67 protein-coding genes, 1 tRNA gene and 1 pseudogene are annotated in these 89,572 nt (G+C 35.0%); 49 read left to right on the top strand and 20 right to left on the bottom strand.

Annotated elements, in window-relative coordinates; genetic code table 11:
* Positions 1-290 precede the first annotated feature (290 nt).
* Positions 291-482 carry a cold-shock protein gene (locus tag IP023_RS11995; RefSeq protein ID WP_241790607.1) on the top strand — a complete coding sequence of 64 codons (192 nt, stop codon included), beginning with the start codon at positions 291-293 and terminating at the stop codon, positions 480-482.
* A 572-nt stretch (positions 483-1,054) separates the two neighbouring features.
* Here IP023_RS11995 and IP023_RS15950 read toward each other — a convergent pair.
* From IP023_RS15950 to IP023_RS11985, 3 genes are all read right to left on the bottom strand, one after another.
* Complete coding sequence (locus IP023_RS15950; RefSeq protein ID WP_394801854.1) at positions 1,055-1,255, bottom strand: Arm DNA-binding domain-containing protein; 201 nt, start codon at positions 1,253-1,255, stop codon at positions 1,055-1,057.
* A gap of 1,222 nt (positions 1,256-2,477) precedes the next feature.
* Positions 2,478-2,562, bottom strand: a tRNA-Ser gene (locus IP023_RS11990).
* Between the two features lie 103 nt (positions 2,563-2,665).
* Positions 2,666-3,550, bottom strand: coding sequence for a bestrophin family protein (locus IP023_RS11985; protein ID WP_241790606.1), 885 nt, complete (start codon positions 3,548-3,550; stop codon positions 2,666-2,668).
* A gap of 46 nt (positions 3,551-3,596) precedes the next feature.
* On the opposite strand from IP023_RS11985, the gene IP023_RS11980 reads away from it, so the two are divergent.
* On the top strand, positions 3,597-4,454 hold the full coding sequence (locus tag IP023_RS11980; RefSeq protein ID WP_241790605.1) for a glycoside hydrolase family 25 protein: 858 nt from the start codon (positions 3,597-3,599) through the stop codon (positions 4,452-4,454).
* A gap of 41 nt (positions 4,455-4,495) precedes the next feature.
* Complete coding sequence (gene trxA / locus IP023_RS11975) at positions 4,496-4,795, top strand: thioredoxin (protein ID WP_241790604.1); 300 nt, start codon at positions 4,496-4,498, stop codon at positions 4,793-4,795.
* A 66-nt stretch (positions 4,796-4,861) separates the two neighbouring features.
* On the opposite strand, the gene IP023_RS11970 is transcribed toward trxA, so the two are convergent.
* Positions 4,862-7,414, bottom strand: coding sequence for a TonB-dependent receptor (locus IP023_RS11970; RefSeq protein WP_241790603.1), 2,553 nt, complete (start codon positions 7,412-7,414; stop codon positions 4,862-4,864).
* Positions 7,415-7,880: 466 nt separating this feature from the next.
* Here IP023_RS11970 and IP023_RS11965 point away from each other — a divergent pair, with 466 nt between their 5' ends.
* Positions 7,881-11,189 (top strand): TonB-dependent receptor, encoded by a 3,309-nt coding sequence (locus IP023_RS11965; RefSeq protein WP_241790602.1) that lies wholly within the window; start codon positions 7,881-7,883, stop codon positions 11,187-11,189.
* Positions 11,190-11,259: 70 nt separating this feature from the next.
* Here IP023_RS11965 and IP023_RS11960 read toward each other — a convergent pair whose 3' ends face one another.
* Together IP023_RS11960 and IP023_RS11955 are read right to left on the bottom strand one after the other, a co-directional pair.
* Positions 11,260-11,964: an LOG family protein gene (locus tag IP023_RS11960; RefSeq protein WP_241790601.1), complete on the bottom strand. Its 705-nt coding sequence runs from the start codon at positions 11,962-11,964 to the stop codon at positions 11,260-11,262.
* Between the two features lie 38 nt (positions 11,965-12,002).
* Positions 12,003-12,287: a SelT/SelW/SelH family protein gene (locus IP023_RS11955; RefSeq protein WP_241790600.1), complete on the bottom strand. Its 285-nt coding sequence runs from the start codon at positions 12,285-12,287 to the stop codon at positions 12,003-12,005.
* Positions 12,288-12,396: 109 nt separating this feature from the next.
* Between IP023_RS11955 and recR the strand changes: the two genes are divergently transcribed.
* Positions 12,397-13,011: a recombination mediator RecR gene (gene recR / locus IP023_RS11950; RefSeq protein ID WP_241790599.1), complete on the top strand. Its 615-nt coding sequence runs from the start codon at positions 12,397-12,399 to the stop codon at positions 13,009-13,011.
* Between the two features lie 167 nt (positions 13,012-13,178).
* Here recR and IP023_RS11945 read toward each other — a convergent pair whose 3' ends face one another.
* Genes IP023_RS11945 through IP023_RS11935 form a run of 3 tightly spaced genes read right to left on the bottom strand, consistent with a single transcriptional unit; the run spans position 13,179 to position 16,105 of the window.
* A complete protein-coding gene (locus IP023_RS11945; RefSeq protein WP_241790598.1) occupies positions 13,179-14,399 on the bottom strand; it encodes an MFS transporter in 1,221 nt (406 codons plus the stop codon).
* Between the two features lie 31 nt (positions 14,400-14,430).
* Positions 14,431-15,369: a bifunctional metallophosphatase/5'-nucleotidase gene (locus IP023_RS11940; protein WP_241790597.1), complete on the bottom strand. Its 939-nt coding sequence runs from the start codon at positions 15,367-15,369 to the stop codon at positions 14,431-14,433.
* The gene (locus tag IP023_RS11935) at positions 15,344-16,105 is read right to left on the bottom strand and encodes a 5'-nucleotidase C-terminal domain-containing protein (RefSeq protein WP_241790596.1); all 762 of its coding nucleotides are present in this window, start codon (positions 16,103-16,105) and stop codon (positions 15,344-15,346) included. Before IP023_RS11935 ends, IP023_RS11940 begins: the two co-directional genes overlap by 26 nt.
* A gap of 283 nt (positions 16,106-16,388) precedes the next feature.
* Between IP023_RS11935 and IP023_RS11930 the strand changes: the two genes are divergently transcribed.
* The 5 genes from IP023_RS11930 to IP023_RS11910 all read left to right on the top strand — a co-directional run bounded on the left by IP023_RS11930 (position 16,389) and on the right by IP023_RS11910 (position 26,769).
* On the top strand, positions 16,389-17,012 hold the full coding sequence (locus IP023_RS11930; RefSeq protein ID WP_241790595.1) for a hypothetical protein: 624 nt from the start codon (positions 16,389-16,391) through the stop codon (positions 17,010-17,012).
* Positions 17,013-17,027: 15 nt separating this feature from the next.
* The gene (locus IP023_RS11925) at positions 17,028-19,010 is read left to right on the top strand and encodes a hypothetical protein (RefSeq protein WP_241790594.1); all 1,983 of its coding nucleotides are present in this window, start codon (positions 17,028-17,030) and stop codon (positions 19,008-19,010) included.
* A 3-nt stretch (positions 19,011-19,013) separates the two neighbouring features.
* Positions 19,014-20,321: a hypothetical protein gene (locus IP023_RS11920; RefSeq protein ID WP_241790593.1), complete on the top strand. Its 1,308-nt coding sequence runs from the start codon at positions 19,014-19,016 to the stop codon at positions 20,319-20,321.
* A 1,926-nt stretch (positions 20,322-22,247) separates the two neighbouring features.
* On the top strand, positions 22,248-23,132 hold the full coding sequence (locus IP023_RS11915) for an ABC transporter ATP-binding protein (RefSeq protein ID WP_241790592.1): 885 nt from the start codon (positions 22,248-22,250) through the stop codon (positions 23,130-23,132).
* The gene (locus IP023_RS11910) at positions 23,125-26,769 is read left to right on the top strand and encodes an ABC transporter permease/M1 family aminopeptidase (RefSeq protein ID WP_241790591.1); all 3,645 of its coding nucleotides are present in this window, start codon (positions 23,125-23,127) and stop codon (positions 26,767-26,769) included. The genes IP023_RS11915 and IP023_RS11910 overlap by 8 nt, the downstream gene beginning before the upstream one ends.
* Before the next feature lie 152 nt (positions 26,770-26,921).
* On the opposite strand, the gene IP023_RS11905 is transcribed toward IP023_RS11910, so the two are convergent.
* On the bottom strand, positions 26,922-27,329 hold the full coding sequence (locus IP023_RS11905) for a DUF5606 family protein (RefSeq protein WP_241790590.1): 408 nt from the start codon (positions 27,327-27,329) through the stop codon (positions 26,922-26,924).
* 16 nt (positions 27,330-27,345) lie between these two features.
* The gene (locus IP023_RS11900) at positions 27,346-27,804 is read right to left on the bottom strand and encodes a peptidylprolyl isomerase (RefSeq protein WP_241790589.1); all 459 of its coding nucleotides are present in this window, start codon (positions 27,802-27,804) and stop codon (positions 27,346-27,348) included.
* Positions 27,805-27,950: 146 nt separating this feature from the next.
* On the opposite strand from IP023_RS11900, the gene radC reads away from it, so the two are divergent.
* Complete coding sequence (radC, locus tag IP023_RS11895; RefSeq protein WP_241790588.1) at positions 27,951-28,637, top strand: RadC family protein; 687 nt, start codon at positions 27,951-27,953, stop codon at positions 28,635-28,637.
* Positions 28,638-28,694: 57 nt separating this feature from the next.
* On the opposite strand, the gene gap is transcribed toward radC, so the two are convergent.
* From gap to pfkA, 3 genes are read right to left on the bottom strand one after another with little or no spacing between them, the layout of a single operon-like run.
* Positions 28,695-29,693 carry a type I glyceraldehyde-3-phosphate dehydrogenase gene (gap, locus tag IP023_RS11890; protein WP_241790587.1) on the bottom strand — a complete coding sequence of 333 codons (999 nt, stop codon included), beginning with the start codon at positions 29,691-29,693 and terminating at the stop codon, positions 28,695-28,697.
* Between the two features lie 3 nt (positions 29,694-29,696).
* Positions 29,697-30,545, bottom strand: coding sequence for a hypothetical protein (locus IP023_RS11885; RefSeq protein ID WP_241790586.1), 849 nt, complete (start codon positions 30,543-30,545; stop codon positions 29,697-29,699).
* Between the two features lie 6 nt (positions 30,546-30,551).
* A complete protein-coding gene (gene pfkA / locus IP023_RS11880; RefSeq protein ID WP_241790585.1) occupies positions 30,552-31,535 on the bottom strand; it encodes a 6-phosphofructokinase in 984 nt (327 codons plus the stop codon).
* Between the two features lie 134 nt (positions 31,536-31,669).
* Between pfkA and IP023_RS11875 the strand changes: the two genes are divergently transcribed.
* The 5 genes from IP023_RS11875 to IP023_RS11855 all read left to right on the top strand — a co-directional run bounded on the left by IP023_RS11875 (position 31,670) and on the right by IP023_RS11855 (position 38,696).
* Positions 31,670-32,326 (top strand): NUDIX hydrolase, encoded by a 657-nt coding sequence (locus tag IP023_RS11875; RefSeq protein ID WP_317224550.1) that lies wholly within the window; start codon positions 31,670-31,672, stop codon positions 32,324-32,326.
* A gap of 141 nt (positions 32,327-32,467) precedes the next feature.
* Positions 32,468-33,070 carry a TetR/AcrR family transcriptional regulator gene (locus tag IP023_RS11870; protein WP_241790583.1) on the top strand — a complete coding sequence of 201 codons (603 nt, stop codon included), beginning with the start codon at positions 32,468-32,470 and terminating at the stop codon, positions 33,068-33,070.
* 4 nt (positions 33,071-33,074) lie between these two features.
* Entirely contained in the window at positions 33,075-34,397 is a 1,323-nt protein-coding gene (locus tag IP023_RS11865; RefSeq protein ID WP_241790582.1) for a TolC family protein, read from the top strand.
* An 11-nt stretch (positions 34,398-34,408) separates the two neighbouring features.
* A complete protein-coding gene (locus tag IP023_RS11860; protein ID WP_241790581.1) occupies positions 34,409-35,467 on the top strand; it encodes an efflux RND transporter periplasmic adaptor subunit in 1,059 nt (352 codons plus the stop codon).
* A 22-nt stretch (positions 35,468-35,489) separates the two neighbouring features.
* Positions 35,490-38,696: an efflux RND transporter permease subunit gene (locus IP023_RS11855; protein WP_241790580.1), complete on the top strand. Its 3,207-nt coding sequence runs from the start codon at positions 35,490-35,492 to the stop codon at positions 38,694-38,696.
* An 80-nt stretch (positions 38,697-38,776) separates the two neighbouring features.
* Here the strand turns inward: IP023_RS11855 and IP023_RS11850 are convergent, their stop codons facing one another.
* Complete coding sequence (locus IP023_RS11850) at positions 38,777-39,643, bottom strand: AraC family transcriptional regulator (RefSeq protein WP_241790579.1); 867 nt, start codon at positions 39,641-39,643, stop codon at positions 38,777-38,779.
* A gap of 149 nt (positions 39,644-39,792) precedes the next feature.
* Between IP023_RS11850 and IP023_RS11845 the strand changes: the two genes are divergently transcribed.
* The 14 genes from IP023_RS11845 to IP023_RS11780 all read left to right on the top strand — a co-directional run bounded on the left by IP023_RS11845 (position 39,793) and on the right by IP023_RS11780 (position 61,775).
* A complete protein-coding gene (locus IP023_RS11845) occupies positions 39,793-41,400 on the top strand; it encodes a fucose isomerase (RefSeq protein ID WP_241790578.1) in 1,608 nt (535 codons plus the stop codon).
* A gap of 16 nt (positions 41,401-41,416) precedes the next feature.
* Positions 41,417-43,054, top strand: coding sequence for a ribulokinase (locus IP023_RS11840; protein ID WP_241790577.1), 1,638 nt, complete (start codon positions 41,417-41,419; stop codon positions 43,052-43,054).
* A gap of 12 nt (positions 43,055-43,066) precedes the next feature.
* Entirely contained in the window at positions 43,067-44,602 is a 1,536-nt protein-coding gene (locus tag IP023_RS11835) for a sodium:solute symporter (protein ID WP_241790576.1), read from the top strand.
* A gap of 59 nt (positions 44,603-44,661) precedes the next feature.
* The gene (locus tag IP023_RS11830) at positions 44,662-45,606 is read left to right on the top strand and encodes a dihydrodipicolinate synthase family protein (RefSeq protein WP_241790575.1); all 945 of its coding nucleotides are present in this window, start codon (positions 44,662-44,664) and stop codon (positions 45,604-45,606) included.
* 90 nt (positions 45,607-45,696) lie between these two features.
* On the top strand, positions 45,697-46,896 hold the full coding sequence (locus IP023_RS11825) for an acyltransferase family protein (protein ID WP_241790574.1): 1,200 nt from the start codon (positions 45,697-45,699) through the stop codon (positions 46,894-46,896).
* A 44-nt stretch (positions 46,897-46,940) separates the two neighbouring features.
* Entirely contained in the window at positions 46,941-48,194 is a 1,254-nt protein-coding gene (locus IP023_RS11820) for a purple acid phosphatase family protein (RefSeq protein WP_241790573.1), read from the top strand.
* 6 nt (positions 48,195-48,200) lie between these two features.
* Complete coding sequence (locus IP023_RS11815) at positions 48,201-49,949, top strand: purple acid phosphatase family protein (RefSeq protein WP_241790572.1); 1,749 nt, start codon at positions 48,201-48,203, stop codon at positions 49,947-49,949.
* Between the two features lie 4 nt (positions 49,950-49,953).
* Complete coding sequence (locus tag IP023_RS11810; RefSeq protein ID WP_241790571.1) at positions 49,954-51,129, top strand: sialidase family protein; 1,176 nt, start codon at positions 49,954-49,956, stop codon at positions 51,127-51,129.
* Between the two features lie 6 nt (positions 51,130-51,135).
* On the top strand, positions 51,136-53,313 hold the full coding sequence (locus IP023_RS11805; protein WP_241790570.1) for a hypothetical protein: 2,178 nt from the start codon (positions 51,136-51,138) through the stop codon (positions 53,311-53,313).
* A gap of 133 nt (positions 53,314-53,446) precedes the next feature.
* Positions 53,447-54,493 carry a sialidase family protein gene (locus IP023_RS11800; RefSeq protein ID WP_241790569.1) on the top strand — a complete coding sequence of 349 codons (1,047 nt, stop codon included), beginning with the start codon at positions 53,447-53,449 and terminating at the stop codon, positions 54,491-54,493.
* Between the two features lie 42 nt (positions 54,494-54,535).
* Positions 54,536-57,880, top strand: coding sequence for a SusC/RagA family TonB-linked outer membrane protein (locus IP023_RS11795; protein ID WP_241790568.1), 3,345 nt, complete (start codon positions 54,536-54,538; stop codon positions 57,878-57,880).
* A 22-nt stretch (positions 57,881-57,902) separates the two neighbouring features.
* Complete coding sequence (locus tag IP023_RS11790) at positions 57,903-59,576, top strand: SusD/RagB family nutrient-binding outer membrane lipoprotein (protein WP_241790567.1); 1,674 nt, start codon at positions 57,903-57,905, stop codon at positions 59,574-59,576.
* 11 nt (positions 59,577-59,587) lie between these two features.
* Complete coding sequence (locus tag IP023_RS11785; RefSeq protein ID WP_241790566.1) at positions 59,588-60,439, top strand: glycerophosphodiester phosphodiesterase family protein; 852 nt, start codon at positions 59,588-59,590, stop codon at positions 60,437-60,439.
* Between the two features lie 94 nt (positions 60,440-60,533).
* Positions 60,534-61,775: a DUF3748 domain-containing protein gene (locus IP023_RS11780; RefSeq protein ID WP_241790565.1), complete on the top strand. Its 1,242-nt coding sequence runs from the start codon at positions 60,534-60,536 to the stop codon at positions 61,773-61,775.
* Positions 61,776-61,784: 9 nt separating this feature from the next.
* Here IP023_RS11780 and IP023_RS11775 read toward each other — a convergent pair whose 3' ends face one another.
* The gene (locus IP023_RS11775) at positions 61,785-62,039 is read right to left on the bottom strand and encodes a VF530 family protein (protein ID WP_241790564.1); all 255 of its coding nucleotides are present in this window, start codon (positions 62,037-62,039) and stop codon (positions 61,785-61,787) included.
* Positions 62,040-62,563: 524 nt separating this feature from the next.
* Between IP023_RS11775 and IP023_RS11770 the strand changes: the two genes are divergently transcribed.
* From IP023_RS11770 to IP023_RS11755, 4 genes are all read left to right on the top strand, one after another.
* Positions 62,564-63,829: a TolC family protein gene (locus tag IP023_RS11770; RefSeq protein ID WP_241790563.1), complete on the top strand. Its 1,266-nt coding sequence runs from the start codon at positions 62,564-62,566 to the stop codon at positions 63,827-63,829.
* The gene (locus tag IP023_RS11765; protein ID WP_241790562.1) at positions 63,830-64,885 is read left to right on the top strand and encodes an HlyD family secretion protein; all 1,056 of its coding nucleotides are present in this window, start codon (positions 63,830-63,832) and stop codon (positions 64,883-64,885) included.
* 5 nt (positions 64,886-64,890) lie between these two features.
* Positions 64,891-66,468, top strand: a complete 1,578-nt coding sequence (locus IP023_RS11760; RefSeq protein WP_241790561.1) for an MFS transporter — start codon at positions 64,891-64,893, stop codon at positions 66,466-66,468.
* Between the two features lie 643 nt (positions 66,469-67,111).
* A complete protein-coding gene (locus tag IP023_RS11755; RefSeq protein WP_241790560.1) occupies positions 67,112-67,384 on the top strand; it encodes a hypothetical protein in 273 nt (90 codons plus the stop codon).
* Positions 67,385-67,578: 194 nt separating this feature from the next.
* Here the strand turns inward: IP023_RS11755 and IP023_RS11750 are convergent, their stop codons facing one another.
* Positions 67,579-67,857 carry a hypothetical protein gene (locus IP023_RS11750; RefSeq protein WP_241790559.1) on the bottom strand — a complete coding sequence of 93 codons (279 nt, stop codon included), beginning with the start codon at positions 67,855-67,857 and terminating at the stop codon, positions 67,579-67,581.
* Positions 67,858-68,418: 561 nt separating this feature from the next.
* On the bottom strand, positions 68,419-69,219 hold the full coding sequence (locus tag IP023_RS11745) for a GIY-YIG nuclease family protein (RefSeq protein WP_241790558.1): 801 nt from the start codon (positions 69,217-69,219) through the stop codon (positions 68,419-68,421).
* A 296-nt stretch (positions 69,220-69,515) separates the two neighbouring features.
* Here IP023_RS11745 and IP023_RS11740 point away from each other — a divergent pair.
* Positions 69,516-69,704: pseudogene (locus tag IP023_RS11740) on the top strand (HipA domain-containing protein); the annotation flags it as partial.
* A gap of 283 nt (positions 69,705-69,987) precedes the next feature.
* A complete protein-coding gene (locus tag IP023_RS11735; protein ID WP_241790556.1) occupies positions 69,988-70,587 on the top strand; it encodes a transposase in 600 nt (199 codons plus the stop codon).
* 172 nt (positions 70,588-70,759) lie between these two features.
* On the opposite strand, the gene IP023_RS11730 is transcribed toward IP023_RS11735, so the two are convergent.
* Both IP023_RS11730 and IP023_RS11725 read right to left on the bottom strand, forming a co-directional pair.
* Entirely contained in the window at positions 70,760-71,293 is a 534-nt protein-coding gene (locus IP023_RS11730) for a hypothetical protein (protein WP_241790555.1), read from the bottom strand.
* On the bottom strand, positions 71,293-71,619 hold the full coding sequence (locus tag IP023_RS11725; RefSeq protein WP_241790554.1) for a hypothetical protein: 327 nt from the start codon (positions 71,617-71,619) through the stop codon (positions 71,293-71,295). Before IP023_RS11725 ends, IP023_RS11730 begins: the two co-directional genes overlap by 1 nt.
* Before the next feature lie 799 nt (positions 71,620-72,418).
* Between IP023_RS11725 and IP023_RS11720 the strand changes: the two genes are divergently transcribed.
* From IP023_RS11720 to IP023_RS11660, 13 genes are all read left to right on the top strand, one after another.
* Positions 72,419-72,961 (top strand): sigma-70 family RNA polymerase sigma factor, encoded by a 543-nt coding sequence (locus IP023_RS11720; RefSeq protein WP_241790553.1) that lies wholly within the window; start codon positions 72,419-72,421, stop codon positions 72,959-72,961.
* A gap of 68 nt (positions 72,962-73,029) precedes the next feature.
* On the top strand, positions 73,030-74,091 hold the full coding sequence (locus IP023_RS11715; RefSeq protein ID WP_241790552.1) for a FecR family protein: 1,062 nt from the start codon (positions 73,030-73,032) through the stop codon (positions 74,089-74,091).
* A 127-nt stretch (positions 74,092-74,218) separates the two neighbouring features.
* Complete coding sequence (locus IP023_RS11710) at positions 74,219-77,713, top strand: SusC/RagA family TonB-linked outer membrane protein (RefSeq protein WP_241790551.1); 3,495 nt, start codon at positions 74,219-74,221, stop codon at positions 77,711-77,713.
* A gap of 10 nt (positions 77,714-77,723) precedes the next feature.
* Positions 77,724-79,544 carry a RagB/SusD family nutrient uptake outer membrane protein gene (locus tag IP023_RS11705; protein ID WP_241790550.1) on the top strand — a complete coding sequence of 607 codons (1,821 nt, stop codon included), beginning with the start codon at positions 77,724-77,726 and terminating at the stop codon, positions 79,542-79,544.
* Positions 79,545-79,555: 11 nt separating this feature from the next.
* Positions 79,556-79,933: a BACON domain-containing protein gene (locus IP023_RS11700; RefSeq protein ID WP_241790549.1), complete on the top strand. Its 378-nt coding sequence runs from the start codon at positions 79,556-79,558 to the stop codon at positions 79,931-79,933.
* A gap of 2 nt (positions 79,934-79,935) precedes the next feature.
* Positions 79,936-81,462: a sulfatase family protein gene (locus IP023_RS11695; protein ID WP_241790548.1), complete on the top strand. Its 1,527-nt coding sequence runs from the start codon at positions 79,936-79,938 to the stop codon at positions 81,460-81,462.
* 1,498 nt (positions 81,463-82,960) lie between these two features.
* Positions 82,961-83,164 (top strand): helix-turn-helix transcriptional regulator, encoded by a 204-nt coding sequence (locus IP023_RS11690; RefSeq protein ID WP_241790547.1) that lies wholly within the window; start codon positions 82,961-82,963, stop codon positions 83,162-83,164.
* On the top strand, positions 83,164-83,499 hold the full coding sequence (locus IP023_RS11685; RefSeq protein ID WP_241790546.1) for a HipA N-terminal domain-containing protein: 336 nt from the start codon (positions 83,164-83,166) through the stop codon (positions 83,497-83,499). Before IP023_RS11690 ends, IP023_RS11685 begins: the two co-directional genes overlap by 1 nt.
* Complete coding sequence (locus tag IP023_RS11680) at positions 83,492-84,421, top strand: HipA domain-containing protein (protein ID WP_241790545.1); 930 nt, start codon at positions 83,492-83,494, stop codon at positions 84,419-84,421. Before IP023_RS11685 ends, IP023_RS11680 begins: the two co-directional genes overlap by 8 nt.
* A gap of 92 nt (positions 84,422-84,513) precedes the next feature.
* Positions 84,514-84,840 carry a nucleotide pyrophosphohydrolase gene (locus IP023_RS11675; RefSeq protein ID WP_241790544.1) on the top strand — a complete coding sequence of 109 codons (327 nt, stop codon included), beginning with the start codon at positions 84,514-84,516 and terminating at the stop codon, positions 84,838-84,840.
* A gap of 29 nt (positions 84,841-84,869) precedes the next feature.
* Positions 84,870-87,050 (top strand): DNA/RNA helicase domain-containing protein, encoded by a 2,181-nt coding sequence (locus IP023_RS11670; RefSeq protein ID WP_241790543.1) that lies wholly within the window; start codon positions 84,870-84,872, stop codon positions 87,048-87,050.
* A gap of 100 nt (positions 87,051-87,150) precedes the next feature.
* On the top strand, positions 87,151-87,984 hold the full coding sequence (locus IP023_RS11665) for a hypothetical protein (protein WP_241790542.1): 834 nt from the start codon (positions 87,151-87,153) through the stop codon (positions 87,982-87,984).
* Positions 87,981-89,572: DEAD/DEAH box helicase family protein (locus IP023_RS11660; protein ID WP_241790541.1), on the top strand; the 1,592-nt coding region annotated here is incomplete at its 3' end. The genes IP023_RS11665 and IP023_RS11660, both read left to right, overlap by 4 nt.

Genomic DNA, 89,572 nt, shown 5'->3' with positions numbered 1-89,572 from the left:
ATAAATTTTATTTAAAATAAATTTTTATATATCAATTAAATGAACTACATTTGTTCTGTAGTCAGTAATACTTGTTAGAATAGATATTATTATTATTTCAAACAAAGATATTAGCTGTTACTTTTTGTTATCATTATATCGGTATAGTACCATTTTAAGCCTAGAAGCCCTAAAAAATACGAACATCTTTTCTTGCAAACAAATAAGAGTAAATATTAGGCTGTAATAACAAGCTTAGTAATCGGCATATGCCATAAAAATAAATATTTTATAAATTAATACAATACACAATGCAAGAAGGAACAGTAAAATTCTTTAACTCAACTAAAGGTTTCGGTTTTATTACACCAACAGATGGTGGTCAAGATGTTTTCGTACACAATTCAGGTTTAATCCATGATATACGTGAAAATGATAACGTTACATTCGATTTAGAAAATGGTAAAAAAGGTATTAACGCAGTTAATGTACGCGTAGCATAACTTTGATAATTCTTTTATAAAGAAATATACATTATGTAGTGGATAACTGTACAGTTATCCACTATTTTTTTGCTCACTAATTTAGTATTACAAATTGTATGTACACTGCATAATAGCTAAATAATAATTTTATTATGTCAATTTAATTGGTAGTACTATATAAGCAGTTTTTAAGATCTTGTATGCTGTATCCAATAGTTGCCGTCAATAGCACAAACCGTTTATAATTTCCACTAAGTTCTTAATGTATTTGATTGTCGAATTATTAGCACAAATGCAAACTGAGCTTAAGCAGAAGTCCAAGTTGTTTAATAAAGCAATATCTATTTTGGTATATCTATATCTTCAATATTGTAAATTAACGAAGTAATTTCCATAGGTGGGATAGCTTGGTGATATAGCGGTTGAATGTTCCCAGCATGTATTCTCGCCCTTTAAGTACTTTTATCTTTTTTTTGTAACCTTGAATGTTAGGTACAATTTCCCGTGGTATTACTGTTGCCCTTTTGAATAAATCATCGCTTGTAGTTTTAGATTTGGTAATTGACAAAGTGATCATTATTTCGTGGCTTTCATCGTGATGATAGCCAAGAGGCTATTTTTTGTTCACGTATCCTCACTGATTTTTTAACTTTTAATAGTTGATCATCCCATTTTTTTATGGAGGTGTATACATTTGAAAATAATTCTTTCCTTTTCCCTGATGTCGTAAAATTCAAATAAATAGAAAAATCCCCTTGTTTATTGGGTCTTAAATAAATTCGTGTGGTCAAAAAATTCTACGTAGCTGTGGTGATTTGATATTATATAAGTTATCAATTGTTAATAGAGTAATCAAGATGTCTAATTTTTAGATTTTCACATTGATTAATTTTTAGCTATGTATTTCTTGATTTGGAGGGGCCAAAATTTGGTCCCGTTATCGTGGCCCCTTGATGGCTCCTCAGAGAATATAGAAGTATGTTTTTAAAGTATTAGGTCTAAACGCAAAAAACCCGATAAATAGTGCTATTTATCGGGTTTTAAAATTTAATGATTCAATTGATGCCGAGAGCGAGGGATTGGTTTAGCCACACATACCCCAAACACATCCCTAAACCTTCCTAAACCTTCCTGAATCGAACCCGGCTCACCTTTCTGGCTCGAATCTTATTGTGATTTCTATGAAAAAGTACAGTGCTAGATATGCAGAAAAAGGTATTAAAGCAAAAAAGCTTAATCTTTCGATTAAGCTTTTTTAGCCGAGAGCGAGGGATTGGTTTAGCCACACACACCCCAAACACATCCCTAAACCTTCCTAAACCTTCCTGAATCGAACCCTGCTCACCTTTCTGGCTCGAATCTTATTGTGATTTCTATGAAAAAGTATAGTGTTAGATATGCAGAAAAAGGTATTAAAGCAAAAAAGCTTAATCTTTCGATTAAGCTTTTTTAGCGGAGAGCGAGGGATTGGTTTAGCCACACATACCCCAAACACATCACTAAACCTTCCTAAACCTTCCTGAATCGAACCCTGCTCACCTTTCTGGCTCGAATCTTTTTGTGATTTCTATGAAAAAGTATAGTGCTAGATATGCAGGAAAAGGTATTAAAACAAAAAAGCTTAATCTTTCGATTAAGCTTTTTTAGTGGAGAGCGAGGGATTGGTTTAGCCACACATACCCCAAACACATCCGTAAACCTTCCTGAATTGAACCCGGCTCACCTTTCTGGCTCGAATCTTATTGTGATTTCTATGAAAATAACAGTGATAGATAGGCAGGAAATGCATATAAAACAAAAAAGCTTAATCTTTCGATTAAGCTTTTTTAGCGGAGAGCGAGGGATTGGTTTAGCCACACATACCCCAAACACATCCGTAAACCTTCCTGAATCGAACCCGCCCAACCCTTCTGGCTCGAATCTTATCGTGATTTCTAGGAAAATAACAGTGATAGATAGGCAGGAAATGCATATAAAACAAAAAAGCTTAATCTTTCGATTAAGCTTTTTTAGCGGAGAGCGAGGGATTCGAACCCCCGAACCTGTGACAGTTAACAGTTTTCAAGACTGCCGCATTCGACCACTCTGCCAGCTCTCCGTCACAAAAGTAGAAATTTTGGCAAGCTCTTCAAAATATATTTACTTACTATTTGGTTAGTGCTTGATAATGAATACAATTGTTTTATTTGCCTATGTGTTTATTAAGCGTTAAGTACTTCAAAACAATGTTTTTTAATGTTAGAAGCAATTTTATCAATAGGAAGATCGTCTGTATCTTTACCAAAAGGCTCTTCAATAGATTCACCAATTAATTCTATTGTGATCAATACGTAAAAGATAAAAGGTACAGCTAACACAACTAAATATCCCATAGAAAAGACATAACCTATAGGTAGAGTTGCTGAATATAGAATAATGAATATTTTGATAAATGAACTGTAGGCGATAGGGATGGGGGTATTTTTGATGCGTTCACATGCTCCACAGACATTAGTCATCGCTGTAATTTCATCGTTTAATATACGTAGCTCATCACCAGAAATTATCCCTTCATTATACAGGTTAATAGTCTTTTTATAGATTAGTGCAGTTACTTGGTTAGGGCCATGTTTTTTATCGTCCAATGACGAAAGTTCAGGATGCCTTTCTTCATCGAGCATAAATTTAGTATAATCCGATCGTAGATGGTTGTACAATGTTTCGGCAAATAGTGGAATAGCTTTACGATAAAAGCTTCGATTGATCTTATCCTCTGTATCTAACATTGCATTTACTTTGTAGCTCAATGTTCTACTGACATTTGTCAAGGTGCCCCATTGTTTTCGTCCTTCCCACCATCTGTCGTAAGCTGTATTCGTTCTAAAAACTAATATTAGTGATAGTACAAAGCCTAATAAGCTATGCACAACAGTAAAATTACTTAGCGATGATTTGTTTGAAAGCTGTAGATATTCTAATTCTATAAAGGCAATGATCCAAGTAAAGAAGGCTACCAGTATCACCAATGGCACGACGCGCTTCAATTGATCTGAGCGATAAAGGTACTTTAGGCTATTAACCCAATCCTTAGGATTGTAAACTTTCATAAATAATGTTGTTTCCCTAGTATAAAAATTTTATTTTCGATGCAATATGCCAAAAACTACGAAAACGAGCAAACAAAAAATAGACGTAGCAGCTCAGGAACGCAAGCGTTATCTATTATGGAGTATACTGACACCATTAATATGTGTATTAATTTACTCTTTTTGGCATTATCGAACAGCTATTTTCTATTATAATAAGGCATTGTTTAGTACTGATATATCAACAGATAAAGAAAAGGGACGTACTAAGCATGATGCGCGCAATGTCTTCTTGATGACTGAACATGATGATAAAGTTTTTGGAATTGATGTCAGCCAATACCAAGATAAAATTATTTGGCAGAACGTTCACACGATCAACGAACGCTTTGTAATAGATTTTGTGTTTGTACGCGCTACAATGGGAGAGCAGAATGTAGATAAAAGATTTAAGGAAAATTGGGAAGGAGTAAAGGAGATCAATAAATTGAGAGGAGCCTACCATTATTTCAGACCAAATGAAAATTCTACTAAACAAGCAAATAATTTTATTCGTGTGGTAAAGCTTAATCCAGGTGATTTACCTCCCGTATTAGATATCGAAGAGCATCCCCGCAACCAATCTATGGAAAACCTTAAAATTGGGCTTAAGCGCTGGCTCACGTTAATAGAAAGGCATTATAAGGTGAAGCCTATCCTTTATTCTGGAGATAAATATTATACAGATTTTTTGGAAAAAGAATTTAGTGATTACCCATTGTGGATAGCGAATTATAATTTTTGGACGGAAGATCCAAAAGAGCATTGGGACTTTTGGCAGTTTTCTGAAAAAGGATCTGTAAAAGGCATAAAAGGGTATGTAGATCTCAATCTTTATCAGCATAGTATTGCGGATTTAGAGGCGCTTTGTGTTCCGTATAATTAATAGGAATAGTTAAAAAATATTATTACATAAAAAAGAGAATTATGGCTAGTTTTAAGGAGTTATTACAGAAAAATAGTGTAGTATTGGTAGATTTCTCTGCTGAATGGTGTGGGCCATGTCAAACATTAGCACCTATCCTTCACGAAGTGAAAGAGCATTATGGCGATAAACTATCTATTATAAAAATCGATGTCGATAAGAATCAAGCATTAGCACGTAATTTTTCGGTGCAAGGAGTTCCAACGATGATTCTCTATAAAGATGGCTTACAAGTATGGCGACAAAGCGGTGTATTGTTGAAAAGTGAAATTGTAAAAATAATTGACAAATTTCAGGTATAAAATAAAAATGGCTGTCTTTGTGAGACAGCCATTTTATTTCAATTGAATACTCTATATAGTAAGTTCTTAGAAAGTAAATTTCACAGAACCATTCCAAGTACGTCCCCAACCAATTAAAACATAATTATCGGTGTTTATGCCATTCCAATTTGTGCTATTAGCTGTAGCTTCTCTATAAGAAGTAGCTTCAGAAATATAGAACTCATTGAATAAGTTGTTTACGTTGAAACGGAAACTGATAGCATTTTTATTACTTACTTGTACTTTGTATGAAATACCAGCATCTACTAAATCATATGATGGTAATCTTAATGTTTGAACTCCATTAGATGGTAAAGCGCCATATAATCTATCATAATATCTGTAATCAGCATCTACTGATAGATTTTTTATTATAGAATATCTAGCACCAGCACCAAATGATGTTTGTGCAGCATCACCAACTTTTACACCTGTCAAGTCTCTAGTCGTAGGATCGCCTAGTGTTTGACGGTTTTCGTTACGTGCGATTGAAATAGCATTACCTTTATAGATCCAATCCCCTATAGAAGCAAAACCTTTGATTGTTAAATTTGTAATTGGACGAACAGCTACATCTAATTCTACACCTTGGTGATCTTGTTTTACACCATAGTTTGTTTGGTAAACTAATTCTCCAGCGTTTAATAAATCTGGGTATTTAGCAATCTGCTCTGCTGTTGCAGGAGCTGAACTACCTGTTACACGGTTTGCCCATGTAGTACGGTACGCATTAACATTAACGTTTACATATTGGTTAGCATATTTATACCCCAATTCTAAACCTAAGATCTCTTCGTTGTCTGCATATGGGTTGACATCATTAGCGTAGTTCATAAAGATATTATTCTGGTATGGTTGACGAGAATAATAACCAGCATTACCAAATAAAGTATGTCCACCTAAACTATAACTAAGACCACCCTTTACGTTATAACCAAAGTTATTTACGTTCTTAGATCTTTCATTTGCTGCATCATATTGGTAATAATCAATACGTACATTTTGTTGCTGTGATACAGACCCTTGGAAGAAAGCTGTGAAACCATTTTTAGCATATTCTATTTGACCAAATAAACCGCCGTAGCGTACAACTTGTTCATAATCCCAAGCTAAACGGTCTTCCTTAGATTTTGGTTGATCCCCAAAAGTTTTCCAAGGATTTGTAGAGTATGTATTTGATGTTGTATAGTAAGTTCTAGATTGAGGGATTAACATTTTTTGTTCATGTGTAATGCTTTTTGCCCCCAAAAGATCAGTTACTTCTCTATAATGCTCACCTTTGTAATCACGTAAATCAAAACCTACGTTGAATGATAAGTTATCATTTAATTTACGGTTATAGTTAGATACGATACCATACCATTGGTGATTGTTCATATCTGCTGCTAAGTAAGGAACTTTTTCCTTTGACGCATCAGTACGTTTTGATTGACCACCACCACTAGCGATAGAAGCATATACAACGGTCCCTAAATTCGATTTTTCATCAATTTTCCAGTCCCAGTTGAAGTTAGCTACTGGCTTATGGTAAAAGTTTTTACGGTAGTTGGTACTAACTCCATTGACTGTCTCAATGTTATCATTATATCTTCTACCATTATCTAAATAAGTCTGCAATTTACCTGTATATCCTTGTTGATGCCATTGAGGCGCACCTGTAACCATTAAGTTTAGATTGTGCTTCTCATTAACTTTGTAACCTACTGATAAGAAATAATTTTGCCCAGCACCAGCTGTTTTGTCCATGTATCCGTCGCCACTCCAGTCAGTTAGCATAGCAGAAACTGCAAATCCATTTTTCATTAAACCTGTATTATAGGCAATAGTTGATTTGCGCAACATATCATTACCTACAGAAAGTTTAACAAAACCACCTTCCTTCATGTCAGCTGATTTAGTAACAAAATTTGTTGTACCACCTACAGAAGAAATTGCTAGTTTGGATGAACCCAAACCACGTTGAATTTGTATTAAAGATGCAATGTCAGTCAATCCACTCCAGTTAGACCAATATACACGACCATTATCCATACCATTGATCGGTTGACCATTTAATAAGAAAGCAGTGTTTGACTGGTCAAAACCACGTGTACTCATCGACGACTCCCCGAAACCTTTGGCTTGACTTGTTACATACACAGAAGGTGTATTTACCAAAGTAGAGGTAATATCTTGACCACCTACTTTTTCTTCAATCTCTTGTTGTGTAATCGTAGAAACAGCAATTGGTGTTTTACGACCTTCAGCGATATCAATAATAGACTTACCTACAATAATGATTTCGTCAATTGATTGTCCTTCTGTTGGTGTTAAGATGATAGTTCCAATTGGTGATTCGTTGTTGAACTTAACAACTTGAGTCGCATGGCCTACAAATTTGATTTGGATCTGGCCATTGTTTTGAGGAGCTGTAATGCTAAAGTTACCATTAGCATCTGTAGAAGTACCTACTTTGGTTCCTGGGATTAGTACAGTAGCACCCGCAATAGGTTGATTCCCATCCGTTACTTTTCCAGTAATCACCTGTTGAGCGAGAGCGGTGTTACTAGCGATCATGAATGCCAAGGTGGCATACACAAGGGTAGATTTTTTCTGCATTTTGAGTTTAAATTTTCAATTGGTTGCAAAGATAACTTTTTAATTTTATTCTAATAATTATTTGAAAATGTATTAATTACAATATCTCACAACCTTATCATTATCTGTCAGTTATTTATTTAAGTTTGCATGATTACTTATTTTTTAGTGGAATAATTCTTTCTAACGCTCGAGTTTTTAAAACTGTAATAAAATTTTATGACATTAATATTACAAACAAATATCACGTACTTAACTTCTTAGTAATTAATGTGTATTCTCTTTATAGTGAATAAATTTGTTTTTTAACATTCGAATTATTAATAATAGTGTATGATTAGTTATTAAATAATTAATTCAGGCCATTATATCTATACATATATGAATATAACCATTATAGGATGTGGATATTAAGTTTGTGTTAAATGTGAAAAAATGTTAAATCTCTTTTTATTTTTGCACTATAATTAAAACTATCTAATTAAATATGAAAAAATCTCTACTTTTTTTCGCATTGATTTTGTCTAGCTACGGCACAATACATGCACAGGTAACGACGAGTAGTATGTCTGGGGTGGTGAGCGAGAGCTCTGGTAATAAAACCTCAGGTGCCACTATTAAAGCGACCCACTTGCCCTCAGGAACTTCTTACTCCGGTTCAGCGAATGCAGCGGGTCGTTTTAATTTAGCGAACATGCGTGTTGGGGGGCCATATCGTGTTGAGGTAACCTATGTCGGTCAAAATCCTTTAGTTTATGATGACGTTTACCTACAATTAGGGCAGCCATTCGTGTTAAATCCTATATTTGGCGAAAGTGCTACTGCTATTGATGAAGTAGCGGTGACAGGTAATAGAAAAAGTAATGCTAATAGGAGTGGTGTTTCTACAAATGTAGATTTGAAGCAGATTCAGGAACTTCCACAAATAAACCGTAGTATTACAGATTTCACGAAGCTTACTCCACAGGCTAACGGAAACTCTTTTGCCGGTAGGGATGCACGTTATAATAACCTTCAAATTGATGGAGCAAATTTTAATAACGGATTTGGATTGAACACTAACCCATTACCAGGGGGGAATTCACAACCTATATCCCTTGATGCTATTGAGGAAATTTCTGTTAATATTGCACCATTTGATGTTACGCAGTCTGGTTTTACGGGAGCAGGCATAAATGCTGTAACTAAATCAGGTACAAATAGCTTTCATGGATCTGCTTATAGCTATTTTAATAATGAAAATTTAAATGGATGGAAAATTAATAAAGAAAATATTGCCTTTACAGATGGTACTAAAAAAAGTTATGGTTTAACTCTTGGAGGACCAATCATTAAAGATAAGTTATTTTTCTTTGTTAGTGCGGAGAAAGAAAAATCTACAGGTGCAAATGCTTCAGGAGCAAATTTATGGACAGCTTCTCAAAATGGTGTTGCTGAGGTTGCAGATAATATAACCCGAGTGAAAGAGTCTGATTTAGTAGCTGTTCAAAATCACTTAATTAACCAATGGGGTTATGATCCAGGTAGATATCAAGGATATGCAAATGAAGCGAATCAATTTGGAAATAAATTCTTAGCACGTATAGATTGGAATATCAGTGATAAGCATAAAGCAGCCTTCCGATATAATGTGCTAAGTGGCGAATCTATGCAGGTTGCAAATGGTACATCTGGACCAAATCCACGTTCTTCTTGGAATAGGGTGAGTGAGAATTCTATGGCTTTTGAGAGTGCAAATTACTCTATCAAAAATGTAGTTAGTTCATTAACTGCAGAGTTAAATTCATCTTTTAATTCTCAACTTTCTAATAAATTTTTATTTACTTATTCCAAAATTCAAGATACTAGAAAAACTCCTAATGATCAGTTATTTCCATTTGTAGATATTTGGGATGGTGGCGGTAATTACATTAGTTTTGGTACAGAGCTTTTTTCTTACTTAAATGAGGTAGTTAACAACAACTTTTCTTTTACTAATAACTTAACTTATATTGGCGGAAAGCATACCATTACTGCAGGGGCTGCTTTTGAAGTTCAAAAATTTGGTAACTCATATACACGTATGGGTACAGGATATTACAGATATGCTTCTGTTGAAGACTTCTTAAAAACAGGTACTGCAAATGAAGTTGCGCCAACTATGTTTGGATTAACTTATCCTTACGAGGGACAAGACACTTATGCGCGAGTAAATTTTGGTTTAGCATCTTTATATGCGCAAGATCGATTTACAGTGACTGATCGTTTTAATCTAACATTTGGTCTTAGAGCAGAGTTGCCTATTTATATGAATAAGCTAACTGCAAACACTTCAATTGATAATTTAGAATTTCTAAATGTTAATGGTGATCCGACTCATTATTCGTCAGGTTCATGGCCCAAATCACGTATTATGCTATCTCCTAGAGTAGGATTTAACTATGATGTTTATGGAGATAGATCTTTGACATTACGTGGAGGTACTGGTGTATTTACAGGACGTGTTCCTTTTGTTTGGTTGACCAATATGCCTACTAATGCTGGAGTATTACAAAACACTATAGAACCAGGTAGTTATGATGATGTGGCTCCATGGATTGGTCAAATCACTTTCCAGCCAAATGATATTTACCATTATGTAAATAATCCAGTATATTATACTAACACTCAAGGGCAACAAGTCACTCCATTCATAACTTCACCATCTGCCGGTGCTCCTTCATCATTTGCTTTAGTTGATGATGATTTCAAAATGCCTTCGGTATGGAGATCTAGTTTTGGTGTTGATTATAAAATTCCTAACACACCAGTGACACTTACCTCAGATATTTTATATACAAAAGATATTAATGGTGTATTCCAATATGGTGCTAATAGAAAACCTAGTACGTCCAAAATGACTTATGCTGGTGTAGATCGTGATTATTATCCTAACCCAGCATCGTATCAATACAATCCTAATATTGGGGCTAATAATGCGACTGTATTATCAAATGCTATTGCTAAAGGTCATGCGTTTTCAGCTACTTTTGGAGCTAACGTTTCGAATTGGAAAGGTCTTTCAGGATCAATATTCTACACCTATTCTGAAGCTAAGGAAGTGTCGGCAAATGCAGGTTCTAGTGCTTCATCTGCTTGGGGAGGTTCTCCAGTAATTAATACACCAAATCAAGATTTCTTAAGCATTTCTGACTTTGCAGTTCCTCACCGTTTAGTTGCAAATGTTACTTATAATATTGGTAATACCTCTATAGGTATCTATTATAATGGCTCTAGTCAAGGAAGATTTTCTTATTACCACACAATTGATTTAAATAATGATGGTATTACTAATGATCTAGTATTCATACCTGAAAATTCCGCAGATTTGAAATGGGCACCAATTACTAGTGGTACCAATACACTTTTTACAGTTGATGATCAAATCAAAGCTTTTGACAAATTTATCAATGAAAATGGATTGGAAAAATATAGAGGACAAATTTTGCCGCGCAATGAATTTTTGTTGCCATGGTTGAATCGTTTCGACATTCGTTGGACTCAGAATTTATTCAAGAATATAGCAATGGATGGGGATAAATTACAGTTTACCTTAGATTTAGTGAATGTTGGTAATATATTTAATTCTGAATGGGGTATTCGTGATGTATTATTTAATAATGGACGTGCTATCTTAGGACGCTCTGGTTCTGCAAGTCCTGATCCGACATTTCAAATGTTGCGTGATGGAAATGATTTAGTTACTAAGCCTTATCGTCCAATGAGTACTTCATCTACTACTTGGTCTGCTATGATTGGTTTGCGTTACGCTTTCTAATGACTTTCAGCTATTAAACGACAAATCCCTTCGGAAATTCCGAAGGGATTTTTTATGCGTTTGTATTTTTTTAGAAGTTGGGTTTCAACAAATATTTGTCATAGAACCTAAAGATATGCTCTACTGCTTCTTCGGCAGTATCTACAAGACGGAAGAGTTTCAAATCTTCTGATGCTATGTAGGCATTGGTAAGCATTGTTTTCTCAACCCATTCCAACAAGCCTCCCCAATAATCGGAGCCTACCAATACAATAGGGAACCTTGCTATTTTACCTGTTTGGATTAGCGTAATAGCTTCAAACAACTCATCCATCGTACCGAATCCGCCAGGCATCACAATATAACCTTGCGAATATTTCATAAACATAACTTTGCGCACAAAGAAATAGTTGAATTCTAATATTTTATCTCTGTCGATGTATTTGTTGTGAAATTGCTCAAAAGGCAATTCTATATTTAATCCTACGGACTTACCACCCGCATTATAGGCACCTTTGTTGGCTGCTTCCATGATTCCAGGGCCACCACCCGAAATAACACCATATCCCTTTTCTGCCAGCAAACGCGCTATCTCTACGGTCATCTGGTAGTATTTGTGTGCATCGGGAGTACGAGCAGATCCAAATATGGAAACACAAGGGCCAATCTTAGCCAATTTTTCGAAGCCATCTACAAACTCAGACATGATTTTAAAAATCTGCCACGAGTCTTTTACTTTTATTTCTTGCCAAGTTTTATTGGCAAATGAATTTCTGATTCTGTTTTCACCTGTCATATTTTTTACTATAACTTAAAAATCACAATATATAAAAATTAAATCTTTTTCTTGTCAGAATGGCCTAATGATTTTTCTGGAGCCACTTCATCACGTATTAATTGTTTGAGTTCTGTTATTTCGGGAAATCTCCCAACGAGCTTTCTGTCAAATATCACTTTTCTATCTACAGCAATTTGATAACGTCCACTTACCTCGCTAGGTACTAAAGTAACGCCATATACATCATCCGTAAATGTCATAAGCAATTCTTGCGCCATATATGCTGCTCGTAACAGCCAGCCACATTTGGGGCAATATTCTATAGTTATCGTCCTTTTCATTGGTGCAATCTACTGAAAATGTACCTAAAGTAATATTTGAATGTATTTTCTTACATTATTTTGATATCCCTTAATACGTTAACATAGTGCAATTATGTACATTTGTGCTATGAATTTTTCATCCAAATTATTAGAAAATGCTGTAGATGAGTTTGGTCGTTTGCCAGGAATTGGTAATAAGACGGCCTTGCGTTTGGTTTTGCACCTGTTGAAGCAGCCCGATTCCGAAGTTGCACGATTTACACAAGCCATAAATACATTAAAAGAAAAAATTCAATATTGTAAAGAATGTTATAATATCTCTGATGACGCTGTTTGTGAAATATGTCTTTCGACAAAACGTGACAAATCAACGATCTGTGTCGTGGAGGATACACGGGATATAATGGCTATCGAAAATACCAATCAGTATCAAGGCGTATATCATGTGCTTGGTGGTTTGATATCACCAATGGATGGGGTAGGGCCATCTGATCTGAAAATTGAAGGCTTATTGGAGCGCATCCGTAAAGGCGAAGTAAAAGAAATTATTCTTGCTTTATCAGCTACGATGGAAGGAGATACTACCATATTCTATCTTTATCGCAAGCTCAAGGATTTTCAAGTACAAATAAGTACTATCGCTAGAGGTATTGCTTTTGGTGGAGAATTAGAGTATGTCGATGAAATCACCTTGGGAAGATCTATTCAAACACGTGTTCCTTATGAGCGAAATGTAGGGTAAGTTTGGTCGAATATTGCTTTAGTATTGCCATCAAAGTTTTATACCAACAATAATATTTGTTAGTATATCTTTTTCTGGGGTTGAAAATCAAGTATAGTTTATACTTCTTATTTTATATTATTCTACTAGTTCTAGTAGAATAATAGTTATGTTAATTGTTGATACAATTAACTACCCATCTTCTTTATTATCCACGAAAAACCAATACTCGTCAGCACAAGTGTTGTTCCTGTTGTCAGCCACAATGCATTATAACCATAATGTTCGGCTATATATGTTCCTAGGTAAGGAGAAAATATATTTGCAGCAGCAAAGGAGAGAGAATTGAACCCCATATAGGCGCCTTGATTTGTTAATCCTGCTCTATTAATTGCTATTGTCGCGGTGAATGGTAATGTTAACATTTCGCCCGTCGAAAGAATAAACATAGCCATATAAAGCCATATTATTCCCAAATCTATATTGAGCATATAAAAAGAAAGTGCGGTAACCATTGTCCCCCAAAACATAATCTGTCTGACCGTATAACGATGCTCTATCAAATGAACCAATATCATTTCAAAGACAACAATTACAAAGCCACTAAATCCGAGAATTAAACCTATATCGTCAGATTGAAACTGATATACCTCTTTATAAAATAGGGGCATGGTACTCAATAGTTGAAAGAAAGCCATCGAGAATAGGCAGCACAACAGATTGAACACGATAAATAAGCCATCAGAATAGGCATTTTTACTTTTTACAACGATCGGACTATCTTCAGCCCCTGTACTGAAACTTGTATGCTGACGTGCTGTTGTTTTTTTATTTCTAAAGAAATAAAAAAATACTATAGCTGCCATACCTGCGGCAATAGCATTGCCGTAAAAAATCCAATCGTATGAAAACTTCGCCAAGAAACCACCTAAAGCAGGACCGATAGAAAAGCCTAAATTCACAGCCATTCTATTTAAAGAATACGCTCGAGTTATATTTTCAGGCTTTGCATAGCGTGCCACAGAAACGGAGTTGGCCGGTCTAAAGGTGTCCGCTACCAATGACAATATAAATATCATCCCCGCTAATCCTTCAAAAGAACGAAATAACGGTAATACTAAAAATAAGGGTATTACAGCAATCAAGCTACAGGTCTGCACCTTGAAATTTCCAAATTTATCGGTCAGCCATCCGCCAAGCCATGATCCACATACGGAACCCACGCCAAAGCATCCTAAAACTAATCCTATTTGTGTTTTGGAGAAGTGGAGTTCTGACGACATATAGATCCCCAAGAAAGGAATCACCATAGAGCCCATCCGGTTTATTAACATTACTAACGCTAATAACCAAGCTGCAGGTGATAAGCCTTTATAGGAGTCAATGTATAATTTGAAAAATCTTTGCACTTCAGATAGTTGAATACCACTAACTAGGGGACTAGTTAGCGATATCGATGTTTTTGGACGTGTATTTTTTATCTTTTGTAATCGGGTTGAATATATAATCTATACGACCCAATCTAACACCGCCATTACCTACTTGATTTACTAATGTCACTTTTCCGTCCGCATTAAGGACTTCTGTCGGTTTATCCAATAACGTGTGTGTATGTCCACCAATTATCAAATCAATATCTCTAGTTTTTGGAACTAATGTCAAGTCTGATATTTTATCCTCTTTGTAGGAATACCCTAGATGTGACAAACAAATCACAAGATCACATTTCTCTTGGTTTTTTAATATAGGCACGATACGGTTTGAAACTTCTACAGGATCCAAATAAATCACATCTTTGTGGTTCTTTGGATCTACTAATCCTTCGACATCTACACCCAATCCAAAAATACCAATCCGTACACCATCTTTTTCAATAACTATATATTCTTTTGTTTTACCTGCCAATTCTGTTTTACTGAAGTCATAATTGGAAGTAACGAAAGGAAATTTGGCTTTATCAAAATGCTTCAATATTCCGGCAACACCATTGTCAAATTCATGATTACCAAAAGTACCAGCATCATAGCCTAGTTTTGACATTATCTCAAGTTCTACCTCACCATCAAAAAGATTGAAATATGGTGTTCCTTGAAATATATCTCCTGCATCCAATAGCAATACATTTTTCTCCTCATTACGGATTTTTGATAATAAAGAGCTTCTTCGTGCGGTACCACCTAAACCTTGTAGACGTGAGCCATCCATAGGAAATGGTTCTACACGGCTATGTACATCATTAGTATGTAATATGGTTAATTTAACTTCTTTACTTGCATCTTGCGCAAATGCTGTAGGTAATCCAAATGAGGCTATAATTACACCTAAGGCTGCAAGACTTTTGATAAATTTCTTTCTATTTAAGTATTGTAATTCTTCCATCTAATTGCGTATTTACGTGTTTGCCTTTGCTTGTTAATTCCTCTACATATCTGATAAGCTCCTCGCGTACCGTATTTGGCGTATTTATACGGCTTATAGGATTTGTAATCCCTTTGATATAATCGCCACCGTTAGCTAGATAATCATAGGTAACGAGTTTGTATGTTTTATTTGTATCTAATGGCTGCCCATTGATGTTAATATTTACTGGTTTATCATGTTCAATCTGCATCGTAAATCCGGCAATTGGTTGACCACCAGCTTTAGCGATAAATTCGCATAATTCTAAAACATCTGTTCCTTTTAACTCCAATACCGTAATAGTATTTTCGAAAGGCATCAATTCAAACATAGAACCTACGGTAATAGGACCCTGTTTTACTTCAGTACGAATTCCATCTTTGGTAGCTAAGGATAGTTGTGTTTCAGGATCTATTTGTTTTCCTATAGTTAATAAGGCATCTGCAAAAAAATTACCTACTAAAAATTCGGGCTGAGATCTAACTTTACTCAAATAATAGTCAGAATAGCCTATCTGTCTATTCATTTCTTTCTCCAGCTTTACCTTGTAAGGGGCATAATAGGCTATAATAGTACTATCTGGAGTGATACTGTTATCAATTACAATATTAGTATTATAACTTACCTGTGGTAAGTACTGTATTTTTTGGGTTTTACATCCTATGAGGAGACTTGTAGCCGCATAGAGTAATATTAATGTTCGATTGAAACGCATACTTTTGAATTATTATGCGAAGCTAAGAAGAAAGAATGGACTAACAAATTAACAAAATGTAAATTTTTCAATTTCTTAAAGACTTATAAATTATATCATTACGAGTGTTTTTGTTGGTGTATTATTAATCTGTTGAAAAATTAATGTCTTGTTTGATTAAAGTTGGTGCTTTTTTTGTAGCATTGCCACTAAGAATAACAACAATTATAGTGTTGTTATTAATAATATTTAAATGCTTAAAAAAATTCTGTTTTATTTTTTTTTAACCTGTAGTACAGGTTTGATGACAAGTTGTTTTGATATCGTAGAAGAGATAGATTTAAAATCTAATGGCTCTGGTGCAATTAAAGTAACGGTAAACCTTAGTAAAAGTAGGACCAAAGTATCTTCCTTAATGAAGTTGGATAAAGTTGATGGTTTGAAAATCCCTTCAGAGCGAGATATTCGAAGTGAAATCAGTAAGATAACCACTACGCTCAAAAAAACTAATGGTATTTCTAATGTTCATTCTTCCTTGGATTTTACAAATTATATAGCTGTTGTTTCTTGTGATTTCAGAAATATAAATGCGTTAAATACTTTTGTAAAAACTCTTTCAGCTCAATTTAAAACTTCGCTCTCAGACTACTCAATTTATTCGTATGATGCTAAATCAAAAACCTTAAGTCGAACTTATAAATACAATAGTGCAGGACAAAAGGAACTTAATAAATTGAAGCCTGAAAACCAAAAATCTCTGCAGAACGCGTATTTTACGTATATATACCGTTTTGAGCATACTGTTGCTACACAAAAAAATTCTTTGGCCAAAGTGTCTTCAAATAAAAAGGCGGTAATGTTGAAAGCGAATGTACTTGATATTGTCAATGGTAAAGCTAATTTATCAAATACTATTACTTTAAATTAAATCTATACTCTATACATGAAAATCAAATTCCTACTTCTTTCTTTAGGTCTGACCTTAGGTGTTAGTACATCCAATGCGCAAGATCTTATCCGTAAAGTACCTGCCAATGCCAAGTTCGTTGTAACCTTTAATAATAAAGCTTTCTTAACGCATTTAAATGCTAATGAGCTAAATTCTACCTTGTCAAAAATTGGATTTTTTGATAAAATATTAGATAATAATAGTGATCATTCAATCGATGATCTAGGTATTGATTTGAATAATAAAGCCTATGTCTATGGCAATGGGACCGACAGCATTCAATATGTAGGTGGATTATTTCCAATGGCCAATAGAAAACAGTTTGAGGCTATAGTTACAAAAGATTCAAAGATAGAAATTGTCGATAATCTACCAACAATCTACTCTGAAGACAGAACGCTTCGTATGAGTTGGGATGATAATACCATATATTTCTTAACGGGACTATCGATGGGCAGTTATTTTGACAAAGAAGAGGTCAAAGAACGTTATGGTTTATTGTCTAATTATGATTATAGTGATTGGGCAGAAGCTGAAGCAGATACTGTTTCTGTGGAATTTGATGAGTGGGGAGAATTTGTGGTAGACTCTACATCAGTTGCTGATATATCAGAAGTTGTAATTTCTGAGGATGAACTTAACGAAGTTGAAATGGCTGATGAAATTGATCAAGATGAATACGATATTGTTGATTCTGTATTGGCTCAAGATGAATATGCTGATGATTATTATTTACAATATGATAGTATAAATAGACATAATGATTCGTTAAAGAATGTTATAATTGGCGGATGGCTCAATACTGAATTTAGTCACCTTATATCTGGAAATCTAGGTAGCTATTCTACCAAAAAAATAAAACCAATCTCCAGTAATACCTTGATTAATCTGCATATTGATAGCTTAGGTGTTTTATTTGGTGCTTTATATACCGATAATCCTATTTGGGGAAATCTTGGTTATTATCAGTCTATGATGGGTGATGTCAATCAAGAATATACGAATGCCCCTTATTATGGAATGGAAAGCTTGGATGCACAAATAGATGTAATAGGGAATAGTATGAAATTAAGCTCTACATTGGGCTTCGATAAAAAATTGGTTAAGCAATATAAAGAAATATACCGTAAAGGTGTCAATCCGAAGTTTTACAATTTCTTAGATAAAGATGTTGTTGCTTTCTTTTCGGTAAATGCGAATACGGAAGCATATTTAAAGGCTCTTCCGTCCATGATTTCACGTAATTATAGTACGATCTTCCCTTATTACAATGATTTTGTGGATCTAGGAGCTTCTATTTTTGAGGTTCTATTGGACGAAAAAGCAATCGGTAAAGTATATAAAGGAGACAATCTTCTTGTATTAAATGGTCTAACAAAAAGTGAGGTTGAATATACTGATTATGAATACGATGAGGATTATAATTACACAGAGGTAGTGAAAACTAAAATGGAAACTATTCCTCAATTTATGTGGATGTTTTCTTCAGACGACACGCGTATATTTGATCGTATGATTCAAGTAGGATTAAACCGTGAGTACCTAGAAGAAGTATATTCAGGCTTATATAGGGTTGTTGAAGTGAATAGCTCGGGTATACAGATTTATTTACAGATCAAAGACGGGATTGTATTTGTAAGTGATGACTTAATGAAAATGCAAGATATAGCCAGCAATAAGGTAAATACTAAAGGCGTGCCGAAATATGTTGCTCTTGCTAAGAATAATGTAGCTGCATTGGTCGTTAATACCAAGCGTATTCCTGTTTTATTAAAGGAATTGGATATTCCTCTTAGTGATTCTTTAAAGGGATTTGTAGGAGAGTTAAATCAGTATGGTGATTTTTCTATTATTAGCCCAGGTATTGTCGGTAATGCATTTAAGTCTGAGGCAAAAATAGATTTTCCAAAGTCTAAAGCTAATGCATTGCAATACTTGTTTGATGTTATTAGCCGAAAACAAAACATAGCAGATTAAAGTATGCTTAAGCATAGGAAAGCATTGTATGCAGGGATAGCGGTAGTAATCGGTATTGCATTGTTTTTTGTTGTATTTCAAATTATTAGAAAAAATACAGCAAAAAAACAATGGGTAAGTGGCCAAAGTACATCTGTTTTGAAGATCTCTGTTGATGATTTAATGGTTGATATTGTTAGCAATGTTATTGGTAATTCAACCTATTATAGCAATAGAGAATCTTCAAGTCGTATGTTTGAATCCGATTGGTCTGCCGCATTATATGTCCCGTCTTCGATGTATTTGTTTTCTATTGATGAAAGGTGTGAAACATTGTATTCTTACCAGAAAGTAAAAGATGACAAAATATTAATGGAGGCGATTTCTAATAGTTTGGGCCTAGATTCTAGTGCTTATGAACGGAATGGCAATCAATGGTCGGGGAGCTCTAAAGATGGCAAGATACATTTTATAGGTGATGGCAATCATATCTTAATACAGCTCAATTATTCCTCTTCGGAGAATGTCGTGCAGCTGAAAGAAATGTGGAAAGATAGAGCTGAAATCATGAAACCAGTGGCAACTTTAGATGCTATTAATTCTTTGGATTTGAAAGGTGATATTGTATATGCTAATGTAGCAACGAAAGATACCTACGTATTAGATTTTGAAAATGGTATGATTCATGCCAAAGCAAAAATATACAGCGAGTTGGTACAAGCTAATGACCACAATAAGGTGCTCAAAATGAATCCTGACGCAGTATTGAACGCATTTATCAATGCGGATATATCATCTATTAGGAACAAGTACAGTTCTTTTGTGGATAGTTATCCTGTGATAAAGAATATTCTCAACCATTGTTCGGCAGGCTATGCAGATATTCTTTGGAAGAAGGAGGATGTTATCCAACGCGATACTATTATCAGCTACGATTATGATGATAATTTTGATATGGTAGAGAAAGAAATAGAGCAGGAAGTAGAGGTGCCGAATTGGGAGATTGCTATCAAAGGTGGAACAGATTTATACGTGAGTCTGCCCGATAAAATGTTTTATAGCTTCGAGAAGAAAATAGATAATGGATATGTTATATTAAGCACTTCTGATGTCAATTCTAATCGTACTATGCTTGATTCGTCGGTAAATTTCTTTGAATTGTATTACAATTATGATGTCGCCGTAAATAGATATTTAATGTATTGGCCAACTCTCAAAAAGGTGAAGTCTATTACAGTAAAAGGTAGAAATGTCGAACATGAATACGCACTCATAGAAGGAGAAGTTCGTTTAACAAATGAACATATACATCCGCTATCTCAATTATTTTAGTTTTTTACAACTTATCGATAAGGGTCAATAAATAACAATTATTGACCCTTATTTTTTTGTCATTAGTTTGTTAGGATGAGTGCAAGGAAACATCTCTGCTAAGGTGTTAGATCCTTCCTTTCGTCAGGATGACAGTAGCGTAGGTATGTTATGTTGAAGTGCAAGGAAACATCTCTGCTAGGGTGTTAGATCCTTCCTTTTGTCCGGATGACAGTAGCATATGTTTGTCATGTTGAGTGCAAGGAAATATCTCTCTGCTAAGGTGTTAGAACCTTCTTTTCATCAAATGGGTTTGTCATGTTGAGTGCAAGGAAACATCTCCAGTATTGTGTTAGATCCTTCCTTTTGTCCGAATGACAATGGCGTAGGTATGTTATGTTGAAGTGCAAGGAAACATCTCTAGTATTGTGTTAGATCCTTCTTTTCATCAGTATGACAATGTTATATGTTTGTCATTAGGTATGTTATGTTGAAGTGCAAGGAAACATCTCTAGTATTGTGTTTAGATCCTTCCTTCGATCAGGATGACAAGTATGGTTTTTGGAGTTTAGGCTGTCATGTTGAATACCGTGAAACATCTCCAGTATTGTGTTAGATCCTTCTTTTCATCAGGATGACAATGGCGTAGGTATGTTATGTTGAAGTGCAAGTAAACATCTCTCTGCTAAGGTGTTAGATCCTTCTTTTCATCAGGATGACAGTAGCATATGTTTGTGATGTTGAGTGCAAGGAAACATCTCCAGTATTGTGTTAGATCCTTCTTTTCATCAGGATGACAAGTATGGTTTTTGGAGTTTAGGCTGTCATGTTGAACATAGTGAAACATCTAAAAAGTATGAAACCTGTGTTTAGATCCTTCCTTCGATCAGGATGACAAGTATGGTTTTTGGAGTTTAGGCTGTCATGTTGAACATAGTGAAACATCTCCAGTATTGTGTTAGATCCTTCTTTTCATCAGGATGACAATGTTATATGTTTGTCATTAGGTATGTCATGTTGAGTGCAAGGAAACATCTCTGCCAAGGTGTTAGATCCTTCTTTTCATCAGGATGAAACTAGCATATGTTTGGCATTAGGTTTGTTATGTTGAAGTGCAAGGAAACATCTCTGCCAAGGTGTTAGATCCTTCCTTTCGTCAGGATGACAGTAGCGTATGTTTGTCATGTTGAGTGCAAGGAAACATCTTTGCTAGGGTGTTAGATCCTTCCTTCGATCAGGATGACAAGTATGGTTTTTGGAGTTTAGGCTGTCATGTTGAACATAGTGAAACATCTAAAAAGTATGAAACCTGTGTTTAGATCCTTCCTTCGATCAGGATGACAAGTATGGTTTTTGGAGTTTAGGCTGTCATGTTGAACATACTGAAACATCTAAAAAGTATGAAACCTGTGTTTAGATCCTTCCTTCGATCAGGATGACAAGTATGGTTTTTGGAGTTTAGGCTGTCATGTTGAACATAGTGAAACATCTCTGCCAAGGTGTTGGATCCTTCCTGTCGTTAGGATGAAACTAGCATATGTTTGTTATGTTGAAGTGCAAGGAAACATCTCTGCCAAGGTGTTAGATCCTTCCTTTCGTCAGGATGACAATGTTATATGTTTGTCATTAGTTTTGTCATGTTGAAGTGTAAGGAAATGCCTCTCTGCCAAGGTGTTAGATCCTTCCCGCGATCAGGATGACAATGGTAAATGTTTGTCATGTTGAGTGCAAGGAAACATCTCTGCTAAGGTGTTAGATCCTTCCTTTCGTTACGATGACAATGGCATATGTTTGTCCATTATTTTAGTTTTTAACTTCTTATTATTAAGGGGCAATAAATAACAAATTATTGCCTCTTATTTTTTTGTTATTTTTTTCTGTAACATATGTTATTATTTTTCTACTAATAGTTTAACGAAATTAAATTAATCTTAATAGCATATAAACATGAGTTTGAAAATTCAAGAGTTAACAAAAACTTATCATAATGGCGTACGTGCATTGGATTGCATAAACTTAGAAATTGGCGTAGGCATGTTTGGTTTATTAGGCCCAAATGGTGCTGGTAAATCTTCTCTTATGCGTACTATCGCTACTTTACAGTCTGCCGATGCGGGTACTATCGAGTTTGATGGGGTAAATGTATTTGAAAATCAACTAGAGTTTAGAAAAATATTAGGTTATTTGCCACAAGATTTTGGGGTATACCCCAATATGTCGGCAGAGGAGTTATTATCATATTTTGCGCAGCTGAAGGGGATTGATTCTTCAAGTGCACGTAAAAAAATAGTGGAAGAGGTACTTCGTATAACAAATTTGTATGAAGTACGTCGTAAAAATGTAAGTGGTTATTCTGGTGGTATGAAACAGCGTTTTGGTATTGCACAGCTATTACTTAATAAGCCTAAATTGATTATTGTCGATGAACCGACAGCAGGATTAGATCCAGCAGAAAGACACCGTTTTCTTAATGTATTGCGTGAAATAGGTACTTCTAATACGGTTATTTTCTCTACACATATAGTCGATGATGTACGGGAGCTGTGTCATGAATTGGCTATCGTCAATGGGGGCAAAGTATTGTACCGAGGGACAGCAGAGTCTGGAGAACAGAAGTTGGAAGGGAAGATTTGGAAAACGGTGATCGATAGGGACAGCTATGAAGCTATGAATGCCACGCATAATGTTATTTTCTCTAATTATAATCCCGACAATTCGCTCAATGTACGTGTATATAGCGATGATAACCCTGGTGAAGGTTTTGAACCGGCTAAACCACAATTAGAGGATTTATACTTTGTATCATTGAAAAAGGATGTTGCCAATGTTTAGTACTATTTTTAAGTTCGAAATTAAACGCTGGTTGAATACGCCTGCCTTTTATATCTATTGTTTCATTTTTTTTGCGCTATCAGTCTTTGTCACGGCTTCGGTATTAGGTGTTTTTTCGCAAGCGACAGCTACGATATCAAGCCCATTGAAGGTAAACTCTGCACTGAGTATTTATAACTTGATAAATAGTTTTACCAGTTTTGTGTATTTCTTGATCCCGACGATCATAGGCGCATCTGTATATAGGGATTATAATACCAATATGCATAATGTATTGTTCTCTTATCCACTGACAAAAGGTAATTATATCCTTGCGAAATTTTTAAGCTCCGTCAGCATTACATTATTAGTTGTATGTACGACGATATTAGGTTTTATTATAGCTCAATTTTTGCCCGGTGTTCGTGAAGATCTATTGGGACCCAATAGAGCATGGGCTTATCTTCAGGTATTGGTTATTTCAGTGATTCCCAATATTTTACTTTTTGGGTCTATTGTTTTTGGTTTGGTAACATTTACACGAAATATCTATGTGGGCTTTGTGTTTGTCTTGCTTTTATTTGTATTTCAAAGCGTCATACAGGTCTTTTCTACTAATGCAGAAAATCTATATACTATAGCATTATGGGACCCTTTTGGGGACTCCAGTATTTCATATTTAACCAAGTATTGGACGATAGCGGAGAAGAACAATAATGACTTGCCTTTTGAAGGTGTTTTTATTTACAATAGGATTATTTGGCTCGCAGTGGCTGTTCTTATATTTGCTGCAGTAAGCTATTCTTTTTCGTTTACACAAGCTGCCTTTACCTTCAAGAAGGCTTCAAAAGGTACTCGTGTTATCAAGGATAATTTTGGTAGCATCATCCGTATAAATCTTCCTGAAGTACATTTTAACTATACTTTCTTGTCTAGGTTGAAATTAGTATGGAACTTATCTAATTTTGACTTTAGATTTATTATCCGCAATTGGACATTTATTATCATCATGGCACTTACTGTCTTGATGGCATTAGCCGTATCGGCAGTCACTGGAGAGATTTATGGTACGGAGACTTATCCTGTGACCTGGAAGATGCTGGATGTAATCGACAATGTATATTCATTTTTTATTCTTGTACTTATCTTTCTATTTTCTGGAATATTGTTAAATCGAGCACAAACGGATCGTATGAACTTACTTGTAGACGCTACCGCAACGCCAAACTGGGTATTATATTTTTCTAAATATATAGCCTTAGTAAAGATGGTTATTACGATATCGCTAGTAGGAGTATTGTCAGGTGTTATCTATCAAAGCTATAATGGGTACTACAATTTTGAGTTAGGATTATATCTGAAGCAGCTATTAGGCCTCCAATTGCTTAGCTATTTGGTATTGATACCATTCGCTATGTGTATACAATCTTTCCTTAAGAACTATATGGCTGGATTTATGGTATGTTTACTGTCAACGATATTGTTCCCTTTGCTACCAAAGATTGGAATAGAGCAGTCGATATTTATATTTAATAGGGATGTGGGGTTTAGCTATTCAGATATGAATGGTTTTGGCAACTTAAACGAATACTTTACTTATAGATTGTATTGGTTGTTTTTTGCTTTTATTTTAACGATTATAACTATCATTTTTTATAAAAGAGGAATTGTTTCTTCTGTAAAAGAACGTTTTCTAGTAGCAAAAAAACGGTTTAAGCCATCGCTTTACATTCCTCTAATTTTAGCTATAATGGCTTTCGTAAGTTTAGGTTATACTATATATTACCAAAATAATGTCCTTGAAAAATACATTTCTGCCAAGGATAGAGAGCAGCAAAATGTAGATTATGAAAAAAAATATAAACGCTATAGCATAATTAAGCAGCCTCGTATAATAGATACTAAAGTGGACATGGATATCTTTCCAGATAGTCGTGATTATAAAGCCAAGGTAACTTATATATTGAAAAATAAAGGTACTACTCCGATAGATACGATTTTTGTAAATCATAGTGATAATCTACAAAAAATAGAAATAGGAAATGATGCCAAAGAGATAGTAACAGATTCGTTGTTGGAAGTGAGGATATATAGCCTAGGCAAAAGGCTTATGCCTGGAGACTCTTTGCTGATGGTAAGCTATTTGCAAAATAAAGAAAATACATTTTTTAAAGACAATTCTCCTGTATTACACAATGGTACGTTTATCAATAATACAATTTTCCCTGCCATTGGTTACCTAGAGTCTGCTGAGCTTGTAGATAATACCGTCCGTAAGAAATATAACCTCCCTAATAGGGATAGGATGTCCGACCCAAGGGATGTCAAAGCATTACAAAATACGTATATCTCTAGTGATGCGGACTGGATCCAATTTGAAACTGTCGTTAGTACTGATGAGAGCCAAACGGCTATAGCTCCAGGTTACTTAATCAAGGAATGGCAGGAAAATGGTCGTCGTTATTTTCACTACAGAATGGATCAAAAGATGCTCAATTTCTATGCTTTCATTTCGGGTAGGTATGCGGTTAAAAAAGAAAAACACAATGATATCAATCTGGAAATATATTACCATAAAGATCATATCTTCAATTTAGATCGTATGACCAAAGGATTGAAGGATGCGCTCGGGTATTACGAAAGAGAATTTAGCCCATATCAATTCAATCAAATACGTATAATTGAATTTCCGTTGACACATGGTACTTTTGCGCAGGCATTCGCCAATACTATTCCTTTTTCTGAGGGCTTTGGTTTTATAGCAAAAGTAGATGAAGAAAATCCCAATGCGGTAGATTATCCGTACAGTGTGACCGCACATGAACTAGCACATCAATGGTGGGCACATCAGGTAATCGGTGCTAACGTAAAAGGAGCAACAATGCTTTCGGAGTCCTTGGCTGAATATAGTTCCCTCAAGGTATTGGAACATACATATGGAAAAGGGCAAATGCGCAAATTCTTGAAAATAGCTTTAGATGAATATTTGGAAGGGCGTGGCCGAGAAAGAATTAAGGAAAATCCATTGATGTATAATGAAAATCAACAGTATATTCATTACCAAAAAGGATCTTTAGTGATGTATGCTATGAGTGAGTATATGGGAGAAAAGAATTTTAATAATTTCTTAAAAGAATATATAAAACGTGTAGCTTTTCAAGAGGCACCTTATACAACAGCAATAGAATTTGTCGATCTATTAAAAACACATGTCCCAGATAGTTTACAGTATTTGGTCAAAGATATGTTTGAAACGATCACGCTATATGATAATAGCGTACAATCTGTTACTTCAAAAAAATTGCCTAATGGCAAATATCAAGTAGACATAACCTTTAATATTTCCAAATATCGTGCTGCAGATAATGGAGTGCGACTATTTGAAGATATTAAAGGTACGGCATTAAGTTATGGTGAGGGGGACAAAAAGATCCAATCGCTGCCATTGGCTGATTATATCGAAATAGCCGTTTTTGGAGATCCAAAAGGTGAAGACTTGTATGCGATGGATAATGAAGTGTTTCTAAAGAAGTATAAAATTGATAAAATAAATAATAAAATATCAATTGTAGTGGATCAAAAACCATATGAAGTAGGCGTAGACCCCTACAACAAATTGATCGATACGAATTCGAATGACAATCGAAAAAAAATATAAATAGTATATAAGTAGTTGGTTATACTAATATGTTATATTTAATGTGCTGTGTAGTTAATCATACTTGCAACACATTTTCGTAAAGTATAGTATTAAATAGTAAAGGCTTAGAAATTATTCTAAGCCTTTACTATTTAATAATTTGAAGCTGATTATTGTGTCAATGGTGCAGGAGCTTCCTCATCAAATAATGGGAACTCTTTAATAATATTGTACCAAGTAATAATCTTTTTGATATCAGAAGAATATACTCTAGATTCATCATGTCCAGGAGCTACTTCACGGAAGAAATTTCTTAATTCTTCCCCACTTGCTTTTGATTCAGGTGGAGTAATATTTTCTGCTTTAATCTTGTCCAAGATATCAATTAAGCGAATTTCTTCTTCTTCACCATAGATAGTAATATCTTCTAGTGTAGCCATTTTTGTATTGTTAATATTAACAACTGATTTTATTTTAGCAGCATCTAACGTCTCTAAAATAAATCCACCTTTATTTTGACCAATTAGTTTAAATAATCCTGGTTTACCAGTTACCGATACTAAAGCTCTTAAATTCATTTTTTTAATTTAGGGATTAATCTTCTATTACTTCAATTGTTAAAATACGATCTCCTTGACGAATATCATCTACTAAATCTACATTTTCAATCACTTTACCAAAGCAAGTATGATTACGGTCTAAGTGGGCAGTATTGTTACGACTGTGGCAAACAAAAAACTGAGAACCACCGGTGTTACGACCTGCATGAGCCATTGATAATACGCCACGATCATGGTATTGATTTTCACCTGTTAACTCACAATCAATCTTGTAACCAGGACCACCTGTACCAGGCATTCCAGAAGCGCCTTCTCTTGTGTTAGGGCATCCACCTTGGATCACGAAATCAGGAAGTACACGATGGAAAGTAAGACCGTCATAATAACCTTCTTTAGCTAATTTAATGAAATTTGCTACTGTATTTGGAGCGTCTGCTGTATAAAATTGTACAGTCATGTCGCCTTTTTCTGTCTTAATAATTGCTTTACTCATTGCCAAATATTTTTTTTTACAAGAAACAAAGATAATCTTTTTTAAGCAATAAAGTAATGAAATACATATACCCAATCATAGTTAAAGTTTGTTAATACAAATGCTTTTCTTAATTTAAAGGAAATAACTTTAATAAGCTATTAATAATGAGTAAATTAGTGATACGTGAATGGGCAGAGTCTGATCGGCCTCGGGAAAAGTTATTAGATCTTGGAAGGAGGGCATTGACCAATGCGGAGCTTTTAGCGATCATAATAGGTTCAGGTTCTATGGATGAGACTGCTGTGTCGCTTTGTCGACGAATACTCAATGATGTAGGTAATAATTTGGGTAATTTGGCAAAAAAGGAAGTGGCAGAGTTATGTAATTTTAAGGGTATAGGTGAGGCCAAGGCTATTTCTATTATAGCCGCTTTGGAGTTAGGACGAAGGCGTAAAGAGGAGAAACAAGCCGATGTAGCCATACTTAATAGTAGTAAAAAAGTGTTTGAATATTTTGGTACACATCTTCAAGATTTACCTCATGAAGAATTTTGGGTTTTATACCTTAATACAGCGTGCAAATTATTAGATGAACAGCTAATAGGGAGAGGAGGTAATGATTTTACGCCAGTAGATATTAGGATTATTTTTCGGTATGCACTGCATTGTAAAGCATCTTCTATGATCCTAGTTCACAATCATCCTTCGGGAACATTGTCAGCAAGCCATGCAGATAATATATTAACCAGTAAAATAATTGAAGCAGGTAAAATAATGGATATAAGGATCAATGACCATATCATATTTACAGACAATGGTTATTATAGCTTTAGAGATGAAGGAATACTTTAAAACAAGAAAGACTAACTCTTCAGTTAGTCTTTCTGTTTACTATAATAATAGGTAATATTAAATGAATTTACCTACTTCTTGCGCTAAGTCAATGATTTTGTTTGAGTAACCCCACTCATTGTCATACCAAGATACAACTTTCACGAAGTTATCATTCAAAGAGATACCAGCTTTAGCATCAAAGATGGAAGTACGAGAATCACCTAAGAAGTCAGTTGACACAACTTCATCTTCAGTATACCCTAAAATACCTTTTAATTCGCCTTCAGAAGCATCTTTCATTGCTTTCTTAACATCCTCGTAAGAAGCACCTTTGTTCAAACGTACTGTTAAATCAACAACAGAAACGTCAGCTGTAGGTACACGGAAAGACATACCTGTCAATTTACCTTTCAATTCAGGTAAAACTAAACCTACTGCTTTAGCTGCACCTGTAGATGAAGGGATGATATTTTGGTATGCACCACGGCCACCTCTCCAGTCTTTCGCTGAAGGGCTATCTACTGTTTTTTGTGTTGCTGTAACAGCGTGAACTGTCGTCATTAAGCCTTCTACGATACCAAAGTTATCGTTTAATACTTTTGCAATAGGAGCTAAACAGTTTGTAGTACATGAAGCATTAGAAACGATGTTTTGATCTGCTTTTAATTCTTTATGGTTTACACCCATTACGAATGTAGGTGTATCATCTTTTGCAGGAGCTGACATAATTACTTTCTTAGCACCAGCATCGATGTGTTTTTGAGCAGTTTCTTGTGTCAAGAAAAAGCCTGTAGATTCGATAATTACTTCAGCATTAACTTCGTTCCATTTTAAGTCCGCTGGATCTTTTTCTGCAGTAACACGGATAGATTTACCATTAACTACTAAATTGCCATCAACCACTTCTACAGTACCATCAAATCTACCGTGTGTTGAATCATACTTTAACATGTAAGCCATGTAATCTACATCTACTAAATCGTTGATACCAACGATTTCGATATCTTTTCTATTTACAGCAGCTCTAAAAGCTAAACGGCCAATACGGCCAAATCCGTTAATTCCAATTTTCATTTTTTAATTTTTATTGATGTAATATTTAATTAAGTTTTGAATAGGCTCCTTGATAATAACTTGAATATTCAAATGATATTCTTTAGCTAAATCTAATAACCATTCTTTATAGTTAAAAGCCACTGATCCTGTCATTCCTATTGGAGCATCAGGATACATGTCAATTAAAGGTAATAGGTATTCTTTGACATACGTTTCTAGTCCTTTTTTTATGAGGGTACTGATATATGCGTCAGTACGATTTTCATATATAAAGTCAGAAAATGAAGTCAAAAAGATATTAGGGTTGGGACTATTGTAGATTTTATCTAAAATACTTTTACGGTCTAAACCGTGTTTATCTACCAATTTTTCTCTAATCCCGTGAGGCAAAGTATCGGTTAAAAAATCCCTTAGTAGATGCTGTCCCATCCAATTTGTTGAGCCTTCATCCGCTAATATATAGCCCAAACCAAAGTTGTTGTCTAATGTTTTTTTGCCATTGAAATATGCCGCATTTGAACCTGATCCAATGATGCCAACAATTCCTTTTTCGTCCCCTAATGTAGATATAGCAGAGGCTTGCAAGTCATGATAAACTTTCGTTTTCGCATTCTTAAAAAAGGATGAAAATACACGTACTATTTTATCTTGTCTTTCTTTAGAAGATGCGCCAGCGCCAAAAAAGAATATTTTCCTTACTTTTTCTGCGTTATATAATAGATTCGTATTTTTATTTAATAGCTGATTTATAAAATTTTCATCTTGAATATAAGAATTGATACCAGGCGTGCGAAATCCATGCAACACTTTTCCTTTATCGGCTATGCGCCAATCTGCGTATCTCGACCCGGTGAAAATTACTAAAATCATATATCTTTATTTGTTCATTACGTTAGCGATTTCCAATAACTCCTCATCCAATTTGAACTCTTTTTTGCTCAATGCTTCTTCCAATGGAGTAGTAATCATTTGATTGCCGCGCAGACCTACGGTTGCTCTAGAATTACCTTTTAATAGTTCATTTACTGCTGTATATCCCATTCTAGTCGCTAATACACGGTCAAAGCTACTTGGAGAACCACCACGTTGTAAATGCCCTAAGATACTAACTTTTACGTCAAGGTGTGGAAATTTTTCTTTAACCTGTTTTGAAATATTGTATGCACCCCCATTTTTATCGCCTTCGGCAATAATAACTATCATGGATGTTTTTTTGCGCTCTTCAGCAAAGCCAATTTCTTCTAATAATTGATCTATTCCAGTTTCTACTTCTGGCAATAATATCGCTTCTGCACCTCCAGCAACACCAGCATTAAGTGCGATGCAGCCCGAGTCACGTCCCATTACTTCGATAAAGAAAACACGGTTGTGTGAGGATGCAGTATCTCTGATTTTGTCGATAGCTTCTATTACAGTGTTATTGGCCGTATCATAGCCTAATGTATAATCAGAACCATATAAATCATTATCGATAGTACCTGGTATACACATTACAGGAATATCATATTCTTTGGATAATATCTCAGCTCCTGTAAATGTACCATCTCCACCGATAGCTACTAAGGCATCAATACCTTGGGCTTTTAAATTTTCAAATGCTTTAGCACGTCCTTCAGGGGTTCTGAATTCTAAGCAACGTGCCGATTTTAGTATAGTACCTCCTTTTTGGATAATAGAACTTACAGAGCGACGGTTCATCTCTACAAAATCACCCTCTATCATGCCTTCATAGCCTCTGTATATACCCGTCACGTCTAAGTCATTATATTTGGCTGTACGTACGACAGCTCGGATTGCAGCATTCATACCCGGAGCATCTCCTCCAGAAGTAAAAACACCAATTTTTGTTATCTTTTTCAAATCAGTATAGTTTTTAGGCAACACGAATATAATGTGTATTTTTTACACTATTAAATTTTTATTGCAATTTTTTTGTTTCTTTTTTATAAATTCGGATAATTGTTTAGTATTCGATATATCTAAAAACTAAAGAAGTGCTTTCATTTTTTACCGTAGACTGCGTTATTCTAACTTTCCATGAGGGAATTTTGAAAATTTTATTAACCGAAAGAAACGAATATCCATACAAAGATTGGTGGGCTCTACCAGGCTATTTTGTGGATAAAGGTGAAGAGATGGAAGATGCTGTGAAAAGAATCGCCTATGAAAGTACAGGATTAAAAGATATTTATTTAGAACAATTAGCTGCTTTTGCCGGGATTAAAAGGCATCCCGAGGGACGTATATTAACAGTTGCTTATATTGCATTAGTCAGGTATGACGATGTCAAAAATAAAATTAAACCTGTTACAAACTATATGCGTCAAGCAAAATGGTTTGATGTAAATAGTTTGCCCGAATTAGCATTTGACCATAAGCAGATATTAAACTTAAGTTTGATTAACCTCAAGAAGAACATAAATTTTTCAATGTCTCCATTTGAATTATTACCTGAAAAATTTACGTTGACCCAATTGCAGCAAATCTATGAAGCGATATTACTTGAGCCTTTGGATAAGCGTAATTTTAGGAAAAAAATCCTTAATCTAGGCTACTTGAAAGAGTTAGAAGAATTTCAAACTGGGGTGTCATATCGTGCAGCAAGGTTATACAAATTGGATAAGAAAAAGTTTCAAAAGCTATTCCCCTAAATTTTAATTTCCGAACTACTTTGTTTTTATTGTTATTTTTTTGTCAAATATTTTTTTTTCTATAAAGATATATACATTCTATAGTTTACCTTTTGTATTTTTGAACAACTTTTGTTAAAAGTCAGAAATTAAAAAGGTAATATGGATAAACGTAAAGAAGGAATAATTGAGGTAGCACTCAAAAGATTTTGCCATTATGGTTTTTCAAAAACTACGATGAATGAGATCGCGGACGATTTGCGTATTACTAAGGCAAATCTTTATTATTATTATCAAGATAAGAGTGCCCTTATTAGTGATGTGATCCGACATGTGGCTAATGATCTAAATAAACAGGAGCAAGACTTTATTGTTAACTACAACCACGATTTTTTAGGTACGTTATTTGGTATGTTAGAATTGAGATCAAATTTTTTGTCCAAATACTATATGTTACATATCAATGAAAATTTGGAATGGATAAAAGGGGTAGAAATTCAAGATCTATTTTTACAGTTACGTAATGAAGAGGTTCAAAAATTGAAATCGTTTTTTAGTATGGCAGTTGAATGTGGGGATGTCAAGATTGATGACCTTGATGAAGTGGCACAGGCATTTTACGAGGTTAATAAGGCCATTGGTATTATGTACAATGTACATGATATTATATCAGGTATACCCAATAAAGAGAATGTAGAAATGATATTGGCGAGTCAAAAACGAATTGCTAAATTAATATTTGAAGATAAAATAGTCACTAATTAATATAATGAAAAGGAATAAAATAATAGCTATTTTTCTAGCTGGATGTTTTGGAATGACCTTTGCCAATGCGCAAGAAGTCTTAACGCTACAGCAGGCTTTAAAGTATGCTTTACAGAATAAGGCTGAAGCTAAGAAAGCTGTCCTTGAAGTGGAAAATGCACAGTACCAAATTGCTGAGGTCAGAGGAACTGCTTTGCCGCAGATTACCGCTAATGGTTCAATCCGTAAAAATGTGATTATTCCAGAAAGCGCATTTGATATTGGTGGTCAAACTGTAACTGCCAAAATGGGTAGACCATGGGTTGGATCAGGTTTATTTTCTTTAAATCAGCAGATTTTTAATCAGACCATATTTACGGGATTAAAAGCTGCTAAAACAACGGAAGAATTTTACGCCATAAATAAAGATTTAACAGAAGAGCAAGTTATCGAAAGAGTAGCCAATGCGTATTATGATGTTTTTCAAGCAAAAATGCAATTGCAAACTATTGATAATAACTTAAATAGCACAACAAAAACGCGTGATGTTATTAAAGGATTAGTTGATGCTGGACTAGGACGCAAAATAGATTTAGATCGTACAACTGTCGCTGTCAATAATTTACAATCTTCTCGTCAAGTAGTCGTTAATGCGTTAGAGTTAAGTGAGAATGCGCTTAAATTTACAATTGGTATGCCGATAGATGAAAAAATCATTATGCCAGAAGAAACATTTGAAGTGAATGCGTCACTAAATACGGAAGCTATAAGTATTGATCAACGTACAGAAATCTTGTTAGCAGAGAAACAATTACATTTATTAAATCTTAATAAGAAATCAAAGATTGCGGATTTATACCCTAAATTATCGTTGGCAGCTGATTTTGGATGGAGTGGATTTGGTGATAGTTCACCGTTTACCAATAGGTTTTCATGGCCTCAAACGTCTGGTATAGGTTTGAATTTGTCTATCCCGATTTTTGCAGGTGGTACTACTAAAGCGCGTATAAATATGGCTGATATACAAATCAGACAAGCAAAAGTAGACTTGGAAGATACTAAGTTAGGATTGTCTTTAGCTAATAATAATGCTAAAACACAAATTAAGAATTCGTTATTGACTATCAATACAAATCGTGCTAATGTGACCTTAGCAAAAGATGTATTGGCCGATACCGAAAATAACTATAGAAATGGTTTAGCAACATTGACAGAATTACTTGATGCTGAGAATGCTTATGCGGAGGCGCAAAACAATCTTACGACGGCTTTATTGAATTATAAAGTTGCCGAAGTTCAGTTGATAAAAGCTAAGGGAGAATTAAAAACATTAGTAAACGAAAAATAATCTAAATAGAAATGAAACGTGGTATAATAACGGTAATTATTATTGCAGCTGCTGGTTTTGGTATCTGGAAAGTATTAGAAAATAATAAAGCTAAAAATGAAGCTGTAACAGCTGAAGCAGCAAAAACAAATCCCTTTGTAGCTGTACGTATTGATACTGTACGCATGGAAGTGATGGATATGCAGTACGTTGCTAATGGTACATTTTTGCCTAAGCAAGAAGTTGTAGTAGGTGCGGAGACAGCGGGTAGAGTAGTTCGTGTCAATGTTCAAGAAGGTTCTTATGTTACTGCGGGGCAAGTGTTAGCTACAGTAGAGGTAGATAAATTGAATGTTAACGTTGCTAATGCACAGGCTAATTATGATAATGCACTACAAAATTTGCAACGTTTTGAGAGTGCTTACAGTACAGGTGGTGTTACATTGCAACAGTATGATCAAGCAAAATTGCAGTTCGAAACAGCTAAAAATAATTTGAAATCATCTAAGCTTTCCGCAAGTGATGCTACTATCAAAACATCTGTTTCAGGCATTGTAAATGCACGTAAAATTGAACCAGGTACTTATGTGAATGCTGGAACTGCAGCATTTGATATTGTTAATGTTTCTTCATTAAAATTGCGCGTGAGTGTAGATGAGAAAAATGTAGTAGGTCTACGTTTGGGGCAATCAGTTCAAGTTGCAGCAAGTGTATATCCTAATAAATCGTTTACAGGAAAAATTACCTTTATCGCACCTAAAGCTGATGGTAGTTTAAATTTTCCTGTAGAAATCGAAGTGCCTAATCCATCTAATGAGTTAAGAGCTGGTATGTATGGTACTGCTATATTTGGTGGTAATGCAGCAGCAGAAAGTGTATTAATAGTACCACGTTCGGCATTTGTTGGTTCGGTTTCTGACAATAAGATTTATGTTTCTAAAAATGGTAAAGCCGTAGAAACAAAAGTTGTTTCTGGTCGTAATTTTGGTAATAATATAGAGATTATTAGTGGTTTAAACGCTAATGATCAAGTGATTGTTTCAGGACAAATTAATTTATTGGATCAAACTGCAATCGAGGTTATAAAATAAATCTTGCAGCTAAAGAATACTTATGAAAATTTCAGAAATATCAATAAAACGTCCTAGTATCATTTTGGTATTATTTATCATCTTGACATTAGGGGGTATTTTCTCATACTCTCAGATGGGATATGAGTTGATTCCAAAGTTTGAGGTAAACGTTATTACAGTACAGACTGTATATCCTGGTGCCTCACCAACAGAGGTTGAAAATACCGTTACTAAAAAGATTGAGGATGCTGTTGCCTCCTTAGAGATGGTGAAGAAAATTGAATCTACATCTATGGAAAATGCTTCTGTAGTAATGATTACATTGAATAATGGTGCTGATGTCAATTTCTTATTAACGGATGCACAACGTAAGATCAATGCTATTATCAATGATCTACCAGATGATGCAAAAACACCATCATTAACAAAATTCTCGTTAGATGATGTCGCTATCATGAGTTTGGCGGTAACTTCTACGCTTACCGAGAAAGAGTTATATGATTTGTTAGACACAAAGATTCAGCCTGTTTTCTCGCGTATCAATGGTGTTGCTAAAGTAGATTTGATTGGTGGTGAGGAGCGTGAGATACAAGTTAAAATTGACCCAGATAAAATTCAGGGTTATGGCTTATCCTTAGCGCAAGTACAACAAGTTATTGCTGCCTCAAACTTAGATTTCCCTACAGGTAATGTTGCTTCTCAAGATACCAGAACTACCATTCGTTTGGCAGGGAAAGTACGTACTATCGACGAGTTACGTAATCTTCCTATCACGTCTCCTTCTGGATCTACGATCTATTTGAGAGATGTTGCAGATATTCAAGATGGTATCACTGAGGTAGAAAAGATAGCTCGTGTAGGACAGAAAAACACGATTATAATGCAAGTGTTTAAACAATCCGATGCCAATGCTGTGGAGGTTTCGAGATTAGTAAAAGAAACTATTGCGAAGAAAGATAAAGAAGGTAAAATAATCGCTGGTGTAGAAAAGGATTATGCAAAGGACAATATTAAAATCGAAGTAGCCAATGACTCTTCAGACTTTACGTTAACTGCTGCAGACAATGTGATTCATGATTTAGTAATCGCTATCGTATTGGTAGGTTTTATCATGTTGTTTTTCTTACATTCATTACGAAATGCAGCGATCACTATGGTGGCTATTCCATTATCATTAGTAGCTACTTTTATAGGTTTATATTTATTAGGGTATACCTTAAACTTGATGTCTTTATTAGGACTATCCTTAGTGGTAGGTATTCTGGTGGATGATGCTATCGTAGTAATTGAGAATATTCACCGTCATATGGAGATGGGTAAAAACAAAGTAAGAGCAGCATATGATGGTGCTTCTGAGATTGGTTTTACCGTTACAGCGATTACTTTAGTTATCGTAGTTGTATTCTTACCTATTGCGATGTCAACAGGTTTGGTGGCTAATATCTTAGCACAGTTTTGTGTAACGGTAATTATAGCTACGTTACTTTCACTATTGGTGTCATTTACTATTGTGCCGTGGTTATATTCCCGTTTTGGTAAATTAGAGCACATTAACAAGCACTCTTTCTTTGGAAAAATTATCAATGGATTTGAGTCAGGCTTAGATAGTTTCACACATAAGGTATCTGAAATTCTTAAATGGTCTCTAAAAAGTCGTCTTAACAAAGTAATTACTTTACTTATTTCGGTTCTTTTATTCTTTGGCTCTGTCGCATTACTACCTTTGGGATATATTGGTTCTGACTTTTTCCCTTCATCAGATAGAGGTGAGTTTTATTTGCAATTTGAGTTAGAAAAGGATGCTTCTTTAGAGAAAACAAACCTATTGACTCGTAAAGCAGAAGAATTTTTAGCGAATAAACCAGAGATAGAGAAAATTATCACTACAGTAGGTCAATCATCTGATGGTGGTATGAGTGCGGCTACAGGGTCTAAATATAAATCAGAAATACACGTGGTGTTGACTGATGAAGCTAAACGTAATGTAGATTCTAAAGTATATTCTGTACAGTTGAGAAATGAGCTACTTCCTTTATTGGTTGGTTCTAAGATTAAGACTGTTCCAGTAGGTATCATGGGAGCGGAGCAAGCACCTTTGAAATTGACGGTGATAGGCTCATCTGTTGAGGACGCGCAAGAATTTGCGGAGAAAGCGGCACAATTGTTACGTGATGTACCTGGTTCGAAGGATGTTAAATTGACGTCTGAGTCGGGTAACCCAGAGATCAATGTTCAGGTAGATCGTGAGAAGATGACTTCATTGGGATTAAATGTTGCCACTGTAGGTGCTACGATGCAAACGGCATTTTCGGGTAATACAGATAACAAATTCCGTGCTGGAGATAGTGAATATGATATCAATATCAAATTTGATGACAAAGGTAGAGCTAGTTTAGAAGATGTTCAGAAATTGAAATTTATCAATAGTCAAGGACAGAATATCACGCTAGATCAATTTGCTGATGTTGCCTATAGTTCAGGACCTTCATTATTGGAGCGTCGTGATAAATCACCTTCCGTATCTGTACAAGGTGGTGTAATCGGTCGTGCAACAGGTACTGTTGCTGCTGAGTGGGAGGCTAAATTCGCAGAGTTGGAGCGCAAGCCTGGTGTTACATATGTATGGGGTGGTAATATGGAGAACCAATCCGAAGGTTTTGGTACTTTAGGTGTGGCATTAGTAGCATCATTACTATTAGTTTACTTAGTAATGGTAGCTTTATATGATAGTTTTGCGACACCATTTGTCGTATTATTCTCTATTCCATTATCATTTATCGGTGCATTGTTAGCTTTGGCATTGACAAATCAGTCCTTGAATATCTTTACAATTTTGGGTATCATCATGTTGATCGGTCTAGTCGCGAAGAATGCGATTATGCTTGTAGATTTTGCCAATCACCGCAAGGAAGATGGTTTCTCAACACATGATGCTCTAGTTGCTGCCAATCACGCTCGTCTTCGTCCTATCTTGATGACGACTATTGCGATGGTATTTGGTATGATTCCTATTGCTATTGCGACGGGTGATGGTGCTGATATGAATAGAGGTTTGGCAATCGTTATTATTGGTGGTCTATTATCGTCGATGTTCTTGACATTAGTTGTCGTTCCTGTAGTGTATGCTATAATGGATAGTTTGCAAAAACGTTTCCAAAAAGGTGAGCCTACTAACTATGCCAAAGAGATGATGGCGGACTATGTTCCAAATGCTGACTTTATCGATGAGTCAGATATCAAACACTAAGAATATTAATAATTATACCATAAAAAAGAGGAGCAGTGATGTTCCTCTTTTTTTATCGTATAATTTCTGAATACGATTAATTATACCTCCTTAGAGAGGTAGTTTTTTTTATAGTCATTTGGGGTTTCATTTTTGAATCTTTTGAAATGTCTATAAAAATTGGAAGTATTTTCAAAACCACTTTCTTCCGCTATAGATTTTACCGGTTGCTCGGTATTAACGAGCAATCTACAAGCATAATTAATTCTAATATCGGTTAGGAAGTCAAAGTATGACTTTTTTGTTGCTGTTTTGAAATACCGGCAAAAGGATGTTACGCTAAGGTTGCTTAGCTCGGCTACATCTTCGATATAGATCTTGTCTTTAAAATTGCTGAAGGTGTAATTAAGGATTTTATTAAGTCTTTTTTCATCTGCTTTGTTCAACTTGCTGGAATCATACTGCGAAGATATAATTTCATATTCTGTTGATGTGGAGAGTAAATTTAGGAGCTTTAGTAATAGGATAATTCTATTCAAATCGGTTGCATTCTTTAGCTTATGCAATATCCGTACTGCTTTGCTTTTGGTCTCCCCAAAGTACAGTAATCCTTGATTCGCCAGGGAGAATATCTTTTGTATTTTTTTCGCCTCTGGTAATGCCAAGAATGCTGTGCCTAATGATTCCGGATGTAGGTGCATAACCATCGCTTCTACATAATCATCGCCCTTATTTTGAATATTACATTTCCATGTATGTGGGATATTAGAACCCAATAATATCAACTCATCTTGTTCAAAGTTATTTATATTCTCGCCTATAAAACGGATCCCATTTCCTTTGATCATATAATGCAACTCTATCTCCGGATGATAATGCCATATTGTTCCAAAGGTTGGCACGATATCATGACGAATACTAAAAGTGTTATTTATTGGTTTGGGAACTTGATGGTATTTAGGTTGCATAATTGGTGCATTAGTTTACAACTAATTTAATAAAGTTTATACATAAATTATATGAATCATGATATTATGTTAGAATAATATGATAATTTTTCAAAGTATATGATGCCCCTATATCATGATATTTGTAATAGATAACCAATTACTATAACATGAAACCAATAGATTCAAAAGAAGTTTATATCGTCAGTAGTGGTGATTTGAGGCCTGCTGCAAATATTAATTGTTGGCCAATGCAACAAAAATTAGAAGGCATGATTAACGAAGCTTTGTATAAACTTGGTTGGCACGCAAAAAGAGCACATGAATATGATCCTGATAAAGGACATGGCTTTATTGATTATCAACATATCGGTATTAAGGTATTTCGTAAAATTGATAAATCTAAACCACTAATAGTTGCCGAAAGTGTATGGCAATACAGCCATCATGTATTAGCAGGATTAATAACACATCAAGCTCCTATACTTATTGTCGCTAACTGGGATGGTACTTATCCTGGATTAGTGGGCGCCCTCAATCTAGTAGGCTCATTGACCAAGGCTGGTGTTCATTATAGCTTCTTGTGGAGTCATGATTTTCAAGATGATTTCTTTAAGGACAAACTTAAGGAGTGGCTTTCTACAGGATCTATTACCCATGATTATTCTCATGTAAGAGATTTTGAAGCCTCCGAAGTGGATGCACAGGACAAGTTGTTAGCGCAGCAATTCGCACAAACAATACGCGATGAGAAGGTAATTATGGGGGTTTTTGATGAAGGCTGTATGGGGATGTTTAACGCCATCGTACCTGATGCTTTAATACATAAATTAGGTATCTATAAAGAACGATTGAGCCAATCCACATTGTACGCCAAGATGTTGACCATTGATGTGGAAGAAGCCGATGTAGTCTTGCAATGGATGCTCCAAAAAGGCATGAAATTTGATTGGGGCACCGACCCGGTAAGCCAACTTACCAAAGAACAAACGATCGAACAATGCAAAATGTATATCGCTGCGCTAAGGTTAGCCGATGAATTTGGCTGTGATACAATAGGTATTCAATATCAACAAGGGTTAAAAGATTTGACAGCAGCGAGTGATTTGGTGGAGGGTTTGCTAAATAATACAGAGCGTCCGCCTGTTTATAATGATAAAGGCGATGAGTTGTACGCTGGTAATGCCTTGCCTCATTTTAATGAAGTGGATGAGTGCGCAGGAATAGATGGTTATATAACCTATCATTTATGGAATTCTCTAGGAATGAATGGCGATAACACATTGCATGATCTGCGCTATGGCGAAAATTATCGTATAGCTGGAAAGGACGAATTCGTCTGGGTATTTTTAATATCTGGTGCTGCACCCGCTTCACATTTTATAGACGGCTATCAAGGTGCCGACAGTTTGAGACAGCCCTCCATGTTCTTCAAGAAAGGAGGTGGTACTTTGCGTGGCATTAGTAGGCCTGGAAGATTGGTGTGGAGCCGTATATATATTGAAGACAATCAATTGTGCTGTGATATAGGGACTGCCCGTGTGGTGGAGCTACCTAAGGAAGAGACACAGCGAAGATGGGACTTGACAGATGGTCAATGGCCTATTATGCATGCTGTACTAGATGGTGTATCGCGAGATCAGATGATGGCGAAGCACAAGGCTAACCATATTCAGGTGGTCTACGTAGCAGATGATTTTGAGGTACAGCGTGCAGCATTGATCAAAGCGAGTACATTGGATGCTTTAGGGATTAAGGTCAATTTGTGTGGTATATAATAAACATCTATCTATTATGCAGGATAAATTAGTCATAGGAATGGATTTTGGTACTGATTCAGCACGAGGATTACTGATCAATCCACAGACTACTGAAGTACTAGCTACAGCAGTCTGTGTGTATAAGCGATGGTCTCAAGGGCTGTATTGTATACCTGAAAAGGAGCAATATCGTCAGCATCCTTTGGATTATATGGAGGCCATAGATGATATATTTACCAATCTATTTGTCGGATTGGAACCTACTACTATTAAGAAGGTTGTTGCTATAGGTACCAATACGACAGGATCTACTCCCGTAGCTGTAGATAGTAATGCTCGCCCATTGGCATTGAGTACCTCCTTTGCGGATAACCCTAATGCGATGTTTGTGCTTTGGAAAGATCATACTGCCAAGAAAGAAGCAATGGAGATTAATAGCCTTGCCAAAATATGGCCTATAGATTATACCTTATATAGCGGAGGTATATATTCCTCGGAATGGTTTTGGTCCAAGATGTTACATGTCAATAGGGAAGACGAAAATGTAAGGAAGCATACTTTTACATGGGTAGAGCAGTCGGATTGGATTCCTAGTTATTTGGCGGGTATATCCAAAGCTTCTAAGATAAAGCGTAATCGCTGTGCAGCAGGGCACAAAGCGATGTGGAATGAAAGCTATGGCGGATTACCTTCAGCGGAATTCTTGTGTGCATTAGATCCAACATTTTATCATTTTGTAAATCGTTTTTATACGGAAACCTATACATCGGATGAGGTATGTGGTAATATATCAAGTTATTTTGTAGAGAAATATGGTTTTGACCCTTCTACAATTGTTACTATTGGTGCTATCGATGCGCACCATGGTGCCGTAGGAGCGGGGTCCCATCCTTACTCTTTTGTAAAAGTAATAGGAACATCGACCTGTGATATGTTGGTGATCCCGAAGGAGGATAATCCACCAATTGTACCGGGTATATGCGGGCAGGTGGATGGTTCTATAGATCCTGGGATGATAGGTTTTGAAGCAGGCCAATCTGCATTTGGGGATATCTATAATTGGTATAAAAATTTTCTATTAAAGCCTATTTATTCCATCTTGGAAGATTCCTTGACCATTGAACAGCAGCATAAATTGGAAGCAGATTTTTTTGATTATATGACTAAAGAGGCACAGCAAATAAAGGTCGCAGAAAGTACCTTAGTGTTTACCGATTTTTTTAATGGTAGACGTACACCTGATGCTGATTTTAACCTCCTTGCTAGTGCTACAGGGTTTAATTTAGCTACTAATGCTGGGCATGTATTCAAAGCCTTAGTAGAGGCAACAGCATTTGGTTCAAAGGCAATCATAGATCGGTTTATTAGCTGTGGCATACCGATAAAATCTGTTATAGCCACGGGTGGAATTCCAAACAAATCACCCTATGTAGTGCAAGTACTAGCAGACGTATTAGGATGTGATATTGACGTCGTAGATTCAAATCAAACATGTGCTTTAGGCTCCGCTATTTTTGCGGCTGTAGCAGCAGGGGTATATGCCACGATAGCAGATGCTAAACAGGTGTTGTCGGCACGAATTCTTAAAACCTATACCCCCAATATTGATAATAAGAATATTTATGATCAACTTTATCATACGTATAATCAACTTACGCTAACCTTAACCTAATTAAACAAATATATGAGCAACCTACCTATTGTTGATCTAGCTGTTATTGTCATTTATCTTTTGGCCATGATAGTAGCAGGGATTTACTTTTCAAAGAAAAATACTACGGCAGATGAATTTACCACAGCCGCAGGGAAAATTCCCGCTTGGGCTGTTGGGATTTCTCTTTATGCGACATTTTTGAGCTCAAATACTTTTTTGGGCGTACCGGGAAAAGCTTTTGGTGCCAATTGGAATGCTTTTGTTTTTAGCTTGTCTATGCCTATTGCAGCGTGGTTTGCGGCCAAGTATTTTGTTCCTTTTTATCGTAGCAATACTGAAGTATCTGCCTATACCAATTTGGAAAAGCGATTTGGTAGTTGGGCACGCAGTTATGCTGTTATTTGTTTCTTATTGACACAAATAGCGCGAATGGGCTCTATCTTTTTTGGAATATCGCTCGCATTACAAGCTTTGATAGGTTTGGATATGGCTTTAATAATGATTGTGGTGGGGATATGTATTATTATATATACTGTACTAGGGGGTATGGAGGCCGTGATATGGACAGAAGTCGTTCAGGGGATTTTGCTCACCATCGGTGCTATTATCATTATAGGATCCTTATTATTCAAAATACCTGGAGGCGTTGGTACTGTTGTGGATATTGGGATGCGTGATGATAAATTTAGCTTAGGCTCTTTTGCCCTCACGGACTTTAGTACTACTACTTTTTGGGTAATATTTTTATATGGTGTATTTATAAACCTTACTAATTTTGGGATGGATCAAAATTATGTCCAACGGTACCATACAGCACCAAATCAAGTAGAAGCTTCAAAATCTGTGTGGATGTGCGTAAAGTTGTATATTCCTATTTCACTACTTTTTTTTATTATTGGCGCTTGCTTATATGCTTATTATGATGTCAATCCTCAATTAATATCCACTGTCAAAGAGCAGGTGGCTCAGGAAAAACTTATGGATAGCAATATATTGGCACCAGCGGATTATGGTGATAAGGTACTTCCTCATTATATGGTTACTCACCTTCCTGTAGGCGTAGTAGGTCTCATAGTATCTGCGATACTGGCGGCAGCGATGAGTACCATTAGCTCGGGGATGAATGCCTCAGCAACTGTTTTTACCGAAGATATCTATAAACGGTATATCAAACCTGATGCTAATGACAAGCAAAATCTACGAATCTTATTATGGATGACAGGCATATTTGGTGCTATAGGGATGTTTGCCGGAGTAGCTATGATTGGTGTAGGTTCTATTTTGGACGCCTGGTGGACATTGTCAGGAATCTTTGCTGGCGGGATGTTAGGGTTGTTTTTATTAGGCCTTATATCCAAGAAAACCAATAATAGTGATGCGCTGATAGGTACAATTGTAGGTATTTGTGTGATTCTTTGGATGACTTTCTCTTATCTAATTCCTCCTGAATATGCCTATTTACAGAATCCTCTACATGCTAATATGATCATTGTAGTAGGTACTTTGGTTATCTTTTTGGTAGGTACCATTAGTCAAAAGATTAGACATAAAACTTTACAACACTAAAAAAATGACTTAAGGACGGTTACCGTTCGATATATACTATAACACTTCTATCAAATACTATGAATAAGAATAAAAAATTTATTCCTGTAATGCTCATGCCTTTTTTCGAGGATGGAAAAATTGACTATATGGCTTTAAGTCAGTTGATTGAGTTTTATTTAGCACATGGTGCGGCTGGTTTGTTTGCAAATTGTCTTTCTAGTGAAATGTATCATTTGACGCAAGAAGAAATGATACAATCGGTGTCATTTATTGTGAAGACAGTGGATGGGCGTGTGCCGGTAGTGGCGACAGGCACTTTTGAAGATACCATTGCCAATCAAGCCTCTTTTGTAAAAGAAATATACAATACCGGGGTAGAAAGTGTCATTGTAATTACCAGTTTGTTAGCCAAAGAGACAGATACGGAAGAGGTTTTTCAAGCTAATGTACATCAATTGCTTACCTTAACAGATGATATACCACTAGGATTCTATGAGTGCCCATTACCGTATAAAAGGATTATAGATCCTTCATTCCTAGGTCAATTGGTACAGTATGGTCGCATAAAATACCATAAAGACACTTCTTTGGATATAAACCATGTCGGCGCAAAATTGCTAGCGACACGATCGAGTGAAGATTTTGGCCTTTATGATGCTTATATGGTACATGCTGTAGATTCATTGTTGACAGGTTCTGCCGGCTTATCTTGTATTCAAGGTAATTATTTCCCGGAGTTAGTGGTATGGTTATGCAATAATTATAATAAAGAGGAGCAAATCAACAAGGTTCAAAAGGTGCAACATTTTTTTCAACGAAATATGGATGTAATGCATGATTCATATCCTACTTCAGCCAAATATATTCTTGGCAAGCGAAAATTGAAGCTTGGTGTTTATTGTCGAAACAGAAATTATGTCCTTGACGAAAAGGTGAAACAGGATCTTGACAATTTATACCTTGATTTTGAGGCTGTATGTAATCAATTAGGCATTGATACTTCTTTGTCAATGATAGCATGATATTACTTGTTTAATTAATATATTTAATCCTATAATTCTATTATACTGCCGCTCGCATCAATAATAGTTAACAACCAATAAAAACTAATTATGGCAACTAAACCACGCTATTTCTCGCTAGATGTATTTAGAGGAGCAACTGTAGCACTCATGATCTTGGTTAACAATCCAGGAACTTGGGACCATGTCTTCTCGCCCTTATTACATGCCCAGTGGCATGGATGTTCTCCTACAGATTTGGTATTTCCATTTTTTCTTTTTGCTGTAGGTAATGCTATCGCATTTGTATTGCCAGGGTTGAAGGAAGCGGGCGATGCTATTTTTTGGAAGAAAATAGGTAAACGAACGATTTTAATATTTTTAATCGGCTTATTCTTGAATTGGTGGCCATTTTTTGCATGGCAAAATGGGGCCTTGGTTTTTAGGGAGTGGGTAGACACTGCGGACTCAGCTTATGGCATACGGATATTTGGTGTTTTACAGCGTATAGCATTGGCCTATTTCTTTGCTAGTATAATCGCCTATTACTTCAAGCCCAAAGCTATCATGGTGATCGCGACAATTCTACTCGTCGGTTATTGGGGCCTTTGCTATGGTTACGGTGGAGCCGATCCTTATTCCTTGGGAGGCTATTTCGGTACTGCTGTTGATATTCAACTTGTTGGTGAAGCACATTTGTATAGGGGTGAAGGTATTGCTTTTGATCCTGAAGGGTTGATGAGTACCGTGCCATCAATCGTTCAGGCAGTATTTGGATACCTGGTAGGTTTGTTTATTAAGCAAAATGCTAAAGTAGATTGGCTATTTTCTAAAGTACCTTTTACGGAGGACAAGTATTTTAGAATGCTTTCGGCGATGATGGTTTCAGGCTTTCTTATTTTGGTACTTGGTTGGATATGGTCTTTGGGATTCCCTATTAATAAAAAGATATGGACGAGTTCTTATGTGTTGTATACAACGGGATTAGCAGTATTGACATTAGGCACTGTCATATGGTATGTAGAAGTCCAAAATGTTAGAAATAGCCTAACGAGTTTTTTTGTTGTTTTTGGCAAAAATCCACTATTTATATATATCCTAAGTAGTATGATCCCCAGTTTATTGGAAATTGTAATAGTCAATACTCCAAAAGGGGAGCTCAATGTTTGGGAGGCTTTTTATCAAAATATATGCTCTTTATTGCCTGGTCCGCCTGAAGTAGGTTCTTTGTTTTTTGCTTTAGTATTTCTGGTTATCATGTGGCTGATAGGTTATATGTTGGATAAACGCAAAATTTATATTAAAGTTTAATAGATCTACATCTTTTTATTCTCTAATTATTAACCCGACTTATTATGAAAAATTACAGCTTGTTGATTACGTCCATCATATGGCTACTTATTTGGCACCCATATAATGGAAAATGCCAAGTGACTGTCGATACCAAAGGTTATCCAGATCATATTATTTTGAATGTAACGGAGGATTTGACATCTACGGTTGCGGTCAATTGGCGTACCGATGAAACCCAACCAACAAGTAAAATACAGTTGGCTACAGAGAATTCATCCGCTAATATTGGGCACGATTGTAAGGAATTTATCGCTTTATCGGAGCCTTTGCACTATAAAGGGAAATCTCATTATTATCATTCCTTTACACTAGATGGCTTAGCAGAAGGCGTGATGTATGTATATCGTGTAGGGGAAGGCGATAAATGGAGTGAATGGATTAATTTTAAAACCATAAATTCCAAATCCCCAACATTTAAATTCCTTTACTTTGGCGATGTTCAAACCAATATAAAAAGCCTTTGGTCAAGGGTAGCTAGGCAGGCTGTAAAGACTATGCCGGATGCGCAGGTCGTATTGTATGCCGGTGATATCGTCAATAGAGGAAACAATTTGGATGAATGGGAAGATTGGTTTACCGCAACAGCGAATATGCATCAAAGCATACCTATCCTCGCAGCCGCAGGTAATCATGATCACGGGGATGATGATGCGGGCAATTATGGTATTTCAGCTTATTGGAATAAACAATTTAATCTTCCTTTGAATGGAATAGATGGTTTAAAAGAAACTTCTTATTATATTGATATTAATGATGTTAAGTTTGTGATTGTTAATACGGAACTGTTGGAAGAGTATGAATCTATCAAACAAAACCAATTAAAATGGTTGCAAGCAATTTTAAGCGCTAACACCCAAAAGTGGACTATTCTTGTGATGCATCATCCGATTTATTCAACCAAAAAAAATAGAGACAATAAAGAATTGCGGGAGCTTATCAAGCCATTGATAGATAGGTATAATGTGGATCTTGTATTGCAAGGTCATGACCATACTTATGCTAGGGGCAAGGATAAAATACCTATGGAGGACAACAAAATATCTAATGCCACCTACGTCGTAACAGTTTCTGGACCCAAATTGAGTGAAGTTCTTAGGGCTGATTGGATGGATAAATCGTACAGCTTTACACAGCTTTTTCATGCTGTAGAAATAACAGATAACGAACTTACTTTTTCTGCTTATAAATCTTCTGGTGAATTGGCGGATAAATTTGTTATCAGTAAATCAAATGGTATAAATACGATTATAGAATAGTCCATTATGTTGTGCAAAATAATCTATAAACCTATTATTAGCCTAATTACTTCACTTACAATAGTGCTATTGTATTCCTTTCAGGAACCTATTAATCCTATCCCTAAGACAATGGCGAATATTGTGCGTGATATCTATGCTAAAGGTATAGCAGATCGCTTCCAAAATATTAATCAGCATGATATTCTTGCTTATTTGGATGCTTCAAGCTTGCATATTTTGGCACATGAGTATTGGACATTTGATGTAAATACGGAGGTAGATGTTTTTGTGTGCCGTGACATTCAACAAAAAGAAGTGCCTTTTTGGTTGTTAAAGGATTCTTTTCAGCAGACCAAGGAGCTTATTAGCAATGAAAATGTCACGTATGAAGTATGGCGAAAGCGATTTAAAAAAGGCAAAGTAAATTTGGGGATCAATGGTTTTGATAGACATAGATATGTGTATTTTGTGGCTATTAAAGCGACAAATAAATCTATTGAACTAGCTATTAAACCTATATGGCCATTGGACCAAGTCGTCGAGCCTCTTTATGTAGGGAGTGTAATTTATAAAGATTGGGATGAGCTGACGGTCAATCAATTTACGCCTGCTTTAGAAGGGGCCTATATATTACCGACTTACCGCGGACGATCTCGTGAAGCACATTTAATCAAGGCCTTTAGGCAGACTGATTATCCTTCATCAAGTGTGCCTGATCAGCTATTGTTGTCTTGGATAGATGACCCGCAGACAAGTCAACATATAAGCTGGCGTACGCGCAATGATTTAGCTAGTTCTTCTTTTATCTATTGGCGCGAAGGTACGTTGGATACTTTGCAGGCAATGGTTGAAGTTCAAGAGATACATGATGTTATGTTAGTTAATGATCATATTGTTAATAGATTAAGTGTTTCTTTGACTGGCTTAGAGCCCAATACAAAGTATAATTATCAGTTTATTTCTAACGCTATTAAAAGCAAAGTTTATTCTTTTACAACAGCCCCTAAATCCAACGATTTTGAGTTTGGATGGTTTGGTGATATGCACAATGATCCGAGTTTGGGTCTTTTTATTCCACGATGGAAGAAGATGTTTCCTAATGCTAATTTTTATTTGCAAGCAGGTGATTTGGTGAATACCGGATTGTATAGAGATCATTGGGATATATTATGGAATGCCACGAAAAGCATCACGGACGAAAAACCATTTATGTCCGTTCCTGGCAACCATGATAGTCAAGAAGCATTGTTCCCGTGGATGTATTTATCATACCTCAAATTTCCTGCTAATGGCCCTTCACAGTTGCCCAAAGGATTAAGTTATACTTTTGATTATGGCAATACCTTATTTCTAATGGTTGATGCTGTTACTTTTTCGGCCAAGGAGCAAGAGGCATGGATCAGAGATGTATTGTCTTCGAGCACCAAGAGATTCAAAATCGTATTTTTCCATTTTGCACCGCATACATTTGAAAGTAGTTATGCGGATATCATCCAATATTGGCAGCCTCTATTTGTCAAATATGATGTTGATTTAATCTGCAATGGACATTTTCATTATTACCATAAGACAACCAATCCTTCTTTACCGCGATATATCATGTCTGTAGCTACAAAAAGAAAGGGCGAAGATATTGAAGGGGATGATGAGGCATATATTGTTCAGAAGGGATACCTGTATCAGCACGTAAAGATAAGCGATAGCTCCTTGGAATTATGTAGCGTGGACAGTCTAGGGCTGGTTATAGATCAATTTAAAATCAATAAAAACTAAAAATATGAAGCGAATACTTTTAACCTTTATTATGCTAACAAATGCATTGTTAGCTATTTGTCAAAACCAGCGTTTTGAGGTTGTAAATAGAAGTTTTATTTTTCCGCTACAGGAATTACATGTACACGGTAGTTCTATAGTTGAATTGCCGGGAGGTGATTTCTTAGCCGCTTGGTTTGAAGGAACTGGTGAGCGTACAGCGGATGATGTCAAGATAATGGGGGCCAAATATTCCTCCAAAACCAATACTTGGGGAATTCCTTACGTCCTTGCAGACACAGAGGGATTACCGGATTGTAACCCGGTGTTGTTTATGAATAAAGGGAAGTTGTTTTTGCTATGGATTGCGGTGCATGCTAATCGTTGGGAACAATCGATCTTACGTTTCAAAACGAGTACGGATTACGCTAATAATCAGGTGCAATGGTCTTGGCAAGATAATATATTCTTAAAACCTGACAGTAATTTTGTTACCGAAGTAAAAGCTAGATTTAAGGATCTTCCGGAAAGCCGGCAAGGATGGGCTGAATATGCGCCACGATACGATCAGATGATTATTAATGCTTCCGAGGATTTGACCAAACGTTCTTTTGGTTGGATGACGCGAATAAAGCCTTTAACACTTCATTCAGGACGAATATTGTTACCCTTATATTCGGATGGTTTGAATTTCTCTATGATCGCTTACTCCGATAATGATGGGGCTACTTGGAATGCGAGCTTGCCGATTGTAGGAAGAGGAAATATTCAACCTACATTAATAGAGAACGCTTCAGGTGATATAATCGCTTATATGCGTGATACTGGTGATGATCCTGCCTTGCTACAGACGAGTATTTCCAAAGATAAAGGAATTAGTTGGTCGGCAAATAAGGAAGTGAATATACCTAGTACAGCAAGTGTGGAGGTTGTTAAAGTAGCAAACAACAAGTGGTTATTGGTATTGAATGATATGGTAGAAGGGAGATCCAAGCTTTCATTGTATCTATCTAAAGATGAGGGTGCAAATTGGGAGAATTTAGGCCCTATCGTTGAAGACAAAAATAAAGAAGGAAGGTTTTCATACCCATCATTAATAAAAGCTGCTGATGGGATGGTACATCTTACTTATTCGCACCACAAAAAAGGTGATCTCAAAACTATTGAACACGTAATTATAAATCCTAATTCCATAAAATAAGAAATTATGAAAAAGCTATTTGTATTATCAACGTTAATGACGTTGACAGGATGTCTATTGGCGCAAGTGAAGCACAAAGACAAGCCTTATGCTCAAGAATATGCCATCAAGTATCAATCTTCATTCCCTTGTGTTGATGTGGAGTATGATCGTAATAACAATATCCAGTTGATCAGTAATGGAGGTATTAAGAAAATTACTTTTGGAGATTTGTTATTGCCGGGGCAGGTAGTGGAGGACAATTTATATCGTTTTATGAAGAATAAGCATATTGTGGATATCGTTCAAGTAGATGGTCAATTTGTTTACCTTGCTAAGGATGTTATCCTTAGCAATGCCTGGGCAGGGGATCTTTATATACCACATGATATCCTAAATCCAACAGGTTTTGTGCCCTTATCTAAAAGCGACTACCTCGTTTATAATGGCGATAAAATCCAATATATTAAAAATGCTAAGGCTGTGTGGGAGACTTCTTTGGATAAGTCCAAAATTATCGAAGTCATAGCAGATCCTAATGATGTATTTTTTTATATCCTTACAGATAAGGGTATTGACCAAGTTATGTTAAGTAATGGTAAACTTTCCTCCATCTATAAAGGACAGGGATTAGTATCCATGACGGCGCATGACAAAGGTTTTGTAGTCGCACATCAGAGCGATGGTTTATTGTTTTTTGAGCCTTCTTTTAAATTGATTCGTAAAGAGGACAAATTACCTTCTCTTGATTTGAATGTCGTCAGAAGTATACATGGTAACTTGTGGGTAGGTACGGCGCATGGTGCCTTTCGTATCAACCAGAAAGACGGCATCAAATATTATGCGAGCAAGCGCTGGCTTAATGATGACCATGTAGTAAACATTAAACCTGGGATCAATGATAATGTACTTATTCTGACCAAAGAAGGACTTTCTGATATTGTATCCAAGGAGATGACATTAGCAGACAAAGCAACATATTTTGAAAAACAAGTGCGTCATCGCCATATCCGTAATGGATTCAACTCGACCATATCAGGGATGAAAGATGGTAATATCTATACGGGATATCTAGGGGATTCTGACAATGATGGCTTGTGGACTTCGATGTATCTAGCTGCTCAAGCCTATAGATATGCTGTCACCAAAGATCCTGAAGCCTTACAAAATACGAAGGAATCATTGGATGCTATGAATCGCTTATTTACCATTAATCCTGTTAAAGGATTTGCGGCTCGTTCCTTTGAGCGTACCGGTAATAAAGAGCATTTGAGCGATCCTGAATTTTGGCAAAAATCATCCTCCAAAGACTGGGACTGGAAAGCTACAACAAGTAGTGATGAAGCCATTGGGCATATATTCGCTTATGGCGTAGTCGCTGAATTAATGGATGATAAGGCGGTGAAGAAGCAAGCTATTTCACTTATTGACTCCATGATGACGCATATTATAGACAACGATATGTACTTGGTCGATTATGACGGTAAACCTACCTTGTGGGGCAAATGGAATCCAGCATATGTAAATGGTTTTGCTAAAAATGTAGGCGATAGGAAATTGAATTCTTCTAATATAATAGCCATGCTACAGACGGCTTATCATTTTACTAAAAAAGAAAAGTTTAAAAACAAAGCTTTGGAGCTGATAAATAAGCATGGTTATTTGGACAACCTAATGATTCCGATGGAAGAGATCGGTAAATCCGACGGTACGCAGGATGATTTAAGTCAATTGTTGTCTAGTAGCTGGAATCATTCAGATGATGAGATGTACTTCTTGGGCTATTGGGGATTGTATCGTTATGCATTGAACGAGGACCTAAAAGAGAAATATAAAGAAGCAATCATCGACCATTGGAAAGCGGAGCTTCCTGAAAAAGATGCGTTATGGAATTTAATGACTGGAATAGTAGGGGTTGAGGATCCTGGTGTCGATGATGCGGTATGGTATTTACAAAAATATCCCTTGGATTTAATCCATTGGAATATAAAAAATAGTGAACGTAAAGATATAGTTAATATGCCTCAAAATTTTAGAAATCAATATACTAAAGATGTATTACCTCCAGACGAATTGAAAATATCTAGGCATAATGGCAATCGCTTCCAACTGGATGGTGGTAACTCCGGAACTGCCGAAAATAGTGCTGGCGATATTTGGCTCTTGCCTTATTGGTTGGGTCGTTATCTAGAGCTAATAGATTAATCATAATTATTTATCATCTCGTGTAAACATCTTGAATAAAGATGATAATTTGTTAGAAAAATACATCAATGTCATATATTAAATTTGATTCATATATTTCATTGTAACCAATTTGATACCTTAATCAAAAACTATGAGAACCCTAAATGTAACCCTCGTATTGCTGTGTTTGCTGTATATTGTAAACGCATGCACAGCAACCCGTAAAAAAGAAAATATAGTGACTTCTTCCTTTGTATTGCCTGAGGATAGACCTTTCAAACAAGCACATGCTTCTACTTTAGTATGCTTAGATAGTGGCAATTACTTAGTCGCCTGGTTTGGTGGTACCAAAGAAAAGGATGATGATGTCGGTATCTGGATGACTAAAGGTGATGGCGCAACATGGAGCTTCCCTGTTGAAGTAGCCAAAATCCGTGAGCAACCACATTGGAATCCCGTGCTATTTAAAAAAGAGAATGGTGAAATCATACTTTTCTTTAAGGTTGGTGCTGAGATAGCCATATGGGAAACATGGTACATCTCGTCTACAGATAATGGTCAAACATGGTCCAAGCCACAAGAATTAGTCGCTGGAGATCGTGGTGGACGTGGACCTGTCCGCAATAAGCCAATTGTATTATCCAATGGTGATTGGCTGGCTGGCTCTTCGGATGAGTCCGGATTATGGCGCTCTTTTGTGGATGTAAGCACGGATAAAGGTAATAGCTGGAACAAAAGTGAATTTATCGCTTTTGACACGACTGAGGTCAAAGGAGAAGGTATGATTCAACCTACATTGTGGGAATCGAACAATGGCAATGTACATATGTTATTACGAACCAGCGCTGGCGCAATATACCGGAGTGACTCCAAAGACTATGGAAAGACTTGGGGTAAGGCATATAAGACGGGATTACCTAATCCCAATAGCGGGATAGACTTAGTTAAATTGCATGATGGTAAGTTAGCATTGCTATATAATACGGATTCCAAAAATTGGGGTTCTCGAGCAGTTCTCAAATTGGCAATATCAGAGGATGATGGCAATACATGGAAAGATATATTGGATGTCGAGAATGGTGTCAAAGGGGATGAGTTTTCTTATCCTGCTATAGTGTCTTGTGGGGATGAGATTGCACTTACGTATACTTGGAAGAGATCGAATATTATGTTTAAAAGAGTAAAACTCAACGAATAGTAAAAATAAATTTACTTCATTATTAATTTATTGAAACCAATTATGAAAACACTCATTATTCCTTTTCGAAGCTGGAATTATATCTTGGCTTTGTTAATTCTAGTTATGGGATACGGTTCCGCTAAATCTCAACAACAGGATATCCAAATTAGCGGGGTTGTAAAATCTTCCGTAGACGGCACTCCTTTAGTAGGTGTCAGTATCACGACTAACGAATCTGCACGTACTGCGATGACGAGTACAGGAGGTATATTCACCTTGAATATTTCTCCTGCTGATGTATCTATCGCTGTTTCCTATGTAGGTTATGAAACAGAAAATGTAAATATTGGGGGCCAGAAGGTTTTTGATATCCTTATGAAACCTAGTGCAGAAAGTATCGAACCTGTTGTGGTCACAGCATTAGGTATTAAACGTGCAGAACGATCCTTGGGTTATTCTGTTGGTAAAGTAGATGGCGAGAGTTTGAATAATGTAGTTCAAGAAAATCTATTGGGTGGGATAGCTGGAAAAGTACCCGGTGTGACACTCAATCAAACAGGAGGTGTGGGGTCTTCCATAAGTATGGTTATCAGAGGGGCTACTTCTTTAAGTTCGGACAATCAGCCCTTATATGTAGTAGATGGTGTGCCTATTGTGAGTGGCTTGAGAAATGTAAGCAACTTTGGTAGTGATAGAAATGAGGTGGACTATGGCAATCCTATTTCCGATATTAATCCTGATGATGTGGAGAGTATTTCGATTCTCAAGGGACCAAGCGCGGCAGCGTTATATGGTTCTAGAGCAGGTAACGGTGTTGTACTTATTACGACCAAATCCGGTAAATATGGTCAAAAAACAACGGTTAATTTTTCTACAAACAATGTATTTGAAAAGCCTGTTCGCTTCTTGAACTTTCACTACAAGTTTGCAAATGGTACTCGCCCAGGTGGAATATTGGCCGAAAATTCGGCTTATTGGGCAGGGCCAGAATTAGATAAAGGCAATCTCGCAGTACAGTGGAATAGCCCTTTGGATGCTAATGGTAACAAAATACCTACAGAGTTGAAATCCTATAAGGATAACATGAAAAATTTCCTTGGTACAGGGATTACATCTTCTAATAATGTTTCTGTAACGGGGGCTGGTTCAAAAATGCTATACCGTTTTTCGGTTAACAACATGAATCATAAAGGGATGATTCCTAATAGTAATTTATATCGTAATGGTCTTGCTGTAAATGTAAATTATTCTTTGCTTGATAATTTAAAAATATCTACCAATATAAATTATGTACGTTCCAAATCTAACGATATGCCGGCAACAGGTAATAGAGCTTCTAATCCATTGCAAGCGGTTTATAACTATTCCAATGTCAATGTATTGGATTTACAGAATTATTGGGTTCCAGGACAAGAAAATTTACAACAATTACAAGTTGCAACAGGTAAAGACAATCCTTATTTCTTAGCTTATGAATTAACGAACGCCTTTAATAGGGATCGAATTTTTGGTAATATTAAGCTGGATTGGGAGATCAATGAACATTTTACTGCTTTCCTAAGAGCAGCGGAAACAAATTCTGTAGAAAAAAGAGAAACAAAGATCCCCTATAGTTATAGTAGAGATTTAAAAGGTGGATATCACCTTCAAGATTTGCAAAATAGAGAAGATAATATAGATTTTTTGTTTACCTATAATAGTCTTGATAAAATTCCGGACTTCAACTATTCGGTGTCTGCTGGTGGTAATTATATGTACCAATACAATACAGATTTTTATGCGGGCTCACGACGCAATGCTGGGCTGACTGTTCCGGGGGTATACCGACTTTCTAATATTCCTTCAGCAGGATTAGATGTGGGTAATGGCGAGTACCAAAAAGCGATATATAGTATATATGCACTAGCTAATTTGGGGTACAAGAACCAGATATTCCTCGACTTAACAGCACGTAATGATTGGTCTAGTACATTACCTATTGAAAATAGATCTTACTTCTATCCTTCAGCATCTTTCAGTTGGGTAGCAAATGAAACCCTAAAATTACCTTCATACATCTCTTTATTGAAATTGAGAGCTGGTGTTGCGCAAGTTGGTAATGATACAAATCCGTATCAGATAAATCCTATATTATCGACCGGAAGATGGGGTGATTTGATATATATGCAATTGCCAGAAACGTTGTTGTCCTCAAATCTAAAACCTGAAATAGCAACATCATCCGAATTCGGAGTAGATTTTAATTTGTATAATAATAGATTGCGTTTTGAAGGTACTTATTATGATGTCGTAAACAAAAATCAAATCCTTCCAGTTACCACACCGCATTCTTCTGGATACTCTTCAAAATTAATTAACGCGGGTAAATTACAAAGTAAGGGATGGGAATTTGCCATTGGAGGAACACCAATCCGTAAATCAAATGGTCTCGTATGGGATGTCAATATAAACTTCTCTAATACAAAAACACGTATCCTCGAACTTGCACCTGGTATTGACTACTACGAGTACTGGACGGATAATAGCTCTGGTGCGATGACATGGGTAGGTGAAGAGGTAGGTAATCTGTATAGCCGTGGATATGCAAGAGTAAAGGATGAGAACTCTCCTTATTATAATTGGCCTATTTTAAGTAAAGATGGGGAGTGGATTCAAGATAACGCTGTAGAAAACAGAATTAAAGTAGGTAATTCGAATCCTAAGTTCTTAGCTGGTATGCAACAAAGCTTCAGTTATAAAAATTTCCATTTAGGATTTAGCTTGGATTGGAGATATGGTGGTCAATTCTTGTCTTATACGTATCGTTATGCTGGTTCGGATTGGAAATCCCAAATTCAGTTAGATAAAATGATTCCCGGAGGAAATATGTCGCCTGATGAGCTCGTGCAATTATTAAAATCTGACCCTAGCCAATATATAATTCCACACAATGGAAATTTCCCTAAGGTAGGTGGTTTGACACAAGAAACAGGTGGTTTTTACCTCAAAGAGGGCAATGTGGAAGGTTATGATGGTGTATTTATCCCTGGTGTTATCGCTCAATATGATGCCGATGGTAAGCTAATCGGTTACAAGGAGAATTTAGGCGGTACTGGAACGATGCTTCTTCCTGCATATGATTCTTTCGCGTGGAATTATAATCAAGAGGTAACTTTTGATTCTGACTTCGTCAAACTTAGGGAGTTAACTTTAGGCTACGATATCAAAAATATTAAACACATTAGCAATCTTAGAGTTTCCGTCTTTACACGAAATATAATCTTGTGGACAAAAGCTAATATTGGGATAGATCCCGAAAGAGCTTATCAAGCAGATGTGAATAGAGGCTTTAAACAAGGGATAGAAATGCAAAACGTTATGCCTTGGACGCTACCTTTTGGTTTTAAATTAGATTTTACATTTTAAGAAATTATTAGTGATGAAAAATATGATAAATAAAAGTATTGCAGTTGCTATTTCTTTAATTCTATTAGGAGGATGTGGAAAGCAATTGACGGATTTGAATGTCAATCCGAATGGTGTTGATCCGAGCAATGCCAATGTGAATATTATGTTACCTGGGTTATTGTCTAAAATATCAGGGTATTATGCCGAATTGGACAATTCCGTAACAAGCGGTGTTGTACAGCATATGCAAGAGGATGGTTGGTTTACTGCATATAACCATTATGTATGGGCTAATAGGGATTGGGGAAATTGGTATAGTACACTTAGAGATAATGAATTAATGCTGAGTACTGCTCAGGCGGGAGGTTTTCCAATGCATGAAGGGATAGGTTATGTATTACGTGCATTTTCATTTGGCAATGTGACCGATTTATGGGGTGATGCACCATATATAGAAGCTTTGAGCGCTACCAAAGATATCATAAAACCTAAATACGATGGGCAGGAGGTAATCTATAAGGGTATTTTGGAAGACTTGAAGAAGGCTGCTGTTATATTCAAGAATAATACCAATACAGGAATTATAGCTAATAATGATTTAGTGTATCAAGGGAATATTAATAAATGGCATCGATTGGCTAATTCGCTGATACTAAGGTATGCTATGCGTCTGTCTGAGAAATTGCCTGATCTAGCAAAGTCTTATATACAAGAGGTATATGCCGAAGGTATTTATATAGAAAGTATTGCTAATGAAGCTAGCGTACAATATTTAGGAAATACCAGTGCTGACTCTTGGTATCTTGCAGCGCAATTTGATTCCGAAGGTAGTGGATTTAGACGTCGGAAAATTGCGAAGCCATTTATTGATAAATTATTGTCATCTAATGACCCTCGTCTTACAGTTTGGGTGGCTCCTGTACATTGCCAATGGGTCGAGGATTATACTTTAACAGTAGCTGTAGAGCCTTTTGTCCGTAAAGATGGCGTACCACAAAGCTATGTATCCTTGACTGATGTACAGTACTTAGCAGAAATATCGACTGGAGCAAAATTTACAAGACGTTACAATCCAACGCTATATGGTAGCAAATTGGACACTGGACTTTATGTTGGTATTCCAGTAGGGGAAATAGCACCTGATAGTTATAATAATAATCCTACTCCTGGTCAAGTCGTCGAAAATCAACACGTCTCTCAATTGACATCGATGTATAAAGCTAATACTGGTGAGTATTTGAAACGTAGACTTGCAACAGCGGCAGAGACCTTATTTATATTAGCTGAAGCTGCGCAAAGGGGATGGATAGGAGGCAATGCCGAAACATTTTATAATGATGGAGTAAAACTATCACTGCAGGCATGGGGCAAAGAGAGTGCATACAGTACATTTATAGTTGATTCTAATGTAAAATATAATGGCTCATTGCAACGTATTATCGAACAAAAATGGATCGCTAGCTGGAATTGTTCTGTGGAAGCATGGATGGATTTTCGTAGGACAGGATATCCTGCGATCGTAGCCGGCCCTTCCTCTGCAGAACCTGTCGTTCCAGTACGGTTTATATATGGTAATAATGAGCTATTGGCCAATGAGGATAATGCCAATGAGGCTATTGCTAACCTTCAAGAAACTCCGTATTCTAATGTACGTGGTAGAAATAGCCAATGGTCGAAGCCATGGTTGTTACAGGGAACAAATAAACCGTGGTAAATACGAGAATTATGAAAATCTACGCTATGTGTGCCATTGTGTTGCTGTTTTTTGCCTCTTTTATTCCTAAACCGAATTCGGAGACAATACCAATTATGCCTGAAGATAATATTTGGGTCGTTGCTCATCGCGCTTTAACGGGTCTTGATCAATGGCCCGAAAATTCGATAGCAACTATAGAGTCCTGCATTAAGCACAATATTGCAATTATTGAAATAGACGTTAGGGAAACTAAGGATGGACATTTGGTTATCATGCATGATAAAAATATCGATCGTACTACAACTGGAAAAGGACCTGTTAAAGATCTTACTTTAGCGCAAATCCGTGGATTTAATCTTAGTCATAAGGGGGAAGTAACCACTGAGCGTGTTCCTACTTTAGAAGAGGTATTTAAACTAATCAAGGGTAAGCGCATTTATGTAGATCTTGATGTTAAAATGGACAGCTTAGCATCTTACACAAAAATTGCTCATTTAATAAAGCAGTATAAGATTGAAGATCAAATTATTGTTTTTTCTTATGATAATAATGAAATTGAGCCTATGCACAAAATGTTCCCTCATGTGAGTGTGATGCCACGTGTTCGATCATTTAGTGAAATTCAGAATGTAACAAAATATGATTTTATAAATATCATTCATATCGATGAAAACTGTTACGACGATCAATTAATGCAAATGCTCATTAGGAACAAAAAACGAATATGGATGAATACTTTAGGAAAATATGATGACTTAGAAAAAGAAGGGCAAAATGGTTTTCAAAGCTTTTTTCGAACCTATCCCAATGTGAATGTAGTACAAACGGATCTTGCAGTTCAGTTAATAGAATTTTTGAAAGATAAAGGTTTAAATAATTAGTACTTCGAGAAAGATATATTGTTTTAGGCCATGGTTTATTTATTTAAACCTTGGCCTATTTATTTGCTTATCTTGCCGCGGCAAAGAGAATATTATGAATAAAGAGTTTTTTATCAAACAGCTTACACACGCACAAATGGGGCATATGCTTCATCACAATTCCGTGTTTTCAGCAGATGGTCAATGGATCGTATTTGATGGGCGCAATGATGATACTAAAATAGGTGAAACATCGACAATTGGGATTGTAAACATATTGACAGGTGAAGAGTTAATTATTTATAAAACACCCAATCAAACTATATATGGACCAGGAGCGGGGGCAGTTTCATTTAGCCCTATCGAAAACGTCGTTGTATTTATACATGGCCTATTGGATGCTAATAAAGATAAACCTTATGCTATTTCTCGTAGGTTTGCGATGGCTGTGGACATCACTAATCCATATTTAGGTGTCACTTTGGATGCTAGAGATGTAATCCCTCCGTATACTGCTGGTTCCCTACGCGGTGGTACGCATTCGCACTGTTGGAGTCCCGATGGCACAATGTTGAGCTTTACTTATAATGATGAGTTTGTAGATGCTGATCTCCGTCATGTTGGCGTGATGATAACTACAGATCGTGCTGTCCATGTACCACATGCACAAGGAAATTATGACGGACAGAAGTACGCTGCTTTACTAACTACACTACAAAGACAGCCCAGCTGGGGCTCTGATGAAATATCCAAAGCTTTTGACGAATGTTGGATAGGTATTAACACGTCAAAAATAGCCTTTCAGGGACATACACGAAATAAAAATGGAGATATTATTACCGAAATATATACCGTAGATATTGATGCTAATCTTATTTTGTCTGATGAAAATGCGGTAGGTAAGAATGGTACATTGCCCCAAGTACCCAAAGGTATAGTTCAAAAACGCTTATCTTATACTAATAAAGGGCTTTCTGATATCAGGCACTGGCTTCGCTCGAGTGCTGATGGTAAATATATATATGCACTTGCTAAAGATGAGGATAATAACAATCAAATTGTGCAGTGTGCCGTTGCTACGGGGGATTATAAATACATCACTGATTATAAATTCTCTATAAACTCGCCTATCAATATAGATCCTAGTGGAGAGAAAATAACATTTGTGGCGAACAACAATGTGTATTTATATGACCTTCAAAAGGAAAAAACGATAAAGCTGACTAACTATTCTTTGGAAGATTCACACATTATTGGTGCACCTGTATTTAGTCCAAAAGAAAATATAATAGCCTTTAACCAATTTGAAACTGTAGATGGACAAACCAACCTACAAATTCGATTGATTTATTTTTAATAATTATTATTATAAACGATCAAAAACTGCTAAATACAATAACTCAACTTCTTTGCGTGCCCAAGGTGTTTTACGTAAAAATGCTAATGAGGATTTAATTGATGGATTTACATTGAAACAACGAATGTTTATTTCTTGACCCAATCCTTCCCATCCCTCATAATAGGCAAGAAGCTCCTCGAGTATTGTATCTAATCTTTTTCCGTGTAAAGGATTATTTTTTTGTTCCATATTCCCAAAAATAGGGAAATATTTTGAACTCATCTCGCATTAGCATGAAAATATAGGCTCAAAACATGATTGTATCCTGCTTGATTGGTTATTGGTTGCTGAAGTTTCCCTAGATGTAATTAGTCGAATAATGTGTAAACTATTTAAAAATTTCCTGTGTTTATATGGATAGTTTTATAGCCAATCGAATAGATTTTAATTCGATATTGGAAATTTAATGCTCATATCATATTTAATATTAATTAATTCTTTGTGAATAAAATTTAATTTGTTAATGATAATTTGCTTCTTTTAGATTAAGTCTGCTGGTATTTTATTTTAATTCCATTTAGTGTAAATGAAGTAACTTATTCAATATGCTTGTGGAGTTAAATTATGTTAAAGAAAGTTAAAATGGCAGTAATGTCGTGTTTTGGCAGAAATTACATAATTTATGTCAATTCAAGTAAAGTTTTTAGTCTTTTTAGTGTCTAAGTTTGCACGCATAATTTAAATAAACAGTAGTGAACTTTAATACACCCTACATAGGGAAAAGATGTATCGCCTTTGGGATAAGTATGTGTATCTCGGCCTCAGCTTTTGCAGTAGATTCTCTAAGAGTTTCTATGGATGATGTTCTTCAAAAAGCATTGTTAAACAGTAAATATATTGAAAGAGCTCGTCTAGAACTCAAAGAACAAGAGATTCTTGTGCAACAAAAAAGATCTGATTTATTACCTAAAATTTCTTTAAGAGGATCTGCCAGTTACGCCACGAATATGCCTATATATGAAAACGGTATTTTTAATAAACCTGCTCAACATGATGTTATCCATTACCTTTACGATACAGGGGCTGATTTCTATTTAAATCTTTATAACGGTCATCGTGATTTAATGAGTATTAAATCACAAAAATTAGTCAAAGAAATCGCTAATATTGATTGGTTAGCAGCATCGGGTAAAATAAAAATGGATGTATGTAATTTATTTTTAGACCTTCAATTGTGTTACAGCAATAAGGATTTAATAATGAATGATATTGCGGACCAAAAGGAACAACTGAAGGAAGTAAAGAACCTATATAAAGCAGGTGCGGTCTTGCATAGTGATGTTTTGCGTATTGAATTAGAATTATCAAAACGTGAAATGCTCCTGATAAAAATCAAAAATGATATCCAAGCAACAAATAAAGAGCTTCAACTGATCACTGGTATCGAAGAAATAATCGTACCATCGAAACATGTTTTTGATAAAACGCTGCTCGATTTTGGTGAGATGTTTGCGGAAGCGAAAAAATCTGCTTTTATCTTGCAAAGATCCGAACACGAAGTTAATTTAAAAAAAATTGCCATAAAACAAGCCGAATCTAACTACCTCCCAACTGTTGGCTTTACGGGAACCTACACCTTCGCAAACCCCCAAATTTTCTTATATCCTTACAACGATAGCTGGTACAGTCTTGGAATAATAGGTTTGAAAGCTTCTATCCCTATATCTGCAATTTATAACAATAAGAATGTGGTTCGTGCTAGTCGCGTATCATACGATAAAGAGAAAGTAAATCATCATCATGAAGAAGAAATAATTGAGAACAAACTCTTGAAAGCACATCTTGATTACAAGTTAGCTATTGAACAAAAGGAAGTATGCCTTAAGAATGTAGATTTAGCCAAAGAAAATGCGAGGATTATCAAAAACCGCTATTTCAAATCTGCTGCTTTAGTTACGGACCTATTAGATGCAGATATGCAATATTTACAAACATTGTTTGAGTTAGAATCTGCTACCGTAGCGATTCAAAAACATTATTATTTTATTGAATTTATAAAAGGTACTATTTAAATGAAACCTAAATCTGAAAAATTTTTAACAGACCAAAAACTGACACTTATCACCAATATATTAGCAGGTATTATTTTATTAGTTTTATTGTTCTGGGGAGGAAAAATGCTGTGGCAAAGAGTGATGTATACCTATACGAATGATGCTCAGGTGACTCAGTATATAAATCCCGTGATAGGGCGTATTGGTGGGTATGTTGTATCTGTTAATTATGTAGATAATCAGGAAGTTAAGCGTGGGGATACATTGTTAGTAATCGACAATAAAGAATATAAGTTTGAAGCTGATCAAGTAACTGCTTCCATCAAACGTGAGGAAGCTGAGATTCATGTTTTATCTTCTCAAAAGCAAATATTACAACAAGAACACGAGTCGCTAAAAAAATCTATTATTGCTGCTGAAGCCAAATTAAATAAGCAACAATTAGAATATAATAGATATAAATATTTGTATGAAGAGAAATCTGCAACTGCCCAACAACTCGAAGACGTAGAAGCTAAGCTTGATATTTATAAAAGTGAATTGCAAGCGCTGAATCATCAATTGGAGGCCTCACATGAGCGTGTAGCTGATGTAGAGGTGAAAAAAGGGGTAATAGGAGCCGAAAAAAGTAGGTATGCCGCAGCTGCAGGGCGCAAAGATCTTGATGTCGGCTATACCGTCATCCGTGCGCCATATGATGGTATCATGGGCAAGCGTACCATTGAAAAAGGCCAAATGATAACTGCTGGTGAAGTTTTGGGATTTATTGTAAATAAAGAAACACCAAAATGGGTAACAGCTAATTTTAAAGAAACACAGCTGAAAAATCTCGCTGTTGGTGACAAGGTTGAAGTGATGGCTGATGCTTATCCAGATCAGGTATTCTCGGGCAAGATTATCTCAATTTCGCCGGCTACAGGATCTTCGTTCTCTTTATTACCTCCAGATAATTCAACTGGTAACTTTGTCAAAATAGTACAACGTGTACCCGTTCGTATTGAGCTCAATAAAGGACAAGAAGAAGATAAATTACGCTCAGGTATGAATGTCAATGTTTCTGTTCCTAATAAATAAGTAAGGTGAAAGACATATTCAAAGAATGGGTACCCGAATGGCTTATTAAGATAATCCTTTTTAGTGGATTAATGCCGAGTATGGTATTGTTCTTTTTGCCCGGTGCCAATATCAATGTAACAGCTGGATATTATGGCTGTCAGCCATCTGATGTACAATTGTTAATAGCATTGTTTTATGCCGGATTTGTAGGTTTCTATATTCTTGAACGTAGATTCTTTGAGTTTTTTTCGGCAAAGCAGTATTACATAATTTTCAATATTGTACAGATTGTCAATTGTATACTTATGTATTCTGTTAAAAGTGTAGAATGGATATTTTTCCTTCGTTTTTTTCAGGGAATGATATTTGCCTCGGCAGTAAACCTTTCTATATCCATGATATTCTCAAGGCTGAAGAGTGAAAGAGCTAAGGAATTAAGCTATTCTATTTTTTTCTGTCTGCTATTATGTAGCTCACCATTCAACACATTTGTAACTGCGGATTTTATTGACTCTTTCAATTTTGATGAGATTTATTTTTATGCCGCCATATCATTTGTTCCGGGATTGTTGATGGTTTTACTAACGATGAAACCTAATAGGCACAAAAGGCCATATCCCTTGTTTTCTTTGGATTGGGCTAGCTTTATATTATATAGTTTACTCATGATTTCTGTGGGCTATATGATGATATATGGTCAAGAGGTATATTGGTTTTATGATAATAAGATGCTCTATGCATTGCTACTAGCAATAGCTGTAACTATAGTTTTTGTAATCAGACAATTTGGTTTAAAACGTGTTTATTTACATTTAGATATCTTTAAAAGTAGAAATATGCTTTTAGGAATGATGGTATTGTATATGATGTATATTGAGCGTTTCTCCTTAACTATTGCAAATCAATATTTTTCACAGGTTCTAAATTTAGACCCTTTAAATCTGTCTTATATTCAATGGTTTAATATACTAGGAATCGTCCTTGGTGTCACTATTTCTTTTTATTGGATTTCAGCACAGCGTTCTGTCAAGTGGTTATGGTCTTTTGGTTATTGTAGTTTGCTATTGTTTCATCAGATTATGTTTTTCTCTTTTGAAAGTGATGGTAATGACTATTATTTCTACGTACCATTAATAATTCATGGGATAGGAGTAGGTTTAATTATGGTACCTACGATATTATTTGTTATATCTAGTGTCAAAACCAAGTTTGGAGCCTCAGCTGCTGCGGTTTGTTTAGCTGTTCGATATTTAGGTTATATTTCTAGTATTGGCCTTCAGAATTTTTTTAAATTGTTTGAAACATCTCAACATCAAGTTGCATTTAGTGATAATCTTGGGAAGAATAATCCAATCTTATTACAATATTTGAATAAGGCAACATCAGAGGTCGCTGAGAATGGATTGACATATAAAGAACATGCTGCCTCACTAAAACTTATTGCCCAGCGTGTACGCAATGAATCTTTTATTCGTTATGCTATGGACTACTACGAATTAATGTCAATCATTTCTATTTGCTTATTGTTGTTAATTTTGTTATCTCCTTCTTTGAAAACTATGTATAAGAAACTAAAAACAAATCTGGTATCCCCAGCATAGCTTCTGTTAAGCTTATTAACTATTTTGAAAAGAGGATATATTTATTTTTGCACCTCTAATTTTATAATACTTAGTACTTTTTAATCAGAGGTGCCATTTTAAAAAATGCTGAGCTAAGTATCTGATTGAAAAAGCAATCGTCTTTGTATATCCTAGATGGAATTCATTATCTGCTTATTGGTGATAATCATGTCCATAATGCCGTTCGTTCCATTGTCTTTCGACGTAAAAACTACACCTTCGCAGGGAAACCATGAGGCTGCATAGTGTGCCTCAATGATGTATTTATTTTTTGCTATCTGCCAGAAATAGGAGGAATATCCATTTCAGTGGCATGAACCTAGCATAGTGAAATATCATTTCCATAAACTACAAAAATAAAGAATCTATATCCACAGATCTATTAACAAATTACGGAATATTCAAACATATGGTTTATAGGGCGGATACTTTCTGTCAATTGAAAATTATTTTTCTTCTTGATGAAACAATTGATTCATTATCGTTATTTAATATAACAAGAAATATTGGTGAGTAGGGGGAAATACAGTGAATATAAACTCTTTATTCTACCTCCATATTAACCTTTGAATTTAGCAGATTGAATGGTGGTATATAAACATTATAACACATAATATAAACTATGAAGTTTGAAAAATTAACACATTCTAATTTAAAGATATTAAAATCCAAAGGATTCAACGTTCTTACCTCTAACAATAATTTAATAGGGGAAACTGTGGTTTGGTTTCCCGAACGTGTAAATGATATTTTTGATTATTTGATAGCTATTGATATTAATTATATTATTCCTCAGCAAGAATTTGATATCCTTGTGATCGATGATGCCCTCAGAGATATGGATGAAGAGCAATTAATTGGCGATGTATTTTTAGCTTATCATGAAAAAGTATGATATACAGCTTTGCAGTTAACAATACTATAATTAACATTTAAAATTTATATGAATTGTTGATCATATGGGTATTAACAGTTGCCTTATTAGCCTTATGAAAAGTTAAAGAGGTGGAAATGGCTGACAATTTTGAAGTCCTAACTTTAATAGTTAATGTAATTTTTGTTTTTTTAAAACACTTTTTTAGGAAACATTTATTTGGAATTCAGCTTATATATATTATATAATCTCTTAGTATCTGCTTTAATTACATCTTTGTCAATTAATTCTATTTCAAAGTAGGTAGAGAAATCACTGAAATTTTCATTTAATAGGGTATGGTAATCAACGTCAGCAAGAAATGTAAAAATATAACCATCTAATTCTTTTAATTTTTCGACTTTGTTACTTGAATTTGTTAATTCATTATAAATAAAAAGCTGTCCCAATCCAATACAATTTGATTGTTCTATATAGTCTTCATAAGTTTTCATAGTGTGTCTAAATAAAATGTTTGCGAATATATTAAATTCATATTCCTGTTATTGGTCTATTGTAAAGACATTTTTTTGTTTGTAAACTTAAGTCTACAGTGGGTTATCATAACCTCAATTTTTAGTGCTAATAAAGTGTTCACTAATTGAATGAATTTGCAATTTAAGTCGGAAATTTGGTTAACCAAATTTATTAAGATAGTTTAGGGTGCTTTGTTACCATTTCACTTGCTGTCAATGAAGTTTCTTCCGTTTCCCTCTCATCACTAGTGCTCCAACCTATACAATTACTGTCGTATATGTCTAGAAAGTGATTTAGGTATAATAAACCTTCCTAGGTATGGATATATGTAATATCAGATACCCCAAACATCACAGATTATTTTTATAGGTTATCATCGTATCATGGCTTCACGTTATGCTAATGATCTTGACTCAAATTTAATAGGGATCTAAGTTACGCAGCATGCTAGGTTCCTTGTGGAAGTACGTTTTATATACGGTATATTCAACAAAGGGATCGTGCTAAGGCAGAATTTAGTGCCCGAATAACCTGATTTGTTAAGTAATATTTTTAGTTAATAGGTGTCTTTTTATAATCCTTCGGGTATCACGGTTGTCATTTTTGAGGTTTATTGCCTTCAAAAAGGTGTTTTTACTTCTCGTATTTATTTTACAATAACCAAATCCTTTGTAGGTGCCATCTTTTATATAGATAATTCCCTTTTCGCTATCATGACGTCCCTTCACTTGTATGAATACCTCACCCAAAGGTAATTCTGAAGCTTCAATAAAACTGTTGACACGACTATTGTAGATTTCTACTTCTTCCTGACGGATACAGCCACCATTGCACCCTTTCAACTGATATTGGAAACAAGGACCTTTGGATTTGTACAATAGGTTTATTTTTTGACATAGTTTGTATCTTTCTGTTATGGCAAAAAGACGCTCTTTGCCCTCAGCATATGATATGAAGGACATTATTTCATCTTTTGAAGGCTCTATTTTTTCAACTAGTAATTGTTTATATCCATCTTCATTGACTTGTGTATACAAACCATACGTATACTTAGTCTTACGCCCTGCGCGATTATATTTCGGTAGGTGCAGTTTTATTAAATCTGATTCGTGAAGTAGGGCTATTGTTTCATCCCCCATTAATTCATATGCTATACGGGATGCTTCCCTTTGAATTTTTAACTCCCTATAATCGGTACTTCTGAAATGTTGTATTAATCGCTTTTTTAGGTGGATACTCTTTCCGATATATATTAATCGGTCACTACTGTCATAAATAAAATATACACCCACTTCATTAGGTATATCACGTAGCAATTCCATTAAGTAGCTTTCCATCATCTATGTAACTACAAATTAACTAAATAGTTTTCTGTTTATAGATATTCCCTTGCTGCTCGTCGGGATTCCTCCATTCTCCAAGCTGCCTAATACAATACAACGGTAAATGCTTAATGGACTGTTGTTGTAGGTCATATCTTAACTCAAAGATAACAAGCGCATTTTTGTTTATTAAATTATTAGTTAAAATGTAAAGAAATTTGACATGTTTCAGAAATTAAAGAATGCTTAATTATATGTTTTACGTATAGTATAGTTTGTTTTTTAAGTTTTTATAAGTTTATGCATATAATTCTAATATCGGCAATATTGATATGCACCTTAAAAACTTCTCCATGGTCAAGGAGCATCATTTGGGCTGGGTGCTATCTGCAGCGTATGATCTGTTGAATGTGAAGATTATCTTACCACCAGGATCTCAACGAGTAATTAAAATAGGTAAGCGTAGCATATTGTTCAAAAAAACCTACCCCGATGTTTTGTAATAAAAGATGATTTGTTGTATCTTATAGCTCAAGCTTTTAAAGCAATGGGCCAAAACAAAGTAACCGAAGTTTTTTTAGAAAAATTAAGGCCCTCTGTACTTTAGCTCGATACCCAAGTGGTGCATAAGCAATTAAATACGTTCCAGTATGGCTTCAAAAACAAATTAATAGTCTTTATAAAATGTATCATTAAAATTTAAGAAAACAATATAAAGTCCTTAATCCGCTCATCATCGGCAGAATACTTAGTTTTTATTATTTGATTATTTCAAAAAAGTATGTTATGAACAAATTCAATCCTCATAAGCATTATCGGAGGTCTATAAGGCTAGCAGGTTATGATTATGGCCAAGCAGGATTGTATTTTGTTACAATTTGTTGTCAAGATAGAGCGCATTTATTTGGATCCGTAATAGATGGAGTGATGCAGTTAAATACTGTCGGACAAATAGCATCACAAGAATGGCTACATACGGAGGAGATAAGAGATAATGTTGTATTACACGAATATGTAATCATGCCTAACCATGTGCATGGTATTATAGAAATACGATATCCAAAAGATTCAAGTAATAAGATTGGGAAATTTACTTCACCTAGTCAAACAATAGGAGCTATAGTAAGAGGATATAAAATAGCTACTATAAAAAGAATAAAAGATATGCTGAGTAAGGGCGAAAGTAAGGGTGGTTGGGGCGAATTGCAATTCACCCTTACTTTCGCCCCAACCGCCCCAATCAAGATATGGCAGAGAAACTACTATGAGCATATCATAAGAGATGAAAGAGCATATATTAACATCAGTACATATATCAAAAATAATCCGCGACAGTGGGCGGTTGATCAAGATAATAACCAATCAAATACACCGAAAACCAAATAGTACTATCTTTTATTAGCCTTTTGCAGATAGAAGGCTATAAATATATGGTAAGGAATTAGCTAGAGCGGTAACTGTCCTGATTTGAATGGTTTATTCGCTCTTAAAAGGCAGTGTCCAAAAAACGGTGTAAATAGAAAATAAGGAGGGTTTAGAACGCTATAGATATTACATATTAAAAGACATACGATACGCCTGTTCTAACATATAATGATATTGGCTTATCTGAAAACTCTTTTCCCGAAATAGAAGGTCCTGCTAAAAAATTCAATTGAATACCCGTATTTTTTATTTGTTGCCTTATTCCCCAAAAAATAGCGCCTCCTACTTGAAATTTTTTATTATCAAATCTAGATATTTTATTTAGGGGGAATAAATGTGAGAACCCTGTTGCCCCTACAAAAGAAGCACTATTTCCTGATATATTTCTCTCATTTTTGCTTCTCTTATATATATTATAGTAATATTTATAATCTAGAGATACATTAGTATTGAATTGCACGTCAAATTTATTTACATAATAAAGTGTACCAATACCTAGTGAGCCTTCCAAAGATGAATTAGTACTGATTGGAAATTCTCTTGAATAGTTTAAACCAGTTATGAATACATTTAAATTAACTCTATTTTGAGGATGAATAAGTTGAGTTTGCGAATAAGAATTTATACTTATAGCCAACAATGGTAAAGAATATATAACTTTTTTCATTATGATTTATTTTTTTCATTTATACCTGTTCTCCACTTACCTTTAACCTTTCCAGCTCCAACTATTCTCCCTGAAATTACTTTCGGACTTTTGGATGGCTTAAATCCTAAAGTAGTTGAATTGCCATTACTTTTTAATGAAATAATTGCAGTTTGAACTTCTTTTAGTTCTATAATAATGTTATCATATGATTTCAAATATTGATCTAAATCGATATTTGAAGTAAATGCTCCACGTCCTTGTTCTAAAGTTTCCACTTTTGTTTTATTATAAGAATAGAGTAGAAAGGTCATACAAAACAGAAAGGTGAGTTTCTTAAATGGCATAATAATTTTAACAAATATTAAATAAAATTCATTAATTTTAAAATTAAAGCAAAATAAACACCTAGCCAAGTTATTTTATATCGTTTGTGGCAATAATTCTACTTATTTATATTATATTTAAACACCAAGGTAAATTTGACTTCAATCATCGATAATACCGAAAAACCAGTAAATTTCTCTGTATAGATGTCTTGGTTAATAGTTATTGAAAATAATAAGATTTTTAACGTTATCTATTTATACAACATGAACTGGAATTTATATATCCTATATAGATCAGGATGAAAGTTCTAGTTTTACTTGTTTTGATATTGATTTTAAATGGTTAAAAATAGATCTCAATAATGAACTAGTTTACTATAGATAGGAGCTTTATTTTTATGAAAAACTCTCAAGAAAAATATGAGCACATGCTCTCATTGGTGAATGGATAGCATTCAATTGACCTTATGTTTACAATAGCTTTCTGGGAAGGTTTTTATCTATATGATGGACTATGCGGACTGATTAGTTCGGACGTTCATAGACAGGATAATAATTTGTAGATGCAAAAATTTGGTTTTCAAAATAAGATCTTATAACTACTCATTTGGATCGTCTATTTGATAGGTTTTCAGAGGATCTATAATTTAAGTTACTAGGAGTTATCCGTTTAACATCGCTCGATAAACGTATTTTAAGGATAAAAAAGGTTTTTTATAACTGTGTTCTTTTCATTTAGCATTGTCATTAAAATTTTATTATAAATATTTGATATGTAGGACATGAGATTTGTATATTGCCATACTTTATACTAATTATGATTTTGACCAGCTTATCTACCGAAAATAAATTGAAAATTGCTGTAGAGCGAGATGAGTATGTATTTAAATCTTACTTTATCACCAATTATAAAGTGTTTGAAAAATATGCATTTAGTTTTCTTAAAGACAAATATTTAGCCGAAGATGTTACTTCTGAGGTGATGTGGAAGATGTGGCATCTTGGAGAAGATTTATTGCGGATAGGCAATATAGAACAGTATATATTTAAGAGTATCAAAAATAAGTGTTTGAACATGATGCGCGTTCGACAACCTAAATTTGTGAACCATGATGATGTACCGGAGCATGCTGATGACTCTTTAAATCCCGAGAAATTACTCATCGGAGCGCAAGCTGTTGCCAAAATAGAAAAAGCCATTTCAGATCTACCTGAAAAAACGAAACAAGCTTTTCTTCTAGTCAAAGAAGAGAAAATGACCTATAAACAAGTGGCAGAATGCATGAATATTTCGCCAAAAACTGTAGATCGACATATCCAAAATGCCGTCAAAAAACTTTTCAGTTTTTTAAAGTTATAAAAATTAATACCTACTATGGGGAATTTAATTATTTGATGTGTCTATAATAGAAGAACGCACAAATAATTATGTCAAATACCGAAGAACATTACCTTTTTTTAATAAATAAATTGATGCAAGGCGATAGCACGGCAGAAGAACGTGATGAGCTGATGCAACTTGCTGAAGGTGATGTGGAAAGATTAAATTTTATCAAATATTTGACATCCAGCATTAATAAAACAGACTTACTGGAAGCTGAAATAGTCTACGAAAAGACAAGACCTAATGACTTAATTCAAAAAGATCCAATATCTACCATTCAACCAAAAATCAACCGTATTAAGCATGTTTATAAAATCATTGCAATAGCCGCTTCTGTAATTATTACTTTGCTTTCGAGTATTTATTTTTTCGAAGTTAATACTCCATCATCCGATGAAAATTGGCAATATATCACTACTAACCGTGGTGAGCGCAAATTTCTAACCTTGAAGGATGGAACAGAAGTATGGTTGAACAATGAAAGTGAGCTCAAAGTACTAAAGGGATACGGTGAAAAGCATCGCAGAATGGAGCTAAAAGGAGAAGGTTATTTTTCAGTCGCGAAAAACCCTGAACTACCACTTTATATCCAAACCAAAGATACTGAGGTGAAGGTGCTTGGAACTATTTTTAATTTGAATTCATATCCGGAAAGTCAAGCTACCACGACTTCACTTATAGAAGGTAAAGTCTCGCTCAAAATTGAAGGTGGTAATCATACTAAGGAGATTATTATGAACCCAGGGGATCAAGTGAAAATCTCAAAAGCTAAAATCGAAAAAAACTCAATAAATCTAAATCTGAAAAATTTGCTCCAGAAAGAAGCAATAAGTTATACTAAAGCTGATGTAAAAGCTGCTAAAGTTTCGGATATGCTTTGGGTAGACAACAAGTTGGTCTTTAATAATTTAACCCTATCTGAGATTGCTTTTAAACTTGGACGTTGGTATGATAAAGAGATCATCATTGAAAATGATCAATTAAGAGACTTATCCTTTTCGGGAACTTTCGAAGAAAAGGAGTGCACGCAAGTCCTTGATATTTTAAGAAAAACTAGTCTGAAGATTAATTACCAAATAAAAAATGATACAATATATATTTATTAAATGAGAAAGTAGATAATAAAAAAGAGGGTAGGTCTACCATGTAGCCACTACCCAAAAACGTACTAACCAAGAGTATCAAGCCCTAGGAAAGTGGGATACTCTAATGATTAAATTAAAATTCAAAATTATGAAAAAAAACTCACATGCTTATACACATGTGCCAATTGCTTATTACTTTAAGTGCTTGATAATCCTTAAGTTATTATTTTTTTTTACACCTACCTTTGCAGCGCATGTTTTTGCAAGCGAATCTTTGGCGCAGGATTATGTAACAATCAATTATAAGGAGGCAAAACTTAAGTATATTCTTTTAGCAATCGAGGAGCAGACTGAGGTTGCATTTATTTACAACGATGATGCAGTTAAAAATGTCTCTATTGAAAATATTTCTGTAGAGAAAAAAAATTGGAAAGAATTTCTTTTACCGATTTTAGCAAAGAATGCTCTTCAAGCGGAATTTATTAGTAACCAGCGTGTCGTGATTAAATCCAAAAAGTCGCTTCAGCAATCTACAGTTTCTGGTTTAGTAACAGATATTAATAAAAAACCGTTGTCCAATGTATCTGTAAAGCAAGTTAATAGTTCAAAATCGACCATAACAGATGCTGAAGGAAAATTTTCTCTAGAAGTTACAGGTTCTAATGTTGTTTTACATTTTTCTTCTGTTGGTTTTCTTTCCAAACAAGTGCCTGCCCAACAGGGGGTGATGCAAATTGTGTTAGAAGAGGACTTGGCTCAATTGGATGAAGTCGTGGTAGTAGGTTATGGTACTCAAAAGAGAGTTAACTTAACTGGATCTGTTAGTACAATTTCGGGGAGTGAATTGGAAAATAGACCGGTAGTAAATGCTACTCAAAGTTTACAAGGCGCTATACCAGGACTAAACGTGAGTGTCAATGGAGCTACTAAACCGGGACAATCTTTTAAACTTAATGTGAGAGGTGCAGGTAACCTTAGCGGATCAGATCAGCCTTATGTGCTCGTAGATGGATTGGAAATGTCATTAGCTGATGTAAATCCCAGTGACATAGAGAATATTTCTGTACTTAAAGATGCTTCTGCAGGTGCTATCTATGGTTCTCGTGCCGCATATGGTGTAATCTTAGTTACTACAAAATCAGGTAAGGCAGGTAGAAAGCAGATAAACTTCACAAGTAATACCGGATTTACTTCTCCAATTAGATTGCCGGACATGGTAAACTCGGTAGATTTTGCCAATTATTTTAATGCTGCGACTTTTAACGCATTGGGGACTAGACAATATTCAGAAGAAAAAATTGCATTATTACAACAATATATAAACGATCCTACATCGGTTTCTATATTTCCAGAAGTATCGAACAATAGCTATGGAAGTTGGGAGAATTCGGCGAATGGTGTAGCGAATACAAATTGGTTTGATTTACATTACAAGCCTTATGCAATGCGTCAGAATTATAATATAAACCTTAGTGGAGGAAGTGAAGGTACACAATTTTTTATTTCAGGAGGTTTGTATGATGAGGGGGGATCACTGCGTTATGCGGACATAAATTATAACCGATATAATTTCAATGTGTCAGTAAATTCACAATTAACAGATTTTATTAAAGTGAAATCAAATGTTAAGTATACACAGAACGCTAATAAAACGCCATTGGCAGGCTATGAAGATAGTTTCTTTCATAATCTAGCCCGTATGCGTCCGAATGTGTCGCCATATGATTTTTATGGTAATTGGAATGAGCAATCAATGATTCCTTACCTACAATCCGGATCTGAAGGCAAGACAAATAACGGGACTTTGGTATTATTAGGTGGTTTGGAGATTTCTCCATTGAAAAATTGGAAAGTGTTTGCTGATTTGAATTTTAGAAGAACCAATTATGATGGAAGCACTTTAAAACTGCCAGGTACAATCTATGGTATTGATGGAATGCCTATATCTGTAAATAGATCGGAATATAATATCCCACTTACGGGCAGTTTCTCACGTACAATGTCGGAGCAAAATTATATCACGCCAAATATTTACACGAATTATAAAATGCAATTTGATAAACATCAAATTGACCTTACAGCAGGATTTCAACAAGAGTACATGCAGTACAAAGAGTTGACTTCATCGGCAACAGAATTAATTAGTTTTGATAGACCAGGTACAGATTTGGCAACGGGTACCAAATCCTCGAGTGAAGCTCGTAATCACTGGGCTACACGTGGTTTTTTTGCTCGTGTAAATTATAATTACGCGAATAAATACCTTTTGGAAGTGAACGGACGTTACGATGGTTCTTCTCGATTTGCAGCATCGCAAAGATGGGGATTCTTCCCCTCGGTTTCTGTCGGGTATAATATTAGCGAAGAGGGGTTCATCAAAGATAATGTGTCTTGGATTGATCAACTAAAAATTAGAGGTTCTTACGGGAATCTTGGTAATCAAGCAGGAGCAAACATGTATGCTTACTTAGAAAGTATGAATATTATTATTCCTGGTCCAGGAACGGGCGGACGCTATTATTTTGGTAATGACCGTGAAAGCTACATTCAGGCTCCAGCGGCATTTAATCCATTAATTACGTGGGAAAAAGTGCAAAGTATAAATATAGGAACTGACTTTACAATATTAAATCAACGGTTACAGGGTACGTTGGAGTGGTATCAAAGAAATACCAGAGATATGTTGGGTCCATCGCGTGATGTAGCGGATATGTTCGGTGCTACCGCGCCGCAAACGAACAATGCAGATTTGCAGACTCGAGGATGGGAAATTTCTTTGAAATGGAGAGATAAAATCAATGACGATTGGAGCTATGATGTAGGTATGATGCTTACAGATTACAAATCTATTGTTACTAAATATCAAAATCCAACAAATTTCAATCCGGGAGGAGCTTGGTATGAGGGTAAGCAAGTTGGTGAAATATGGGGGTATACCTCACATGGCTTGTTAAAAACTGTTGAAGAAGCAAATGCATACAATCAATTAAATCGTGGCTATCTTTCGGCAAGAGATTGGCTTGTAGGAGATGTCAAATATGAGGATATCAATGGTGATGGAAAGATAGATATTGGTGCTAATCGATTAGGCGATATGGGTGATTACGGCATCATAGGTAACAGTAGTCCACGTTATAATTTTAGTATTTCCGGAGGATTGACTTGGAAAGATTGGTCTATGAATATGCTATGGCAAGGTGTTGGAAAGCAAAATTATTTGCCTGCAGCATTAGACGCCTATTTTTGGGGATCAGGCTCACTCGCTCAAGTTACCGTATTCCAGCAACACTTAGATTATTATACGCCTGAAAATCCAGACGCGTATTACCCTAATCCGTATGCTTCTCCAGTAGGTGCTATTAGTTCGTATACGAACAAAACGCAATCGCCATCAAGTAGATACGTGCAAAATGCTTCATTCATACGCTTAAAGAATTTGACTATACAATATAGTGTACCGAATGAGGTTAGTAAGCGAATTGGAATCAATAGATTATCAGTTTTTGGCAGTGGAGAAAATCTATTGACATTCACCAAATTGGTGAAAATGTTTGATCCAGAAACTCTGGCTGGCGGTTCTGGAACGGGTAAAATGTATCCATTAAGCAAGGTTTATTCTTTTGGTGTTAATCTTACTTTCTAATTGTATTCAAATGAAAATAAAAAACTATATATATGCTTTTTCATTCTTGTTTATGACAACAGGGTGTAATGATAATTTTTTGGATCGTTTACCTATAGATCAACTTTCGACTACAGGTAGTTTAGCCACGGCGAACGAGCTACGATTGTACATTAATCAATTTTATGAGAAGCTACCAAATCATCCAGCGTTTACTGGAGGAGAGGGTATTGCTTACGATGATGCTCGTACGGACAATATGATTTTTACGACAGTTAATCCAAGATTAAATGGTCAGTTGACTATATCAAATGCACAGGCATTAAATGAATATAAAGATATTCGTGGACTAAACTTTTTCTTAAATAAGGCCTCTGGTGTAAAAGGAAATCAAAGTGATATCGACCAGTATATTGGTGAGGCATATTTCTTTCGTGCTTGGTTTTACTTCGAATTAGTCAAGAAATATGGAGACGTAAGTTGGGTTAATTCTTTATTGAGCTCTGATGATGAGTCAACTTTATTAGCACGTGATAGTAGGGTTGTTATCATAGATTCAGTGCTAAATGATTTACAAAAGGCGACTACATTACTTGGTACTAAAGCTAATAGTAGTTCTATGCGTATTCATAAAGATGTGGCACACGCTATGATTTCAAGAGTTGCGTTATATGAAGGAACTTGGCAGAAGTATCATAAAGCTAAGAATACAGGTTTCGAAACAAGTACAGTTACAGATGCTAAGATCAAAGAATATTTGACTGCTGCGAAAGAGGCAGCACAGGTAGTAATTAACAGTAATCGTTGGTCTATCTCTACTACAGGATCGGAATTGACAGATTACAGAGATTTATTTAATACCGCTGATTTGAGTGCCAATAGAGAGGTCTTAATGTGGCGTAAATATAACCCTGCTGAAAATATTGGCCATGGTGTTTCTAAATATTTATCTACTGGTGGTGGTGATATTGGAGTTACGCTGAGTTTAGTAGATGATTATTTGACACGCGACGGAAGACCATTTGTTGGCACAGAGAGATCTTCACATCAAGCTACTTATGGTGAAGAACTGCTTCCTACGATACGCGACCCTCGCTTATCACAGACTGTAGGTGTTCCGGGAGAGCCTATTCGACCGGGAGGTACAGTTGCAGCATTTCCTCCTATTAATCAAAGTGGAATGAACAGAAATACAACGGGATATCCGATGTATAAGTATATAGAATACGATAATATGGCGGCAACTTTGGATGATGGAATGAGTGCTGCGCCTGTAATTTATTTCCGATATGCTGAAGTTTTATTAAACTATGCAGAAGCAGTTGCTGAGTTGGGTGAAGATTCACAACTAGTGATTGAAGCATTGCGTCCACTAAGACAGCGTGTGGGAATGCCTGAAGTGAACTTTGATCGTGAATTTAATGCAAATTCAGATTACGCATTTAATGATTTAGGAAAAGTAATCCAAGCTGTACGTCGAGAGCGTCGTGTGGAAATGGTGGCAGAAGGTACACGGTTAGCCGATATTTTCAGATGGGCAGCAGCAGATAAACTAATTGTTGGTAGAAGACCACTAGGTGCTTTATTCGTAGGATCTAATCTGGATACCGAAAATTCTCTAACAGGATTTTATAATAGTTCATTACTATATTATGATACTGCCCCTGCAGGTAAGTCTGTAAATTTTTACTTAACAGGTAGCGCAGGTGCTGCTCTAAGGTACATCGATCCGTACAAAGCAGTTCTTCCAAATGGATTTGGATTTAAAGTTAACAGAGATTATTTATTGCCTATCCAACAACGCATGATTGAGTTAACTGATGGTAAATGGCAACAAAACCCTAATTGGTAATTATGAATACGATGAAAATTATAACAAATAAATATTTAAAAATTCATTCAGCTATTTTTAGTTTGCTGTTGTTACTAAGTTCTTGTAGTAAAGATCTGCCTGTAGCACCACAAGCTGGCCCATTTGAAGTGACTCATGATATTCCAGTAAGTGTACTAGCTTCAGGAGGTTCATATAATCTCACAATCGATGGTACAACCAATGGTTGGTGGATTGTAAAATCTGAAAATGTATCTTGGCTGACCATTAATAGAATGTACGGTTCGGCTAAAGTTTCACAGCAAATTACGATTTCTCCAAACACAGGAGCAAACGCTCGCGAAGTGACTATAGAAATAAAGGCTACGAATAACGAATCTAAAATTATAAAGATAAGTCAAGCAAAATAATCATGATTAAAAGGCTTATATTGTTTGCTGTAGTAATGGGAAATGTAATTATTTCCCATGCACAGCAATCCAAACCAAATGTTGTTATTATTATTTCAGATGACCATTCGTACCAAACTATTGGAGCTTATGGATCCAAAATTGGGCGTACCCCCCACATCGATCGTATAGCGAAAGAAGGGCTAGTTTTTAATAATGCATATGTGAATAATTCTATTTGTGGGCCAAGTCGAGCAACCTTGCTTACGGGCAAATACAGTCACAAAAATGGATTTAAGGATAATGAAACTTCTCATTTTGATTTTTCACAGAATCTATTCGTGAAAGATTTGCAGAATGTGGGCTACAAAACAGCGTGGATTGGTAAAATACATTTAGGTCATAAACTGCAAGGTTTCAATTATTATGATATTCTGAATGATCAAGGACATTATTTCAATCCTGACTTCATTTCAAAGAAAGGAACGGAACGTGTCGAAGGTTATGTGTCGGATATTGTGACTGACAAGGCTATTAATTGGCTCGATTCTATTGACACAAACATTCCTTTTTGTCTAGTCATTGGTCATAAGGCTACACATCGTACGTGGATGCCGGACCCTAAGGATTTTGGTACTTATGATAACGATGAATTCCCTTTGCCAGAAACTTTTTATGATGATTATTCCTCCCGAAAAGCTGCTGCTGGTCAAGAAATGTCGATTGATAAAGATATGCGTATGGGCTACGATTTGAAAATGTTTGAATCGTGGGAAAAGATGATGGCCGACGGTAATTTCAAGCGTATGAATGAGGACCAAAAGAAGCAATACGCAGCATATTATCAGCCGGTTTACGAAAAATTGCATGCAGATAAGTTATCAGGTAAGGCTTTGGCTGAATGGAAGTTTAGAAGATACATGATAGATTATTTGAATACGGCGCAATCCATGGATCGTAATATTGGACGCGTATTGGATTACTTGAAGGCAAATAATTTAGAACAAAACACGATCGTTATTTATCTTTCGGACCAAGGTTTTTACATGGGTGAACATGGTTGGTTTGACAAAAGATTCATGTATCAAGAATCATTTCGCACACCATTCATTATGAAATATCCAGCGCTAATTAAAAATGGAGTACACACGGATGCAAATATCGTAAATGCTGACGTTGCACCTACATTATTAGAATTGACTGGTGTTAAAAAACCTCACGATATGCAAGGTAAATCTTTTGTTTCTGTTTTAAAATTAGCTAAAAAGGAACATAGAAAACAAATATTCTATCATTATTTTGAGAATGGTGAACATGCTGTTTCTCCACATTTTGGAGTCAAGGAAGGACGCTATAAGTTGATTCGTTTTTATAAGCGAGTAGAATCATGGGAACTTTTTGATTTGCAAAATGACCCGCAAGAATTAAAGAATGTATATGATGATCCGAAATACAAAGGGGTTGTCAAAAAAATGAAAAAGGCTCTGTTGAAACAAATCAAAGAATTTGATGATAAAGAAGCAGAGGGAATTTTTAATAAGGTTATTTAAAATTTCTATAAGTCAATGATTAATTTGAATTGTGGGTAATAACATATATTTACCCACAATTCTTCTTTAAATGGATCTCAGTACCAAAAAACGGTATATTTCTTTCACATATTTCAATACCAAAGGAAGTTTGAGATGCTATGCTAAGGAAAATAACTTTTAAAAGAGCAAAGAATTGAAGGATGAAACTTTTTTGATTAATTGACAAAATTCAAGGCTGCATTCCTTATGCTATTCTTTTTTCAAAGCCTAAACAAAATTAAACGCTCTACGTTCAAACAGAATTTTGTTCTTTACGTCTTTGATGCTCAAGAATCACACAGTCGAAATGCTATGCCGTCCTTTTTTGGATGCTGCTAAATGTAATTTACGATCTATTTGCAGTATGATGATACTGAAGGTTGACAATTGATTTTGGTTGAATGATCAGTTATCACCTCTATCGCCGGTGTGGGCGACAAACTTTGTCTTGAAACAAAGTTTGACAAAATTCAAGGCTGCATTCCTTATGCTATTCTTTTTTTCAAAGCCTAAACAAAATTAAACTCTCTACGTTCAAATAGAATTTTGTTTTTTACGTCTTTGATGCTCAAGAATCACGCAGTCGAAATGCGATGCCGTCCTTTTTTGGATGCTGCTAAAATGTTCTTCAACGATGGCTATTGATTTTGGTTGAATGATCAGTTATCACCTCCATTGCCGGTGTGGGCGACAAACTTTGTCTTGAAACAAAGTTTGACAAAATTCAAGGCTGCATTCCTTATGCTATTCTTTTTTTCAAAGCCTAAACAAAATTAAACGCTCTACGTTCAAACAGAATTTTGTTTTTTACGTCTTTGATGCTAAAGAATCACGCAGTCGAAATGCTATGCCGTCCTTTTTTGGATGCTGCTAAATGTAATTTGCGGTCTATTTGCAGTCTGATGATCCTGAAGGTTGGCTATTGATTTTGGTTGAATGATCAGTTTTTACTTCCATTGCCGGTGTGGGCGACAAACTTTGTCTTGAAACAAAGTTTGACAAAATTCAAGGCTGCATTCCTTATGCTATTCTTTTTTTTAAAGCCTAAACAAAATTAAACGCTCTACGTTCAAAATTGAATTTTGTTTTTTACGTCTTTGATGCTAAAGAATCACGCAGTCGAAATGCTATGCCGTCCTTTTTTGGATGCTGCTAAATGTAATTTGCGGTCTATTTGCAGTATGATGATCCTGAAGGTTGACAATTGATTTTGGTTGAATCATTAGTTATCACCTCTATCGCCGGTGTGGGCGAGAAACTTTGTCTTGAAACAAAGTTTGACAAAATTCAAGGCTGCATTCCTTATGCTATTCTTTTTTTCAAAGCCTAACTTATCTATATCTAATCGGGATAGATTCTTAGTAAAATTGCTTTATTATACCCTAAAAGGTATAATGTTGTGTTTTACCTAATTTTTATACCCGAAGTAGTATAATTATTAAATTTTACTTATATTTATATCAGAAAAGGTATAATTATGGATTCGTTACGACAGTTTGTTAAGCAAAAGAGGAAAGAACTTAAGCTCACGCAAGAGGATTTAGCATTAAATGCTGGGGTTGGTTTACGCTTTGTACGTGATTTGGAGCAAGGAAAGAAAACGCTTCGTTTGGATAAAGTGAACGATGTGTTAGCTTTATTTGGTAAAGAGGTTGGTGTAATAGATAAAAGTAGAGACTAATGGCACGTCAAGCAAAAATATATTATCAAGATGTGCTGGCTGGATATTTAGCAGAAGGCGATGGTGGATTTACATATCGTTACGATAAGAAATACCTTAATTCTACAGACCCTAAACCCATTAGCTTAACTATTCCATTATCAACACAAACTTATCATAGTAAAGTCTTATTTCCTTTTTTTGACGGTCTTATCCCTGAAGGATGGCTTTTAGAAATTGGTGAAAAACATTGGAAGTTAAACCCTAGAGATCGTTTTGAGTTGTTGATTAACTTATGCAGAGATACGATTGGGGCAGTATCTGTCTATCCGATGGAGGCGGAAGACAATGCCTAATTGTTTATTTTGTTATAAGCATGTCGAGGAAGGTAATTATCATCCTAATTGTTCAAAAAAGTTTTTCGGTACAACCATTGTTCCCACGCTTGAATTGGATCAAGAGAAGCTAAATAAGTTAGCTCAAATTACGGTAAATGAAAGGTTGGCTTTGACAGGAGTTCAACCTAAAATATCGCTTAGTTTGAACGGTGATAAAGGTAATAAAAGATTAACCCTAGTAGGTCTTTGGGGTGATTATATTTTAAAGCCTCAATCTTTAGATTATGCTTTTATGCCTGAGGTGGAAGATTTGACAATGCACTTAGCTAAGTTGTTTAAAATTGAGACAGCCAATCATGCATTAATTCGTACCTCTGAAGGGAATTTGGCTTATATCACAAAAAGATTTGACCGTGTAAAAGGTCAAAAAATACACGTTGAAGATTTATGTCAACTTTCAGAGCTTCTTACAGAACAAAAATACAATGGTTCTTATGAGCGTGTAGGTAAGATTATAAAGCAATATGCTACTAACTCTGGTTTGGATATCATTAAATATTTTAGATTGGTCTTATTTAGTTTTCTGACAGGAAACAACGATATGCATTTGAAGAACTTTTCTTTGATGCATACAGACAGAGGAATTTTATTATCTCCTGCCTATGATTTATTGAATGTAAACTTAATCTATCCAAAAGATAAGGAAGATTTAGCGTTGACCTTAGGTGGTCTAAAACGTAAAGTCAAAAGATCAGATTTTGATCAATTCGCTATGAGTTTGGGCCTGTCCAATTTGGTTCGGGAAAATATTTATAAAGACTTTTCAAAGCAATGGGTTAAGGTTCCAGATTTTATCAATAGAAGCTTCTTGACTGAAGAATATAAAGAGCAATATCTTCAAATCTTTGAAAATAAGTTAAAGCAAATACTAAATCATTAATCTACAATAGAAAAACCCTTTTATACGGTTTCCCTTAGTTTATTAAAGCTTTTCTAAGTATATTTAAAAATTCAATATAGTATTCTAAATTTATGAATTTTACTGATTTAATATCTAAAATTATAGCTTTTCGTGATGATCGGGATTGGAAGCAATTTCATAATTCGAAGGACTTAGCCATTGCATTAAATATTGAAACTTCTGAGTTGCTAGAGTTATTCTTGTGGAAAGATAATGAAGATGTTAATAAAGAAAAGTTAAAGGAAGAGTTAGCAGATGTTTTGATGTATGCGCTATTGTTAGCAGAAAAACACCAATTAAATATTGAAGAAATAATAGATCAAAAAATAGAAATCAATAATCAAAAATATCCTGTAGATAAAGCAAAAGGATCTGCAAAAAAATACAACGAATTATAATTTATTCTACCAAGCCTAAATACCTATTCATGAGCTTCAGTATACATCAATATTCTTTTGATCAAGATATTGAGTCTAATTTAAGTACTAATCATCTAGATTATTTAAATTGGCCTTTAGTCTATTTTTTGGAAGAAAAAAATACTAAAAACCAATTAATACGTGATGCTTATGTCGGTGAAACTACAGATGTAGTAAATCGATTAAAAGCACATAGTAAAACAGCAAAAAAACAAAATCTAAATAGTGTAAGTCTTATTCTAAGTGAATTGTTTAATAAATCGGCAGCGTTGGATTTGGAGTCTAACTTGATTCGGTATATAGCTGCAGACGGTAAATATTCGTTGCAAAATGGGAATTTAGGAATCTCTAATCATCGGTTTTATCAGCAAAAGGAAGTTTATTGGGAATTATTTAAAGATATATGGACTGATTTACGAAAGTTGGGGATTGCTCGACATTCCTTAGATCATATTGACAATTCGGATTTATTTAAATATTCGCCCTACAAATCTCTCTCTAAAGAGCAAATAACTAGTTTGAAAACTATTTTACATTGTCTCTTAGATGATTCTGCTGCAGTGAGTTTAATACAAGGTGGAGCTGGAACTGGGAAATCAATTTTAGCGATCTTTCTATTTAAGCTATTAAAAACAAATCTTAGTGATTTCAATTATGCGGACTTTGACGAGGAGGATGAAGAATTATTCTTTCTGTTAAGAGAAGTAAAAGCGAAATATGGCGATCTGAATATGGCTTTGGTTATTCCTATGGCTTCTTTTAGACAGACAATTGCTAATGTTTTTAAGAATATAAAGGGTTTATCAAGTAAAATGGTCATCGGTCCATCGGAAATTGTTAAACAAAAATATGATTTAGTAATAGTCGATGAAGGTCATCGTCTTCGCCGTCGTGTAAATCTTGGGTCTTATTTTGGGATATTTGATAAAAATAGTATAGCCTTGGGTCTTGATAAAATGACCTGTTCTGAATTAGATTGGGTTCAATTACAGAGTGAAAAATCAATTATTTTTTATGACCAATTTCAATCTATAAAACCTTCAGATGCGACAAAAGAAAGTTTTGAGCAATTGAAACAACTATCAACCACACGTATTGAAAAGTTAGTCACACAATTTCGTGTAAAGGGAGGTAATCAATATGTTAAGTTAGTACATAACATCTTTAACAATATTAAAATTCAAGATAATACAAATGTAGGAAACTACGACTTCCGATTGTTTGATAATCTTGATGAAATAGTCAGTCAAATTAAGAAAAAAGACCAAATCTTAGGCCTTTCAAGAATGGTAGCTGGTTTTGCCTGGGAATGGATATCTAATAAAAACCCAGAAGCCTATGACATTGTAATTGGCGATACAAAATTGAAGTGGAATAGTATTGCTGTAGATTGGGTAAACTCTCCTAATGCTACCAATGAAGTAGGTTGTATCCATACTACACAAGGCTATGATTTAAATTATACTGGAATAATCATAGGTCCTGAATTGGATTATGATTTTGAAAAAAAAGAATTTGTTGTATATAAAGATGCCTACAAAGATAAAAATGGTAAGAATTCTATTAAGGATGAGAAAGTATTGTTAGACTTTATACTTAATATTTATAAAACTATATTTTTACGTGGTATTGAAGGTACATACGTTTATGTATGCAATAGCAATCTAAGAAAGTATTTTTCACAATTTATGCCTATTTATGCGGAGAATATACCGGCTAAGAATAGCATAGAATTATTATCTCATCCTTCTAAAAGTACGATCCCATATTATAATATATCTGCTGCAGCAGGTAGTTTTTCAGATTTTCAATCTGTAGACGGTGTCCAATATATTGATATGCCTGAATTGTTTAATCCTAGTGATTATTTCGCATGTAAAGTAGTAGGAGAGTCTATGAACAAGATTATTCCTAATGGAGCTATATGTTTATTTCGTAAATATACAGGAGGTAGCCGAAATGGACTTATTACTTTGGTTGAGGGAAATGAAATATACGACAATGAACTGGGAGGGAATTTTACAATTAAGGAATACGCTAGTAAAAAAAGTATTGATGAGGATGGGTGGAAGCATGAAGAGATTGTTCTCAAACCACTTTCTTCACTTGATTACGAAGCCATAGTACTCAGAGATGATCAATTAATGAATTTTAGAGTGGTCGGTGTTTTTGAAAGGGTATTAATTTGAACCAATTCACTTACTCCACTTCAATCGTTGTTGTTAAGCCGTTTGGCAACGTTGTAGGGGTAAACTAAATTAATAAAAAACAAAGAATATATTATTATAAATGTCATTAACTATATCAAGTAAAACCAAAAGTAAATGTGCTAAATATGAATTCAGTATTTTTGAGCATAGTTTATCATTTGTAGATTTAGATAAATATATTCTTGAAATTATATATGACGCAAATAAGTTAAATTATTTATTTCAGTTGAATAATCCTTTATCAAGAAAGGATAGAATCAAACAATTACAAAGATTTATTAGTAGCTCATTTAGAAATAGAGAAGAAAAAGTATGTGATGATGATATATATGCGGATATAAAGAGTAATTCAAAACTTGCAGCATATTATACTTTTTTTGCAGAGGCATTATTAGCGCGTTTAAATATTGATTTTATAGATAATGATTTAGTTACTTCTGTTTTAAGAATAGGTGATAATATTAAAATAACAGGTAATGGAGCAGATGTATGTATGTTTTCTAAGAATAATTTAGTTCTTGGTGAAGCTAAATTTTATAGTGATTTGTACGGTGGAGCGTATAAAATAGTAAATGATAAATCATTCATAAGTAAATTAGATGATTACATATCTAGAATTAATGGTGCTGATAATATTACGATAAAAGGAATAAATGGTGATATTACAATACTAACAGAAGAAGAAATTAAAAAGATTCCTTTAACAGTTTCTGGTTTCGTTTTACATACACAAGATCCAATTTCTACTAACTATACTAGATCATATAATTTGGTGAATTTAATAAATATAAAAAGCCTTCCAAATCATTATAGAATTAATTTATATCATTTACCCATTGAGTCAAAAGAAGAGCTCATATTTAAAGCACAGAGAACTGCATTGGATTTAATAATTAATGAGAAAGGAGTATGATAAATTCGAATGAAAGATTGATTAATCAAAATAATCGGGAAGAGATTATAAAACAACTAGACAAATCAAAAGAAAATGTAGAATTGGAAGATTTATTTCTTTTCGATTTATCACCTTATTATGAGGAAAAAATTGATGATTCTTTTTTTTCTAAGCAATTAGAATTTATTCAAGAAAAAAATCAATTGAAGCATAATTCAAAAATATCTTTTACATCTGAACAAATTAGAATTTTTCACGGAATAACTGAAAATAAACGATGCATTGTTTCTGCCCCAACTAGTTTTGGTAAGACAATGCTTATCAAAGAATTTATATATAATTACGAGCCAAATAAAGTAGTTTTTATCGTTCCTACGAATTCATTAGCGGATGAATTATTAGATGATTTTAAAACTATTTTTACTAGTAAAGGATATGTGGTTTTTGACTCTATTAAAAATTCAGATTCTATAATTGGAAAAAGTATATTTATTGGTACTCAAGAAAAGTATTATAATATTAAAAACCTTTATGATGATAAAATTAATTTATTCGTTATAGATGAAGCTTATAAACTGACAGATCCGATTAAAGGAAGTAGAGAAGTTATACTGAATCGTTCTTTTGTTGACACATTAGAAAAATCTGATAAGCTGATTTTACTGATGCCATTAGTTAACTCTATTTTAGGATTAGAAAATTATGATTTCTCAATATTACAATCTGACTATGCTCCGGTGGCTAAAAATTTTAATGGCATAAATGACTTGAATAAATTAATTAAGCAAGAAATTTCAAATAATGAAAGTATAAATCTTGTTTATTATAATTCACCGTCAGAATTAGAAAAAAACTATTTGAAGCACTTTAAAATACTTAATAACTCAATAGAATTAAAAGATAGTTGGATTCATAGGGTTGAAGAAGATTTTCATCCTGATTGGTTACCTATACAAGCCTTAAAATCTGGAATAGGAATACATTATGGACCAATGCCAAAATTTGTTCAAAAAAAAGTAATTGATTTGTTTAAATCAAATCAATTAAAGAATGTTTTAGCTACTAACTCAATTATTGAAGGTGTGAATACGCCTACAAAAAACATTTATATATATAGTTCTAGAAATATTTTAGGAGATAAAAATTTAGTGAAATACAAAAACTTAATTGGTCGTGCAGGTAGGTTAGGAAAACATAAAGTTGGGAATATCTTCTATTGGTCCAAACATCAGGAACAATTTGAACATGCTAATATTTCTTATAGAGATATAAATATTCAATTTGTTTTAGAAGATAAAGCTGAAATTATCGAAATAAATCGAGATGAGAACTTTTCTAATGAAATATCAATCGATGGGGATAAATCTTCTCATGAAAATACTCTAGAAATACAGTTACAAGATTCTAGCTATTCAAATATACCTGTTAAAGATGTGATTTTATTATTAAATAAACATGGGTTTACAATAAAACAATTTGAAATTTTACTTGATTACATTTCAAACACTCAAAATTTAAAACTTTTAGGAATAATTGGGAAAATTGTAGGTCCAACGGATTTAAATACTTTAAATGTGATTTTAAGTGCTAATTTTAAAACATTTAT

It is taken from the genome of Sphingobacterium rhinopitheci, assembly GCF_022627575.1.
In the GTDB taxonomy this organism is placed as follows: domain Bacteria; phylum Bacteroidota; class Bacteroidia; order Sphingobacteriales; family Sphingobacteriaceae; genus Sphingobacterium; species Sphingobacterium rhinopitheci.
This window is presented reverse-complemented; position numbering and strand designations above follow the sequence as displayed.

Coding starts and splice junctions, on each gene's coding strand:
- IP023_RS11995 (WP_241790607.1), top strand. CDS start 291: ATGCAAGAAGGAACAGTAAAATTCTTTAACTCAACTAAAGGTTTCGGT.
- IP023_RS11985 (WP_241790606.1), bottom strand. CDS start 3,550: ATGAAAGTTTACAATCCTAAGGATTGGGTTAATAGCCTAAAGTACCTT.
- IP023_RS11980 (WP_241790605.1), top strand. CDS start 3,597: ATGCCAAAAACTACGAAAACGAGCAAACAAAAAATAGACGTAGCAGCT.
- trxA (WP_241790604.1), top strand. CDS start 4,496: ATGGCTAGTTTTAAGGAGTTATTACAGAAAAATAGTGTAGTATTGGTA.
- IP023_RS11970 (WP_241790603.1), bottom strand. CDS start 7,414: ATGCAGAAAAAATCTACCCTTGTGTATGCCACCTTGGCATTCATGATC.
- IP023_RS11965 (WP_241790602.1), top strand. CDS start 7,881: ATGAAAAAATCTCTACTTTTTTTCGCATTGATTTTGTCTAGCTACGGC.
- IP023_RS11960 (WP_241790601.1), bottom strand. CDS start 11,964: ATGACAGGTGAAAACAGAATCAGAAATTCATTTGCCAATAAAACTTGG.
- IP023_RS11955 (WP_241790600.1), bottom strand. CDS start 12,287: ATGAAAAGGACGATAACTATAGAATATTGCCCCAAATGTGGCTGGCTG.
- recR (WP_241790599.1), top strand. CDS start 12,397: ATGAATTTTTCATCCAAATTATTAGAAAATGCTGTAGATGAGTTTGGT.
- IP023_RS11940 (WP_241790597.1), bottom strand. CDS start 15,369: ATGGAAGAATTACAATACTTAAATAGAAAGAAATTTATCAAAAGTCTT.
- IP023_RS11935 (WP_241790596.1), bottom strand. CDS start 16,105: ATGCGTTTCAATCGAACATTAATATTACTCTATGCGGCTACAAGTCTC.
- IP023_RS11930 (WP_241790595.1), top strand. CDS start 16,389: ATGACAAGTTGTTTTGATATCGTAGAAGAGATAGATTTAAAATCTAAT.
- IP023_RS11925 (WP_241790594.1), top strand. CDS start 17,028: ATGAAAATCAAATTCCTACTTCTTTCTTTAGGTCTGACCTTAGGTGTT.
- IP023_RS11920 (WP_241790593.1), top strand. CDS start 19,014: ATGCTTAAGCATAGGAAAGCATTGTATGCAGGGATAGCGGTAGTAATC.
- IP023_RS11915 (WP_241790592.1), top strand. CDS start 22,248: ATGAGTTTGAAAATTCAAGAGTTAACAAAAACTTATCATAATGGCGTA.
- IP023_RS11910 (WP_241790591.1), top strand. CDS start 23,125: ATGTTTAGTACTATTTTTAAGTTCGAAATTAAACGCTGGTTGAATACG.
- IP023_RS11905 (WP_241790590.1), bottom strand. CDS start 27,329: ATGAATTTAAGAGCTTTAGTATCGGTAACTGGTAAACCAGGATTATTT.
- IP023_RS11900 (WP_241790589.1), bottom strand. CDS start 27,804: ATGAGTAAAGCAATTATTAAGACAGAAAAAGGCGACATGACTGTACAA.
- radC (WP_241790588.1), top strand. CDS start 27,951: ATGAGTAAATTAGTGATACGTGAATGGGCAGAGTCTGATCGGCCTCGG.
- gap (WP_241790587.1), bottom strand. CDS start 29,693: ATGAAAATTGGAATTAACGGATTTGGCCGTATTGGCCGTTTAGCTTTT.
- IP023_RS11885 (WP_241790586.1), bottom strand. CDS start 30,545: ATGATTTTAGTAATTTTCACCGGGTCGAGATACGCAGATTGGCGCATA.
- IP023_RS11870 (WP_241790583.1), top strand. CDS start 32,468: ATGGATAAACGTAAAGAAGGAATAATTGAGGTAGCACTCAAAAGATTT.
- IP023_RS11865 (WP_241790582.1), top strand. CDS start 33,075: ATGAAAAGGAATAAAATAATAGCTATTTTTCTAGCTGGATGTTTTGGA.
- IP023_RS11860 (WP_241790581.1), top strand. CDS start 34,409: ATGAAACGTGGTATAATAACGGTAATTATTATTGCAGCTGCTGGTTTT.
- IP023_RS11855 (WP_241790580.1), top strand. CDS start 35,490: ATGAAAATTTCAGAAATATCAATAAAACGTCCTAGTATCATTTTGGTA.
- IP023_RS11850 (WP_241790579.1), bottom strand. CDS start 39,643: ATGCAACCTAAATACCATCAAGTTCCCAAACCAATAAATAACACTTTT.
- IP023_RS11845 (WP_241790578.1), top strand. CDS start 39,793: ATGAAACCAATAGATTCAAAAGAAGTTTATATCGTCAGTAGTGGTGAT.
- IP023_RS11840 (WP_241790577.1), top strand. CDS start 41,417: ATGCAGGATAAATTAGTCATAGGAATGGATTTTGGTACTGATTCAGCA.
- IP023_RS11835 (WP_241790576.1), top strand. CDS start 43,067: ATGAGCAACCTACCTATTGTTGATCTAGCTGTTATTGTCATTTATCTT.
- IP023_RS11830 (WP_241790575.1), top strand. CDS start 44,662: ATGAATAAGAATAAAAAATTTATTCCTGTAATGCTCATGCCTTTTTTC.
- IP023_RS11825 (WP_241790574.1), top strand. CDS start 45,697: ATGGCAACTAAACCACGCTATTTCTCGCTAGATGTATTTAGAGGAGCA.
- IP023_RS11820 (WP_241790573.1), top strand. CDS start 46,941: ATGAAAAATTACAGCTTGTTGATTACGTCCATCATATGGCTACTTATT.
- IP023_RS11815 (WP_241790572.1), top strand. CDS start 48,201: ATGTTGTGCAAAATAATCTATAAACCTATTATTAGCCTAATTACTTCA.
- IP023_RS11810 (WP_241790571.1), top strand. CDS start 49,954: ATGAAGCGAATACTTTTAACCTTTATTATGCTAACAAATGCATTGTTA.
- IP023_RS11805 (WP_241790570.1), top strand. CDS start 51,136: ATGAAAAAGCTATTTGTATTATCAACGTTAATGACGTTGACAGGATGT.
- IP023_RS11800 (WP_241790569.1), top strand. CDS start 53,447: ATGAGAACCCTAAATGTAACCCTCGTATTGCTGTGTTTGCTGTATATT.
- IP023_RS11795 (WP_241790568.1), top strand. CDS start 54,536: ATGAAAACACTCATTATTCCTTTTCGAAGCTGGAATTATATCTTGGCT.
- IP023_RS11790 (WP_241790567.1), top strand. CDS start 57,903: ATGATAAATAAAAGTATTGCAGTTGCTATTTCTTTAATTCTATTAGGA.
- IP023_RS11785 (WP_241790566.1), top strand. CDS start 59,588: ATGAAAATCTACGCTATGTGTGCCATTGTGTTGCTGTTTTTTGCCTCT.
- IP023_RS11780 (WP_241790565.1), top strand. CDS start 60,534: ATGAATAAAGAGTTTTTTATCAAACAGCTTACACACGCACAAATGGGG.
- IP023_RS11775 (WP_241790564.1), bottom strand. CDS start 62,039: ATGAGTTCAAAATATTTCCCTATTTTTGGGAATATGGAACAAAAAAAT.
- IP023_RS11770 (WP_241790563.1), top strand. CDS start 62,564: ATGTGTATCTCGGCCTCAGCTTTTGCAGTAGATTCTCTAAGAGTTTCT.
- IP023_RS11765 (WP_241790562.1), top strand. CDS start 63,830: ATGAAACCTAAATCTGAAAAATTTTTAACAGACCAAAAACTGACACTT.
- IP023_RS11755 (WP_241790560.1), top strand. CDS start 67,112: ATGAAGTTTGAAAAATTAACACATTCTAATTTAAAGATATTAAAATCC.
- IP023_RS11750 (WP_241790559.1), bottom strand. CDS start 67,857: ATGAAAACTTATGAAGACTATATAGAACAATCAAATTGTATTGGATTG.
- IP023_RS11745 (WP_241790558.1), bottom strand. CDS start 69,219: ATGATGGAAAGCTACTTAATGGAATTGCTACGTGATATACCTAATGAA.
- IP023_RS11735 (WP_241790556.1), top strand. CDS start 69,988: ATGAACAAATTCAATCCTCATAAGCATTATCGGAGGTCTATAAGGCTA.
- IP023_RS11730 (WP_241790555.1), bottom strand. CDS start 71,293: ATGAAAAAAGTTATATATTCTTTACCATTGTTGGCTATAAGTATAAAT.
- IP023_RS11725 (WP_241790554.1), bottom strand. CDS start 71,619: ATGCCATTTAAGAAACTCACCTTTCTGTTTTGTATGACCTTTCTACTC.
- IP023_RS11720 (WP_241790553.1), top strand. CDS start 72,419: ATGATTTTGACCAGCTTATCTACCGAAAATAAATTGAAAATTGCTGTA.
- IP023_RS11715 (WP_241790552.1), top strand. CDS start 73,030: ATGTCAAATACCGAAGAACATTACCTTTTTTTAATAAATAAATTGATG.
- IP023_RS11710 (WP_241790551.1), top strand. CDS start 74,219: ATGAAAAAAAACTCACATGCTTATACACATGTGCCAATTGCTTATTAC.
- IP023_RS11705 (WP_241790550.1), top strand. CDS start 77,724: ATGAAAATAAAAAACTATATATATGCTTTTTCATTCTTGTTTATGACA.
- IP023_RS11700 (WP_241790549.1), top strand. CDS start 79,556: ATGAAAATTATAACAAATAAATATTTAAAAATTCATTCAGCTATTTTT.
- IP023_RS11695 (WP_241790548.1), top strand. CDS start 79,936: ATGATTAAAAGGCTTATATTGTTTGCTGTAGTAATGGGAAATGTAATT.
- IP023_RS11690 (WP_241790547.1), top strand. CDS start 82,961: ATGGATTCGTTACGACAGTTTGTTAAGCAAAAGAGGAAAGAACTTAAG.
- IP023_RS11685 (WP_241790546.1), top strand. CDS start 83,164: ATGGCACGTCAAGCAAAAATATATTATCAAGATGTGCTGGCTGGATAT.
- IP023_RS11680 (WP_241790545.1), top strand. CDS start 83,492: ATGCCTAATTGTTTATTTTGTTATAAGCATGTCGAGGAAGGTAATTAT.
- IP023_RS11675 (WP_241790544.1), top strand. CDS start 84,514: ATGAATTTTACTGATTTAATATCTAAAATTATAGCTTTTCGTGATGAT.
- IP023_RS11670 (WP_241790543.1), top strand. CDS start 84,870: ATGAGCTTCAGTATACATCAATATTCTTTTGATCAAGATATTGAGTCT.
- IP023_RS11665 (WP_241790542.1), top strand. CDS start 87,151: ATGTCATTAACTATATCAAGTAAAACCAAAAGTAAATGTGCTAAATAT.